At 40.8% G+C, this 115,343-nt stretch carries 94 protein-coding genes, 1 tRNA gene and 2 pseudogenes (2 of these 97 running past the window's edge); 37 read left to right on the plus strand and 60 right to left on the minus strand.

The features are described from left to right. The 3 genes in view from PY091_RS08430 to PY091_RS08440 are tightly spaced (at most 6 nt apart) and all read right to left on the minus strand, a layout consistent with a single transcriptional unit that may run on beyond the window. A protein-coding gene (locus tag PY091_RS08430; protein ID WP_220113288.1) for a uroporphyrinogen-III synthase crosses the window boundary here: on the minus strand, window positions 1–556 show its 5' portion. The gene continues 188 nt to the left of window position 1, outside the view; only the first 556 of its 744 coding nucleotides appear in the window; it begins with the start codon at window positions 554–556; the stop codon falls past the left edge of the window. Between the two features lie 6 nt (window positions 557–562). Then, complete coding sequence (locus PY091_RS08435; RefSeq protein ID WP_275649264.1) at window positions 563–1,219, minus strand: DUF4271 domain-containing protein; 657 nt, start codon at window positions 1,217–1,219, stop codon at window positions 563–565. Then, on the minus strand, window positions 1,219–2,874 hold the full coding sequence (locus PY091_RS08440) for a glycosyltransferase family 39 protein (protein WP_275649265.1): 1,656 nt from the start codon (window positions 2,872–2,874) through the stop codon (window positions 1,219–1,221). The genes PY091_RS08435 and PY091_RS08440 overlap by 1 nt, the downstream gene beginning before the upstream one ends. 120 nt (window positions 2,875–2,994) lie before the next feature. Here PY091_RS08440 and PY091_RS08445 point away from each other — a divergent pair, with 120 nt between their 5' ends. The 3 genes from PY091_RS08445 to PY091_RS08455 are packed head-to-tail and all read left to right on the plus strand — an operon-like array spanning window position 2,995 to window position 5,504. Next, window positions 2,995–3,723 (plus strand): polyprenol monophosphomannose synthase, encoded by a 729-nt coding sequence (locus tag PY091_RS08445; protein ID WP_275649266.1) that lies wholly within the window; start codon window positions 2,995–2,997, stop codon window positions 3,721–3,723. Between the two features lie 2 nt (window positions 3,724–3,725). Further along, window positions 3,726–5,060 carry a dihydroorotase gene (locus PY091_RS08450; protein ID WP_275649267.1) on the plus strand — a complete coding sequence of 445 codons (1,335 nt, stop codon included), beginning with the start codon at window positions 3,726–3,728 and terminating at the stop codon, window positions 5,058–5,060. Between the two features lie 3 nt (window positions 5,061–5,063). Further along, the gene (locus PY091_RS08455) at window positions 5,064–5,504 is read left to right on the plus strand and encodes a DUF4296 domain-containing protein (RefSeq protein WP_275649268.1); all 441 of its coding nucleotides are present in this window, start codon (window positions 5,064–5,066) and stop codon (window positions 5,502–5,504) included. On the opposite strand, the gene PY091_RS08460 is transcribed toward PY091_RS08455, so the two are convergent. Further along, complete coding sequence (locus PY091_RS08460) at window positions 5,488–6,492, minus strand: NAD-dependent epimerase/dehydratase family protein (protein ID WP_275649269.1); 1,005 nt, start codon at window positions 6,490–6,492, stop codon at window positions 5,488–5,490. The genes PY091_RS08455 and PY091_RS08460 overlap by 17 nt on opposite strands. 85 nt (window positions 6,493–6,577) lie before the next feature. On the opposite strand from PY091_RS08460, the gene tyrS reads away from it, so the two are divergent. After that, window positions 6,578–7,873 carry a tyrosine--tRNA ligase gene (tyrS, locus tag PY091_RS08465; RefSeq protein WP_275649270.1) on the plus strand — a complete coding sequence of 432 codons (1,296 nt, stop codon included), beginning with the start codon at window positions 6,578–6,580 and terminating at the stop codon, window positions 7,871–7,873. Between the two features lie 38 nt (window positions 7,874–7,911). On the opposite strand, the gene PY091_RS08470 is transcribed toward tyrS, so the two are convergent. The 6 genes from PY091_RS08470 to PY091_RS08495 all read right to left on the minus strand — a co-directional run bounded on the left by PY091_RS08470 (window position 7,912) and on the right by PY091_RS08495 (window position 14,598). Next, window positions 7,912–8,349 (minus strand): cupin domain-containing protein, encoded by a 438-nt coding sequence (locus PY091_RS08470; protein WP_275649271.1) that lies wholly within the window; start codon window positions 8,347–8,349, stop codon window positions 7,912–7,914. A 224-nt stretch (window positions 8,350–8,573) separates the two neighbouring features. Further along, entirely contained in the window at window positions 8,574–9,560 is a 987-nt protein-coding gene (locus PY091_RS08475) for a long-chain-fatty-acid--protein ligase (RefSeq protein ID WP_275649272.1), read from the minus strand. A gap of 67 nt (window positions 9,561–9,627) precedes the next feature. After that, on the minus strand, window positions 9,628–9,951 hold the full coding sequence (locus PY091_RS08480) for a T9SS type A sorting domain-containing protein (protein WP_275649273.1): 324 nt from the start codon (window positions 9,949–9,951) through the stop codon (window positions 9,628–9,630). A gap of 136 nt (window positions 9,952–10,087) precedes the next feature. Further along, window positions 10,088–10,399, minus strand: coding sequence for a T9SS type A sorting domain-containing protein (locus PY091_RS08485; RefSeq protein WP_275649274.1), 312 nt, complete (start codon window positions 10,397–10,399; stop codon window positions 10,088–10,090). Between the two features lie 153 nt (window positions 10,400–10,552). Then, window positions 10,553–11,752 carry a multidrug transporter gene (locus tag PY091_RS08490; RefSeq protein WP_275649275.1) on the minus strand — a complete coding sequence of 400 codons (1,200 nt, stop codon included), beginning with the start codon at window positions 11,750–11,752 and terminating at the stop codon, window positions 10,553–10,555. 20 nt (window positions 11,753–11,772) lie between these two features. Continuing rightward, window positions 11,773–14,598 (minus strand): TonB-dependent receptor, encoded by a 2,826-nt coding sequence (locus PY091_RS08495; RefSeq protein WP_275649276.1) that lies wholly within the window; start codon window positions 14,596–14,598, stop codon window positions 11,773–11,775. Between the two features lie 186 nt (window positions 14,599–14,784). Here PY091_RS08495 and PY091_RS08500 point away from each other — a divergent pair, with 186 nt between their 5' ends. Both PY091_RS08500 and PY091_RS08505 read left to right on the plus strand, forming a co-directional pair. Further along, window positions 14,785–15,471 carry a response regulator transcription factor gene (locus tag PY091_RS08500; RefSeq protein ID WP_275649277.1) on the plus strand — a complete coding sequence of 229 codons (687 nt, stop codon included), beginning with the start codon at window positions 14,785–14,787 and terminating at the stop codon, window positions 15,469–15,471. A gap of 107 nt (window positions 15,472–15,578) precedes the next feature. After that, window positions 15,579–16,574, plus strand: coding sequence for a sensor histidine kinase (locus tag PY091_RS08505; protein ID WP_417956984.1), 996 nt, complete (start codon window positions 15,579–15,581; stop codon window positions 16,572–16,574). Between the two features lie 47 nt (window positions 16,575–16,621). On the opposite strand, the pseudogene PY091_RS08510 reads toward PY091_RS08505, so the two are convergent. Further along, window positions 16,622–17,590: pseudogene (locus tag PY091_RS08510) on the minus strand (glycosyltransferase family protein); the annotation flags it as partial. A gap of 85 nt (window positions 17,591–17,675) precedes the next feature. On the opposite strand from PY091_RS08510, the gene trmB reads away from it, so the two are divergent. From trmB to PY091_RS08525, 3 genes are read left to right on the plus strand one after another with little or no spacing between them, the layout of a single operon-like run. Then, entirely contained in the window at window positions 17,676–18,344 is a 669-nt protein-coding gene (trmB, locus tag PY091_RS08515) for a tRNA (guanosine(46)-N7)-methyltransferase TrmB (protein ID WP_275649279.1), read from the plus strand. 3 nt (window positions 18,345–18,347) lie between these two features. Continuing rightward, window positions 18,348–18,983 carry a LysE family transporter gene (locus PY091_RS08520; protein ID WP_275649280.1) on the plus strand — a complete coding sequence of 212 codons (636 nt, stop codon included), beginning with the start codon at window positions 18,348–18,350 and terminating at the stop codon, window positions 18,981–18,983. 1 nt (window position 18,984) lies between these two features. Beyond that, window positions 18,985–19,311 (plus strand): MGMT family protein, encoded by a 327-nt coding sequence (locus PY091_RS08525; RefSeq protein WP_275649281.1) that lies wholly within the window; start codon window positions 18,985–18,987, stop codon window positions 19,309–19,311. On the opposite strand, the gene PY091_RS08530 is transcribed toward PY091_RS08525, so the two are convergent. Next, window positions 19,312–20,973, minus strand: coding sequence for an amidase (locus PY091_RS08530; protein WP_275649282.1), 1,662 nt, complete (start codon window positions 20,971–20,973; stop codon window positions 19,312–19,314). It abuts the gene before it with no gap. A gap of 223 nt (window positions 20,974–21,196) precedes the next feature. Here PY091_RS08530 and PY091_RS08535 point away from each other — a divergent pair, with 223 nt between their 5' ends. The 4 genes from PY091_RS08535 to PY091_RS08550 all read left to right on the plus strand — a co-directional run bounded on the left by PY091_RS08535 (window position 21,197) and on the right by PY091_RS08550 (window position 24,096). After that, the gene (locus PY091_RS08535; RefSeq protein ID WP_275649283.1) at window positions 21,197–22,336 is read left to right on the plus strand and encodes an Mrp/NBP35 family ATP-binding protein; all 1,140 of its coding nucleotides are present in this window, start codon (window positions 21,197–21,199) and stop codon (window positions 22,334–22,336) included. 11 nt (window positions 22,337–22,347) lie between these two features. Continuing rightward, a complete protein-coding gene (locus tag PY091_RS08540) occupies window positions 22,348–22,584 on the plus strand; it encodes a NifU family protein (RefSeq protein WP_275649439.1) in 237 nt (78 codons plus the stop codon). Between the two features lie 63 nt (window positions 22,585–22,647). After that, window positions 22,648–23,706 carry an NAD(P)/FAD-dependent oxidoreductase gene (locus tag PY091_RS08545; protein WP_275649284.1) on the plus strand — a complete coding sequence of 353 codons (1,059 nt, stop codon included), beginning with the start codon at window positions 22,648–22,650 and terminating at the stop codon, window positions 23,704–23,706. Between the two features lie 57 nt (window positions 23,707–23,763). Further along, a complete protein-coding gene (locus tag PY091_RS08550) occupies window positions 23,764–24,096 on the plus strand; it encodes a 2Fe-2S iron-sulfur cluster-binding family protein (protein ID WP_275649285.1) in 333 nt (110 codons plus the stop codon). Here the strand turns inward: PY091_RS08550 and PY091_RS08555 are convergent. Next, a complete protein-coding gene (locus PY091_RS08555; protein ID WP_275649286.1) occupies window positions 24,093–25,829 on the minus strand; it encodes an ABC transporter ATP-binding protein in 1,737 nt (578 codons plus the stop codon). The two genes, PY091_RS08550 and PY091_RS08555, sit on opposite strands and share 4 nt — an antisense overlap. 118 nt (window positions 25,830–25,947) lie before the next feature. On the opposite strand from PY091_RS08555, the gene PY091_RS08560 reads away from it, so the two are divergent. Together PY091_RS08560 and PY091_RS08565 are read left to right on the plus strand one after the other, a co-directional pair. Next, window positions 25,948–26,985, plus strand: coding sequence for a TPM domain-containing protein (locus tag PY091_RS08560; RefSeq protein ID WP_275649287.1), 1,038 nt, complete (start codon window positions 25,948–25,950; stop codon window positions 26,983–26,985). Between the two features lie 51 nt (window positions 26,986–27,036). Further along, the gene (locus tag PY091_RS08565; RefSeq protein ID WP_275649288.1) at window positions 27,037–29,211 is read left to right on the plus strand and encodes an acylase; all 2,175 of its coding nucleotides are present in this window, start codon (window positions 27,037–27,039) and stop codon (window positions 29,209–29,211) included. Window positions 29,212–29,219: 8 nt separating this feature from the next. On the opposite strand, the gene PY091_RS08570 is transcribed toward PY091_RS08565, so the two are convergent. Beyond that, a complete protein-coding gene (locus PY091_RS08570) occupies window positions 29,220–29,882 on the minus strand; it encodes a hypothetical protein (protein ID WP_275649289.1) in 663 nt (220 codons plus the stop codon). A gap of 178 nt (window positions 29,883–30,060) precedes the next feature. Here PY091_RS08570 and PY091_RS08575 point away from each other — a divergent pair, with 178 nt between their 5' ends. After that, window positions 30,061–30,717, plus strand: coding sequence for an outer membrane beta-barrel protein (locus PY091_RS08575; protein WP_275649290.1), 657 nt, complete (start codon window positions 30,061–30,063; stop codon window positions 30,715–30,717). Between the two features lie 18 nt (window positions 30,718–30,735). Here PY091_RS08575 and PY091_RS08580 read toward each other — a convergent pair whose 3' ends face one another. Together PY091_RS08580 and PY091_RS08585 are read right to left on the minus strand one after the other, a co-directional pair. Then, on the minus strand, window positions 30,736–31,872 hold the full coding sequence (locus tag PY091_RS08580; RefSeq protein ID WP_275649291.1) for an acyltransferase family protein: 1,137 nt from the start codon (window positions 31,870–31,872) through the stop codon (window positions 30,736–30,738). A gap of 90 nt (window positions 31,873–31,962) precedes the next feature. After that, window positions 31,963–33,126: a helix-turn-helix domain-containing protein gene (locus PY091_RS08585; protein ID WP_275649292.1), complete on the minus strand. Its 1,164-nt coding sequence runs from the start codon at window positions 33,124–33,126 to the stop codon at window positions 31,963–31,965. 76 nt (window positions 33,127–33,202) lie between these two features. Here PY091_RS08585 and PY091_RS08590 point away from each other — a divergent pair, with 76 nt between their 5' ends. Beyond that, window positions 33,203–34,462 (plus strand): aminotransferase class V-fold PLP-dependent enzyme, encoded by a 1,260-nt coding sequence (locus PY091_RS08590; RefSeq protein ID WP_275649293.1) that lies wholly within the window; start codon window positions 33,203–33,205, stop codon window positions 34,460–34,462. On the opposite strand, the gene PY091_RS08595 is transcribed toward PY091_RS08590, so the two are convergent. Then, the gene (locus PY091_RS08595) at window positions 34,459–35,355 is read right to left on the minus strand and encodes a metallophosphoesterase (protein WP_275649294.1); all 897 of its coding nucleotides are present in this window, start codon (window positions 35,353–35,355) and stop codon (window positions 34,459–34,461) included. The two genes, PY091_RS08590 and PY091_RS08595, sit on opposite strands and share 4 nt — an antisense overlap. Before the next feature lie 118 nt (window positions 35,356–35,473). Here PY091_RS08595 and PY091_RS08600 point away from each other — a divergent pair, with 118 nt between their 5' ends. Continuing rightward, window positions 35,474–37,849, plus strand: a complete 2,376-nt coding sequence (locus PY091_RS08600) for a GAF domain-containing protein (RefSeq protein WP_275649295.1) — start codon at window positions 35,474–35,476, stop codon at window positions 37,847–37,849. A gap of 2 nt (window positions 37,850–37,851) precedes the next feature. On the opposite strand, the gene PY091_RS08605 is transcribed toward PY091_RS08600, so the two are convergent. Beyond that, window positions 37,852–39,045 (minus strand): Pycsar system effector family protein, encoded by a 1,194-nt coding sequence (locus PY091_RS08605; protein WP_275649296.1) that lies wholly within the window; start codon window positions 39,043–39,045, stop codon window positions 37,852–37,854. 54 nt (window positions 39,046–39,099) lie between these two features. Here PY091_RS08605 and PY091_RS08610 point away from each other — a divergent pair, with 54 nt between their 5' ends. Beyond that, window positions 39,100–42,807: a metallophosphoesterase gene (locus tag PY091_RS08610; protein ID WP_275649297.1), complete on the plus strand. Its 3,708-nt coding sequence runs from the start codon at window positions 39,100–39,102 to the stop codon at window positions 42,805–42,807. Here PY091_RS08610 and PY091_RS08615 read toward each other — a convergent pair. The 8 genes from PY091_RS08615 to PY091_RS08650 form a co-directional block, all read right to left on the minus strand. Beyond that, the gene (locus PY091_RS08615; RefSeq protein ID WP_275649298.1) at window positions 42,804–43,661 is read right to left on the minus strand and encodes an NHL repeat-containing protein; all 858 of its coding nucleotides are present in this window, start codon (window positions 43,659–43,661) and stop codon (window positions 42,804–42,806) included. The two genes, PY091_RS08610 and PY091_RS08615, sit on opposite strands and share 4 nt — an antisense overlap. Then, the gene (locus PY091_RS08620) at window positions 43,654–44,553 is read right to left on the minus strand and encodes a GyrI-like domain-containing protein (RefSeq protein ID WP_275649299.1); all 900 of its coding nucleotides are present in this window, start codon (window positions 44,551–44,553) and stop codon (window positions 43,654–43,656) included. The genes PY091_RS08615 and PY091_RS08620 overlap by 8 nt, the downstream gene beginning before the upstream one ends. Window positions 44,554–44,575: 22 nt before the next feature. After that, window positions 44,576–45,907, minus strand: a complete 1,332-nt coding sequence (locus tag PY091_RS08625) for a vanadium-dependent haloperoxidase (RefSeq protein ID WP_275649300.1) — start codon at window positions 45,905–45,907, stop codon at window positions 44,576–44,578. Window positions 45,908–45,917: 10 nt separating this feature from the next. Beyond that, complete coding sequence (locus PY091_RS08630; protein ID WP_275649301.1) at window positions 45,918–49,157, minus strand: VCBS repeat-containing protein; 3,240 nt, start codon at window positions 49,155–49,157, stop codon at window positions 45,918–45,920. Further along, window positions 49,150–52,494, minus strand: coding sequence for a VCBS repeat-containing protein (locus PY091_RS08635; RefSeq protein ID WP_275649302.1), 3,345 nt, complete (start codon window positions 52,492–52,494; stop codon window positions 49,150–49,152). Before PY091_RS08635 ends, PY091_RS08630 begins: the two co-directional genes overlap by 8 nt. Further along, window positions 52,491–55,784 carry a VCBS repeat-containing protein gene (locus PY091_RS08640; RefSeq protein WP_275649303.1) on the minus strand — a complete coding sequence of 1,098 codons (3,294 nt, stop codon included), beginning with the start codon at window positions 55,782–55,784 and terminating at the stop codon, window positions 52,491–52,493. The genes PY091_RS08635 and PY091_RS08640 overlap by 4 nt, the downstream gene beginning before the upstream one ends. Before the next feature lie 177 nt (window positions 55,785–55,961). After that, window positions 55,962–57,482 (minus strand): RagB/SusD family nutrient uptake outer membrane protein, encoded by a 1,521-nt coding sequence (locus tag PY091_RS08645; protein WP_275649304.1) that lies wholly within the window; start codon window positions 57,480–57,482, stop codon window positions 55,962–55,964. 11 nt (window positions 57,483–57,493) lie between these two features. After that, complete coding sequence (locus PY091_RS08650; RefSeq protein ID WP_275649305.1) at window positions 57,494–60,580, minus strand: SusC/RagA family TonB-linked outer membrane protein; 3,087 nt, start codon at window positions 60,578–60,580, stop codon at window positions 57,494–57,496. Between the two features lie 372 nt (window positions 60,581–60,952). On the opposite strand from PY091_RS08650, the gene PY091_RS08655 reads away from it, so the two are divergent. From PY091_RS08655 to PY091_RS08670, 4 genes are all read left to right on the plus strand, one after another. Then, window positions 60,953–61,972 (plus strand): LacI family DNA-binding transcriptional regulator, encoded by a 1,020-nt coding sequence (locus PY091_RS08655; protein WP_275649306.1) that lies wholly within the window; start codon window positions 60,953–60,955, stop codon window positions 61,970–61,972. Window positions 61,973–62,001: 29 nt separating this feature from the next. Beyond that, window positions 62,002–63,873, plus strand: a complete 1,872-nt coding sequence (locus PY091_RS08660; RefSeq protein ID WP_275649307.1) for an alpha-amylase family protein — start codon at window positions 62,002–62,004, stop codon at window positions 63,871–63,873. A 109-nt stretch (window positions 63,874–63,982) separates the two neighbouring features. Then, window positions 63,983–64,678, plus strand: a complete 696-nt coding sequence (locus tag PY091_RS08665; protein ID WP_275649308.1) for a glycerophosphodiester phosphodiesterase — start codon at window positions 63,983–63,985, stop codon at window positions 64,676–64,678. Beyond that, on the plus strand, window positions 64,678–65,943 hold the full coding sequence (locus PY091_RS08670) for a BaiN/RdsA family NAD(P)/FAD-dependent oxidoreductase (RefSeq protein WP_275649309.1): 1,266 nt from the start codon (window positions 64,678–64,680) through the stop codon (window positions 65,941–65,943). The genes PY091_RS08665 and PY091_RS08670 overlap by 1 nt, the downstream gene beginning before the upstream one ends. A 2-nt stretch (window positions 65,944–65,945) precedes the next feature. Here the strand turns inward: PY091_RS08670 and PY091_RS08675 are convergent, their stop codons facing one another. Continuing rightward, window positions 65,946–66,674 (minus strand): MIP/aquaporin family protein, encoded by a 729-nt coding sequence (locus PY091_RS08675; protein WP_275649310.1) that lies wholly within the window; start codon window positions 66,672–66,674, stop codon window positions 65,946–65,948. A 35-nt stretch (window positions 66,675–66,709) separates the two neighbouring features. Further along, entirely contained in the window at window positions 66,710–68,206 is a 1,497-nt protein-coding gene (glpK, locus tag PY091_RS08680) for a glycerol kinase GlpK (protein ID WP_275649311.1), read from the minus strand. Here glpK and PY091_RS08685 point away from each other — a divergent pair. Beyond that, window positions 68,198–68,806: a DUF1697 domain-containing protein gene (locus tag PY091_RS08685; protein ID WP_275649312.1), complete on the plus strand. Its 609-nt coding sequence runs from the start codon at window positions 68,198–68,200 to the stop codon at window positions 68,804–68,806. The genes glpK and PY091_RS08685 overlap by 9 nt on opposite strands. Here PY091_RS08685 and PY091_RS08690 read toward each other — a convergent pair. After that, window positions 68,803–69,279, minus strand: a complete 477-nt coding sequence (locus PY091_RS08690) for a TspO/MBR family protein (protein WP_275649313.1) — start codon at window positions 69,277–69,279, stop codon at window positions 68,803–68,805. The two genes, PY091_RS08685 and PY091_RS08690, sit on opposite strands and share 4 nt — an antisense overlap. 94 nt (window positions 69,280–69,373) lie before the next feature. Between PY091_RS08690 and PY091_RS08695 the strand changes: the two genes are divergently transcribed. The 4 genes from PY091_RS08695 (at window position 69,374) to PY091_RS08710 (ending at window position 73,358) form a co-directional block, all read left to right on the plus strand. Beyond that, the gene (locus tag PY091_RS08695; protein WP_275649314.1) at window positions 69,374–70,459 is read left to right on the plus strand and encodes a diphosphomevalonate decarboxylase; all 1,086 of its coding nucleotides are present in this window, start codon (window positions 69,374–69,376) and stop codon (window positions 70,457–70,459) included. Between the two features lie 141 nt (window positions 70,460–70,600). Next, window positions 70,601–71,539, plus strand: a complete 939-nt coding sequence (locus tag PY091_RS08700; protein WP_275649315.1) for a mevalonate kinase family protein — start codon at window positions 70,601–70,603, stop codon at window positions 71,537–71,539. A gap of 10 nt (window positions 71,540–71,549) precedes the next feature. Continuing rightward, complete coding sequence (locus tag PY091_RS08705; protein WP_275649316.1) at window positions 71,550–72,455, plus strand: geranylgeranylglycerol-phosphate geranylgeranyltransferase; 906 nt, start codon at window positions 71,550–71,552, stop codon at window positions 72,453–72,455. A gap of 60 nt (window positions 72,456–72,515) precedes the next feature. Continuing rightward, entirely contained in the window at window positions 72,516–73,358 is an 843-nt protein-coding gene (locus tag PY091_RS08710) for a pseudouridine synthase (protein ID WP_275649317.1), read from the plus strand. Window positions 73,359–73,423: 65 nt separating this feature from the next. Here PY091_RS08710 and PY091_RS08715 read toward each other — a convergent pair whose 3' ends face one another. The 19 genes and pseudogenes from PY091_RS08715 to PY091_RS08805 form a co-directional block, all read right to left on the minus strand. Then, window positions 73,424–73,870, minus strand: coding sequence for a hypothetical protein (locus tag PY091_RS08715; protein WP_275649318.1), 447 nt, complete (start codon window positions 73,868–73,870; stop codon window positions 73,424–73,426). Window positions 73,871–73,952: 82 nt separating this feature from the next. Further along, a pseudogene (locus PY091_RS08720) lies at window positions 73,953–74,453 on the minus strand (SMI1/KNR4 family protein); the annotation flags it as partial. A gap of 269 nt (window positions 74,454–74,722) precedes the next feature. Then, window positions 74,723–76,912 carry a DUF5916 domain-containing protein gene (locus tag PY091_RS08725; protein ID WP_275649319.1) on the minus strand — a complete coding sequence of 730 codons (2,190 nt, stop codon included), beginning with the start codon at window positions 76,910–76,912 and terminating at the stop codon, window positions 74,723–74,725. Between the two features lie 313 nt (window positions 76,913–77,225). Next, entirely contained in the window at window positions 77,226–78,821 is a 1,596-nt protein-coding gene (locus PY091_RS08730) for a M1 family metallopeptidase (protein WP_275649320.1), read from the minus strand. A gap of 50 nt (window positions 78,822–78,871) precedes the next feature. Continuing rightward, on the minus strand, window positions 78,872–80,155 hold the full coding sequence (gene argH / locus PY091_RS08735) for an argininosuccinate lyase (protein WP_275649321.1): 1,284 nt from the start codon (window positions 80,153–80,155) through the stop codon (window positions 78,872–78,874). A gap of 69 nt (window positions 80,156–80,224) precedes the next feature. After that, complete coding sequence (locus PY091_RS08740) at window positions 80,225–81,295, minus strand: M20 family metallo-hydrolase (protein ID WP_275649322.1); 1,071 nt, start codon at window positions 81,293–81,295, stop codon at window positions 80,225–80,227. Beyond that, window positions 81,292–82,071, minus strand: coding sequence for an acetylglutamate kinase (argB, locus tag PY091_RS08745; protein ID WP_275649323.1), 780 nt, complete (start codon window positions 82,069–82,071; stop codon window positions 81,292–81,294). The genes PY091_RS08740 and argB overlap by 4 nt, the downstream gene beginning before the upstream one ends. Before the next feature lies 1 nt (window position 82,072). Next, the gene (locus PY091_RS08750) at window positions 82,073–82,819 is read right to left on the minus strand and encodes an SDR family NAD(P)-dependent oxidoreductase (RefSeq protein WP_275649324.1); all 747 of its coding nucleotides are present in this window, start codon (window positions 82,817–82,819) and stop codon (window positions 82,073–82,075) included. After that, window positions 82,816–83,754: a Rossmann-fold NAD(P)-binding domain-containing protein gene (locus tag PY091_RS08755; RefSeq protein ID WP_275649325.1), complete on the minus strand. Its 939-nt coding sequence runs from the start codon at window positions 83,752–83,754 to the stop codon at window positions 82,816–82,818. The genes PY091_RS08750 and PY091_RS08755 overlap by 4 nt, the downstream gene beginning before the upstream one ends. Further along, window positions 83,754–84,878 (minus strand): aspartate aminotransferase family protein, encoded by a 1,125-nt coding sequence (locus tag PY091_RS08760; protein ID WP_275649326.1) that lies wholly within the window; start codon window positions 84,876–84,878, stop codon window positions 83,754–83,756. The genes PY091_RS08755 and PY091_RS08760 overlap by 1 nt, the downstream gene beginning before the upstream one ends. An 81-nt stretch (window positions 84,879–84,959) precedes the next feature. Then, the gene (proC, locus tag PY091_RS08765) at window positions 84,960–85,754 is read right to left on the minus strand and encodes a pyrroline-5-carboxylate reductase (RefSeq protein ID WP_275649327.1); all 795 of its coding nucleotides are present in this window, start codon (window positions 85,752–85,754) and stop codon (window positions 84,960–84,962) included. Window positions 85,755–85,863: 109 nt separating this feature from the next. Then, window positions 85,864–86,838 (minus strand): N-acetyl-gamma-glutamyl-phosphate reductase, encoded by a 975-nt coding sequence (argC, locus tag PY091_RS08770; RefSeq protein WP_275649328.1) that lies wholly within the window; start codon window positions 86,836–86,838, stop codon window positions 85,864–85,866. Further along, the gene (gene argG, locus PY091_RS08775; RefSeq protein ID WP_275649329.1) at window positions 86,835–88,022 is read right to left on the minus strand and encodes an argininosuccinate synthase; all 1,188 of its coding nucleotides are present in this window, start codon (window positions 88,020–88,022) and stop codon (window positions 86,835–86,837) included. Before argG ends, argC begins: the two co-directional genes overlap by 4 nt. A 77-nt stretch (window positions 88,023–88,099) precedes the next feature. Further along, window positions 88,100–88,714, minus strand: a complete 615-nt coding sequence (locus PY091_RS08780; RefSeq protein ID WP_275649330.1) for a GNAT family N-acetyltransferase — start codon at window positions 88,712–88,714, stop codon at window positions 88,100–88,102. Window positions 88,715–88,936: 222 nt separating this feature from the next. Further along, window positions 88,937–90,289: an MptA/MptB family glycosyltransferase gene (locus tag PY091_RS08785; RefSeq protein ID WP_275649331.1), complete on the minus strand. Its 1,353-nt coding sequence runs from the start codon at window positions 90,287–90,289 to the stop codon at window positions 88,937–88,939. A gap of 9 nt (window positions 90,290–90,298) precedes the next feature. Next, window positions 90,299–91,783 carry a cellulose synthase family protein gene (locus tag PY091_RS08790; RefSeq protein WP_275649332.1) on the minus strand — a complete coding sequence of 495 codons (1,485 nt, stop codon included), beginning with the start codon at window positions 91,781–91,783 and terminating at the stop codon, window positions 90,299–90,301. After that, complete coding sequence (locus PY091_RS08795) at window positions 91,783–92,472, minus strand: glycosyltransferase family 2 protein (protein ID WP_275649333.1); 690 nt, start codon at window positions 92,470–92,472, stop codon at window positions 91,783–91,785. Before PY091_RS08795 ends, PY091_RS08790 begins: the two co-directional genes overlap by 1 nt. Window positions 92,473–92,564: 92 nt before the next feature. Then, entirely contained in the window at window positions 92,565–94,169 is a 1,605-nt protein-coding gene (locus PY091_RS08800) for a 4Fe-4S binding protein (protein ID WP_275649334.1), read from the minus strand. A gap of 9 nt (window positions 94,170–94,178) precedes the next feature. Further along, window positions 94,179–95,528, minus strand: a complete 1,350-nt coding sequence (locus tag PY091_RS08805; protein WP_275649335.1) for an NAD(P)/FAD-dependent oxidoreductase — start codon at window positions 95,526–95,528, stop codon at window positions 94,179–94,181. Window positions 95,529–95,656: 128 nt separating this feature from the next. Here PY091_RS08805 and PY091_RS08810 point away from each other — a divergent pair, with 128 nt between their 5' ends. From PY091_RS08810 to PY091_RS08820, 3 genes are all read left to right on the plus strand, one after another. Beyond that, complete coding sequence (locus PY091_RS08810) at window positions 95,657–96,670, plus strand: glycoside hydrolase family 113 (RefSeq protein WP_275649440.1); 1,014 nt, start codon at window positions 95,657–95,659, stop codon at window positions 96,668–96,670. Window positions 96,671–96,767: 97 nt separating this feature from the next. Then, window positions 96,768–97,700, plus strand: coding sequence for a hypothetical protein (locus PY091_RS08815; protein WP_275649336.1), 933 nt, complete (start codon window positions 96,768–96,770; stop codon window positions 97,698–97,700). An 87-nt stretch (window positions 97,701–97,787) separates the two neighbouring features. Then, the gene (locus tag PY091_RS08820; protein ID WP_275649337.1) at window positions 97,788–98,720 is read left to right on the plus strand and encodes an N-acetylmuramoyl-L-alanine amidase family protein; all 933 of its coding nucleotides are present in this window, start codon (window positions 97,788–97,790) and stop codon (window positions 98,718–98,720) included. 6 nt (window positions 98,721–98,726) lie between these two features. On the opposite strand, the gene arsM is transcribed toward PY091_RS08820, so the two are convergent. From arsM to PY091_RS08840, 4 genes are all read right to left on the minus strand, one after another. Beyond that, on the minus strand, window positions 98,727–99,692 hold the full coding sequence (arsM, locus tag PY091_RS08825) for an arsenosugar biosynthesis arsenite methyltransferase ArsM (protein ID WP_275649338.1): 966 nt from the start codon (window positions 99,690–99,692) through the stop codon (window positions 98,727–98,729). Beyond that, window positions 99,689–100,504 (minus strand): purine-nucleoside phosphorylase, encoded by an 816-nt coding sequence (locus PY091_RS08830; RefSeq protein WP_275649339.1) that lies wholly within the window; start codon window positions 100,502–100,504, stop codon window positions 99,689–99,691. The genes arsM and PY091_RS08830 overlap by 4 nt, the downstream gene beginning before the upstream one ends. Next, window positions 100,504–101,115 carry a TIGR04282 family arsenosugar biosynthesis glycosyltransferase gene (locus PY091_RS08835; protein ID WP_275649340.1) on the minus strand — a complete coding sequence of 204 codons (612 nt, stop codon included), beginning with the start codon at window positions 101,113–101,115 and terminating at the stop codon, window positions 100,504–100,506. The genes PY091_RS08830 and PY091_RS08835 overlap by 1 nt, the downstream gene beginning before the upstream one ends. A 182-nt stretch (window positions 101,116–101,297) precedes the next feature. Beyond that, window positions 101,298–103,343, minus strand: coding sequence for a response regulator (locus tag PY091_RS08840; protein WP_275649341.1), 2,046 nt, complete (start codon window positions 103,341–103,343; stop codon window positions 101,298–101,300). Between the two features lie 262 nt (window positions 103,344–103,605). On the opposite strand from PY091_RS08840, the gene PY091_RS08845 reads away from it, so the two are divergent. Continuing rightward, the gene (locus PY091_RS08845; protein ID WP_275649342.1) at window positions 103,606–105,132 is read left to right on the plus strand and encodes a pyruvate kinase; all 1,527 of its coding nucleotides are present in this window, start codon (window positions 103,606–103,608) and stop codon (window positions 105,130–105,132) included. A gap of 484 nt (window positions 105,133–105,616) precedes the next feature. Here PY091_RS08845 and PY091_RS08850 read toward each other — a convergent pair whose 3' ends face one another. Next, entirely contained in the window at window positions 105,617–105,844 is a 228-nt protein-coding gene (locus PY091_RS08850) for a hypothetical protein (RefSeq protein WP_275649343.1), read from the minus strand. A 282-nt stretch (window positions 105,845–106,126) separates the two neighbouring features. Between PY091_RS08850 and PY091_RS08855 the strand changes: the two genes are divergently transcribed. Together PY091_RS08855 and PY091_RS08860 are read left to right on the plus strand one after the other, a co-directional pair. Beyond that, window positions 106,127–106,423, plus strand: a complete 297-nt coding sequence (locus PY091_RS08855) for a hypothetical protein (protein WP_275649344.1) — start codon at window positions 106,127–106,129, stop codon at window positions 106,421–106,423. 81 nt (window positions 106,424–106,504) lie between these two features. Next, a complete protein-coding gene (locus tag PY091_RS08860; protein ID WP_275649345.1) occupies window positions 106,505–108,028 on the plus strand; it encodes a GH3 family acyl-acid amido synthetase in 1,524 nt (507 codons plus the stop codon). Here PY091_RS08860 and PY091_RS08865 read toward each other — a convergent pair whose 3' ends face one another. The 6 genes from PY091_RS08865 to PY091_RS08890 form a co-directional block, all read right to left on the minus strand. After that, entirely contained in the window at window positions 108,029–108,658 is a 630-nt protein-coding gene (locus PY091_RS08865) for a hypothetical protein (RefSeq protein ID WP_275649346.1), read from the minus strand. Between the two features lie 61 nt (window positions 108,659–108,719). After that, window positions 108,720–109,184, minus strand: coding sequence for a hypothetical protein (locus tag PY091_RS08870; protein ID WP_275649347.1), 465 nt, complete (start codon window positions 109,182–109,184; stop codon window positions 108,720–108,722). Window positions 109,185–109,282: 98 nt separating this feature from the next. After that, window positions 109,283–110,704, minus strand: a complete 1,422-nt coding sequence (gene cls / locus PY091_RS08875; RefSeq protein ID WP_275649348.1) for a cardiolipin synthase — start codon at window positions 110,702–110,704, stop codon at window positions 109,283–109,285. Between the two features lie 128 nt (window positions 110,705–110,832). Beyond that, window positions 110,833–111,036, minus strand: coding sequence for a hypothetical protein (locus tag PY091_RS08880; protein ID WP_313790378.1), 204 nt, complete (start codon window positions 111,034–111,036; stop codon window positions 110,833–110,835). A gap of 87 nt (window positions 111,037–111,123) precedes the next feature. Further along, window positions 111,124–111,285 (minus strand): DUF1328 family protein, encoded by a 162-nt coding sequence (locus tag PY091_RS08885; protein ID WP_275649350.1) that lies wholly within the window; start codon window positions 111,283–111,285, stop codon window positions 111,124–111,126. A 145-nt stretch (window positions 111,286–111,430) separates the two neighbouring features. Continuing rightward, window positions 111,431–112,123, minus strand: coding sequence for an SOS response-associated peptidase (locus PY091_RS08890; protein WP_275649351.1), 693 nt, complete (start codon window positions 112,121–112,123; stop codon window positions 111,431–111,433). 197 nt (window positions 112,124–112,320) lie between these two features. Between PY091_RS08890 and PY091_RS08895 the strand changes: the two genes are divergently transcribed. Further along, window positions 112,321–113,358 carry an AraC family transcriptional regulator gene (locus tag PY091_RS08895; RefSeq protein WP_275649352.1) on the plus strand — a complete coding sequence of 346 codons (1,038 nt, stop codon included), beginning with the start codon at window positions 112,321–112,323 and terminating at the stop codon, window positions 113,356–113,358. Window positions 113,359–113,416: 58 nt separating this feature from the next. Here PY091_RS08895 and PY091_RS08900 read toward each other — a convergent pair. Then, window positions 113,417–113,489: transfer RNA gene (locus PY091_RS08900), tRNA-Phe, on the minus strand. Between the two features lie 100 nt (window positions 113,490–113,589). Here PY091_RS08900 and PY091_RS08905 point away from each other — a divergent pair. Next, window positions 113,590–114,318, plus strand: coding sequence for a type III pantothenate kinase (locus PY091_RS08905; RefSeq protein WP_275649353.1), 729 nt, complete (start codon window positions 113,590–113,592; stop codon window positions 114,316–114,318). Continuing rightward, a protein-coding gene (locus PY091_RS08910) for a BamG family beta-barrel-assembly machinery protein (RefSeq protein ID WP_275649354.1) crosses the window boundary here: on the plus strand, window positions 114,319–115,343 show its 5' portion. The gene runs 226 nt beyond the window's last position; only the first 1,025 of its 1,251 coding nucleotides appear in the window; its start codon is at window positions 114,319–114,321; the stop codon falls past the right edge of the window.

Consider the following 115,343-nt stretch of genomic DNA (forward strand, 5'->3'; position numbering starts at 1 on the left):
CCGAAGGGCTAAAGAACACCAAAATGTCATAATACACATTTCTAAGGTCGGAAAGATCGCTGATCACGGTTTTATAAAAAATTCCTCTTGTCCAGTTTACACCCAATTCATCCAATAATTCGGGAACAATAGGCTTCAAGGAATCCGATGATGGTAAAAGGAACTTTTCGTCCTTGTACTTTTTAATCAGAGGGATCAACTCATTGAAAGTTCTTTTCCCTACGTAAATCTTTCTTTTCCTGTACACAACATATTTTTGCAAGTAGTAGGCAACTGCCTCAGACTGGCAAAAATATTTCATGGAATCTGGAACTTTAAAGCGCATTTCATCGGCAATCCTAAAAAAGTGGTCAACTGAGTTTCTACTGGTCAGGATGATTGCCGTAAAGTTGTTCAAGTCGATTTTTTGTTGCCTTACGTTTTTTGCTTCCACGCCCTCTACGTGGATAAAAGGCCTAAAATCTACTTTAACTTTTTCTTTTTCGATTAATCGCGAATAGGGGGAGTTTTCGACTTTGGGTTCTGGTTGGGAAACCAAAATTGTTTTTACTTTCATAAGTTTTCAACCTTTTAGATAGCTTCCAATTAACACCAAGGGCGCAATTTCGAGTGTGCAAAGGTACAAAATAAAATACATAAAATACGGGAATAGTGCTTTTTGATGGTTCTTCACCAGCTTGGCAGCACCAATGCCATTTATTAGGAGAATGACTGCAAATGATGCATATATTATTGTTTTTGAGTTGGTTGCGATATATATCAATAATATGTTGGCCAACGCAATAAATATGCTGCTGTAATTAAGATAGGATACCTTACTGAAAATAAGCCCCCCTATTAGGTTTAAGTTGTTAAAAACAAAGCCGGTGAACATCTGCAATATGAATTTCAATAGCTCAAAAAGGCCCAAAACCCCTAAAGTCACAAAATAAGTGGTGACTGGTTTTTGGTCGGGAATAACATCAAAAGTCAGAAGGGTAAGGTAAATGAACAATGCAAAGTTGATGAGCTGAAATAAGGTCAAAAGTAAATGGAACCAATGGGAAAACTGGCCTTTCTTATTGTGCAGCAAAATATACTTATCGTTGAAAGGAAGAATAATGAAATTTAAAAATTTCTTATGGTATAAATATTTGCCAATGGCCAAAACAACCAAGCTCGTGAACAGGGCAAGTGTCATCCAATCCAAAGAATTGATTGTTTTTTCTATAGGCTCCATTAGTCTATTTTAATTGGTTGGCCGTTAAGTCCTGGTGGAAGATCGTTTTCCGCGATACCAATCCTAAAATATGCGGGATTTTCCATTTTGGACAAAGGTAGCTCAAATGTGTAGCTGATGGTATCCTTTGGTTGTAAAATGGATTTTTTTGGAGATAAGCTATGTACTTTTAAGGGTCTCATTTGTTGTACTTGCTTATGTTCATTGGAGTATGAGATAGTGTATTTGAGCTGCTCCAAGGGTATTTCAAAGGGGTAGGGATTATATACTTTTAGGGAGTACACTATACCTGCTTCGGGCTTTTCCACGATACATTCCAATCTTCTGTACGATTGAAAATTATTAATGTAAACTCCGTGGAAAACAGTACTGTCCAAATGCATATAGGATAAATCACCACTTTTTCTATACTGTGTAACGTACAGAACTTTTTTCCCACGGACCTGTTCTTCAGAACCATCAATAGAGTATTGGTTTTTACGGTACATGAAGTTATTAAGTGAGATTGCAGGTACACCCGTGTAAAATGCATACATCGATGAACGCCTATAGGAATTTTCGAAAACAACAGGTACACCGTTCGACTTTGTTTTGAGTTCTTCTGTCCATTTCTTGTTCCCATGGGTCTCAAAATGCATGGGAAACAGCGGATAGTAGATCATCCAAGCACGGGCGTACATTAAAAGAACAGCACTTATTAATCCTATTCGGTACATCCATTTTCTGCTTTTGGCATTTTGTAACAGGTGCTCAAAGGCAATCACGGCTAAAGGAATGGAGATGGCAATGGTCCATTGTGCCTGTACCCTTCGATTAAAGCTGGAAATAAAAAAGAAAATCAAAACCCCGTAAACCAAATAAATCAGCGCCTTGGAAAACTTATCGGTTCCTTTATATTTAAAAAAGGCGCCATAGATCCAATAAAAAAGAAGGCCGATGATTACTACAATGTTTAAAAAGAAGCCCAAGGTAAACTCATCAAACTTGTAGGCTTGATTGGGCCGTTCGTACAGATGGAATGTGATGGAAATAAAATCATTTTGATATAGCCAAACAAAATGTGGCGCATAGCATATCAGGGCCAGAATTACGGCAATCCATGCCTTCTTATTGAAAATAAGCTTGTAATTGGACAGAAATACAAAGAAGATAACCAGGACGGCATGGTATTTACTGTACATAAGGGCCGCCATAACCAATCCTAGGCCAATAGTGGTCACAATGCTTTCCTCCTTTAAAAAGCTTTTGTACAGCCACAAAAATAGGGCGGTAAAAAATAATAGCGCAGTATCTGGAAGGGTCAAAAACCCATAAGCGTTCATCAGGGTGAAAGAGAACACTACCACAAAGAAATGGATTACATAATCTTTCTTCTTTGGATTATCGATCATGGCCCAAAGCAAAATATATGTGGCTGCTGATAGTACGGTACTCATAAACCTGACACCAAGCTCTCCATCAAAACTAAAACTGCTGATCTTGATTAAAAATGCGACCATTGGTGGATGATCAAAATAGCCCCAAGCTAAATTCTGGGCATAATACCAGTAATACGCCTCATCATAAATGAGCTCAGTGAACGAAGCTTGAACAAGGTTGAGTACAAAAAGGACAGCCAGTAGGACAAGAAAAAGTCTAGGTAACTTTTGAGCCATTAAAATGGAATTTTTAAAGGGCAAAGTTACAAATATTGGACAAGTGCAATTTGACTTCGCTGGACATACTTGCATTGGCAAGATAGAAAACCGTATTTTTGAATTTCTAATCTAGTGCGAATGGCAGACGGCTTGGTCATTATACCCACATTCAATGAAATCGAGAACATCGAGGCCATTGTAAAAGCGGTCTTCGACCTTAAAAAGGATTTTCATGTCCTTGTGGTGGACGACAATTCCCCCGATGGTACCGCGGATTGTGTGCGAAACTTGCAGAAGGAATTTCCAGAACGACTTTTTTTGGAGGTCCGTAAGGAGAAATCTGGTTTGGGCACAGCATACATCCATGGTTTCAAGTGGGCATTGAAGAACGGTTATGATTATATTTTTGAGATGGACGCGGATTTTTCACACCGTCCAGCCGACTTATCACGCTTGCACCGTGCATGTTTAAATGGTGCCGATGTGGCCGTTGGATCCCGCTATAAAAAAGGGGTAAATGTGGTCAATTGGCCTTTGGCCCGAATTTTACTGTCCTATGGGGCTTCGTTTTATGTAAAGTTCATTACCGGAATGAAGGTTCATGATCCCACTGCTGGATTTGTTTGCTATAAGCGAGAAGTGTTGGAGACCATCAATTTGGACAATGTGCGTTTCATTGGTTATGCATTTCAGATTGAGATGAAATACCGGGCCTATCTGAAAAAGTTCAAGATAGAAGAGGTATCAATAATTTTTACCGACAGGATAAACGGAAAATCTAAAATGAACTCCGCAATAATCAGGGAGGCCATATTTGGGGTCATTGCCATGAAATTTAGGAGTGTATTTTTCAAAAAAAGCTTTTAACTATGTCAAAAATACTGTTGAAGAATGCCAGAATCGTAAATGAGAACAGCATTTTTGAATCAGATGTGTTGTTGGAGGGTGATTTTATCGCCAAAATAGATAAGAATATCTCCGATGCAAATGCCAAGGTCATTGATTTGGAAGGAGACTTGTTGTTGCCGGGAATCATCGACGATCAAGTTCATTTCAGGGAGCCGGGACTCACCCATAAAGGGACCATTGCAACAGAAAGTAGAGCTGCGGTCGCTGGTGGGATCACTACTTTTATGGAGCAGCCCAACACTATACCACAGACCACTACCATTGAAAAGTTGGAGGAGAAATTTGCCATAGCTGCCAAGGATTCTTTTGCAAACTATTCTTTTTTGTTCGGCGGTACCAATGATAATCTGGAAGAGTTAAAACGATTGGACAAAAATGCCTGCTCGGGAGTAAAACTGTTCTTGGGCTCATCCACTGGAAATATGTTGGTGGATGACGAAGAGGTGCTGGAAAAAATATTCAGCAATACAGAGATGGTGATTTCCGCACACTGCGAGGATGAAGGAACCATTAGGGCAAATATGGCCAAGTACCAAGAAGAGTACGGGGAGGATATTCCGATAGAAATGCATCCGATCATAAGAAGCGCCGAGGCATGTTACCTATCCTCTTCCAAAGCGATAGCATTGGCAAAGAAAACAGGCGCTAGGTTGCATGTGTTCCACGTGTCAACTGGAATAGAGACGGATTTGTTCACCAACAAGATTCCGTTGGAAGAAAAAAAGATTACTGCTGAGGTGTGTATCCACCATCTGTGGTTCTCCGATGAGGACTATGCCAACAAGGGTACTTTCATAAAATGGAATCCGGCAGTAAAGACCAAAAATGACAGGGCAAAATTATGGGAGGCCCTGTTGGACGACCGAATAGATGTTGTGGCAACCGATCATGCACCCCATACAATAGAAGAAAAGGACAACCCGTACACTAAGGCCCCATCGGGAGGACCACTGGTACAACACGCTTTGTTGGCCATGTTGCAGAAAGAGAAAGACGGAATGATCAGCTTGGAGAAAATCGTGGAAAAAATGTGCCACAATCCAGCTAAGTTATTCGATATTGAACGCAGAGGTTATGTTAGGGAGGGATACTACGCCGATTTGGTCCAAGTGGGCCGAAACTCACAAAACGAGGTTAAAAAGGATAATATTTTCTATAAATGTGGATGGTCTCCCTTTGAAGGTGTTACTTTTGATTCTCAGGTAAAAAGAACTTTTGTGAATGGCCTAATGGCTTTTGAAAACGGTTCTTTCAGTGAAGAGAAAAATGCGAAGAGACTTACTTTCAATAGATAAGAAATGAAATATCCGGTATTGTTTTTTCTAGGGTTTATACTTTTGGTTTCTTGTGCCGAAAAGGTGGTGGAAGAGCCGGAAAATCTAATTCCAAAGGAACAAATGGCCGAAATTCTTCACGATTTGGCAATTTTGAACGCTGCTAAATCGGGAGCTTCCAACAAATTCAAGGAATCAGGTATAGATGTAATGGATTTTCTATACACCAAATACGGTATAGATAGTGCACAGTTATCCGAAAGTGATCTATATTATGCTTCCATTCCATTGGAATACCAAGCCATTTATAGTGAAGTACAAGCTAGGCTGAAAGTGCAACAGGATACCTTGGAAACACGTGCCAAAAGAAGAAATGACAGTGTAAGGGTCGCCAACATAAAACGAAGTGATTCCTTAAAAGCCGTTAAACAAAAGCTTTTGGACAGTACTAAGACCGATCAGTAAACTTCTCGCAACAAAAGCTTATTGCATTATCCAGGTCCTCGAAATCAAATTCTAGGGTTGATTTAATTTTATCGCTGATATAGATTTCCCGGTTAAATAGACTTTTGGCCATTACTTTGGATAGTTTTCTTCGCTTTCCAAAAACATGGCTCCTTACCCAATCCCACCGCCAAAAACATTCGATCATAACCTTTGAAACCTTGTTGCTCGGGGGATCGACATTTAATTTTGGGGCAATTTTTTTGAACAACTCCTCATAGGTCAGGTTTTCGTTCACCAAAATAAAGCGTTCGGTTTGTATGTTGGATTCCATTAATTGGGTCATCGCACCAATCACATCACCGATGCTCACAAATCCGGTTCCGCCCGGAATAAAATATTTTTTCCCTTTGGAGGCATAGGTAAAGAACGACCCACTGCCCGATTTCCAAAATCCAGGTCCAATGACTACGCCAGGGTTTACTATTACAATCGAAAGGCCTTCTTGTGATCCCCTCCATACTTCGAGTTCCGCTTGGTATTTAGTAATTCCGTATACTGAAGCTTTGGATTCGTTCCATTCGTTTTCCTCGGTAACTTCCTTTTTGCCGAGGCTAGGTCCAATGGCGGCGATAGAACTTACGTAGCATAGTTTTTTGATCCCGTGTTTTAAACAAAGATTTACAACATTGGCGGTGCCCTCGACATTGGTCAGTTCCAATAATTTAAAATCTTTAGGGTCAAAAGAAATCAGAGCGGCACAATGGAAAACTTGCTCAACCCCGATAAAAAGGCATTCAAGTACCCCTGGTTCGGTTAAATCGGCCTTTACCCATTCAATTTGCTCCAATAATTTGTTGGGGCTTTCGGTGTAGTACTCAAAAACCATGTGGACTTTTTCTATGGATTTTTTTGTCCTATAGTTGCTTCTGACGGCTTTTCCGTTGCTGACCAAATGGAAAAGTAAATGGGAGCCGATCAGTCCAGTTCCTCCTGTAACCAAAATCATATGGTAAAAGTACCTATTTGTGCTGGAAATATTGAGCGGAATGCCAACTTCATTTTATATTTGCAGCTATTCCAAAAAACTGATCATGACGAAGAACTTTGTTCAAGAATTGCAATGGAGGGGAATGGTACACGATGTGATGCCAGGAGCCGAAGAACATTTAATGGAAGAAATGAGGGCCGCTTACGTTGGTATAGACCCTACGGCCGATTCTTTGCACATTGGCCACTTGGTAGGGGTTATGATGCTAAAGCACTTTCAACTGGCCGGCCATAAACCATATGCATTGGTTGGGGGAGCTACGGGAATGATAGGTGATCCATCCGGTAAATCTGCTGAACGGAATTTATTGGACGAGAAAACCCTTCGACACAATGAGGATGCCTTAAAGGGACAATTGAGCCGTTTTTTGGATTTTGAAAGTGGCGAGGAGAATGCTGCCGTTTTGGTGAACAATTATGATTGGATGAAGAATTTTTCATTCTTGGAGTTCATTAGAGATGTGGGAAAACACATTACGGTAAACTATATGATGGCCAAGGATTCTGTAAAGAAACGTCTTTCTTCAGATGCCAAAGAAGGTATGTCCTTTACCGAGTTTACCTATCAATTGGTGCAGGGGTACGACTTTTTGTATCTCTACCAGAACCATAATTGTAGCCTTCAAATGGGAGGTAGTGATCAATGGGGAAATATTACCACGGGTACAGAACTTATAAGAAGGATAGGTGGAGGAAAGGGATTTGCATTGACCTGTCCGTTGATTACAAAGGCCGATGGGACTAAATTCGGTAAAACCGAGGGTGGAAATATTTGGTTGGATGCAGAGAGGACCTCTCCATATAAGTTTTACCAATATTGGTTGAACACTTCGGATGAAGATGCAGAAAAATACATCAAGATATTTACCTTTCTCAGCAAAGATGAAATTGAAAACTTGGTTGCTGAACATAAAGAAGCTCCGCATATGAGGGCGCTTCAAAAGAAATTGGCCGAAGAGGTGACCGTTATGGTACATTCACAAGAAGATTTGGATAATGCCATTAAGGCCAGTAATATCCTATTTGGAAAATCTACATCGGAGGACCTTAAACAGTTGAACGAAAAAACTTTTATGGATGTTTTTGAAGGAGTTCCTCAAGCCACTATAGATAGGGAAGAACTGAAGTCTGGACTGGATATGATCGGTGCATTGGCCGCTAAGACCAACTTTTTGGGCTCCAATGGCGAGGCAAGAAGGGAATTGAAACAGAACTCAATTTCCGTTAACAAGGAAAAGGTGAAGGAAGACTACCTAATTACTGATTCAGATTTGATCAATAACAAATTTGTTTTATTGCAGCGAGGCAAAAAGAATTATTTTGTATTGGTAGTCGAGTAAAAGTTAAAAGCCATCTTTTAAAGATGGCTTTTGTTTTTTTAGGTTAAAAAGGAGGTGCCGTACCTACCGCAAATCTCGCTCACTTTGGCAAAATCCGGTGGTCCGGGGGGTAAGTCGCCCAATTCTTCGAACATGAGCTCTAAACCGGCAGGAAATACGCTCAGTATGGTTTTGCAATCCTGGTCCCCGACAACTTTCCATGTGTGGGGTACATTTTTTGGGGCAAAGGCCAAATCACCGGCCTTCAAAATCGTGGTGTGATCGCCCACTGTAACCTCCAGTTCCCCTTCCAAAACCTTAAAGATTTCGTCCTCATTGGTGTGAACATGGGGAGGAATCATGGTGCCTGGTGGATTCACTTCTTCAATTAATGTAAAGAGGCCATTGGTATCCCCACTGGTCAATTTAAAGGTTTGTTTATCTCCGATAACATTCACTTGTTTGCCTTCCCCACTTCTTACAATTTTTGGGTCCAAGGGTTTGTCATCTTTCTCATCTTTGGATGTAAAATGAGCAAATGCAGGCAGCGAAGCCAGTGCCGCAGCGGAGAGGGCACTTCTTTTTAAAATACGTTCCTATTCATTTTAATGTTTGTTTGGTTATCTAGTTAAGTTGCATAAAACTTTGACAATATGAGGTTTAGGATATTGTTGCAGGTTGAATTTTATGTATGGTTGGTAGAAAATAAGATGAAATCGGCCTATAAAACCATCAAATTGCAGCCTCTTATGTCAGAATCATCAAAACGCCCTAGAACTTCAAAACTTCCATTCGGATATGTTTTTCCCAAGTCTTGGGTTGCGATAAATGAACAGGAATGAATGTTGGCCAAATCAATGACATTGATACCTCCGGTTTTGCCATTTTTTTGAATGGTCAATGGATCTTCGGTGTCCCTTGTAATTATTTTCATCCAAGGTGGAGTCTCAAATATACCATTCCCTTTAGAGTATCCCTGGGACAAAAGTTCTGTCATTCCGTACTCAGAATGGATTTTGTTCACACCCAGCCCTTTCTGTAAAATTTGGTGGAGTTCTTCCCTGATCAATTCTTTGCGCCGGCCTTTCATTCCACCAGTTTCCATCACAATAGTATTACTTAACGAGATAGGATATTGTTCGGCCAAATCCAATAGGGCGAACGAAACCCCGATGAGCAAGGTTTTTGTATTTTGTTCTTCTAGTTCGGTTAGTTTTTGATGGAGGTCTTTAAGATTGTTCAGGTAAAAACCACTATGTGGATGCCCTGATTTTTTAATTAGACTGTCCACCATGTATATTAATGAAGATCCTTCTCTCTCCAGATAGGACGGTAAAAGAGCAAGGATGCAAAATTCCTCTGGATTGCCATAGAACAGGTTAAATGCCCTTAAGAAACTCGTTTCATAAACCTGAATATCGGGTACATAGTGCTTACTCGTTGTACTCTGTGTTGTTCCGCTGCTAGTGAATATGGTATTGGCCTTGCGGTTGGTAGAAAGCACCCTGTGTGTTTTAAAAAACGAAATGGGCAAAAAGGGAATTTCTAAATGGTGGTGAACATTTTTTGGCGATCTGTGTAGATGATCGCAAAAAGTCCGGTAAGTATTGTTGTTCCCATATTGGTACTCGAATATTTCCAATGCAACTTCATTAAATTTGGCGGCATTGTCGATGTTAAAAATACGATGGGAATCAAACGTTTTCATCTGGGTTCAAAAGTACCCAAAAATAAAAAAGCCCTTTCGGAAAAAGGGCTTTAAAACATCTTGTTTTTTATTTAACGACCAATTTTCGGGTCATGGTTTTTTTAAGCTCGGTGACTTGCAGCACATAAACACCGGGAACCAATCTGGATATATCCAGCGTGTTGGTGGTAATTCTCTTGGTGAGGACAACCTCTCCAAAAACATCATAAACTTTGATTTCTTTATCCCCGTTGGATTCTGTGGTGATATACACCTCATTTCCATAAGCCGGGTTGGGGTACATTTTAAAACCCTTGAGCTCTTGTACTGGCTCGTCGTTCACTGTGACCAGGTCTTGACCGAAAGAAAAAAGTGGTAAAGCCATAAGTAATACAAAGTAGATTTTCTTCATATAAGCTGATTTGGGGTATATGTGCAATATAAAAGTAGGCAAACAAGGGGTTGTAGGCCATTTTATGTTGTGAACGCACTAAAACTGTTGGTAAAGCGTTGAAACCTGTGGTTTAGCTATACGAAAAAGAGAGGAACTACTTCACAATTAGCTTTCTAGTAGCTACTTTGTTGTTTTCGAAAACCCTGAGAATATATACTCCTTTGTCCAATTCGGATAAATTGAGTTCTCTTCCAATTATTGTGGTTTGTAGCACTTGGGTTCCCAATACATCGAACACAAGAATTTTTTTAGGGGCGTTCTGTGCAGTTTCTATGTAGACCTTGCCTTGGGTAACAGGGTTGGGATAAAGCTTAAACCCGTCAATATCCGCACTTGACCTGGCACTTTCTTGAGAAAAGCCAAGCGAGCAGACAAAGAATAGAATGACGAGGTAAAAGTGCTTCATACGTTAATGGTTGCAAACGGTATGCCACAAATATATAAAAATTGCAATGCGAATGTGGAACCGTTTGACGAATAGAGGGTTACTTTTCGATGAAATGCAAAAAAGAAGCCCTCGAAACATTTCGAGGGCTCAACTTTTACTAAGAAATATTTTCTAGTTGATACCTACGGTCCAACCTGCTCCCCAAGTAGCTACATCGGTACCTGTACCGTTACCTTCACCAGTAATGAAGTCAGCTTCGTCGAATACAAAACCAGTGTCATTCTTCATATTAGTGGTAACATTGTTGAAAGTTGCATCAACAGCATTCAATAGGTCGTCCAATACACCTTGTCCGGTTGGGTTGTCACCAGCATCACCGTCCAAATCAAATGCTTCGTCGAAATAGTTGAATACGATATTGGTAAATGTACCTTGTGTTCCAGCTCTTAATCTGATTGCTTCGCTAGTTCCATCGTTAACACCAACAATTGTTACATTGGTTACGGTTGGAGCGGAGAAATATCCACCTTCGTTGCTGAAATCAGTATTGTACCCATCACACTCAAAAGCCTTATCGTGGCTAGTACCATGCTGTACATATACATCGGTCAAAGAACCTGTAAACCCTTCAGTCCAATCGATAGAATCGTCCTCAGAGTTTACAACAACCAAGTGGCTCGCTTCAACAGTACCACCAAAGAATTCGAAACCGTCATCGGAACCTTCGTAAACTTCTACGTAGTCGATAGTTGTACCTGTACCTACACCGTAAACGGAAAGTCCGTTCAACTCGGCGTTACCATCAATGGCACCACCAGCATACTCGATACGCACATATTGAAGACTTCCAGAGTCATCAGCAGGGCTGTTGCCTCCGTAAGAAAGACCTCCTACCTCTGTAGTAGCAGTATCTTCGGACCCATCAGCTGTAGAGTTTATAGGAGCTCTACCACAAAGTACGATACCACCCCAGTTACCTGAACTTGGGTTGGAAGCATTTGAAGTAAATACGATCGGCTCGGCAGCACTACCATTGGCCAAAATTCTTGCACCTTGCTGAATAGCAATGTAAGCGTTTACACCAACTGGCTCAGCTTTAATGGTCATGCCGGCAGGTACAGTTAAGGTGGCTCCACTAGCAATAAGAACAGGACCAGTAACAACATATTCCATGTCTGGATCCAATGTTAGGTTAGAAGTGTAAACACCACTTAGGTTTACAACATTGCTTTCTTCACCACCACCAGAAGAGTTGTTGGTTGTATTGTTCGTGACACTGTTATCGTTGATAACAATATCGGAGGTATCGTCGCTTTCACAAGCAATGAACAAAGCGGCGGCTATACCTAAAAATAAAAACTTGTTTTTCATTTGTCAGAATTTAGAAAGAATTAAAATTTATATTTAAGGGTTAGCCCAACGTTAACCCCAAGGTTATACTCTCGTATTACAACATCTCCAATACCGGTTCCTTCCCTAACCAAGGAGACATCTGGATCTAAAATATTTTTTGCGGAAAGGTTAGCTTCGAAGTGCTCTCCGATAGCGTTTTGCCAAACAAAGTTCAATGTTGGCACCGCTCTTTCTACAATGTTCCCCAGACTTCCTGCTCCCAAGGAGAAGATACGGTCGGAGAAGTATGAGAAAGCAACAGTTGCTTTTGGTTTATAGTTACCGAATACCGGGCTATAGTTCAAATCTGCATTGATGATGAAAGGTGAAGCACCTTCCAATTCATCGGTATCCCTATCAAAGGAAGTACCGAAAGTGTTTTCGGACCCTGCAGGAATATCTTTAAGGTCTTGTTCTGTATGTGTATAGGCCGCGTTAAGTCCAGCGGAAATGACTGCATTGTCATCAGCGTCCGTAAGCAAGTTTTTTCTAAGCTCCAATTCAACTCCATAGACATCTGCTTGTTCCCCTGTTCTAAAGTAACGTTGAGTACCTGTAGCATCTGCGGCAACCACTCGGTTTACAGGGTCCTTTATGGTTTTGGCGAATGCTGCCAAAGAGATGATTTCTCCTCTTTCCAAGAACCACTCATATTTAAGGTCATAGTTGTAGATGTCGGAGTATGTAGGTCCATTACCGTTAAGGCCGCCCAAAAGGTCTGGGTTACCACCAACTCTTTGTGTTACGGATTCATATACAAACGGAGCAGCTTCCTTGAATTCTGGGAAAGATGCCGTTTTGCTGAAACTTGCTCTCAAATTGGAGTTTTCGGTTAGTGAATATTTTGCGTTAAGACTTGGCAAAAAGATATTCTCGTATACTTCCCTGAAACCTGGGTCTGTTGCACTGATGTTGATTACATCGTAAACCACTTTTTGGCTGTAAGACTCCACACGAATACCTGGAACAATGCTCAATTTGTCCGATAATCCCAATTCTGCTGTTGCATAAAGTGCATGGATATCCAAGTTTCCTTTGTAAGTGTTCTCTGGAAGACCGGGTCTGTTGGTGTTACCAATTTCATTGCTTATAGGGTTCAGGACAATGGTATTCCACAATCCTTCACCATCAGGAACATTAATGTTGTTCCAATCAAATATGGTATTGAAGTTATTGACATCGGTTATTGGAGTGTTGTCCCTATCCTGAATGTCGTAACCATATCGGATACTGTTGAATCTACGTTCTTTACGTCTTCCGTTATAACCAAAGTTGAACTTTACTTTTTCAGAAGCTTGGTAGCCCAAGTTCATAAAACTGTTCAATTCGTCATCTTCAATGCTTTGGAAGAATCTTTGGTTGTCAAAAGGAATGTTGGTATAGAAAACTGGATTGGTGGCATTGTCGTTGTCCAATGCGTAATGATAGTTTTCCAATGTAATTCGTTTTCTGTCCGGTTCATCAGAGAATACCTTGTTAAAACCTACACCCCAATCAAAAGACAGTTTTTCATCAAATATGTGTTGACCCGTCAACTGGTTCACGAAGATCATATCTTGGTTGAACTGAACGTTCATTACATAAAAACCTTGATCGGTGTTCAATATGGCATCACGGTTGGTACCTTGTCCATTTACCCCGTAGTATCCTACGCGGTCTGCAGCACTGTTAACAAATAGTGAGCTGAACTTAACCTTGTTTTCACTGTTGATTCGGTATGTAATGTTGCCCAAAGCCGTGGTAGTTGTTTTGTATGCGTATTCCCTAACGTTCGGGAAATCGATTTTCAAAACATTGGTGAAATCACGTGCAGGACCTTCCCAAATTTCAAATCCGTTGGAAAAACTTGCTGCACCAAAGAAGCTTAGTCTGGATTCATCGTTGTTGAAGTTGAAAGAGTAACCTCCTTCAATAGCTCCCGAGATATTGACGGGTTCCCAAGAAGATTCGGGATCTACACCGTGTGATAGGACAACAGCAAAAGGATCGTTGTCGTATCTGTTGTAAAAACCGAAATCACTTGTTCCTTCACTCTTAACAAAATCCTCACCGGCAGCATTTGTGTTTATTCCCCCACCAAGAGATACCTCTAGGTATGCATCACCTGTGTATTCCTTGGAATCCACATTTACATTACCTGCGGCGAAATCTCCATAAAAAGTAGGGCTATATGCTTTGCTAACGGCTACATTTTCAATAATACTGGAACCAAAAAGATCCAGGTTGATGTTTTTCTTGTTAACGTCGTTGGATGGTAGGGACAATCCATTCATGGTAGTGTTTTGGTAACGATCGCCCAAACCTCTTACATAAACGTTACTGGAACCTTGTTGTTTGGAAATACCTGAAATTTGAGCAACGGCAGCAGCGGCATCGTCTATACCTTTTAAGGTAAGGGCCTCGGCACTAATGGCCTCCTGCATTACCAAAGCATTTTTTTGTTGAAGCAACAAAGCTATTTCCGAGTCTTTACTGGCGGTTGTTGTTACAATAACTTCATCCAAACCAACACTACTTGCTCCTAGAGCTGTATTGATCTCGGTAACTTTTCCTGCTTCTACAACTACGTTTGGCACTTCCAAGGTTTCGTAACCCAAGAAGCTAAAGACTAATGTATAAGTTCCGGGTTCAACATCGGCGATCTGGAAAAGACCATCAAAATCCGAAGTGGTCCCCATTGTAGTTCCTTTTATCAAAACATTGGCAAAAGGTAGAGGTTCATTGTTAAGTTCCTTATCTGTAAGCTTCCCCACAACGCTACCGTTCTGTTGCGCGGATAGCATCAAGGTGAAAAACGAAAAGGCCAATATTAGATATGTTTTCATACTCTACTCTGTAGGATTAATTTTGGGGCAAAGAAACGGGGGGGCTGTAAAATCCGTGTTAGTTGTATGTTAAGAGTTTATTTCAATTCTGTTACAATAACGTTACTAGATTAAATGAACGTTAAGCGTTTATCCCGTAAGTGTATTATCTTTACATTTGGGCGTTTAACATTGAAATACCATCCCATGAAAAACAAGGACATTAAGATTCTATTGGTTGATGATGAACCTGATATTCTGGAAATTATAAGCTACAACCTTTCATCTGAAGGCTACGAAGTCTTTACTGCCAAGAACGGGGCAGAAGGTGTTTCCAAAGCCAAAAAGAAAAACCCACATCTTATAATTATGGATGTAATGATGCCCGAAATGGATGGTATCGAAGCCTGCGAGGTAATCCGTAACACACCTGGTTTGGACAATACCATTATTGCTTTTCTAACCGCCCGTGGGGAGGATTACTCCCAAGTAGCCGGTTTTGATGCCGGAGCGGACGATTACATTACCAAGCCTATAAAACCAAAAGTTTTGGTGAGCAAGGTAAAAGCGCTTTTAAGAAGGTTGAAGGACGATAAAAAAGAAGTTGAGGACATTGTAAAAGTCGGGGATATCGTGATTAACCGCGAGGAATACAAAATTGTCAACAATGGTGAGGAAATGGTTTTGCCCAGAAAAGAGTTCGAATTACTGTCCTTATTGACATCAAAACCCAATAAAGTTTTTAAACGAGAGGTTATTTTGGATAAAGTTTGGGGCAATGAAGTGGTAGTTGGCGGTAGAACAATCGATGTGCACATCAGAAAATTGCGTGAAAAAATCGGAGACCACCACTTTAAGACCGTAAAGGGCGTGGGGTATAAGTTCGTGCTCTAATGGCCATAAAATTAAAGAAATCATACAAATTTGCCTTACGGTCTTCATTGGTCATCACCATATTGGTTACCGCGGTATTTGTAGGTTTTCATATGGATGTGGACTTGATGAATTGGCCACATACCTTGTTTTTTGCACTTATTTGCTTTTCCATATGTTTTGCCATCATACAAATTCGAGTAGAACGCTTTATTTATAGGCGGATCAAACGGATTTATGATGATGTGTCTCTGCTCGAGTCATCTACCTTCTCCTCAAAACCTGTTACCACCGATATGAAAACCTTGGTGGAGGAAATCGAAAAATTCGCCGAGGGAAAAAAAATAGAGATAGATACCTTAAAAATACGGGAGGAGTACCGAAAGGATTTTTTAGGAAATGTTTCCCATGAATTAAAGACCCCGCTTTTTACTGTCCAAGGCTATATACTTACATTGTTGGACGGTGCCATGAAGGATAAAAAGCTTCGAAAAAAATATCTGCAACGAGCCAATAAAGGGGTCGAGCGCTTAATTTATATTGTAAAGGACCTGGATCTTATTACCAAGTTGGAAGCTGGGGAGTTACAATTGGAGCGGGAAAACTTTGATATAATTGAATTGATCCAGAATACCTTTGACCTTCTGGAGATGAAAGCGGCTCGAAAGGAAATTTCTCTGACCTTTGATATGGAGTATCCCGATCCCATCTATGTAAACGGGGACAAGGAAAAAATTCAGCAGGTAATCAGTAACCTATTGGTGAACTCCATTAAATATGGACTCCCAAAAGGAACCACAGAGGTAAGCGTGGAAAACCTTATTAAGAACAAGGTAATTGTTAGGGTGACCGATAATGGTGGTGGTATCCCAAAACAGCACATCCCTAGGTTGTTCGAGCGTTTTTATCGGGTTGATCAAAGTGGTAGTAGAACGGAAGGAGGGTCCGGTCTAGGATTGTCCATAGTAAAGCACATCGTGGAGGCCCATGGGGAAAAAATCTATGTAGAGAGTGAGGTAGATGTAGGTTCCGAGTTCTCTTTTACCCTTGAAAAGGCTTCAGTTTCTTCAGCAACGGAAAAAACTTCGAACAAAGAGGAAAAATCTACATTGGATTCAAATTGAGCCAATCCATTGTATTCCGAAATCCGGGATAATTCTGCCAAGGAAAAAGCCTCTTGTTTGCAAAAGGGAACAAGACCTTGTTTCTGCATTCTTTTGGCCAAATATTCTTGCTCGTATTGTCCAGGGGTCGGGATAAAAAACGCTTTCTTTTCCAGTTTTGCAAGGTCCATAACAGTAGTGTAGCCCGATCGGCAAAGTACTTGCCCACTTTGGTTCAATGCTTTTTCCAGTTCCTCGGACTTCATAAAATTATAATGTAAAATCTCCCCTTGTTCGGTCTTAATTACTTCTCGAATCTGTTTATCCTCTATCTTGCCTTTTACAAAGAGTATATTTCCCGCAAATCCTTGTAATTCTTCCAAGAGCTTTTCTTCCAACATGGTTCTTTGCGGTTCAGGTCCGGAGAGCAAGACCGTCAGATCGTTGGTCATGGGAAGGTTTTCCTTTTCAAATCGACTTAATGGGCCTAAGTAGGCAATGTTCAATTTCGATTTTTTTAAATGCCCCAGTTTTCCGGTAAGGTTGGGTTTGTCCTTGACATCGGGAACCCAGCAGGCATCGAACTTCTTAATTATTTTTTGATGCGCTTTGGAGCTCATCCATGTGGTATTTCCGGAAAGCACGTTAAGTTGATGCGTAATGAATACACAGGGAACCTTTTTATAATAGGCACCCAATCGGTTGTCTGAAATTATACCGTCCAAACTATGCTCCTTCACCAATCGTTTCACTGCTTTTTTCTCTTTGGCCATTGCCTTGAGAACTTTTGGTGAATCCCAGATCATTTTAATTTTAAAATTCTTTCCATTTTCCGCGTAGGAAATCTTGTAGGAAGGCAATTCAAATGCTGGTAATTCCGGAAACTCCTTTTTGAGCAAAGCCAGAGCGACCCCATCGGATGCAATAAAGGGTTGGTGTCCATGTTGCATCAATTCATGAATAATGGGAATACATCTAGTGGCATGTCCCAGTCCCCAGTTCAATGGGGCGACCAGAATACGTTTGGAAGAATTCATAACAACAAAAAAACAAAATGCGATTTGCTTCTAGATTTCCTTAGTTTTGCCAAATCATTAATTTTTTGCTCAATTCAATACCAAAGTGGGAAGTAAGAACAAACTAAAAAGGTTCAAGGAGAACGAAACATTTGCCAATGTGGTCCAGCCTTCAAGAGAAGAAGTAATGGAAGGATTCGAGTACAAGGGCAAATGGGCCACTTTCTTTAAAAATGACAACCCTATAGTATTGGAGCTTGGATGTGGAAAAGGTGAGTACACGGTAGGGCTTGCTAAAAAAAATCCGGACAAGAACTATATCGGGATCGATATAAAAGGAGCTCGGTTTTGGCGCGGAGCCAAAACAGCACTTGAGCAAAACTTGGACAATGTAGCGTTTTTACGGACACAGATAGAACTGGTGGACCACCTGTTTGGTGCTGGGGAAGTGAGCGAAATCTGGATTACTTTTCCCGATCCACAGATAAAATATAAGCGTACCAAACACAGGATGACGAATCCCGTATTTTTAGAGCGATATAGAAGGATTTTGAACCCCGGAGGCCTTATAAACCTTAAAACGGACAGTGAATATATGCACGGTTATACCCTTGGGCTATTACAGGGCCTCGGGCACGAAATTATATATGCCAATCACGATGTGTATAAAAATGAGGGGAGCCCGTCCGATGTTCTTGAGATTCAGACTTTCTACGAAAATCAGTATCTTGAAAAAGGAAAACCAATTACCTACATCCAATTTAGGATCAACTAACCAATGACCCACATACTCATTCTTTTTTTCGCCACATTTTCGGCAGCCTTTATGGCTACCGTTCCCCCTGGTTTGCTTAATATGAATGCAGCCAAGGTTAGTGTGGAGAAAGGAAAGTTGAATGGGGTGATTTTTAGTTTAGGTGTTTCCTGTACCATTATGTTGCAGGCTTATATTGCTGTATATATTTCTAAATTCCTGTACCGCAATCCAGAGGTAATCGATGTACTGTTCAAGATCGCGGTTGCCGTATTTGCATTCTTTGCCATTTATTTCTTTGTGATGGCCAAGCGGAACAAATCCAAAACACAAGGGATAAAAGAGGTCAACTTGAGCAAAAAGAACAGTTTTTTTAAGGGTGTTTTATTGGCTGCGCTCAATTTGTTGACCATACCATACTACAGCGGATTAAATGCCATGTGGAACGAGGCAGGTTGGATTAAGTTCGAAGCCAAGGACATTACCACTTTTGTTGTTGCAGCAGGGGCAGGTACATTTTCCGTGTTATATCTGTACACCTTCTATTTTGATAAAATGGAGACGAAGACGAATCGTTTTTCGAAGAACTCCAATTATATTTTGAGTGCCTTGATGTTGTTATTGCTCATTATTACACTAATCCGAATTATGTACCGATAACATGAAAGGGGAAATCAGTTTTTTTGATAAAGTATATGAAGTTGCAAGACTGATTCCTTATGGTAGGGTAACCTCTTACGGAGCCATAGCCAAATACCTTGGCGCTGCCAGAAGTGCCAGGATGGTGGGTTGGGCAATGAACAATTCACATACCAAGGATGTTCCTGCGCATAGGGTAGTGAACCGTGTCGGGGTCTTGACCGGAAAACATCATTTTGATGGTAGTAACATTATGCAACAGCTCCTGGAGAATGAAGGAGTCCCAGTAAAAGACAATCAAATTGTAGACTTCCAAAAATACTTTTGGAATCCAGCCTCCGAACTTTGATCAATAGCCTGGTGGGTGCAGTTCATCAAAAGAGGTGTTGTCCTGAAATGCTTTGGCCAACAATAAAATGCTTGCCTCATCGTACAAGTTGCCAACAAACGTCATACTCGTCGGGTGGTTTTTATCGTCAAGACCTGTAGGAACAGCAATTACTGGATGTCCAGTTAAGTTGGTAGCCATAAGTTGATCATTTCCAAAAGAGGGTGATATCAGCACATCGTAATCTTTCATTAAATCCTGCATTTTTTGAATAAGAACCTGCCTTTGCCTGTTCGCTTGAATATATTCCACTGCGGGGATAAATCGACTTTGTCTCAAAGAATTGGCACGTGAACGTTGGTCTTGCTCCACCATTATGTCCACATCACCGGAGCGCACAAGTTCATCAAAAAAGGCTCCGGCCTCAGCTCTTAAAATAATATCGAAACCACGGTATGGGACCTCCGCTGGCATTTCTACTGCTGTTGGTTCAATGCCCAGTTTTTCCAAGGATTTAAGAGCATCCCTTAAGTTATCACCGGATTTGGTAGTGTCCTTTTCAATATCATTCTTTAAATAAGCTACCCTTAAATCTTTAATGTTCTTTTTCCAGTTCACGCCAAAAGGAAGATCTACAGTGCTGAGGTCATTTTTATCTATCCCTTGGATAGCCTCAAAAACTATGGCGCAGTCTTCAGCATTTCTTCCCAATGGGCCCACCTTGTCCATTGACCAACTTAGGCTCATAACACCATGGCGACTTACTCTGCCGTAGGTTGGGCGCAGTCCAGTAACCCCATTTCGGGTACTTGGTGATGTAATGGAGCCTAACGTTTCGGTGCCCAGTGCAAACGGAACAAGTCCTGCAGAAGTAGCGGAACCAGACCCGGCCGAAGATCCGCTTGCCCCTTGTGTGGTGTCCCATGGGTTTTTTGTTTTTCCACCGAACCAAACATCACCGCGGGCTAACGCTCCGGACACCAATTTCGCCACCAAAATGGCGCCAGCATCCTCTAGTTTTTTTACAACGGTCGCCGTTTCATTGATAACTTGGTCCTTGTAAGGGGCAGCTCCCCAAGTGGTAGGATACCCAGGAACCGCCATTAGGTCCTTGGTCCCATAAGGAATACCATGTAAAATACCGCGATAGTTTCCATTTTTAATCTCTTCGTCCGCCTTTTTTGCCTGTTCCAAAGCCAAACTTTCGGTAATGGTTATGGTACATTGTAGGGCAGGTTGGTATTTCTTGAGACGGGCCAAGAAAAATTTTGTAAGCTCAGTAGAGGTGATTTTTTGATTTTTTATAAGTGAGGCCAATTGTGGAATCGTGTAATAAGCCAATAGGTCATAAGGTTCGGGAATTTCCACATTGTCCGGTATATTCCATTCGGTACCGTTTTGTTGTTCTGGCATGGTAAAACCAAATGGGGTGGGGTCAAAACGGATGGCTGGGAAAACATCGTTTCCAATAGGATATTTTCGCAAAGAATCGAAGCCGCTACGGTTTCTCTTTAGGTAAGGGTAGAGGGTATCGATATTTTTTTTGGAAAAATGGAGTCCAATCAATTTTTCCGACTTTTTAACGTCTCCTTTTGTGAAAGAGTTTTTGTTGCTGGAACATGATAGCCAGGTCAATGAGATGAACAATACAAAAAGAAGGGGGATTCTGTTTTTTGGTAGCATTTTGGTAGATAATTTCAAATAACAGCTTCTAAGCTACATTTTTTCAAAAAAACGGACGTAATAATCCTGCTGTTTTATATTTGAAGAGCCCATTTATTTCATTACCCATAATTCAATATGGGATTTTTTTGAAATTCAGCAGTACAACTTCTTAATCTAACCCCAACACCGTATCTTTGTAGTTTAGAACCAGTTCAAACAGTTGGTTTAAAAAATTTGATTCATGAAGTTGAAAAAGACAGATATTCTCAAGGCGTTGGAAAAAATATCCGCACCGGGTGAGGGCCAAAATTTGGTCGAAAGCGGTTCGGTCACCAATGTTCAGGTGTTCGGTGATGAGGTAGAAGTGGATGTTACGATCAAAAACCCAAGTCTTCAAGCCAAAAAGAAGACAGAAGTGGAGATCTTAAAGATTATTCACAGTGAAGTATACGAAAAGGCGAAGATCAAGGTCAACCTTAAGGTTGATGCTCCTGCCAAGCCCAAAGTAAACCAAATTAAGGGCAACCCCATTCCGGGAATTCAAAATATTATAGCCGTAGCGTCCGGAAAAGGAGGCGTTGGTAAGTCTACAGTAACAGCGAATTTGGCTGTTACATTATCAAAAATGGGCTTTAAAGTAGGATTGTTGGATACCGATATTTATGGACCTTCCATGCCCATTATGTTCGATGTGGCAACCGAAAAGCCGTTGTCCATCAATGTAGAAGGAAAGGCCAAGATGAAACCCATCGAAAACTATGGGGTAAAGCTGTTGTCCATAGGATTCTTTACACAGCCCAATCAAGCGGTTATTTGGAGAGGTCCAATGGCAGCCAAGGCATTGAACCAAATGATTTTTGATGCACATTGGGGTGAATTGGATTTTCTTTTATTGGATTTGCCACCGGGAACCGGGGACATTCATTTGAGTATAATGCAATCGTTGCCAGTAACGGGAGCTGTTGTGGTAAGTACACCGCAAGAGATTGCTTTGGCCGATGCCAGAAAAGGTGTTGCCATGTTCCAACAGGAGGCTATCAATGTGCCTGTTTTGGGAATCGTGGAGAATATGGCGTATTTTACACCTGCGGAGTTGCCGGACAACAAATACCATATTTTTGGTGAAAATGGGGCAAAGAACTTATCCGAGGATTTGGGAGTTCCGTTTTTAGGAGAAATTCCTTTGGTACAGAGCATAAGGGAGGCAGGCGATGTTGGAAGACCAGCAGCCTTACAAACAGCGACACCTACAGAGGAAGCCTTTGAAGAACTTACAAGAAACGTGGTGCAGGAGTTGGTGAGAAGAAATACAGACCTTCCACCTACCGAAGCAATAAAAATAACAACCATGGCCGGTTGTTCCGCTGTTAAAAAGAAATGAGTATGACAACAATGACATCAGAAGAAACCAGGAGCAATGTAGAAAAGGCGTTGGAAGAGATACGTCCATTTTTACAGAGCGACGGAGGGGATATTACCTTGATATCCATTGAGGACAATTCCGTAAAGGTTCGTTTGGAAGGTAACTGTATAGGATGCAGTGTAAACCAAATGACATTGAAAAGTGGTGTAGAAATGACCATTAAAAAGTATGCACCTCAGATTGAAGAAGTCATCAACATATCTTAACTGACTAAAATCATAAAACCTTTGCAAGGCAAGCAGTAAGTTGCGCGCCAAAATCCATAATATATGATTAAAACCGATATACTAATTATTGGAGCGGGACCTACGGGTCTCTTTGCTGTTTTTGAAGCAGGCCTTTTACAACTCAAATGTCATTTAATCGATGCATTACCACAAGCAGGTGGACAATGTTCGGAAATATATCCCAAAAAGCCCATTTATGATATTCCTGGTTTTCCAGAAGTTTTAGCTGGTGATTTGGTGGATAACCTAATGGAGCAAATAAAACCGTTCCAGCCAGGTTTTACCTTGGGAGAGCGTGCTGAGACCATTGAAAAGTTGGAAGATGGCTCGTTTATCGTTACCACTAACAAAGGGACTAAACATCATGCTCCCGTTGTTGCCATAGCAGGAGGTCTGGGCAGTTTTGAACCAAGAAAGCCATTGCTCGAGAATTTAGAAAAGTTCGAGGATAATGGTGTGGCCTATATGATCAAAGAGCCAGAAATCTACCGTGGCAAAAAAGTGTTGATCGCCGGCGGAGGTGACTCTGCTTTGGATTGGTCCATATTTTTGGCCGATGTTGCAGAGGAAGTAACCTTGGTTCACCGAAGAAATGAATTTAGGGGGGCATTGGATTCAGTGGAAAAAGTACAGCACTTAAAAAATGAAGGTAAGATCAACTTGATTACCCCGGCTGAGGTCGTTGCATTAAAAGGAGAAAACCACTTGGAGAAAGTGACTGTTAAGAACACATCCACTTCAGAAGAAACTGATGTTGAGGTCGATGATTTTATCCCATTGTTCGGATTGTCGCCCAAATTGGGCCCAATCGCCGATTGGGGGCTGGAGATAGAAAAGAATGCCATTAAGGTGGATAATACTTACGATTACCAGACCAATATTCCAGGAATCTATGCCATTGGTGACGTAAATACGTATCCCGGTAAGTTAAAATTGATTCTTTGTGGATTCCATGAAGCCACATTGATGTGTCAAAGTGCTTACCAAAAGATATTCCCGGATAAAAAATATGTGATGAAATATACTACCGTGGGTGGTGTGACCGGATTTGACGGAAGTAAGAAGGAAGCGCCCAAAGCCGTGGTTAAGGCCATCGACTAAGAATAAAACAAACATTTAATCGTTAAGGAAGCTTTATAGACGAGTTTTCGAATAGGTATGAGCGATATTAAAATAAAAATAATCGACCGTGAAGGTGTTTTGCACGAAGTGGATGCGCCAACCGACATGAATATGAACCTAATGGAGGTAGTCCGTTCTTACGAACTTGCTCCTGAGGGAACCATTGGAATTTGTGGCGGAATGGCCATGTGTGCTTCTTGCCAATGTTATATAAAATCGGACCATCAACTTCCTGAAAAGTCGGATGATGAGGACGCCATGTTGGCCGAGGCCTTTTTTGTGAAGGATAACAGCCGTTTGGGTTGCCAGATCCACATTACCGAGGACTTGGATGGTCTGGAAGTGGAATTGGCGCCGGAAGAAGCTTAAATTCTTGCCTGATAGGTAAACAAGTTAAAATATCTTCCTTCGGAAGCTATTAGTTGTTCATGGGTGCCTTGTTCCAAAATGTGTCCGTTTTCAATAACCAAGATTTGGTCAGCTTTGCGAATGGTGCTCAATCGGTGAGCAATAACAAATGTGGTTCTACCTTTTGTTAGTTCAGCCAAACTTTTTTGAATGAGCGCCTCGGATTCCGTATCCAAGCTGGAAGTGGCTTCGTCCAAAATCAAGATTTTTGGGTCTGCCAAAATAGCTCTAGCAATGGCTATCCGTTGACGTTGACCCCCTGAGAGTTTTACACCGCGTTCACCGATCAAGGTATCTAGCCCTTTGTCGAATCGGTCTGTGAACTCATCTACATAGGCGGCTTTTACTGCCTCCAATAGCTTTTCTTCACTGGCTTCGGGTCTTGGAAAAAGGATATTTTCTCGGATAGTGCCCTCGAACAAAAAGTCATCTTGCAAAACCACGCCCAAATATTGCCTAAAACTTTTTAAATCAACCTTTGAGAGGTTTTGTCCATCAATAGTGATGGTTCCCGAGTCCGGGTTTAAAAAACTGGCGGCCAAACCTGCAATCGTCGATTTTCCAGAGCCCGAACTTCCCACTAAAGCCACAACTTGACCAGGTTCCACATCAAAGCTTATATTATGAAGCACTTCTTTGTCCTCTTCATAGGAGAAACAGACATCGGCAAATATCATACGCCCAACTACCGTTTCCAGAACAATGCTTCTGTTTTCCTCATCGGATTCTTCTTCCAAGTTCATTAACTCTTCTGTCCGGTCCAATCCCGCCAAGGCCTCTGTCAACTGACTTCCCACACTGCTCATTTGTACTATGGGAGCAATCATTAGGCCCAATAGCACGGTAAATTCCACAAATTCTCCCACGGTAAGGGTATCCTGTATAATTTTATAGCCACCAAATCCCATTACGCTTGTTGTTGCCACACCCAATAAAAATGTCGATGAGCTCGTCATAAAAGCAGTAGTGGTCAGACTCTTCTTTACGTTTTGATAGAGGCGTTCCACACCGACCTCAAAAACCTCTTCTTCTTGTTTTTCCGCATTAAAACCTTTGATTACACGAATACCACCCAAGGTTTCCGTCAATCTGCCCTTGACTTCTGCATTTATCTTACCTCGGTTCCTGAAAATGGGACGGATGATCTTAAAGGCTTTTAGTGCAATAATGGCAAAGATGGTGAGAGGAATAAATGTAAACAGTGTCATAAAAACGCTAATTTCCATCAGTAAAATCAAGGAAACTACCGCGGTAATGATTCCTCCAACCAATTGAACCAATCCGGTTCCTATAAGATTTCGGACTCCTTCAACATCGGACATAATTCGGGATACCAAAGCTCCGGATTTGGCATTGTCAAAAAATCGAACAGGAAGGGCAAGCACCTTTTTTTGCACTTGAGCCCTAAGTTCAGAAATCAAATATTGGGCCTGTACACTTAATATTTTGGTCAAAAGGAATGAAGTAACTGCTTGTACAAAAATGGCTAGCATTACTCCGGCCACCAAGTACTTGAGCATGTCCACATCTTTTTTAACGATGACATCATCAATAAGATATTTCGAAGCGATAGGGGCAACAAAACTGGCTGCTTTACTAATGGCAATCAAGAACAGACCTAAAAAAACGAGTTTACGCTTGGGCCAAATTATGGTTTTGAATGCGGTAAGGATGCTTACTTTTTTATCGGGCATAACAATTTTTAGAGAGAGCCTGCAAGTTACGGCAATTTAAAGGGATATAGAATCCATTGTCTTGAGTGCAAAAAGGAATACAAACACTATATTTAATATTTCCAATACTAAAACAGGTATGCTTAAAGCGCAATGGTTCGGTTTTTTGTTTTTGATATGCTTCTTGTGCCAGTCACAACAAGAGTATCCAAAACTAACCCAAATAGTAACGGATAATGCCCAGATTTTTACGGAATCCGAGCTTGAGGCGCTCCGGAACAAACTATATCAATTTGAATCGGAGACCACCAATCAATTGGTGATTTTGACCATAAACGACTTGGGAGGAGAGACTATTGAACAATATGCCTTTCAAGTTTTCAACCAAAATAGGCTTGGACAGGAAAGCAAGGATAATGGCATTTTGATCCTGTTCTCCAAACTGGACAGGGAGGTCCGGATTGAAGTTGGCTACGGTCTGGAACCTTATATTACGGATGCCGTAGCTTCCCGTATTATCCGAAATACGATGATTCCAAAGTTTAAAGAGGAGGATTATCATGGCGGACTGGATACCGCAACCGACCAGATCATAGAGTTTTTGAAAAACCCGGAAGCTTTGGATGAGTTCAAAGCCGAGATAGAGGAAGAAAGTGAAATGCCTTGGTGGCTGTTGGGGATTATTGGTTTGTTCTTGATGATATTTGTTGCCGTGGGCGGCTTCATTTTTTATAAAGGATATTCTACTTTGATAGAGATTTTGCGCGGAATGTTCATTGGCAAGCTAGCCGTATTCAGGGGCATTTTTATGGCTGCTTTTATGATGTTTCCATTGATTTTTGGTTTGGTTTTTATCGGGGTTCCGTTGGCCTTTATTTTATTGCTGATCGGTTTGGAAGATCTGATGAATGATTTGGCCAACAATTTCTTCCTGATAATACTGGTAGTCGCAGGTTTTATTTGTTTCACCATTGTATTGGTCATTTATAAAATATGGGCGAAAGGCACGGAAAATTTAAAACTTTCCTTTTTTAAGTCCGATAAGGATTATATCAGTAAGACATTTTCATCTACAGGGACGCATTCCTTTGGGTCTGGCTCCAGTGGAGGTTCTTCCAGCAGCTTTTCGGGAGGCGGTGGTAGTTCAGGTGGCGGAGGTGCCAGCGGAAGTTGGTAATTGTTTTCGATTTCCCGTATTTTCACCAAACTAATCAAACCCATCCTCGAAATGAGAATTAAGATTTTTACGGCATTCCTTCTATTTATTTCCTGTTCCGAAACGGAACCTACCGAAGTGGAACTTTGGGAAGCACAAGCTGAAAACATTACTATAATCCGTGACGATTTTGGTGTACCCCACATTTATGGAAAAACAGATGCCGATGCTGTTTTTGGTTTGCTATATGCGCAATGTGAGGATGATTTTAATCGTGTGGAACAAAATTATATTTGGGCTACCGGACGTTTGGCGGAAGTTGAAGGGGAGGATGCCTTGTACAGTGACCTTAGGGCCAAACTTTTTATGACGGAAGAAGAGGCCAAGGCCAACTACGAAAACAGCCCTGAATGGTTAAAAGAGCTCTGTGATGCATTTGCCGATGGAATCAATTATTATTTATACACCCATCCAGAAGTCCAACCTAAATTATTGACCCGTTTTGAACCGTGGATGTCGATGTATTTTAGTGAAGGGTCTATCGGAGGGGATATTGAACGAATATCTACCAGAAAAATCAAAAGTTTTTATGAAAGTGGCATGGAATTGCCCGAAATGGAAGTACTTCAACTCAAAAAGGAAGAAGAAATGGCGGAACCACAGGGTTCCAATGGAATTGCTATCTCGGGCGATTTGACAGAATCTGGAAACGCAATGCTTTTGATCAATCCCCACACTTCATTTTATTTTAGGGGAGAAGTGCACGTGGTGAGCGAAGAAGGGTTGAACGCTTATGGTGCCGTTACCTGGGGACAGTTTTTTGTATATCAAGGTTTCAATGAGAAAACAGGTTGGATGCATACTTCCACCTATACCGATGTAATGGATGAGTTCAAGGAAACCATTGTTAAGAATGATGGAAGACTATTTTATAAATACGGAGAGGAATTGCGACCTGTGGATTCCAGTTCGGTAACCCTTAAATATAAAGATGGTGATGGTATGAAGGAGAAAACCTTTCCAATGTACCGTACCCATCACGGACCGATTACCCATCAAGTGGATGACCAATGGACGGCTTCGGCCATGATGTGGGAACCTGTAAAGGCATTGGAGCAATCCTATATCCGAACCAAGCAGGATGGTTATGACGGTTTTAGAAAAATGATGGATATCCGAACCAATTCCTCCAACAACACTGTTTATGCGGATGCAGAAGGGAACATTGCGTATTTCCATGGAAATTTTGTACCCAAGCGCGATACCATTTTTGATTATACCGAGCCCGTGGATGGCAGTGACCCAAAAACAGATTGGCAAGGTCTACACACGGTGGATGAAAACATTTTGGTGTTGAACCCGGAAAACGGATGGATTCAAAACTGTAACTCCACACCCTATACTTCCGCGCTGGAATTTAGTCCAAAACGAGAAGATTATCCCAATTATATGTCTAGAGATCAGGAAAACTTTAGAGGCATCCATGCTATCGAATTGCTGACAGGCAGAAGCGGGTACACTTTGGATGGGCTTATTGAAATGGCCCACGACCCATATTTACCAGCTTTTGAGGCATTGATTCCGGGATTGGTAACCGCTTATAATGAGAATGCCAAGGCATACCCTGAGCTACAGGAGCCAATAGAGACCCTTCAGGAATGGGATTTCGCTACTTCAGAGGAATCCATAGCTATGACTTTGGCCCACTACTATGGTACACTTTGTTATTCAAAAGCTGAAAGGCCGGAGGGCAAATACTCCATGGAATGGGTAGCATATTGGGGCGATGAATGGCCAGATGCTCAAAAATTGGATATGTTCCAAGAAGCATTGTCTCAACTACAAAATGATTTCGGTACATGGAAAATGCCTTGGGGAGAGGTGAATCGTTACCAGCGTTTAAATGGGGATATTCGCCAAGCATTTAATGATGAAAAACCAAGTATTCCGATTGGTTTTGCCAGTGGACGTTGGGGAGCATTGGCCGCATATGGCGCCCGGTACGATAATAACACCAAAAAAATCTATGGCACTCGTGGTAATAGTTTTGTTGCTGCTGTGGAGTTCGGAGAAAAGGTGAAGGCAAAAACAATGTTGGCGGGTGGTCAGAGTGGAGATCCAGAGTCGCCACACTTTAATGATCAAGCACAGCGCTATGCCGATATGGAATTTAAAGATGCCGCATACTATAAAGATGATGTGCTAAAACGGGCCGAAGTAACCTATAAGCCTGGTGAGAAGAAGTGAAAAGGGATTTAGTTGTTCTTTTCGATACCGCTATCCTCTTCTTTTACAATTATTAGACTGGCTTTGGAGCCTGTAGATAGGTTCCATCGGTTATTGTGGATAACTACACCCTTGTCGTCAGTGACCACGACTTGTGCCGTATTGGGGCCAGATGAACCTTGGTTAAGGGCTTCGAATTCAACACGGTTAAATCCTTCCACAAGATCTAGATTGATTCCTTTAAAAGAGCCACCAAGTAATAGGTTGTACTCCACTACTTCACCATTGACATATATTTTAATGCGATCGCCGTCCACATATTCATGGTCTCTGGCTACAATTCCAACAAACTTTGCTGTGGTTTTAAAGTCACCCAGATATTGATCGCCAAAATGATCGTTGGCTCCTTTTTCCCTTTTTTCAATCACTTTTGGGTCAATCACCAAATCATGGCCAGCTTGTAACAGTTGTTTGTCGGGCAACATTTTAACACCTGGCTTTTCATTTTTGGAGGTAAGGTTTTCGTCTAAAACCGATGGCATCCGAAGCAAAGTACCTTGGTTACTTGCTTTAACATCTAAATTGTTCTTCTCGCCAATTTTTAATGGCCGCGTGGTGGGCAAGTCGCCCTGCGCGATCATGGGAAGGGTAAAGAGAATGGCTCCCAATACAATGTAAATCTTTTTTTTCATGGCAAGAAGGGTAACAATACAATGCTAAATTTAGCAAATACCTTGCCATCCGTGTTATAAATAAGAGTTAAATCGACAAATGGCAAAAGCTCGTTAAAGTCTTCATAATTAATATTCCAGATGAAAAAGAGGAATAATGCTTGATGCTATTGAGCTTTAACCTTAAAATCCAATTATAATGAAACGATTATTATTACTTGTACTACTAATGGGCTTCACAGCTCTTTATTCCCAAAATTCAGATGATGCTAAACGAATAATTTCCAAGGGAACTTGGAACTTAGGTCTGCAGGCTAATTTAAGCCTCTACAATATAGATTCGCATAACTCCGGATCATCTGTTGAGACCGATCGGTTGGCTATAGGGTTGTTTCCTAGAATAGGCTATTCTTTTTCCGATAATTGGATGGTTGGTGTAAGAACGGGTTACAGTAGAAGTAAAGAGGACAATGATTTGAGTTTAGACCCAATTTTAAATGAATCGGAGTCTAAAACAGAAACACTGACATTTGCACCATATGTAAGGAGATATGGTAGTTTGACGAAGAATCTTTTATTTTATGTTCAGGGCGAAGCTGGATATGCAGGTTCTTGGTCGGAAAATATTGCGGACCAAACAAATAGATCTACCTCCGAATCTGACAGGTTCTATGTTGCGTTTAGGCCGGGAATTACCTTCTTCGTTTCTCAAAAAATTGCTTTGGAATCCTCTTTTGGCATTCTTCAATACTCTTCAAACAAATTAGAAACTAATGGGGCCGAAACAACCACAAATGGTTTTGATTTTGGTTTGGATTCTTCCAATGTCCTTTTAGGACTTTCTTATTATTTCTAAAAATTATTTCAAGGCCCGCTAATTTTTAGCGGGCTTTTTCTTTTTAAGCCCAAATAATGGATGCAGTAGCGGAATCCGAAGGATGATCAGGTCATAAATCAACCAACTTATGCCAAATGTGCCAATTACCAGTATGGTGGCCTTTGGTACAAAACCCCAGCTCATGTTCATCAAAAAATATGCAATTATAACGGTAATCGTCTGGTGTAAAATATAGAAGGGGTACACTGCTCTGTTCGAATACGCCAATCCTTTACTTGGCTTGTTGAGATATTGTGCCGCATATGCGAAAAGCACCAAGATCCAAGACCAAATATTAACCACTTTAAGCAATGCCTCGGTAAAGTGGATGACATAGCCATCTTCAAAAAACAACCAAATCATCACTTGGCCCATAAAACCGATTATACCCAAGGTAAGTGCCTTATACCTTATTTTGGCTAGTGATTCCCAAAATGTATTTCCCGTTGCAATCAATACAAAACCATAGAAGAACAAAATGATACTAAATATAAAATTGAACCAATCATCCACCAAGGCATGGGTAACCGGAAAAAAGGGTTCCACCAGGGATTCTACAAAGTAGAGTGGAATCACAAATGCATAAATACCCCAGGATTTCTGAATTAAGCGCTTAACCCATTCAATAAATCTGGTTTCATGTCTTCGCAGGTAAACGAATAGCGGGGCCAAAATCCAAGAGAACACCAAAAGGTAGGGTAAAAACCAAAGGTGATGCCAGCTAAGGTTTCCTTCGGGGTACACACCGTCAAAAGCAACCGTGGTAAAATAGTGCCAATACGAACCTGAAAACTGTCCTTTGGTTAACCGTTCAAAATATACTTGTGGCGGTACGATCAAGATCATCCCCGCTACCAATGGTATACCTAAACGAAGGAATCGCTCCCACATAAATTTACCCATGCTTCTTTTGCCAAGGGCATAATAGGTTCCCATTCCCGATATTACAAATAGGATGGGCAATCGCCATTGGTTAAGGAAAGACATGGGCCAACGGAGCCAATCATAAATCACGTTGTTTTTTATATGCCATCCCCAAGGCACAAAAAACATTCCCACATGATAGAATATTAATAGTCCGAACACAATTACACGGAGCCAATCCAAATCGTAACGTCTAATGCTGGTTTCCATTATTAAAGTTTTTTCCAAAGATGAAAAGTGCATTTAAAAAAGTCCCTTCATATGTGTCGGTAAACGTCCTGAATTGCAATTGTGGAGGAATTACCCCTTATTTTGCTTCATAAAAGAAGAAGGAGATTGCCCTGTATGCTTTTTAAAAGCATTGTAAAATGCGGATTTGGACCTGAACCCAACAGATTCGCCAATTGCTTCAACAGTGAGTTGTCTGAATTCTTGATGTAGCAATCTTTCTTTTGCCAAGGCAACCCGTTTTTGGTTGATGTAATCGTTGAAATTGGTTCCCGTTTCGGAATTGATAAGTTTGGAGACCGTATTTCCATTGGTTCCCAATTGTTCAGCTACTTTCTTTAAACTGACTTCCTGTTGGGAAAAATATTGTGATTTGGACATAAAATCCTCGATAGTCTCAAATTTTACGGCATCACTGGAAAGGGTTTCGTATTTATCCGCAATCCATGATTTTTCAAAAAAGCGTGATTCGGAAAGAATAAAAAATGAGGTGATAAATATGGTAATAGTCTGAACAATTCCAATAATGTGGTCTCCGCCATCATCATCATAGCTTAGATATATGATAAGAAGGGTAAACATGATGACAAGAAAAAAGATAACCGTGTTCCTGGAAAAAATGTATTTATCTACTTTGATGTTCTTGGTTGAGACCCACCCCTTTCTTCTCGTTTTTAGAACCAACAGAACGGATAGAACAAGGTAAAACGCAAAACTGATCAACACGAGCCACCTGAACCGATCTTTAATATGATGATAAGAATAGTTTATATCGTCCGGCACTTCTATATATCCCAAATCCCGGTGATAGGCGCCCAAATATGCATTGAGTTTTACTTCTACCGGGCTTATGTAATAATTGAATTGAGAAAAAAGATAGAGCAAAGGGAGTATAAAATGGGGCCAATGTTTTTTTAAGGTAATTGGTTTTCGTTCCAGAATGGTATATAGAAAGAAATATAGTGTAGGTGTGATCAGTAGAACCAAGAATTCGGTAGAATCGTTGAGGTGTATCACATATTTTATGAGTCCCGTATAACACAGGTAAATATCCAGAAAAACCAAACATTGCACCAAAAGAGACCATCCGAACAGGTTGATGGCCGATTTTCTATTGGCCCTTAAAAAAATAACGAACGCTAAGAAAAACCCTTGCACAATGCCCAATAACATTATATGCGACGAAAGGTCGTGCCTGATGGGAATTTGATCAAATATAACCTTTACATCATCCATGTTTAGGGTGTAAATTGTATCTTGGAGACTACTAAAATTGAAAATTACCAATCTTTTTTTAATCGACCCGACCAAAATGAAAAAGAGACAGTTTCTCCGATATATGGGCAATGCAGCAATGGCAACCCCATTATTGCCATTTTCCTTGGAAAGTATACCAAAAACAAATTCGCCATACCCCGATAAGGATAGCGAAGCATTTTGGGAACGGATACGAAAAGATTATAAGCTAAAGCCGGATTACATTAATTTGGAAAGTGGATATTATAATATTATTCCAACTCCCATTTTAGAAAAATATACCCAACATATTCAGCATGTAAATTATGAGGGCTCTTATTACATGCGCACGGTGCAATGGGACAACAAGAAAAAAGCTGCGGCTCGTGTCGCGGAGCTGGTGAACTGTTCTGAAAAGGGATTAATCATTACCCGGAACACTACGGAATCCTTGGATACGATCATTGGGGGGTATCCTTGGGAAAAGGGTGATGAGGCTATATTTGCTGTCCAGGATTATGGGGCGATGCAGGTGCATTTTCATCAGATGGAAGATCGTTATGGCATCGTTTGCAAAAAGGTGTCCTTGCCCAATCATCCCGAATCTGATGAAGAAATAGTTTCGCTTTACGAATCGCAGATTACACCAAAGACCAGATTGTTAATGATCTGCCATATGGTAAATGTAACTGGTCAAATTCTACCAGTTCGAAAAATATGTGACATGGCACATTCGCATGGTGTGGAGGTTATGGTGGACGGCGCCCATTGTGTGGGACACATAAAGGTTGACCTGGTGCAATTGGATTGTGATTACTACGGTTCCAGCTTGCATAAATGGCTTTGTGCCCCTTTAGGGGCAGGAATGCTCTATGTGGCTGAAAGGAATATTCCCAAAATATGGCCCTTGTTGGCGGAACACGAAAAGGATAAGACCAAAATACGTCGATTAAACCATACGGGAACCCATCCGGTACATACGGATCTTACCATAAACGATTCGGTGGATTATCTAGAAATGATAGGTTTGGAACGCAAGGAGAATCGAATGCGTTTTCTTCAACGCTACTGGAGCGATCAATTGAGAGATGTGGAAAATGTAGTCATCAACACCCCAATTGAACCGCATAGAAGCTGCGGTATTGCCAATGTGGGCCTAACAAATATTAAACCGAGTGAAATGGCCAAAACTTTGTTGGACGAGTTCAATGTATGGACGGTGGCCATTGATTTTGAAAATGTACACGGATGTAGGATTACACCAAATGTGTTTACAACCACAGAGGAGTTGGATCAATTTGTGGATGCCATTAAAACCATGGCGAAGCGAGTTTAACGATCTATATAATCTTTAAGTTTCTCGGGGCCTTCCAATAATACCCGCACAATTTGAAGGGTACCGTCCGGTTTGGTATCAATATGCCATTTGATAAGGGAGATTTTTCCTTTTTCAATCTCTATTCCGGTAATGCTCCTTGGGTGTACGCAACTTCCATCATTAAAAAAGGGAATTTGACCAGGCTCTGGAAACCGGGGTCTATGGGTGTGTCCCGCCAGTGTGATCAGCAATCCTTTTTTTAAAATCCAACGTTTTATTCGCTTTTCAATCCTGATGAGTTCCTTGTAATTTTTAGCCGGACTTGTGGGATCTGCAATACCTACTACTTGTAGGGGTTTCCATAATATCCGGACCAAAAATCTCCCAATGCGCCAACACACGTAGTTCCACCAATCCGCTTGGTGACCATGGGTGCAAAAAATTTCTTGTCCGGTCTCACTGTGCTTTAGGATAAGTGCTTCGTGATAAGTTATTCCTTCAAAAAGTGCTTTGTCGGAGCCATCAATAGGTTCAAAATAATGGGATAGATGTTCATCCACATAATTGGGGTCACGGTATACCATATCGTGATTTCCCCAAAGCATGTGCAACCGTTTTTCCAAATGGAACCTGCGCAATAGTTGATACACATTTTTATGTGCTTCAAAAATGGATTCGAAGCTGATGTTCTCCCAAAGTTCGTCACCATCACCAAGTTCAATATACGTATAGCCCTCCCTGTAATAATGGTTTAATGCGTGGAAGTAAATATTTCTATTATTGGCGAAATCATCTGCAAAACTATTGTCCCCACGATGGCAGTCACTAAAAAAGATGAATTTGGAGTCTTCATCGAAAGGTAGCGTCATGGCGTTTTTGTAGGCTCTGTCTAATCTGGCTGATGAGGACATGAAAAAGTTTTTGCTAAATATCCTTAAAAATGGCAATTGGTCCATAAAGATACCCATTAAAGGGCATGCATTTTTACTTTTTGTAACTTTGCGCAGTAAATCTCGACCAATACGGTGTATGAAACACGACTACAATTCAGAAAGTCCCCTTGTTCAGCTCGTTAGTTTCAATAAATTATTGGAGCATTACGATGAACAGTTGAATTCCGCTAATGCACACCTTGCCGAAAGGGCTAAGTATGTTTTGGATGCACAAGCGCCTTACCCTATTTTAAGGGAAGGGTTTTCTGATTTGTCCTTGTTGGAAAAACATAAGGATGTTATTCGTGTGATATTGGAAGATTCATTCTCTCCGATATTGACCAAAAACGAGATCAAGACCGCTTCCACTCCTTTTGAAAATTTGGTATTCAATTCATCTGAACGTTTTCGTCAGATATTGAAGGATGCCGGTGAAGACTTTGATTTGGAAATCACCAATATACCCAGAGAATTTGGATACATTATGAGGTGTACCGTAATACTAAAATTCTATTATGGGTATAACCTTGACTTTAAGCGTCCTTTCTTTTACGATATTCCCGACACCAATGGTGTAATGCGCAGGTACCGAATTTTGTACAATGCGGATTTTATGGAAATTATTCCAACTGAAAATGCCAAGGAAATTACACCGGACGATGTGGACGAGTTGTTGGACAACTTCTACAATTTGGATATTTGGAAGGAAAAAATACCACCGAACAGTTTTATAGCTAAGGGTTTTGTAATCTCCAATATGTTCGATGTTACCGCGGAACATTCCGTCTCTGAAATTAAGTCCACCTTGATTGGTAGGGCTCAAAGGGGCAAGGAGACATTTATGGAGAGTTTCGAGGATACCTTTAGGTCTTTTTTTAATCTAAACGATATAAAAGTTGGCTTTTCCGGCTATGATTCCGGGGCCAACCGATTTTTCAGGATCTATGGCAAGGGTATGGAGAGCTATATTCTCAATGGAAAGGATATGGAAGATTGTGATTCCATGTTCTGTAATTATACCCATGGGAAATTGTTCAAGCAGAACAAATACTTCGCTATATCCAATGTGGAGAAATATTTTGAAGGATCCAAAGGGGAGACCCAACCGTACAGGAGCCTAATGGAGCAGGGTATAAAGAGCGCCATTTTGGCCCCAATTGCTGTAAACGGAAACCTATTGGGTGTACTTGAACTTGTTTCGGGAAAGGTTAACGAACTCAACAGCGTAAATGCCAACAAGCTGGATGATGTGATGCCCTATATTGTTGCAGCTGTAATGCGAACTATAGAGGAAGAGGAAAACTTGATCGATGCGGTAATACAGCATGAGTGTACCTCTGTTCATCCGTCCGTGTACTGGAAGTTTCAGGAAGAGGCCAAACGCTTTATGGCCGATGAACTTGCAGGGAACGAACCTGTTTTTAAAGAGGTAGTATTCAAGGATGTTTATCCCTTGTATGGTCAAATAGATATCAAGGACTCGGCAAAGGAACGGAACCTGGCGATTCAGAGGGATTTAATGATTCAGCTTTCAGAGATCAATGATGTTCTCGAAATTGCCTTTGAAAAATATAAACTCCCCATTTATGAGGAGTTGATGTTTAGGGTCAACAATTATTTGAACGAGGTAAAAGAAGCTTTGTTCACACATACCGAGCAAGCTGTTTTTGATTTTGTAAAGGAAGAGGTTGATCCAGTTTTCAATCATCTTCAAAAGCAAGATGAAGAAATTGCCGGATTGCTGGAGAAATACATTCAGAAAATAGACAAGGCTACCGAGAGCTACTACGATCATCGTAGAAATTACGATAACAGTGTAATGGAGGCCAATATGAAACTTGCCGCTTTATTGGATAAAAGACAGGAAGAGGCACAAGAAATGTTCCCGCACTATTTTGAACGCTACAAGACCGACGGTGTGGAACACAATATGTACATCGGAAGCTCCATTACCAAAGATAGGGAGTTCAGTGAGTTGTTTTTGAGCAACCTTAGATTATGGCAGCTCCAGGTGATGTGCGAAATGGAGAATAAGTACTATAGCTTAAAGCCACATTTGCCCGTAAAATTGGACGTTGCATCCTTGGTGTTGGTATACAGTACCTCTTTGGCCATAAGATTTAGAATGGACGAGAAGCGTTTTGATGTGGATGGAACCTACAATGCAAGGTACGAGGTCATCAAAAAGCGAATCGATAAGTCCTTTATCAAGGGGACCAATGAACGTCTTACACAAAAAGGCAAATTGGCCATTGTATATTCGCAGCGCAAGGATGAAAAAGAGTATCTCCGCTATATCAGCTTTTTAAAAGCCAAAGGCTATTTTACCAACAATATTGAAATTGTGGAGCTTGAAGGTGTTCAGGGAGTATCCGGATTAAAGGCGATAAGGGCCGAGATTTTATACCAAAAGGACAAAAAATCCGAGCGCACCTATACTTACGAAGACCTAATGCAGGAGTTGAGCTCTTAGGGTTAGAATATTAACCGGTCGGGTCCAAAAAACCTAAAGGCAATACCAAAGGCGATAACGGATATAATTATGCCCAACATAAAAATGTTGTAGGTTAAACGCAATATCTTGTATTTTCTGTTCAGGACAACCCCTAAATAATAAAGATCTTTGGTGAGTGAAGAATACACGTAGTCTTTGTCCTTGACCAACTCTTCCACAGCTGCCTGGTATTCTTCCAGTCGCATTTGATGAAAGTTGCCAAAGAACAGAAGGTTCACCCTTCTTTTTTCCACATCTTCCTGGGTGAATTTTCCACGGGTAATGTTGGGGCGTGTGGCCAATACAGATAAAACCATGGAGGCAACACTGAACATGATCAATATAAAAGTGGGATAGATCATATAGGTATTGGTGGGATTATCCAATTTGGTGAGCAAATTGGCCAGTACCAACGAAATGATAATTGCGTTCACGGACAATAATATGTTCGCTTTTGTATCGGCGATATCACTTAGTTTTAGATGGTTCCTCAAAGTAACTCGATAAAGGGTCTGTACACTCCTGTCCGGACTTTCACTTTTATACTTGGCCTTTAAAGCTTCTTTTTTGGCTATCTTTTTTTCTGTCTTTTTCTCCTTGAGTAGTTTCTTTAGGTTTTGTTGTTTTCCCTCTTCCCAGTTTTCCTTGGCGTAGTCGGTAAAAAAATTATGCTGGGTACGGAACATTTTAATGTTTTTGTCCCGCCATTGTTTTGCTGTATAATCGGCAACACCCAAGGCTTTGAGCTCCTCCTTTAAAAAGTCGGTGGTCTCCCAATAACTCTTTTTGGCAAAATGGGAAATATCCGCATCCCTTATTATTCCCTCCAAAAGGTTTTCCGGTTCATGGCACATTTTGGTCGCCATGATCAAGGAACATACATGATCGATTCCTTGTTTGTCATATTCATTTTCGGTCAAAAAATCCCTCGCAATTTCACAACTATTTTCCTCATGGTCCTCCCTTCCTTTAATATGTCCAACATCGTGGAGCCACGCTGCCAACATCAATCTTTCGTTCTCATCCTCCTTTAGATTATAATAGTTGAGCAATTCTTTAGTACTTTTAACCACTCGTTCGGTATGTCGCAAGTTGTGGTACAAGAACTTGGGGTCAAGCTTTTCTGTTAACAGTTTAGAAACGAAGTGTTTAGTTTTTTCAACAATTTCCGACATACTATCTGAATTAAAACATCCAAATTACAAAATTTTGGAATCAACCTTGTGTGTATGAAGAAACATTACTTGCTTGTCTTCTTGATTGTTTTGGCTACTGGTTGTGCAACCTACGAGGCAAAGTATGCAGAGCCTTTTTCTGCTTATGACAATACGGTTGACAAAGAGATAGAGCACACTTTCTTTTTGATCGGAGATGCGGGAAAATCTCCTATTGGTGACCTTAATCCAACCTTGAAAAAGTTTAAAAAGGTCCTGGAAAATGCCGATAAAAACAGTACGGCCATCTTTTTGGGAGATAATATTTACCCTGCCGGACTCCCAGATAAAAAAGATTCTACCATTGCATATTTAGAGGCTAAGAATCACTTGGATGCTCAATTGAGGACCTTGGAAAAGTTCAAGGGGAAAAAGCTTTTTATCCCTGGTAATCACGATTGGTACACCGATGGTCTCAAGGGCTTAAAACGTGAGGAAGAATATATTGAGGAGGTTCTGCACGATAATGACGCGTTCCAGCCGGAGAATGGCTGCCCTATAGAGAAAATGGAGATCAACGACAAGGTAATGATCATTGCCATTGATACGGAATGGTATATAGTGAATTGGGATAAACACCCGACCATGAACGATAATTGTGAAATCAAGGATAGAGGTCGTTTTTTGGAAGAATTGGAAAGTTTGATCAAAAAAAATAGGGATAAAACCATTATCCTTGCCATGCATCATCCCATGTTTTCATATGGCGCTCATGGAGGTCAATTCTCCTTTAAACAAGGCATGTACCCCAGTGGCGGCAATGTACCTTTGCCCGTCCTTGGTTCGGCGATCAATTTGTTGAGAAAAACATCAGGGGCAACAACCGAGGACCTGTCCAACAAGATGTACAATCAGTTAAAGAACAGAATAGTTACCCTATCGCAGTATTCTGATAAGGTGATATTTACCTCTGGGCACGAGCATACTATGCAGTATATTGAAGAGTATGGAAAACCGCAGATCGTAAGCGGTGCCGGAGCAAAAACTGGCTCAACCCGATTATTGAACGGGAGTAAATTTTCTACAGGCGAAAATGGATTTGCCATTTTAAAAGTGTTTAAAGATGGGTCTTCTGAAGTGGAATTCCATGGCGCCGATTCGGAAAGTCCACTATTTCAAACGCAAGTCTTGCCACCTGATAGGTCTACAAAAAAAGTTGAACTTTCAGAGAATTTCCCACCGTATAAAATGGCTTCGGTATATGATCAGGAAGAAGTAGAAAAAACTGGTTTTCATAAATTGTTGTGGGGTGAACGCTACAGAAAGTATTATGCTACCCAAGTAAAAGCTCCAACCGTACGTTTGGACACACTTTTCGGGGGATTATCGGTTGTTAGAAAGGGAGGGGGAAACCAATCCAATTCCTTGCGCTTGGCGGATAAAGAAGGTCGGGAATATGTAATGCGAGACCTTAGGAAAAGTGCTGAGAGATATTTGCAGGCCATAGCCTTCCAAGACCAATATATAATCGGACAATTTGAAGATACTTATCCTGAAAAATTGTTGTTGGACCTATATACGGGTGCACATCCCTACGCGCCTTTTACCATTGGTAAATTGTCCGATGCTTTGGGAATGTACCACACCAATCCCAAGTTATATTACGTGCCCAAGCAGTCGGTACTTGGGGATTATAATAAGGAATTTGGTGATGGACTGTACATGATCGAAGAGCACGTTTCGGACGACCATGACAATCTTGAAAGTTTTGGGTACACCAAAAAGATTGAAAGTACCTACGACCTGATGGATAAACTTCGAGAGGACGAGGAGTACAGTATTGATCAAAAGGAGTATGTGAAAGCACGACTTTTTGATATACTTATCGGTGACTGGGATAGGCATGTGGATCAATGGAGATGGGCCGAATTCGAAATGGAAGATGGAGATAAGGTATACAAGCCCATTCCAAGGGACCGGGACCAGGTTTTTTCTCGATGGGGAGATGGCCTTATTATGGGCTTCGGTTCCAGAGCGGTTCCCGCGCTTCGTATTTTTGAAGGGTTTCATGAAAAAATCAGAAGTGTAAAGGGACTTACTTCCTCGCCTAGAACATTTGCTTTGGACATGGCATTACTGTCTGAAACGGACATGGATATGTGGATAGAACAAGCAAAGTTCATTCAGCAAAACCTCAATGCAGAAATTATTGATGAAGCTTTTTTGGCTTTTCCCGAAGAGGTCAGGGATGAAACCTTGGACAAGATCAAAAGCATTCTTTTGGCCAGAAAGGAAAATCTGGTCCAGACGGCGAAGAACTATTTTAGTGTTTTAAACCAGTACAGTGTTATTACAGGAACGGACAAGGACGATTATTTCAATATTGTTTCACTTCCCAATGGAAATATCGAAATAAGGGCCTATCGTATCAAAGGTGGAGAATATGAAGATATGTTCTTCCAAAAAATATACAGTCCTGAGCATACCAAGGAAATATGGATCTATGGTCTGGATGATGATGATGTCTTTGAGGCTAATACGGAAACTTCAAGGATAAAGGTTAGGATTGTAGGGGGGCAAAACAACGATATCTATAAGATATCGGAAAATTCCAAAAGGATATTCGTCTACGATTTCAAGACAAAGAAAAACACCTTGGACGAGGCATATGGTGGGAAAATTAATCTAATCAATGATTATGACACCAATACATACGAGTTTTTGAATATTAAGGGTAGCAATAACCAAGTATTGCCCACTATCGGATTTAATCCAGATGATGGTGTAAGAATCGGATTTACGAACACCTATACATTCAATGGGTTTAGGAAAAACCCGTTTACACGTCAACATACCTTAAATGCGGCCTATTATTTTGCCACGGATGGTTTTGATTTTGGATATAGGGGCGAATTTGCCCATGTGTTCAATAAGGTGAATTTGGAGCTGCACGCCAGGTTTACAAGTCCAAACTTTACAAGAAACTTTTTTGGTTTTGGCAATGAGACGGTAAATATTGACGATGAGCATCCTTTGGAACTAGACTACAATCGGGTAAGAATCCGAACCTTACGAATAGCTCCGTCCTTGGTATGGCGTGGATTTTTGGGTTCCAAGGTTAGATTGGGCATTGCATACGAGAATATTGAAATTGAGGAAACCACTGATAGGTTCATCAATGAGTTTTATTTGGAAAATGGCGAGGAGAACCATTTAAGTTTTCTTGGGGCCGATGCAGAATACAGCTATTCCAACACGGATAATGAGGCTTACCCGACTTTAGGAATGGGTTTTTCCCTGGAAGGTGGATTCAAGACCAATCTGGACGATTCATCCAGATCGTTCGGATATGTGATTTCCTCACTTTCCTTTGATCATAAACTCACGGCAGATGGGAAGTTGGTCCTGGCCACTAAATTAAAAGGACATTTTACCATAGGGGACGACTATGAGTTTTATCAGGCAGCCAGTCTTGGTGGAAACAATGGTTTGCGCGGATATCGTTTTCAACGATTTACAGGTAAAACAGCCTATTTTCAAAATACCGATTTAAGATACAGTTTTCGAAGTGTCCGAACAGGTATTATGCCGGTTAACCCGGGAATATTTGGAGGTTTCGATTACGGAAGAGTATGGTATCCGGGGGAAGATTCCAATAAGTGGCATAACTCCTATGGGGGCGGATTTTTCTTGAACGGGGCCGATGTGCTATCTGCTAATTTTGGGTTGTTCAACAGTGCCGATGGATTGAGGTTTGCCTTTGGTCTAGGTTTTGGATTTTAATCCAATTTTAGCTCGTATAGCTTTCTTCCACCATATTTGTTTTCCTCATCTGCGATCAGTAGGGATCCATTGTCATAAAAACAAACAGACTCTATTTGGGTGTCCGTTTGTAAATCGATGATTTTAATGGAGGATTTTGTAAAATCGGGAGCGGTAAAATCTGTCAGCAAAAAAACAAATCCATAACTTAAGAGGGCAATGGTTTTGCCATTGGGTGAAATATCGGCACTTGTAACCGAGCAATGATCTTGGTCTGCACAAAGGAACAATGAACCTAAATATTCAGCTTCGTATTCACCTTTTTTATCCGGAACTCTATAGATCAACGATTTTCCGGAATAGGGCCGTGTTCGGTTTTTTGTAAAAATGTAGAGGTAGTCGTTGAGGTGGAAAAATCCCTCCGTGTCAAAATAAAGACTGTCCGTTTCGGGAGGAAAATCCTTTTGTTGTGGATATTTGAACGCTATTTTATCGGCGTTGGGCTCTTTTTTGTCCAATTCATCTTTAGGAATTTTATAGATGACCAGGTCCTTCCTTGCATTTTTGTTGTTGCCAAAATCACCAACATAGAGATTTCCTTTTTTGTCTATGGTCAAATCTTCCCAATCCTGATTCTTTGCATGATCTATTTTCAGTGATTCTTTGATGTCTCCATCTTTGTCTACCCTATAGATTTTATCCTTGTTCCCACTGTCCTCTATCACCCATATTTTTCCTTCCTCCGTTACTTCCATTCCAGAGACTTCTTTGAGCTTAGAGGGAAATTTGCCCAACTTGTCCAGCTCGCCCCAATAGGTTTTTTGGGCACAAGCTTGTACAACGATCAATAAAAAAACAAGGACCAGTCTACTCATTGTTCTCTTTTATGGGCATAAACACCTCGGTAGTCCATTGAAGTTCATTTCCACCCATATTGGGATTGTTATGAAAAACCTCGATAGGTTTATGTTCTATGGGGATATTCTTGGCATTGGCATAATCCATAAGTGCGTACCAAGCGCGGTCCGAAGTAATATAGTTGCCATGATAAATTGCTTTAATCGCATTTTTACCATAAATACGTTTGTACATTATATCAGGATGGTCGGGAAGCTTTTCAGAGCGTATAATGGGGTTACAAAAATTATAGCTTAACGTATTGTTTTTTATATCCCACTCCAATACTTCAACAAATGGGGGACCGTTTAATTGCACTTGGTTTTGAGCGAGAATACCATCTAAAAAACTATAATTTGCCATCATTCCCTTGGCTTTGTGCTCAGGAGTTGTATTGAGCTGAACACAAGCACAAAAAGATGTGAATGTCTCCGATTCTCCTTCTATGGTATAGTTAAACCCGTCAAGGTGATTGTTTAAGAAACTGTTGAATTCCAAGAGCAATTTTCTGGAGCCACTTTCAAAATCAGTATCGGAAAAGGGAACGGCCAATCTATTTTTGATTGAATTATCCATATCCAGTATGTTGACTTGAACCTTGCTCAAAGAATCGTGAACTCTGTCGATTTCCCATTCGTAAACATGCACGGAGTCGTTTACAAGAATAGTTTGCCTAAAATGACTTGGGCTTGCGTAATCCAATGGTATAACAGAGTCAAATCCATTGTTCCATGCCTTGACCGTTTCGTAAATTGTTCCAGGTATGGCCTTGGCCTTAAAATTGACCTGATAATCTTGGGGTTTTAAAAATAAGTACCATAATACTGTCCCTACCACGATGGCAAGGATTATTGAAACAATCTTCCTCATAACTAAGCAGCAAAAATACGGATTAGCCTTTTGTCATGTCCAATTTGTCCACTATAAATTTACCTAAGTCCCGACCTTGTTTTATGCCAACTTCTATAGCGGCGCGATAATGGATTCCGCCATACATTCTGCTCAACGCAGCCTCGTCGGATGCTTCATTAAAGGAGTTAAAGGAACGGACAGGAAGACCGTAGGCTACTTCTGTGTCGTCATCAAAAGCAAAATTATCACCAAAAATGTCGGTTAGAGCAATCGCTGCAGCTCCGGACACTACACTGTGGCCACTGGTGTATTCGGGGAAAGGTGGTGTTTGCAGTACGGGTTCCCAACTGTCATCTATATACTCATTGATCACTGTTTCCGGACGTATGAGGTTACTTCTATATTTTTCGTCCCAGCAACTGATAAAGGCATCTGCTATGGCTATAGAGGTCTTGGTATAGGCATATACTGTTTTGGCAAAGTCTGCATTTGTTTTCCTCGAAGCAATTTTAGTGATACCGATCCAGTGTGCCCCTGGCGTAATTTTTTTGGTTGCGAACATCAAATGTCCACGAGTTACCGAAACATATGGGTTACAGTCCCAAAACTGAGCTATCGCAATCTCATCGGATTTATCCCCTTTACCAACCATACTTTTGCGTACTTCGTACACTTCCATTACCTCTTCGTAAAATTTCGAATCTTTCTCCATGGAGAATGTAGGTGGAGGAATGGGTTTGAACTGTTGTGCCGAGTCGATTGCAAATGGTCTGATTTTCTCCCAATGTGGTTCAATACCATTCATATAGGCAGGGGGAGTGGGTTGCCATCTTGATGGGTCGTCGGAGTCGACGGTGAATTTTGGCATGGTTCGGGTTTCCTTGTAATTGTCCTTGTTCATCCATTCCCCAACAAAATCGGCGACCTCCAGTCCGTAGGCCTTGGAAGCATTGAATACTGGTTCGTTTTTCTCTATCCATGTGGAATAAAGACTATCCCTAAAGCTTTCCATTCGTTCCTCGGAAAAGATGAGTCTTTTACTTAGATCCATATGGGCAATCAAGGCTGCCATTTCATAGTTGATGTTATCACCTTCCTTTGGTTTGGGAATGCTTCCCAAATCGGTTACCTGTCCAGCCAAAGATTCGTAGTTGTCGTTCTCCAAAGCAACAATTTCGTATGCTGCAATATTGGGGTAAGCAAATATTCTACTGGCCACAGGAGGCGAGAATATATCATGGATCATTATTTCGATCACTTTGTCCACTGAAGCATGAAAATCTTCTGGGGAGATTTCAACAGGTTCCTGTTTTTTTTGGCACGATGCCAGCACCAATAGTAGTGCTGCGATTAAACTTATTCTTTTTTTCATGGCCTTGAGATTAATCATTGATTTTATAGACTTGCGCTTTATCATTATTGAAAATAGCCAACAAGTATTTTTGATTGTTGATTGTAATTGTGTTTAGGTGTCGGACGGATTTTTTTGTGAAATCCAATCCTAGTTCATTGCCCAATACGATTGTATTTTCATCTTTGAGCAGAGCCCCCGGGAATGAATCCATACGCCCATGGTAGGGTTTAACACCGAAATAATTCCCGGCTATCAGGACTTCCGTCATACCATCGCCATCAAAATCCTCTACTAAAAAAGACATGATTGGGGATACCTGTAGTTGGTTTGTAAACGGAACAAAGGTAAACTTGCCATTATCATTTCTCAAGTATCCGGATTTTAATGTTGTCACCTCCAATTTTTGTGATGCATTGAGCACTTCTTCACCAAAAATCTCTTCCATGGTCTGCCCTGCAAATGCTTTATACGAAGTGTATTTTTTCTTGAGATATACCATTTGGGATGCCAGCCCGTCCAAGGTTTCCAGCGGATAATAGTCGCCATCTTTTTCCATAGCCGTTACAGTTTCCGTTTGGCCATTTTCATCAAAATCGTTGAAATATAGTTGCATGGGATGTTCCTCGGAGGCCTTGAATTTTGAATTGGTGCCCCAATTGCCCAAAAGGTAGTCTGTGTCTCCATCCGCATCAATATCAAAAGCTTCAATGGCTTGCCAAAGCCCGGAAACGTTTGTTTGCTCCACTTCGATAAAAGAACCGTTTTGATTTTTCAAAAACTTTGGGGACATCCATTCCCCGACCAATATAAGGTCTGTAATGTCATCACCGGTAAAGTCGCTCCAAATGGCATCGGTGACCATGCCTTTGCCTAACGTTTCAAAGTCTTTTTTCACCTTAAAAGTTCCGGCATTGTTCTCCAAAAGATACGAATTGGCAGCTGCTCCGAATTTTGCGGTAACGGTATGCCCGCCTACAAAAACATCCAAATCGCCATCACCGTCATAATCAAACGGACGAACTATTGAGGAGTTTTGATAGTATTCCGGTAATTCCGATCGTACGAAAACAGAATCTTTTTTAATGTAGTAGGCATCGAGCAATGGGTCGGATTTTCCAAAAAAGTCTCCACCCCCCGAAGTAGAAATCAAATCATTCCTACCATCATTGTTGAAATCGGCAATAACTGCTGAAATATTCTCCTGGATAGAATCTTTTTGAATGCCATTAAATAGTTGGTTTACAAAAGTAGAATCACGCTGTACATAAATCTGTGCAGGCTTGTATTTGGAACCACCAAAGAAAATATCCTCCGTTCCATCCCCGTTTAAATCGCCTATGGCGAATGCCGGTCCTCTGTCGGAAATTTGATAAGGAATCAATTTTTCCCTATTAAAGTCCGTATAGTTGTCTTCCACATGGGTAAAATCCAATCCTAAATTTTGCTCTTCCTTGCTAAAAAGTGCCCGTTTTACCTTTTTTAATGAGGTGTAATCAAAGGGTAAGGTGTTCTTTGGCTCCACGGTGAGTGTTTGGTTCGTGGGTACATTTTTAAGCACCTGATACGTTTTGTTGGGCCAAATAATTTTAATGCTGTCCACTTTTGTGGCATTGTTGTATCCAAAATGGATCATTGGTTCCGAAGAGGCTTGGAACCCACGTGTTGGGAACAATTCTTTGAATTGGAGTTTTCCATTCACATAGGAAAAGACTTTTGTGCCAATGCCAAATCTATTTTTGCCAATATAATCGAACTTTAATTTGAGATAGTTCCCTTTGTCGTTCGTTTTATTGATATACAGCGAAGCGGGCTGGTCGATATTGTTGGTGACCAGGTCCAAATCACCATCTCCGTCGAGGTCGCCCATTGCGGTTGCTCCGGATACCAAGGTGTCCTTTGTGATCCATTGGCTGGTCTTATCTTCAAATTGAAGGTTCTCCGTTCCTTGGAAAACATAATTATGAATATTTCCAGAGGGCATCAGGTCCAAGGCCTGTTGGTCCACTAACTTTGTATTGTCTATTTTGTTTTGGATTTGTTCGCTGGATACAAATTTGATAAAGTCCAGATCGTTAGGCCTTTTAGGAATTCCATTGGAAATAAAAAGATCCTGTTTTCCATCTTGGTCATAATCTCCAAAAAGAGCGCTCCAGCTCCAATCCGTTGCGGCAATACCACTCATTAGAGCTGTTTCCATAAAATTGCCGTCCGGTTGATTTACGAATAGCATGTTTCGCGTAAACTGATAGTGATAACCGAATCGCTCAATACGCATTTTTTGTGTTTGGATGTTGTCGTCGCCTTCTGATGATTTCAGTGGAATTTCATCTTCTGGCAACATATCCAAAGAAATAAAATCCGGTCTACCGTCATTGTTGATATCTGCCACATCGTTGCCCATGGAAAAGCGGGATGTGTGTCCAAAGTATTTCTTCAAACTTTCTGTAAAGGTGCCATCACCATTGTTTAGATAGTAATAATCATCCTCATGAAAGTCATTGCCTACATAAATATCGGGATAACCATCTTGATTGAAATCTGCAATGGCCAACCCCAGGCCATAACCATTGATGCCACCAAATATGCCTGCCTCCTCACTTACATCGGTAAATTTACCATTGTCGTTTCTTAAAAGTTTATCGCCCGTTTCGTAACGGCGCTCAAAGCGAAGGTCAAAGCGCCCGAATGAGTTTTGGGTATGAACGGCATGGTTTAAGAGGTACATATCCAAATCTCCATCGAGGTCATAATCAAAAAATGCAGCATTGGAACTGTAGGAGTCAAAATCCAGACCATATTCCGCCGCCTTTTCGCTAAAAGTGTTGTCTCCGTTATTAATGTAGAGTTCGTTAAAACCGTTAAATCCGTTAATGCCTACCACGGCACAAACATAAATATCCAAGAGTCCATCCCCATTTACATCAGCCATGGTTGTACCCGTATTCCAAGTACTATTGCCCTCGATACCTGCCGAAGTGGAGATATCTTCAAATTGGAGATTGCCTTTGTTCAGGTATAATTTGTTCTTGACCTGATTTCCTGAAAAGAAAATGTCCGGAAGGCCATCATTATTGATATCCCCGATGGAGACGCCACCTCCATTGTAGAAATATAGGTAATCCAGAATACTCAAGTCTTTGGTCGAAGTAAGGCTGTTGGTGAAGTTTACACCGGTACTTTTTGGGTCGGGATTTTCAAAAAGATCTCCTCCCTTTTTACAAGAAACAAAAAGGACTACAGCCATTACTATGATCAGAAACCTAGTCATTGAGAGCAAAAATCTTTGGTTTGTTATTGTTTACAGCCGCAATTACGAAGATTTTACCGTTTTTGTCCTTGAACTGCATCAAATATTTTACCTCGTCCCTTACTTTAAAACCGCTGGTCTCGTAATCTTGCCATGTAAAGCCCATATTGCCGTCACCTAGCAATAGATTTCCTTGACTAGCATCCAATCTGGAAAATTGTGGTTTAAACTCGTAGTTGTTCCCGGCCATGATCAGGTCTAAGTTCCCATCGTTGTTCACATCGGTGCATGTAATGTCGCAAACACATGAAAGTTGTACACGGGGAGGTAGGTTTTTAATGGTAAATTTTCCACCACCTTCGTTTATTGCTATAACGGAGGCCGATGTTTCCGCTTTTTTAACGATGGACTGGTCCATAACTTCCTTTGGGAACAGTTGATGGATGGTCCTATGCGCATAGTCGGAAGCCTTTAGGTTTTGCTTTTTAAGAGAAGGCAATTGTTCTGTGAGCTCCTTTTTTTGATGGATAGGGTAATCACCACCGTTTTCTTGCATCGTCATAATTTGTTCAATGGTCCCGTTATTATCGTAATCATTGATGTACATTTTCATGGGAGCATAATCTGTTGGCTTGTAGTGTAAGTTAAGACCTTGGTTCCCCAGGATCAGGTCTTGGTCCCCGTCGCCATCCAGATCTGCCGACTCCACGGTGTTCCACCAGCCATGAAGGCTGTCCAGGGAACTGGTCATTTTAGTCAATCTTCTACCCGTATTCTTGTAAATTTTAGGCGTGTCCCAGTCTGCGCTGACCACAAGATCTTTCTTGCCGTCACCATCCATATCGACCCATTTGGAATCTGTCACCATTCCAGCATCTTTAAGATCGTAACCAAGTCGTTCGGTTACGTTGGTAAATGTTCCATCCCCCATATTCTCCAGTAAAAGATGGTCCGGGGATACTCCATAAACGCCGACAACACTGCGCGAGCCAATAAATAGATCTACATCTCCGTCATTATCGAAATCGTGGGGAGCTATGGTGGAAATATTCTTGAATGTTGATGGCAATTCGTTCTCTGCCCTTGAGAAATTACCTTTTCCATCATTTAGGTACAGACGTGTTATATAATTTCTTTGTTGCCCCACATTATTTCCTCCCGAGCCAACTGCCAAATCCAGATCACCGTCGCCATCTGCATCAAAAAATGCCGCAGCTACGTCTTCGTATTCTTTGTCCTCTTCAAATACCTTTGATGTTTTTTGTGTGACATTACCGTTTCCTCTGTGGAGATATATGGTTCCCTCTTGACCTTTTGACCCTCCGATAAAGAAATCCTCGTGCCCATCTGAATTTATATCGGCCACTGCCAATGAAGGACCTTCCTGAGACAGTTTGTGAGAAATTAATCCCTCGTAATCAAAATCGTTGTAATTATCTTCTTTATGATCAACTATCACATTGTTGTCCAATTCGGTAAGAAAAGATTTCTTGTTTTCTTTGCTGGGAAGTGAATATTTTTCGTTGGCATTGGCATAATCCATGGTCAACATTTGGTTCACTTGTACTTTTTCCAGTTTTTGAGTTCGTTCATCGGGCCATATGATCCGGATAGAGTCCAATTCTTCTGTTTTGCCTAAGCCAAATGTCATATCGTACTGGATTGAGGATTGAAATCCTCTTGATGGAATGAGTTCCTGGTTGATTATGTTTCCATCGAAATAAACTTTGGCCAATGTACCAATGGCAAAAGGATTGTTTTCGGGTCCTTTAAATTTTAACTGGATATAATTATGATCCAATTGGGATTCTGTATTGTTCCTATAAATAAATGCAGGGGTGTTTACATTGTTTATCACAAGATCCAAGTCTCCGTCATTATCCAAGTCGGCATAGGCTGCGCCATTGGAGCGGGAGGGAAGTTCAAATCCCCATTCCTTGTTTGCATTTTTGAAGGAGATGTCACCGTTGTTCTTATAAGCGTAGTTTGGCTGAGGCTTGATCGGCATTTTACTGATTATGGAGTCTATGGATTCCTTTTTGCCGGTGAGCGCCATTTTCTGAACAATTTCGTTGGCAAAAAAGTCCACAAAATCCAAATCCGTTAAATCGTGATTAATTCCATTGGTTATAAAAATGTCCTTTAGACCGTCGTTGTCCATATCAAATATAAGACCGGCCCAACTCCAATCCGTTGCATCGATTCCACTATAATAGGCAACTTCTGAAAAAGTGCCGTTTCCGTTGTTCAATTGCAGGGTATTTTGAATATACTGTTGTCCAAAATCTTTGCTTTGTTTTAAGTTGAAGATGTTATAGCCCTCGAATTCCATAACTGATTTTACCCTTGACTCTTCTTCGGGGAGCATATCGGTGATGAAAATGTCGTTATGGCCATCGTTGTTAATGTCGGCTATATCTATACCCATGGCCGACAAGCTTAAATGGGACGTCCAGTCCTTTATTTCTTCATTGAAAGTACCATCCTTTTGATTGATGTAGAGGTAATCTCTTTCATAAAAATCATTGGACACATAAATATCGGGGTAAAGGTCTCCATTGAAATCGGTCACCAGGACACCAAGTCCAAAACCGATAAGGCTGCCATAAATACCGGCTTGTTCACTTACATCTACAAATTTGCCGTTATCGTTGCGCAAAAGCATATCTCCCACACCTTTGAATATATCGGGTACGCCCTCCCAATCTTGGGCCCTCACTTCTCGTTGCTCTGCATAGCCAAGGCTGCTAACGGGAATGTTGCTATTGTTCAAGATGTACACATCCAGATCACCGTCCTTGTCATAATCGAAAAATGAGGCATGGGTGGTAAATCCGGTTTCTGCCAGATTGTATTCCTTGGCCCTTTCGGTAAATGTTAGGTCTCCATTGTTGATGTAAAGGTCGTTATCGTGGTTGTTCCCTTCCATGTTTCCAGCGTTGGAAACATAAATGTCCAATAGCCCATCGTGATTAATGTCCACCATTACAACACCTGTTGACCAAGGCTTGTTTCCTAAAACGCCTGCTTGTTCCGAGATATCCTCGAATTGCATATTGCCTTTGTTCAGGTAAAGTCTATTGGGTTCCATATTTCCGGTAAGGTAGATATCCTGTAATCCGTCATTGTTTATATCCCCTATGGCCACACCACCACCGTTGTAGAAGTTACGGTATTTGAATATGTTGAAGTTCTTTTGGTTTTGTACTTTATTGACAAAAGTGACACCGGTCTCTTCTGGCTCCATTAGGGTAAATAAAGTCTCGGTAATCACTTCTTCCTGAGGTTGGTTTTCACTTTTTTTGCAAGCGGTAAAGGCCAGTATAAAAAAGCATATTGCTGTGTAACTCAGTTTCATTTATTATTTTGTTTTTTGACCAAAAAAATAGGAGCATCATCGTTCATCGTAATGATGAATTCTTCGTTCCCATCAATAACTATTTTTTCAATTTTTCTTGCAGCGCCTGAAATGCCCATAGTCTGCTTCCACCTAATGTTTCCATTTTCATCATTTTCCAGAATGATTCCGTGGGAGGCATCCAATCTACCAAGTTGGGTGCTTATCTCAAAATTATTGCCGACCATTAATATTTCATTAATCCTTTGTTTATCATTTTTTACAAAGTAAATATCATTGACAGGTGATGCCTGGACTAATTGTGGCAATGCCTTAGCGGTAAAGGTGTTGTTTCCATTGTTCTCAAAGTATGTGGTACTTAGGGTATACACTTTTCTTTTAATTGCCTGCTCCAATTTTTCATCCCCAAACAACTCTTCCAATGATGCCTTGGCAAAATCCTTATAAAAGAGGAACTTTTTGTTCAAGAACGGCATTTGTTTTGCCAGTTCATCTTTGGATGCGAAAGCCGTTTCACGTTCTCCATGGAAATGGGTTACCACGGTTTCGATGGAGCCATTGCCATCAAAATCATTGATGTAAACGGTTACGGGCCTTTCCAGTGAAGCACTAAATTTAGTGTTTAGGCCCCAATTGCCAGCAAGGATGTCCAAATCACCATCATTGTCCATATCTGCCAGCTCAATGGTATTCCACCAGCCGTTGGTGTAGTCGAGGCCATTGTTTTTTTGCTCTATAAGCTTTTTGCCATCATTAATAAATAGGCTCACTGGAGACCAATGTCCTGCTACTATAAGGTCTTTGAATCCATTTCCATCTATATCTTGCCAAACAAAGTCTTTTATATTACCTATGTCCAAAAGATGTGGCGCCATGGCGTTGGTCACGTTCTGGAATTTACCGGTTCCATCGTTTTGTAAAAGGAATTGTTGGCTTTTTACACCAAATTTGGTGGGTACTGCATTCGATGTGATCAGCAAGTCCAGGTCACCATCATTATCTATATCAACTGCACCTATTTTAGAAGCATTGACCTCGATTTCTGAAAGGCTGTTTTCTTTGGTGAACATTCCCGAGTTGTTCCTATATAATCTAGGTTGTAATGGCTTTCCATTTGTGAACTCATTTCCACCACTTACAACGATCAGGTCCATATCACCATCGTTGTCTATATCAGCGAATACTTGATCAATATCTTCGTTTGTACTGTCAGATTCAAATAATTCAGGTTGATGTTCGGTGAAGCCGCCTTCTGCTGTTTGTACGTATAGTTTGGAAGCTTGTTTTTTACCGCCACAAATAAATAAATCTTCCAGGCCATCATTGTTTATGTCGGCAACCGCCACTGAAGGACCTTCGTTGGAATAGGCAAAGGGAATTAACGGATTGCGGTCAAAATCCAGTGTGGGATACTCTTTGTGGGTAAAATCCACTCTCTTTTGTATATCAAAGGGACTTCTGGTTGCAGGCCTGTCCTTTGCATCGAAATTTACCGTAGCATTGGAACTCGAAACTGTCAACACTTGGTTGGCCTTTATGTTTCTCAAAGTTTGGTAATTGCCTTTTGGCCAAATGATCTGGATGGAATCAATTATGGAATCTTTTCCAATCCCAAAATTTAGGCTATTGTCCTTCGCGGACATATATCCACGGGTAGGGATGTTCTCTTGTACCGATTTACCGTTTATGCCGTAAACGATAGCTTTTGCACCAATACCAAATTTATTTTTTTCAGTTCCCTTGAATTGGATCTTTAAAAAATTATTTCCCTTCAAGGTGTTTTCCAAAACAAATGCTTCTTGGTTTACATTGTTCACCACGAGGTCTAAATCGCCATCGTTGTCCAAGTCGGCATAGACACTGCCATTGCTATAGGAATCTATTGTTGGGCCCCACTTCTTGGTTACATTTTTGAACGATGTGCCATCGGAGTTTTTATAAAAGTAGTTTTGTACCTTTTTCTTTGGTAGTCGTTCTATCAGTTCCATATCCTTATTGGATAGGCCTTTTTGTATATTTTGTTGGATTTCTTCATTGGATATATAGTTGATATAATCCATGTCGTTGGTTACGCCTTGTATACCATTGGAGATGAACAAATCCTTTTTGCCATCATTGTCGTAATCTGCAAAAAGTCCGCCCCAGGACCATTCGGTGGCATCAATCCCACTTAAATTGGCAATCTCTCCAAAATTTTCACCATCTAAATTTAAATGGAGGGTGTTGGACATGTATTGCGGAGAGAATCCATTTTTTAGATATTGTTGATAGACCGGGAAGGGGTATTCCAATCCCGAGGTTTTGTATGTTTCCAAATCTTCCGGTAACATATCCAAGGACAGAATGTCTGTAAGTCCATCGTTGTTGATGTCGGCAATATCATTGCCCATTGAAAAATGGGTTGTGTGCCCCAGTTTTTTATCATCTAAAGAAATAATATCCTTAAAAGTGCCATCCTTTTGATTGATATATAGGTAATCGTTCTCAAAGAAGTCGTTTCCGATGTATATATCGGGGTACCCATCATTGTTGATGTCACTTATGGCCAATCCTAGGCCATAGCCTATGGTGCCTTGAAAAATCCCAGCTTCTTTTGATACATCGATAAATTTTCCATTTTCATTTTTATAAAGTATATCACCCGACATGGAATCGACTATTTTTCGCCTTGATCCCTTGCCGTATGAGCGATTCGGATTTACTGAATGATTCATTAGGTACATATCAAGATCGCCATCCAGGTCATAATCGAAGAATGCAGCTTGTGTTGAATATCCAATAAAGTCTAGGCCATATAGGTTGGCTTCTTCCTTAAAAGTTGGAATGCCTTGTTCATCGTTGCCTTGGTTTATATAAAGAAGGTTTTGACCTCTAATTGTTTCGTGATCGCCGACTTTGCATATATAAATATCAAGGAGGCCATCATTGTTGACATCTGCATGTGTAACTCCGGTAGTCCATCCGGTATCGTTAGTTATTTGCGAAGCGTCCGTGGCATCCTTAAAATTGAAATTGCCTTGATTTATATAAAGTTTATCCGCTTTTTGGTTGGAGGTGAAATATAAATCGACCAATCCATCCCCGTTAAAGTCACCTGCGGCAACACCTGCACCGTTATAGAAGTAAAGATAATTTAGAATGTTCAGTTCTGGAGTATGATCAAGTTGGTTCACAAAATCTACTCCGGTCTCGGCAGGGCTTTTTAAAACAAATAGTTGGTCTGGTTTGTTTTTATTACATGCTGAAAAGGTAAAGAGTATTCCAAAAAGTATACTGAGCGGTGCTCTCATAGCTTTTATCAATTGTGGGGATAATATAAAGAAATCCCTAGGAGGTTTTCGGAAGACAGAGATTAATCTTTTTCTAAAAAACGATTAATTATTTATTAATGCACATTTGTTTAAAATGAAAAGACCACCAATTGGTGGTCTTTTCTTATATATAAAACAGCTTAAACTTTGAATTTTCTAGTAGCCTGGATTCTGAACCAAATTTGGGTTAGAAATAATAGCTGTTGCTGGAATAGGGAATAGGTTTTTGGTGTCATCACCTGATACCTCTTTGTAAGACCATGGTGAAGTAAATTGACCAAAACGAATCAAGTCATTTCTTCTCCATTGCTCACCATATAATTCCCTTCCTCTTTCATCAATAAGGTCTTGCTCAGTTACACTTCCTAGCGGTGAAGCACCTCTAAGTGTTCTAAGTTCGTTTACCAATGCAGTTGGGTCTCCGCCGCTTCTCAAGATTGCTTCTGCTTTCATCAAGTGTGCATCGGCATATCTAAATACCACTTTGTGGTTGGCGAAGGCACCGTTCGCAGGATTGTACTTGATTACCCTGATACCAGTTCTTTCGTTGTTACCAAGAAGTCCTGGAAGTTCTTTGGTGTAAACCAATGGTGCTCCGGTTCTGTCTTTGTAAGCATTTCCGTTGGCATCATATTGCTGACCAATCAAGAAACCATTACCAATTCCGAAGTTTGTTCCATCTGTTGGTACAAATCCTCTTCTTTCTTCTTGACCAGAGCCTGGAGTGTTGATGTTTGGATCACCTTCGAACAAATCGTAGAATTCGGCAATTGTGGTGAATCCGTTCCATCCACCAGCTTGGTCAGGAACAATTTGATTGTAGTGCAATGTGTTCCAGATATTATTACCAACACTGGATGTGGTAAAGAAAATAGTTTCTGAATCAACATCGGATGTAAACAATTCAAAGTATCCTTCCTCTAAAGCAAATCCTTCTGCAGCAATATCATCTACTAGGCTAATTACTTGTTGCATATCGGATGAATCAGGAGATCCTGACCCAGTGTAAATGTGCTTGTTCAAATAAAGTTTGGCCAATAGAATCATGGCTGCGGCCTTTGATGCTCCAACCAAATCCTCACTTGGACCGATGGATGGAAGTGCAGGAATAGCTTCGGTCAAATCAGTTACGGCAAAATCAAATGCTTCAGCCCTAGTCATTACCGTTGGATTAACGTCCGGTCCTTCATCTGGAGTCCTAAATGGTACTTGTCCAAAAAGGTCAATCAACCAAAACATGCTATATGCTCTTAGGAACTTAGCTTCGGCAACCTGTTGAGGAGTAGCGTTACTTCTACTGTCTATAATAGTTGTCGCATTATAAACATTACTGTTTTGATCGTTCCAAGTATTCTTTACTCTTTGGTGGGTAGTACTCCAAGTGTGAGAGTGCAATGTTCTCCAAACACCATTGTCACCCCAGTCGGTTCCACGTGTTGGCACTACAAACTCATCGGTACTTACCTCTGTAAGTGCATAAAGGTTTTCTTGGCTTTCGGTTTGTCCCCTTACGGCATTGTACAATGCTGTAAGACTCGCCCCAGGTTGGACCCCTGTAAATTCACCGCTTAAGTCAGTGAAAATGGAATCCGTCTGTTCAATTTCCAAATCTGTACAACCCAACATCGCAAGTGAGATTGCCCAGATGTATAATTTATTTAGTTTAATAGCTTTCATAGAAATATTTTTTAAAAAGTTGCACTAACACCTAATGTAACTGTTCTAGACCTTGGGAAAGCTGTGTAATCGATTCCCAATGATGGTATGTTGTTCAAAGATTTTGGTACGTTCACCTCTGGATCAAGACCTGAGTAATCTGTGATGATAAACAAGTTCTGACCAATCAAGGATAAACGCAAACTTTGAAGAGCCCCATCTCCGCTCAACGGTACGTTGTAGCTCAAAGAAGCGTTCTGAAGTCTTAGGAAGTCTCCTTTTTCCAAAAATCTTGTAGAAACGTCAGCTGCGTTGGCATTAGATTCACCGTTGGTAAGTACATCTGTTGTAATGTTTTTACCAACACCTATAATACCCGCAGTGAAGTATGCATTTTGTGTGTTGTTGTACACATAGAATCCATATTGTCCGGACAAGAATGCATTAAAGTCCCAGTTTTTGTAGGAAGCACTTGTGCTAATACCTAAGTTAACTTTAGGCAATGCACTTTTTCCAACAAACTCCTGAACATCACCGTTAGGATAAACTGATATACCATTTTCATCAAATCCACCAAACTCTCTCAAATAATAAGAGAACAATGGTTGTCCACCGGCCAACAACTGGGCAAATGCACCAGTAAGTCCGTTACCGTTAATTTCACCTGTTTGGATTTGACCATCAAAATCTTCAACCATGTTGTCATTATAAGCAAAGTTGAATCCAAGGTTCCAATTTGCATCTTCCATTTGAATGATATCATAATTCATGGAAACTTCCACACCTTGGTTAATTACTTTAGCATCTAAGTTACCAAAGTAGAATGGCTGAGGAGATGGCTGAGCCGCCTCTTGCTGAAGCAATAGGTCGTTTGTAGTCTTGTGGTAAAGGTCGATTGTACCAGAAAATCTGTTATTGTCGAAACCAAAATCAAGACCAATGTTAGCTTGGGCAGTTTCCTCCCATTTCAAATCATCATTTGTAAACGATTGAATAGCTAGACCAGGAGCATTAATGTTCTGGTTTTGGTCGATTCCTATACCTGCAAATCTTTGTCTAACTGTAAAGTTACCATAACCTAGACCTTCTTGGTTACCGGTAATACCATAACCAACTCTAAGTTTAAGTGTTGAGAAAGCATCTCCGATAAAATCTTCTTCGTTCAATTTCCAAGCGATAGCACCGGAAGGGAAATAACCATATTGGTTATTAGGACCAAAACGTGAAGATCCATCAACTCTCAATGTTCCTGTGAAGATATATTTGTTAGCGATGGAATATTCAGCTCTTCCAAAGAAAGATTGAAGCTCATCGGTTGTGTCAAAATAGTCTCCTGCAACTGCACTGATCGGAACACCTGATGGACTGTCCACATCAAAAGTTCCTGGTTCATCTACGAACAAACGGTTAACAAAAGTTCTTGTACTGTTGTATCCAAATTGTTGGTAGCTACCTGGTAACTGGCTTTCGATTGCAGAAGCGGCAGTTCCCAAATCAGCGATCATTCGGTTTAGATCAGTAGACCCGAAACCTAGACCGGTAATATTTTTACCAGCTCTTTGATAGCTTTGGAAAGAGTAACCTACCAAAGCGGTCAAGTGTGAGTTTTCAAACTCTTTATCGTAAGTCAATGTTACATCCAAAAGCTTACCTGTTACATCAATAGCACTTAGGGCTCCTTGACCTTGTCCAGGTGCATTACCGATACCAGTGGAAAGTGCAGACTGTACTTGATATTTTTCTGAAGTTGAATCATCGTAACCAACGGCAACTTTAGCTTTCAAGTTTTCATTGATGCTGTATTCAGCAGATACGTTACCTAAAAATCTATCTGTATGGGTAACATCATCATAATAATTCAATAGCTGTAGTGGATTGATTTCACTACCGCCAGTAGAAAATCCTGTTCTTGCTGGCCATGTTGGGTTTGCAAAATAAGCAGCACCTAACAAATCCCCTGTAGAACCAGAGTTATTACTGATTGCACCACCATCATCATTGATTCTCGATACGGTAAGGTTGGCATCAATTTTCAACTTGTTGTCAAAAAATCTTTGCGATGCGTTGATCCTACCTGTCAATCTTTCTTGGGCATAACCTTCAACAACACCAAATTGTTTTCCGTAACCAAATGAGGCACGAACGTTTCCACTTCCGTAGTTTTTGGCGTAAGAAAGGTTTTGGTTCTGTGAAGCAACACTTCTTAAGATCAAATCTTGCCAATCGGTATTGCTACCAAAATCCAAAGCACTTGGGTCTCCTCCATATTCTGGCAATGCGGTTAAAAACTGATCTCTATCCAACAGGTCAAAAGTTTTGGCCGGTGTAGAGTAGCTAAGGTTGGAAGTAAATTCAAACCTTCCTTGGCCAGTTTTACCACTTTTAGTTGTAATGATAACAACACCATTTGCACCACGAGAACCATAAATGGCAGTAGCGGATGCATCCTTAAGGATACTGATGCTTTCGATATCATTTGGGTTTAGGAAGCTCAATGGGTTTTTGGAAGAACTTGTTCCAGTACCTACATCAGCACCTCCTGCAGAAGTGTCTTCACCTGTCAATGGCATTCCATCCACCACAAATAATGGGTTGTTGTTGGAACGTACAGAACTTGTACCACGAATCCTCACGTTAATACCAGCTCCTGGTTCACCACTGCTCTGGGTAATCTGTACACCAGCTGTTTTACCTTGGATCAACTGCTCAGGTGATGAAATAACACCTTGGTTGAAGTCTTCCGAAGTAACAACGGCTACAGCACCAGTTGCATCGTCAACCGTTGTCTGCCCATAACCGATGATTACTACTTCGTCCAAAGCTTGTGCATCTTCTTCCAAAGTAACATCGAGGCTCGACTGACCGTTCAGTGCGATTTCTACGGTCTTGTAACCAATGTAGCTGAAAACCAATGTGGCTGCATCCTCAACATTGTTAAGGGTGTAGTTACCATCAAAATCGGTCTGCGTACCATTGGTAGTGCCTTTCACCAAAACGCTCGCTCCCGGCAACGGCCCATTTGCATCCGAAACGGTACCTGATACTGTCTGAGCTTTTGCCAGCCCAAAGCATAAAAATGCCCCAAGCAACAGAAAGCTTTTTAGTAGCGTAATCTTCATAAATAATTAATTTTAAGTTTAGTTAATTTTAATTCAAGTGTTAAACATATATAAAAAAAAGGTTAATCTAAATTTAGGTATATTGCAAAATATTACGAAAACGGTTTCGTGTTGATAACTTTGAAGTGTACGAGTATGACAAAACTTAAATGGTTAGTTTGCTGTTATCTCAAATTAAAGAAATGAGAACTGTGAAATCCACAATATCTCAACTAATATAGCAATTTTATTCTTTGAACAATAGTTTTGTGTTTAAGAAGATTTTTCAAGTTTTGGTTTTCTTTATGTTAAAAAGTGGGATTTTTATACCTACTTGTAACGTTAATCAGTAATTTCCGAAGCTGAATTTAAGTTCTTTTAAAAGTTTCACAATTGAAAGCAAAGATTACCCTTAAAGACATAGCCCGAGAACTGGAAGTGTCCATTTCCACAGTTTCCAAAGCACTAAAGAACAGTGAGGAAATCAGTAGGGACACTAAAGAGAAAGTACAGGCCTTCGCCAAACTCTACAATTACAAGCCCAATAATATTGCAATAAGCCTCAAGAACAAGCGCACCAAAAACATTGGTGTGGTGATTCCCGATATCGTGCACCATTTTTTTACGACCGTAATTCGTGGAATTGAAAAGTATGCCAACGCAAGAGGTTATAACGTAATTGTTTGTCTGTCCGAAGAATCCTTTGACAAAGAGGTGATCAATATGGAGATGCTGGCCAATGGAAGTATAGATGGATTTATCATGTCCCTCTCGTCGGAAACGCAAGAGAAAGCTGATTACAACCATCTTAAAGAGGTTACCGAACAGGGGATTCCAGTGGTGCTCTTTGATCGGATTACCCACGAAGTGGAATGCGACAAGGTAATTATCGATGATGAATTGGGTGCGTACCAGGCCACCAAAAAATTTATTGATCAAGGCAAAAAGAAGATTGCATTGATTACCACCGACGATTATTTGAGTGTAAGCGAGGCCCGTACCAGAGGATACCGAAAGGCACTTGAGGAAAGCCCGATGGGAATCGATGAGTCCTTGATCTTAAAATTGCCCTCCATGGAATTGGACGAGGCCGCCATCAAGGCCTTTTTAAATAAAATGGACCCTGATGCTGTTCTTTGCGTCAATGAAATATTTGCTGTTTATAGTATGAGATTGGTACAGGAAAAGGGATTAAGAATTCCAGAGGATATATCATTTATCGGCTTTACCGATGGTGTGTTGTCCAAATATGCCAATCCTAGCCTAACAGTTGTGGCCCAACATGGTGAAAAAATGGGGGAGGTCTCAGCTAAAATGTTGATAGATAAAATCGAAAGCGAAGCCGAGGAAGAAACCTATCAGACCAAAATTTTGGAACCAACCCTGGTAATTAGGGATTCCATTGCCCATTAATTATCCGCTTTAATTTACTTTACTTAGGTATGAAAACGAATCGTATCCTGATTTTTTTACTATGGATTGCCACATTATATTCATGTAAGCAACAATCCAACCAAAAGCCGTCTCCTGTTCCAATGAAAAAGAAAGAAGTAGTATACCAAGTATTCACCCGTCTTTTTGGGAATACAAATACGACCAATAAGCCGTGGGGTACCATCGAAGAAAATGGAGTAGGCAAGTTTTCTGATTTTTCCGATCGGGCACTGGCCGAAATCAAGGACCTTGGAATCACCCATATTTGGTACACCGGAGTACCTCACCATGCTGTAATTCGGGATTATACCGAATATGGTATATCAAATGATGATCCAGATGTGGTAAAAGGAAGGGCGGGTTCACCATACGCAGTTAAGGATTACTATAACGTAAATCCCGATTTGGCAACAGATCCTGCCAAAAGATTGGAAGAGTTCAAGGATTTGATCCAGCGAACACACAAAGCTGGTCTAAAAGTGATCATCGATATAGTGCCCAATCATGTGGCAAGAAATTATGAAGGGTTGACCAACCCAGAAGGTGTGGTGGATTTTGGGGCTACGGATGATACATCCAAAGAATATGATGTAAACAATAATTTTTACTATATCCCCGGTGAAGCTTTTAAGGTACCGGAATGGCAAGATGGTTATTTGCCTCTTGGTGGGGACCTTAATAGGTTAGTAGATTCTAAATTTAAAGAAGATCCGGCAAAATGGACCGGAAATGGATCTCGGTTGGCCCAGCCACACTTTAATGATTGGTACGAAACAGTTAAGATCAATTATGGAGTGCGTCCGGATGGTACCAAGGATTTTGCCGAATTGCCCGAAGAGTACCGTCAAAAGGACTATAGGGAGCACCACAAGTTTTGGGAACAAAAAACCTTGCCGGATTCATGGCAAAAGTTCAAGGATATCACCCAATACTGGTTGGACTTTGGTGTGGATGGCTTTCGATTTGATATGGCCGAAATGGTACCGGTAGAATTCTGGAGCTATCTGAACTCCAATATTAAAATGAAAAACCCCGATGCATTTTTATTGGCGGAAGTGTACAATCCTAATCTATATCGTGATTATATCCATAAGGGGAAAATGGATTACCTCTACGATAAAGTTGAGCTGTATGACAGTATAAAGCACATTATGAAAGGTTATGGTTGGACGGACCATATTCCAGTTATACAAAAAGGTATGGAGGACATAGAGCACCATATGCTCCACTTTTTGGAAAACCATGATGAACAACGAATCGCAAGCCCCGATTTTGCAGGAAATGCCCAACTGGGAAAACCGGCAATGGTAGTTTCTGCTACGATAAGTACATCACCTACGATGATTTATTTTGGACAAGAAGTGGGTGAGCCGGGCGCGGAAGATGCAGGTTTTGGAAAACCCACGAGAACTTCCATTTTTGATTATATCGGGGTGCCCAACCACCAACGGTGGGTCAACAACAAAAAGTACGATGGCGGACAATTGTCGGATGAAGAAAAAAGTCTAAGGCAATTTTACAAACGTCTGCTCAATTTCACCATAACTAGTGAGGCTTTGATGGGCGATTATCAGGAAATTCACTTTTACAATAAGGACAACACGGAAGGATACGATCATCGAGTCCTTTCTTATGTGCGTTGGAGCGATAATGAGAAACTCATAATACTCTCAAATTTTGATGAGCATAAAGCATATGATTTCAACTTTAAAGTACCACCAGAAGTAATTGCTTCATGGGGGCTCGAGAATGGTGAATATTCCTTGACCGAGGAGTTAAATAGGAAGATGGTCACCAAGATGGTCGTCAAAAATGGAGGAGGTGAAATTCAATTGGAATTGGACCCGTTGGAATCCTACATTTTTAAGGTGAGCGATTAGGTTCACTTTTTCATTTTCAAATTGTATTTTTAGGCATCAAAACCGAACCAAAATGAAGAAAAACTTTCTAAAGGCGATTCTCGCCGTCCTACTTTTAACTAGTTGCGAAATGACAAATTCAAAACCACTCGTAATCGGACACCGTGGTGCCATGGGGCATGAGACCGAAAACACATTGGCATCTGTTCAAAAAGCGATGGATCTTGGGGTGGATATGATCGAGATCGACGTATTTAAAATCGATAGTGGGGAGATTGTTGTTTTTCATGATGAAACGGTGGACAGACTAGCTAATTCTGGCGGAAATATTGAGGAATACAACATTATGCAGCTTAAAGATCTCATCCTGGATGGAGGGCATAAAATTCCGATGTTGCAGAGTGTGTTAAAGCTCATAAATAATCAGGTTGCCTTAAATATAGAACTCAAGGGGGACGATACCGCGGAAACGGTAGGCCGTATTGTCGATTATTATGTAAAAAGTCAAGGTTGGAGTCTGGAAAACATCGTCATTTCCAGTTTTAAATGGGATGAGTTAAGGTCTATGAGAGCTAAAAACAAGGATATCCAAATCGCTGTGCTAACAGAAGATGATCCTTTGCAGGCCATAGAAGTGGCCAAAGAATTGAACGCGGTGGCAATCAACCCCAATTATACCACTTTAACCCCAGAGAATACAGCCAAAATCCAATCTGAGGGATTTAAGGTGTACACATGGACGGTCAACGAACCTGAAAACATTCAAAAAATGATTGAATTCGGGGTCGACGGAATCATTACCAATTATCCGGAACGTGTGAAGTAATGTTCGATGTCATTATTGTTGGAGGAGGCGCAGCAGGATTTTATGCTGCAATTCAAATAGCCGAACTCAACCCCAATTTAAACATTGCCATATTCGAAAGAGGTAAAACAGTCCTTTCCAAGGTAAAAGTATCAGGAGGAGGACGTTGCAATGTTACCCATGGGGAGTTTATGCCCAGAGAACTGGCTACCAATTATCCAAGAGGTGAAAAAGAGCTGCTAGGGCCTTTTCATAAATATGCTCCCATGGATGTAATGGCTTTTTTCGAGGAAAGGGGCGTGCCTCTTAAAATTGAAGACGATGGGCGTGTTTTTCCCCAAAGTGATTCTTCGCAGAGTATAATAGATTGCTTGGTAGGGGAAGCGCATCGATTAGGGGTACAGGTTTTGAAGAATAGTTCGGTAAAGACTTTGGAAAAAGTTGAAGCTGGCTGGCAGGTCACAACAATGAACAAACATTACCAATCCAAAAAGCTATTGCTGACTACAGGAAGTAACCCGAAAATCTGGAAACAATTGGAAAATTTGGGTCATCACATTATTGCTCCCGTGCCCTCATTGTTCACCTTTAACATTAAGGATCAACGAATAGATGGAATACAGGGCATAAGCACGTTTGCCACCGTGGAGGTGATGCCAAAGAAAACTTTCCATACCAATGTGGAAGGCTTAGGTTTAAAAAGTGGGGTAAAAGATGAACCGGTGCTTTATTCCGATGGACCACTTTTAATAACACATTGGGGACTGAGCGGACCGGCCATTTTAAAGTTGTCCGCATGGGGCGCAAACATTTTAAACGATTACAATTACAATTTTAAGATCAAGGTGAATTGGCTGCCCGATTATAGCACCGAATCTATGGAGGCCTATCTGAAGCAAATCAAAGAGATGGAAGCCAAGAAAACAGTTATGCGTACCAATGTGACCGACCTTCCCAAACGGTTGTGGAAACGATTGGTGGAAGCGGCCCGGATTATGCCTGCCGAACGTTGGGCAGATATCAACAAAGAGCAACTAGGTATGCTGGCCGAACAATTGACGGCCTCTTCATTTAAGGTCGAGGGTAAGAGCACATTTAAAGAAGAGTTCGTTACTGCTGGTGGTGTTGATTTAAAAGAAATCAACTTTAAGACATTCGAGAGCAAACTGCACCCCGGTCTTTATTTTGCAGGAGAAATAATTAATGTGGATGCCATTACTGGCGGATTCAACTTCCAAAATGCGTGGACAGGGGCTTATATTGCAGCCCAAGCCATTGCCTCATAAAATTATTGCAATAACATAGCGATCCAAGCTGCTATCGAGGCACCCAAGATAGGTCCTACCACAGGTACCCATGCATAGTTCCAACCATTACTCCCTTTATTTTTAAGTGGCAATAGTGCATGCACAATCCTTGGTCCCAGATCCCTTGCCGGGTTAATGGCATAACCAGTAGTGCCGCCCAAGGATAAACCTATGCCCCAGACTATCAAAGAAACAGGCAGAGCACCGAGCGAGCCCAGGCCTATTATGGCATCGTCCGTAGATAGAATAGCATCTGTAAAGTAAAGCACAGAAAAAACAAGTACAAAGGTTCCCAATAATTCAGAAAACAGATTTATAAATGTGTTTGGGATTGCGGGTGCCGTACAAAAAACACCTCGCTTGGTCCCACCATCTTCGGTAGCATCAAAATGATCTTTATTGACCAGCCAAACACAAAAGGCAGCGAACATGGCACCGATGAACTGTGCCAATATATAGCTTGGAACTTGGTCCCATGGAAATTCACCAGCAATGGCCAGACCGATACTAACAGCAGGGTTGATATGCGCGCCACTATGTGGGCCTGCGACCACAACACCGGTATAAACGGCAAAGGCCCAACCTGTGGTGATTACGATCCAGCCAGAGCCATTGCCATAGGTTTTTTGAAGGGATACATTGGCGTTTACGCCACAACCGAGTACCATCAACAAAAAAGTACCTACGATTTCAGATACAAAAGGAGTCATATGTAAAAAGGAATGTTAGTGTTTATGATTTGATTTTAAGGGTTCTCCGTCCAGAACTCCAAAGCTTTTATAGCCTTGTACCAGTCTTTGATACCTGCATCTATTTTTTTTCTTTCTTGTGTAGGATTAAAGTGGACATCGGTCTGCCAAATATCCTGTATTTCTTCTGGACTTTCCCAGTACCCAACAGCGAGACCAGACAAATAAGCGGCTCCCATAACTGTAGTTTCCACAATCTTTGGTCGTACCGTGACCGTGTTCAATACATCGGCCTGGAACTGCATCAACATGTCGTTTACCGTAGCTCCACCATCAACGCGAAGTTCTTTTATCGAGATTCCAGAATCGGCCTCCATCGCTTTTAATATATCCATGGTTTGGTAGGCAATGGATTCCAGGGCCGCACGGGCAATATGTGCATCTGTGCTTCCCCGGGTTAAACCAAATATGGTTCCTTGGGCCTTTTGGTTCCAATGTGGAGCGCCCAATCCTGCAAAGGCGGGGACAAAAACAACTCCTTCGGTATTATCCACGGACCCAGCCAAGCGTTCTACCTCTGCCGATGTTTTTATAATATTCAGACTATCCCGAAGCCACTGGACTACCGCTCCAGCAATAAAAATGCTTCCTTCCAGCGCATAATGTGTTTTACCGTTAATTTTCCAAGCTACTGTGGTAAGCAGATTGTTTTCGGAAACAATCGGCTTTTCCCCAATGTTCATTAACATAAAGCAACCTGTACCGTAGGTGTTTTTGACCATGCCCTGCTTGGTGCACATTTGCCCAAATAATGCTGCTTGTTGGTCGCCCGCGATTCCTGCAATGGGTATGGGAGTCGCAAAAAGATTGGGACTTGTATGACCGTAAATCTCACTGGACTGCTTTACCTCCGGGAGCATGCTTTTTGGAATCGTCAACAATTCCAAGAGCTCATCGTCCCAGTCCATCGTATTTATATTGAACAGCATGGACCGGCATGCATTGGTAACATCGGTAATATGTAGCCCGCCATCCGTCATTTTCCATATAAGCCATGAATCTATGGTTCCCATGATCAAATCACCTGCCTCCGCTTTTTCTCGAGCTCCCTCTACATTGTCCAAAATCCACTTTACCTTGGTTCCGGAAAAATACGAATCGATGACCAACCCCGTTTTTTTACGGATCAGATCGGATTTGCCTTCTTTCTTCAACTCATCGCAATAGTCGGCCGTTCTTTTGTCCTGCCAAACAATGGCGTTATAAATGGGCTCGCTGGTATTTCTGTCCCATACAACAACGGTTTCTCGCTGATTGGTGATACCTATCGCGGCCATTTGCGAAGCTTTGAGACCTTTTTTGCTCACTGCTTCGGCTGCCATTCCTGCTTGGGTAGACCAGATTTCGTCCGGGTCGTGTTCAACCCAGCCCGGTTTTGGAAATATTTGTGTGAATTCTTTTTGTGCTACGGAAATAATGGTTCCCTTCTTATCAAAAACCACGGCACGGGAACTGGTAGTACCTTGGTCCAAAGCAAGGATGTATTGATTCATTTTATTAATTTAAGTGCGTTTGAATTTACTAAAATTAATTCGGGTTTGGAATCCAACGTTATGGGGAATACTTATATAGCCTTGTTAAGGGGAATAAATGTCAGCGGCCAAAAGAAGATAAAAATGGCCGAGTTAAGAAATGTTTTGGGGGATGCTGGCTTAAAACACCTACAAACCTATATCCAAAGCGGGAACATTGTTTTTGACAGTGAACTTACTGACAAAGAAAAGATTGAAGTATTGATAACAAGAACAATTCAAACCAGTTTTGGCTTTGATGTACCAACTCTAGTGATTCGGAAAGATAATGTTGAACAAATCCTGAATGGCAATCCTTTTTTAGAAAAGGAAGAAGAAAACAAATTATACTATGTTCTGTTGAAAAGCACTCCCAAGCAGGAGTTAGTGGAGATATTCAACCAGCTTCAGTATGAAAATGAAAGGTTTCATATTGCCCCCGATTGTGTTTATCTATTATGCAAAAATGGTTATGGAAGGGCTAAACTGAATAATAATCTAATTGAAAGGAAACTGGGTGTGCAGGCCACTACTCGAAACCATAAAACCATGCTGAAACTTTTGGAAATGACTTCGTCTTAGGGATTGAGCTCCCATATTTTGTAATTGAGAGCAGACGCAAAGGCCACCCATAAAACATAGGGGACCATTAAAAGAGCTGCAGGTTTACTAATTACTTTAAACCATTTTATGGTTAGGATGATCATCGTCAACAAGGCCAAGATTACCACCATTCCGCCCAACGGATTTTTAAGTCCGAAGAAAACGATGCTCCACAAGGCATTGAGCAATAATTGGAATACAAAATGGTACAATGCCGTTTTTACCCATATGTGGTGGTACCCTTTGCTCCAAACTATACCGGCAGCAACTCCCATCATAATGTACAGAGCTGTCCACACAGGGGCAAATAACCAGTTGGGAGGCGTAAAGGATGGTTTGTTTAGGGTAACATACCAATCGTTGACGGAACTTTGGGTCGCAATGCTGGATAAAAATCCAATAGCAAGGCAGACCAATACACTTACGGTTATGTAAACGATTCGTTTTTTCATGGTTGGCGCAACTTCGACTAAAATAAGAATTTATTTGAATCCAATTTCCAGTAAGTTTGCCGCTGCTTATATTTGTCGTATCAATCCATTCCCAATGACGGAAAAAGATTTTTTGCCGAGTGCTTATCAGAACTCACTTAAAGAAGGTAAGGTTACATGGAAGGCACCGAGCAACATTGCGTTGGTCAAGTATTGGGGGAAAAGACCTGTTCAAATTCCTGCGAACCCTTCCATCAGCTTCACATTGGATACTTGTGCTACAACCACATCCATTACTTTTAAAGAAAAGGATGATAAAGAAGTACTTTCGTTCGATTTGCTTTTTGAAGGTAGGCCAAAGGAGGATTTTAAACCTAAGATCCAGACATTTTTGGAGCGAATTGAAACATATTTGCCCTTTTTAAAATCATATCATTTTATAATAGAAACGTCCAACTCCTTTCCACATAGCAGTGGGATTGCGTCCTCTGCAAGCGGTATGGCAGCACTTTCGATGTGCTTAATGGATATCGAAAGGCAATTGAACCCTTCGATGGAGGAATCAACTTTCTTGGCCAAAGCCTCTTTTTTGGCCCGTTTGGGCTCGGGAAGTGCTTGTCGAAGCATCAAGGGAAGCTTGGTTCAATGGGGAAAGCACATGCATATCCCTGGTAGCTCCGATTTGTACGGTGTTCCATATCCCTTTGAGGTTAATGCTGTTTTTCAAACCTATTGCGATACTATTTTATTGGTTCACAAGGGACAAAAACAAGTGAGCAGCACGGTAGGGCATAATTTGATGCACAACCATCCCTATGCGGATAACAGATTTCAACAGGCAGGCACCAATTTGAACCAATTGAAACCCATTTTGGCCAGTGGAGATTTAGAAGGATTTATCAAGTTGGTGGAAAGTGAGGCCCTGACCTTACATGCCATGATGATGACAAGTAGCCCTTATTTTATTTTGATGAAGCCGGATACCTTGGAGATTATCAATAAAATATGGCAATACCGTGAGGAGACCAAAATACCGGTTTGTTTTACTTTGGATGCCGGTGCCAATGTGCATTTGCTCTATCCGGTAGCTGCCAAGGAAAAGGTGCAGATGTTTATTGAGGATGAATTGGCACCACATTGCGAGAACGGTCAATATATTCACGATAAAGTTGGGTCCGGTGCAATTAAAATAAACAGTTAAAAATGAACAGCTAAGCTGTTTTTTTACGTTATTTGCCAAGATTTTAGACCCAAGAAAACAGGTTTTTGAAGATAAAATTTATTTGTTTATCAAATTTTATCAAACATTAAACAAAATTTGTTTGTATCTTAGTAGTATCATATGAAAGGTCCATTATTTTATTCCAAGATTTTATTGTTCGGGGAGTACGGCATTATTAAAGACTCCAAAGGTCTTTCCATACCCTATAATTTTTTTAAGGGTGCGCTTAAATGGGACGGAAGCGATTCCCAAATGGCACAGGAATCCAACAAGAGTCTCAAGGCGTATGCCGAGTACCTCAAAGTATTGGAAATAAAGGAAGAAGGTTTGGTATCTTTTGATATTCAGGCATTGGAAAAAGACGTGGCCGATGGAATGTATTTTGATAGTTCCATTCCCCAAGGCTACGGTATTGGAAGCAGTGGGGCATTGGTAGCCGCTATTTACGATCGCTATGCTACGGACAAAATAACGGTTTTGGAAAACCTGACTAGGGAAAAATTACTTCAATTGAAGAAGATTTTCGGTAAAATGGAATCTTTCTTCCATGGAAAATCATCCGGTTTAGATCCTTTGAACAGTTATTTGAGCTTACCCATTCTGATCAATTCCAAGGATAACATCGAATCTACAAGCATACCCTCTCAGAATACCGAGGGTAAAGGTGCTGTATTCTTGTTAGATAGTGGTATGACAGGGGAAACCGCACCTATGGTGCAACTCTTTATGGAAAACATGAAGCAGGAAGGTTTCCGTAACATGATCAAAAACCAGTTTATAAAACACACCGATGCGTGTGTAGAGGACTTTTTGAATGGAAACATGAAATCGTTGTTTGGCAACCTAAAACAGCTTTCGCATGTAGTTTTCGATCATTTTAAACCGATGATTCCATCAAAATTCCATCAACTCTGGCAAAATGGAATCGAGACCAATGATTATTACTTAAAGCTCTGCGGTTCTGGTGGCGGAGGATATATTTTGGGATTCACCCAAGATTTGGAAAAGGCCAAAAAGGCGCTGGAAGGCCATACGCTGGAAGTAGTTTACAACTTCTAAAAGCAATCTCATGCTTAGTAGAAAAAACAAACTCTTGCTTTTTAAGCTGTTGAGTCTGTTTTCTGTAGTCAGGGGCTATAATATCCTGGTGATTACCTTGGCCCAATATCTGGCTTCCATTTATATTTTGGCACCGGATACTCCATTTCGCGGTGTAGTCCTGGACTTAAATTTATTTTTAATCGTAACAGCTTCTGCACTTACCATTGCCAGTGGATACATTATCAATAATTTTTACGATGCTGAAAAGGACCTGATCAACAAGCCCACCAAAAGTATGTTGGATCGTTTGGTAAGTCAGCGATTTAAGCTCACGACGTATTTTATCCTCAATTTTTTAGCTGTTTTTGCGGCAAGTTATATTTCATTTAGGGCGGTGCTATTTTTTTCCGCCTACATTTTTGGAATTTGGATATATTCGCACAAACTCAAGCGTATACCCCTTTTGGGAAATTTGGTGTCGTCCACGTTGGCAATCGCGCCTTTTTTTGTTGTATTTGTGTACTATAAAAATTTCCAGACGGTAATTTTTGTCCATGCTATTTTCCTGTTCTTGTTGATTCTCGCTAGGGAAATGATCAAGGATTTGGAAAGTATGCCCGGAGATATGGCCCAGAATTACAAGACTATCCCTATTATTTATGGTCCAAAAGTATCAAAAACCATTATTTCACTTTTGATCGTTTTCACCCTAATACCTGCGCTTTTGCTTATTAAAACCTTCGATATCGGGTATATGTACCTTTATTTTATGGCCTGTATTGTGCTTCTGGTCTTGTTTCTGGTTTTACTTTGGAAGGCCAACGGCAAAAAACACTATGTATGGCTGCACAATATCATTAAGTTTATTATTGTGGCAGGGGTTTTCAGTATTCTATTGATCGATGTTGATGTAGTCCTGAACCGAATTTTGTAATTCTTTGTTCTTTAGGTTTTTTGGAACGTAAAAAGATTACATTTGCAAAAAATTCGACTGATGGCGAAATCAGACAACAGCAGGGGCAAGAGGCCTTCTAAAAACTTCAAGGGCGGTGATCGAAATAAACCGTTCGACAAAAAATTTTCTCCAAGACCCAAACAGAGCACACCGCGGAAAAACTCCAATCCGGATGAGATTCGTTTGAACCGTTATATTGCCAATGCGGGGATTTGTTCTAGACGGGAAGCCGACACATATATCGCCGCTGGAAATGTTACCGTAAACGGCAAAGCGGTGACAGAAATGGGGTATAAGGTAAAACGTTCCGATGATGTTCGTTTTGATGGCAAACGACTCAATTTGGAAAAAAAGGAGTACGTTCTGCTGAACAAACCCAAGAACTTTATTACCACAACGAGTGATGAAAAAGGGCGACGCACGGTCATGGAGCTGATTTCCAGCGCTTCCAACAATCGCTTGTTACCAGTAGGCCGTTTAGATAGAAATACCACTGGCTTGTTACTTTTTACCAATGATGGTGATCTTACCAAAAAATTGACGCACCCTAAGCATAACGTGCGTAAAATTTATCATGTGCATTTGGACAACAACCTAAGTTTGGGTGACCTCCATAAGATTGAAGCAGGACTTGAGTTGGAAGACGGCCCTATTTCTGTGGATAGTGTTAGTTACATACAAGGAGCACCCAAAAAAGAAGTGGGCGTTGAAATCCATAGTGGGAGAAACCGCATTGTACGCCGCATTTTTGAACATTTAGGTTACAACGTAGTAAAGTTGGACCGTGTAATCTTTGCCGGTTTAACCAAAAAAGATCTACCACGTGGCCATTGGAGACACTTGACCGAGCAAGAGGTCATCAATTTAAAGATGATAAAATAATCCCTTTAGGGGTTATGGTAGATGACGTAAACTGTTTATCCACCGTAAATGCATTCGGCCAAAAGCTACTGGAGTTTTTTAATTTTAACCATAGGTCCGGGACACAATACTTTATGGCAGTTTAAACAACTCATTACCAAATTGTTATAAATGCTGTCTACTTCGGATACTTTTGCAGATTCAAGATTTTTGATGCTTTGCAAGTACAGCGCTGCAAATGTGTTGTACTCAGCGGAAGCTGCTTTTTCAGGTTCGGTTGCATGGGCCGTTAACATTTTCTCATGGTCAAGAGATAATTCGATAGGTTCTCCGTTTGCTATTTTTTCTTTAATGGTTTCGGCCTCATCGAACATTTGACGCATTAATATGGCCAGTTCGCTGTCGCCATTGGGGTTTACCGATTGTTGTACAGGGTTGTTCTCGGCGGATTTTTCCTTTTTCTTTTCCGAGCATGATGTTACTACGGAAAGAATCAAAAGGGTATAGATGGTTACGAATAGTTTATGTCTCATTGGGAATTATGTATCGAATTCTGGTGTAAAAGTACCCAACTATGGCAGGTAGAGAATCATTTATGTGTGATATATTTCTTGCTTAAACCATAATCAACTTTTTTAATTCTTTATCAAGCCATAATTCATACCAATCCAGAAAAGTAGTACGTCCCTCTTGATCAAAGAATGGGTCTGGGCACAAACCTCCATCATTACATCTATTGTCTACCCAAATATTCCCATATTCTTCTTCTGTTACAACTAGGTTCATAAAGATGCCACAGCCATAATTTGAGACTCTAAGCAGTCCATTGATCCATTTATGTTCAAAATATTCGTTTTCCAATTCGGTATAAGCCTCATCAGAAATATCTTGCTCAAAACTTTCTGCAATAAGGTTCCAAGGTTTGGTGAATGGAAAGGGTTCGGAAAGCTTGATTTTTTCATTTTCGTCTTTATAATCCAAATCGATATAAAGACCATTTTCCAGTTTTTCCAACCCGTAATATGGACTGGTACCACCATTTCCAACATGTAAAAGGAAAGCCTTGTATTCCTCGGGTAAGGTAATGTTGTGGTCCTCTTCAAATTGAGCGATTTCGCTTTCTGAGAGCTTTGGATTTAATTTATATCGGTGCTTGTAGGCCCCAAATCATAAAAAATCTTTATCCAATTTTTTAAGGTCCTTTAATTTTTGGAATATCCTTTCCAATTGATCTGAAAAATCCATGAAACGTTGTATTGATTATTGATGATTTCGGTAGTCCATGTCTTGGAACCGACCACAATACTTTTGATGAATTTCAAGAAATTACGGGATTCGATCGAGCAAAAATTGATGAATGGCCCGTTTGGATTGATGGATTCCAGCTATCTATTAAACCAATACGTAAACTTAAGCGTCAAAGACCATAAATTGCCCTCGAGTGGGGACAATTGCTCGTTGTTGTTAAATACCAAAAACAAATCGGAAGCAGGAGCATAACGCCATTGTAACCTGGAATTGATACCAAAATTATTGCTCTGCTCATTGTATTGGAACAAGGTGTTCCAAAATAATTTGTTGGTAAACGTAATGTCCGCTTCGGTCCCAACAAGCCAGAAATCGGTGGTATACCAAGGATCTGGTAAATCCAGGTTGTTATAGCTAAGGGTTGCACCCAAACTTACGTATGGTTGAAACCTATAGCCCAGTTGAGCATTGATATTGGTTCGGTATCCACTAGAAAAATAACGACCCAATCTCGTGGTCAAGTTATAGGTGAACAAACTTTTGGGCCTCGAATTATATTGCAGATAAACTCCGTTCCAGTGATGGCGCGTACCGGCTGCCAATTCCTCTTTGCCCGTATTGGTAGGATCAAAAGGTGCCAAAAGCTGTACATATTCGTTAAACACGTCGACACCTAACGAACTCCGGTCCATAAAGTTAACGGCATAACCTAAAATGGATACGTAATCGGTAGAATTCATACTTGGGTCGAAGTAATAAAAACCAGTGTATTGTGGACCATGGCTCACTACTTTTTCGCTGGCAGGTAAAAATAAGTGCCCGACAGAACCCTCCAATTTGATGTAATTGTTACGTGGCACAAAACCCACTTCCGAGGTGAAGTTTTCCGATATATATTCCTGTTGTACTCTCCAGTTCCACTTTCTACTGCTGTAGGCCAAATGTGCTCCCTGTGCAAAACCGTTGTAGGATGTATCAGGACCGAAGGATTTAAGCATGAATACCTTACCGTTGTATTTGTTGTCCGCAGAGGCCAGGTTATATTCCAATCCAAGATTTCTATTGAACTGGGTGTATTCCGTTTTTAAACTGTCAGCCAGAGCGTTGTAGTCCAGAGACTCTTTGTTTACGAACATTAATCCAATATTGGAGCGCGAGAATACTTTTTGCTGCAGGGAGAGTACTGCGAAGTTTTGACTGGGCAAACCTGTTTCGTCCACTTTTTCGGTCTGCATATCCATTATGCCCAAACGTAGGTTGCGGTTTAAATTTCCGCTAACACGGGCACCTGCAATTATAGGTACACCCAATCCAATTCTACGAGAAAAGAAAGGTCGTATGGCACTGTATCCAAAATTGGCGAATAGATCTGCATTTTCGAGGAAGAACTGTCTTCTTTCCGGAAAAAACAACTCAAAACGGGTCAAGTTGGCCACTTGACGGTCTGCTTCCACCTGCGAAAAATCGGGATTAATGGTCAAATCCAAATTTAAAGACGAGGTGAGTCCCAGTTTTACATCACCTCCAACCTTAAATTCATTGTCATAGCTGATATCTTCGATACTCGAATTTCCCGTGGTCCCCAGAACATATGGGATAATGGAATAATTAAGACCTTGTTTAGGAGGCGGGTTGTCCCAGACCATAGTACCGGTATAGGCCAATGATGCTGTTGGGAATTGCCTTGGTATGGGAGTCCAGCTCGATTTTTCGTTGGTACTCAAATCCAATCTGGAAAAATTTACGCCCCATTCTTTTACGTCCTTTTCATAGCGAATGGATTTAAACGGAATGGCCATTTCAACCACCCATTTGTCTTCATGATTTTGTACTTCAGATACCCATTTACTGTCCCAATTAAGATCTATACTACCTCCGTTGGACATGGTTCCGTCCCATTGCGCACCATAGGCGTTTGCACCAAAACTAAAACCTGTGGTCTGGTTGTTGAATGGGTCCATGAACAGAAGAAAATTATCGTTCCCTCCGAATGAAAAATCCCTACGAAGCGATTCTACCACATAGGTGTTCCCTGGGGTTTTGTAGAAAGTTGCCAAGAGATACAACTGCCTGTCATCGTAGGCCATTTTAACCTCAGAAGGCTGCGTGGCTTTGCGGTCGTCCATTGGTAAAACCATGAAAAAGTCTTTCGCAGGTTCGGCTTTTTGCCATGTTGCTTCGTCTCCAATACCGTCAATGGTAAACGTCTCGTTGGTTTTAAACAAATGGATCTTGTAATCTGAATTTTTCTTTTGGGCATAAGAGTGTACACAAAAGAGCATAGCAAATGCTATGAGGACGGGGGTTAAAAAGGCTCGGTTGTTCATTGTTTGTTTAGTGAGGTAAATGTAATGATTTCCTTTCTTTTTTAACAATGAATCATTTTGAGTAGGCTTAAATTATTGGATAGATATTTTTGAAGAGTGTCGGAGATAATTTTTAATCGCTCAAACTACTGAATTTCCACAAATTCGAATGGGGTAGATGTTTCCAATTTTAAAAGGTTACTAGGCTTAGGTTTTTTAACTTCAGATAACATTAAAGGGTTATGGATTTGATGTAATGCCCAATATCCACCAACGAGTATTTTTAGTAAAAGTGCCATTGCGATAGACAAATGTCAGTAGAGAATTAAGCGTTCTACATCTTGCCCATATCCTCAAACAAAGTCCATTGGTTCGGGTCCAAAACAATGGAGTCCGGTTGATTGCGGATCTCAATTTGAATATTTTGGTTCCGTTGGTTCACTTCAATGGCTTTGATGGTCAGTTTCCCATCTTTTACTATACCTATTTCCAAAGGAAATTGGAATACATGGTGGTCTTGTAATTGTTGTATGCTGAGGTTGATTTTGCCATTGCTGTAATCCCAACTCCATTTGATTTGCGGGTGGCCCTTCACGAACAACCATTGCTCAAAAAAGGACTCCAAATTCTCGCCGGATACTTCTTCCATCTCATGCCTAAAATCATTAGTAAGGACATTGCTGTTTTGATATTTTGCATAGTAGTTTTGGATGCCATCCCAAAAAGCACCATCACCCAGTTTATGTCGGAGCATATTTAATACCCAACCTCCTTTTTGGTAAGTGTTGGTACTGAGCACCTTCATAGGGTCCTTAATGCTGAGGTCGACAATGGGTGCAGGATTTTTTCTGTAATAATCAAAAATCTCTTTTTTGTCGATGGCCAATTCTTTTTTTCTACGTTCATCCCCATACTCACTTTCCAAGTAAAGAATAGAGAAGTAGGTAGCAAATCCTTCACTCAACCAAACGTGGTTCCAGCTTTTTTCCGTTGCGGAATTTCCGAACCATTGGTGGGCAATTTCATGGGCAATCAAAGGTTCTACGGTTTTATTACCGGTTACGGAATTTTCAAAATAGGCAATGGTCCCTGCATTTTCCAACCCACCCCATTGGGTCTTGGCCTGCATATTGGCCAGTTTGGCATACGAATACGGCCCGATATGATCCATAAAATATTCAAGTACGTTTCCTGCAACCTCGTAATCGCCAAATCCTTCCAAACGGTTTTGCGGATACACCCATGCTGAAACCTCGACACCGTCAATGTTATCTACAATTCTTGATGCAAATTCGGTAACACCGATGGTCATAACCTTGGTGGCAACTGGAGCCGGTTCGTTGTAAATGGTCAGTTTATATCCGTTTTCCAGATGGCTTTCTTCTACTTTTTTTCCTGTTGCAACCACATCATAATGGTCTGGTGCGGTAATTCGGAATTCCACACTTGCTTTATCGTATGGATGGTCTACGGATGGCAACCAATGCCTGGCCAAATTGGGCCAATTGTCACCAAAAAAAGAGCGCTTGCCAAATTTGGTTGAAGAGATGACCAAACCTCTTTCAGGAACACCCTGGTATTTAATGGTGTAGGTTTGGACGGAGTCCGAAGTAGCCTTCGGAACAATATTAATTTTATCATTGGAATAAGTGTAGCTGGCTTGGGAATTGTTTTCCATCACCTTGGAGATTTCCATGCCAAACTCTCCAGATTTTTGGATGAGGTCAAGTGAAAAGGGAACCGCTCCCTTTTTAAACCGAACCGTCACTTTGGATTCCCCTTCGATTTCGTTTGATGCATCATTCAAATGAAGAGCAAACACATAGCTTTGGACATCTACCAATTCATTTTTTGCATAAACATCCTGTGCTACTGAAAGTTGGAATAATCCTAGAAAAAGAGATAGGCTGAGTACAATTTTTTTGGACATAAAATCAAGTTGAAAGCCGAGGGCTTAATTTTCAACCCAATTTATCCATTTTAGGTCAAAACCTTATCCATTTTCTCTTTTATCTGATCTAAGCAAAGATTGCCCAAGCTGCCTTCGTGGGTATGGTCAATGTCGCGTTTAGGTTTAAAATTCCCATTTTCTATGGCCTTGCCCATGGTTTTATAGGCATCACGGAAGGGCATGCCGCTTTTCACGAGCTCATTCAATGTATCCACACTAAAGAGATAATCGTATTTGGGATCTTCCAAAATGGTTTTGTTCACCTTGATTTCTTTAAGGCTAAAAGTCATCAATTCCAAACAGGCGTGCATATCTTGCAAAGCGGGAACAATTACTTCTTTAACCAATTGAAGGTCCCTGTGGTAACCACTGGGCAAATTGTTCATGATCATAATTAATTGGTTGGGAACTGCTTGGATTTTATTGCATTTTGCCCTAATCAATTCGAACACATCGGGGTTTTTCTTATGTGGCATAATACTGCTTCCCGTGGTCAATTCGTTAGGAAACGAAATAAAATCGAAATTCTGGCTCATGTAAAGGCAAATATCCATTGCCATTTTGGATAGGGTAGCGGCAACGCTGGAAATTCCGAAAGCGGTAGCCTTTTCTACCTTTCCACGACCCATTTGCGCAGCCACTACATTGTATTTTAGGGTTGCAAACTCCATTTCGGTAGTGGTAAAGCTTCGATCAATGGGGAAAGAACTTCCGTAACCAGCGGCACTTCCCAGTGGGTTTTGGTCGGCTACCTTGTAAGCCGCTTGTACAAAGTACAAATCATCGATCAAGCTTTCCGCATAGGCAGAAAACCATAGTCCGAAAGAGGAGGGCATCGCAATTTGAAGATGGGTGTAGCCCGGCAGTAAAACGCTTTTGTGCTTGTCCGCCAACTTCATTAATAGATCGAATAGTTCCTTGACTTGATCTTTGATCTTTATCAATTCATCTTTTAGGAACAATTGCATGGCAACCAGGACCTGATCATTTCTAGAACGGGCCGAATGGATTTTTTTACCGGTATCACCCAATTTTTCGGTCAACATAAATTCGATCTTGGAGTGCATGTCCTCAAAATCGTTTTCTATGATAAAATTTCCTTTTTCGATGTCTTTGGCAATTTCATCCAAGCCCTTTATCAATTCCTTGGTTTCAACTTCTGACAGCAATCCGACTTTACCCAACATTTTAGCATGCGCTTTTGAGGCGATTACATCATATTTGGCCAAGACCAGATCCAACTCACGGTCGTTGCCCACGGTAAAATGGTCTATTTTTTTATCGGTACTGAATCCTTTGTCCCAGAGTTTCATACTATTCAATTATCTGTTGTCAATTAGCAATAAACAATAGCTGAATGTATATTGCTGATTGGTCATTGTTTAATGTAAAAATCCCGTTAGGGTTTTGATGTAAATATCTATGCCTTCTTCTATTTCTCTCACGAATATAAATTCGTTTGCCGAGTGTGACCTTGTACTGTCGCCAGGTCCCAACTTTACCGATTGACAGGTCAGAGCGGCTTGGTCCGACAAGGTAGGTGAACCGTAGGTTTTTCTTCCAAGGGCCAACCCACTTTTTACCAAATCGTGTTCAGGATCAATACAGGATGAGTTCAATCGTAAAGATCGCGGTGTCATTTTGCAGGGTGCTTCCTTCTGGAGAATGTCTGCAATCTCTTGATTACTGTAGCAATCATTGACACGGACATCGATTACCAAATCCACTTGTGCAGGTACTACATTATGCTGCTTACCAGCGTTGATCTGTGTAACCGTTAATTTCACTTCTCCTAGTGCATCGGATGCTTTTGCAAACGAGTAATCTTTGAACCACTGTAAAGTTTCAATGGCATTGTAAATACAATTGTTATCATTCGGGTGGGCCGCATGCGAGGGTGTTCCCTCCACTACGGCATCAAAAACTACCAATCCTTTTTCGGCTATAGCCAAATCCATTAAGGTGGGTTCGCCCACGATGGCTACATCAATTTTTGGTAGAATGGGTAGCAATGCCCTTATACTTTTTTCCCCTGCATCTTCTTCTTCACCTGTTGCTGCCATAATAATGTTATGGCTAAGGTTTTCTTTCTCATAAAAATGGACAAAAGTGGCCAAAAGTGATACAAGGCATCCACCAGCATCATTACTTCCTAGACCATACAACTTTCCATCTTCAATATGAGGGTTGAACGGGTCTTTGGTGTAAGCGCTGTTCGGTTTAACGGTATCGTGATGTGAGTTGAGCAATAAGGTGGGCTTGCTTTCATCAAAATGCTTGCTGAAGGCATAAATATTATTATGTTGTCTTTTGGTCTCTACGCCAAAGTCTTGTAAAAACTTTTCTATGGCATCACCTGTTTTGTCCTCCTCACCTGAAAAGGAAGGTGTGCTGATGAGTGTTTTTAGAAGCTCAATGGCTTTTTCCGTTAATATGTCTTGGGTTACTTTCATAAAGTCAATGTCGTATAATCTGAATTTTCCGCTTTGAGCATATTTGTGTTTCCCACGCAAACTTTGGAAACATTGTTGCGAAGAGCATAAAAACAATTATGCATTTTGGGCAACATGCCATCAGCGATTATTCCATAGGCCAATAATTCATCGTAGCCTTTGGAGTCTATATGTTGAATTACAGAATTCTCATCTTCAACATCCTGTAATACGCCTTTTTTCTCGAAACAGTAATATAAGGTTGTTTCAAATTGGTCGGACATGGCAATCGCGATTTCTGCAGCAATGGTATCAGCATTTGTATTCAGCATTTGCCCTTTGCCATCGTGGGTAAGTGCGCAAAATATAGGGGTAAAACCTGCTTGTAATAGTTTAAAAATACCATAGGTATTTACCATATCAACATCGCCCACAAAACCAAAATCAACATTTTTTTTGGGTCTTTTGTGTGCTCGAATTGCATCTGCATCAGCGCCGCTCATTCCAATGGCATCGGTACCAAGGGCCTGGAGTTTGGCTACTATTTTTTTACTGTACAGGCCTCCGTAAACCATCAGGGCAATATCCAAAGTTTCGGCATTGGTAATTCTTCTGCCGTTGACCATTTTCGATTCTACTCCCATCTGGTTTGCCAATTCGGTGGCTTTTTTGCCGCCACCATGAACCAATATTTTGTTGCCGTCCAGTTTGGAAAACAGCTCAAGTACCAATTTACAACCTTCAGGATCTTCTATAAGGTTACCGCCTATTTTTACTACGGATAATTTTTGTTTCATTTTATGTATTTATAATCCCTCCATCAATGGTTACTGTGGTTCCTGTGATCCAAGAACTATCGTCAGAAACCAAAAAAAGCACAAGTTTACTAATATCTTCAGGCGTGCCCAACCTTTTTAACAATGTAGTCCTTTTCGCATTTTCAACAGCAGTAGCCGGGTTCTCAAAGGCCTCTGTGGATTCCCACAATAAAGGGGTGTCAACAGGACCAGGGCAAATTGCGTTTACTCTGATTTTTGGTGCGTAATCCACGGCCATTTGCTTCATAAGAGCGACAGATGCTGCTTTGGAAGCACAATAAGCAGGGTGATTTGGAAAACTCTTAAAGGCAGCAATCGATGCATTGATCAAGATATTGCCGTTTTCTTGTTCCAGTAAGTTGGGAAGTGCATATTTACAAAGGTAAAATATGGAACTCAAATTGGTATCGATAGTGTGCCGCCAGGAATCAATGGATAGTTCTTTGACACTTCCAAGACCAAGAATACCCGCATTCAATGATAGGATGTCCAGTTTTCCATAAGTTTCCAGCGCGGTATCGACCAATTTTTTATTATAGGATGGGTCCGTTACATCTCCTGGAACAAACACGGCATCGTCAAGACTGTTTTCCAACGCTTTGCCACTTTCCTTGTTCCTGCCCGAAAGGATCAACTTGCCCCCTTCGGAAGAAAGAACTTTGGCAATGGCTTTTCCCATTCCGCTGGTAGCACCAGTCACTATACAGACCTTATCCTTTAGTTTCATTTGTTTTCCAATATTTTTTTCAGGACAATTTGTGCTGAAAAGACTCGGTTTTTAGCTTGTTCCACTACCAAGGATTGTTCACTGTCCAATACGGCATCTTCCACGATCATGTTTCTTCTTACTGGGAGACAGTGCATAAATTTGGCATTTCCTAGTTTTTCTTTAGTAATGGTCCAGTCCTTATCCTTGTTCAATACCTTCCCATAGTCAGAATAGCAGCTCCAATTTTTCACATAGACAAAATCGGCATCTTCGAGTGCTTTATCTTGGTCGTATTCTATTTGACATCCTTCGGTCAATTCTGGATTAAGCTCATATCCCTCTGGATGTGTGATGACAAAATCCGCATCTTGCATTTTCATCATTTGAACAAAAGAATTGGCCACCGCATGGGGCAATGCTTTTGGGTGCGGAGCCCAAGACAAAACTACTTTGGGCTTCTTCTTGGTTTCGTTCTCCTTCAGAGTAATGGCGTCTGCCAATGCCTGAAGAGGGTGTCCCACGGAACTTTCCATGTTAACCACTGGAATAGTGGCGTACTTCGCAAATCCATTGATGACTTCTTCCGCTTCATCTTTTTCCTTGTCCACCAAACCTGCAAATGCACGAATGGCAACGATATCGGAATACTGTGAGACCACTTGAGCGGCTTCTTTAATATGTTCCGATGTACCTTGGTCCATTACGGTGCCGTCTCCATATTCCAGCGCCCAACCTTCGTTGCCAAAGTTCATGATCATTACTTCCATTCCAAGGTTCATGGCTGCTTTTTGTGTGCTCAAACGGGTCCTTAGGCTATTATTAAAAAACAATAGGCATATAGTTTTCCGCTTTCCCATATCTTCAAACTGATATGGGTCTTTTTTTAGGGTGATTGCTTCGTCCACCCAATCGGGTAGAGATTCTATATCGTTAACAGATAGATAATGCTTCATTATAATGCTTTTTTCAGCGCTTCAAAAAATAGGTCAATATCGTTTTTGGTAATGTTCAGGGCAGGTAAAAAGCGCAACAACTTCTTGTTTTTGGCACTTCCTGTGAACATGTGTTGTTCCATGATCATTTTTTTGCGCAGCCCGGCTACTTCAAAATCAAATTCCAGCCCGATCATCAATCCCTTGCCCTTTACTTTTTTGATTTCTGGAATTTCGGCAGCCTTTTCCCTAAAATAGTCACCAAGGGTTGCGGCGTTCTCGATCAAGTTTTCCTTTTCTATAACTTCCAGTACGGCCAAGCTCGCTGCACAGGCCAAGTGGTTTCCACCAAAGGTGGTTCCCAAAAGTCCGTAAGATGGTTTAAATTTTTCATGAATCAATACACCGCCTACAGGGAAGCCATTCCCCATGCCTTTAGCGATTGAAATAATGTCAGGTTCTATGCCGTGATGCTGAAAGGCAAAGAATTTACCACTACGTCCGTAACCAGATTGAACTTCATCGGCTATAAGGACTATGTTGTGCTCTTTACATTTTTTGGCAATAAGTTGAAAGAATTCCGTGGTGGGTTCATCCAACCCTCCCACACCTTGAATGGCTTCCAAGATTACAGCACAATATGCATCGCTTTCAATAGCTTTTTCAAAGGCATCCATATCATTCAATGCCAAGAAGGTGACTTCTTGTTGTTTGTTGATAGGTGCATTGATACTTGGATTGTCCGTAGCTGCAACTGCCGCCGAGGTTCTTCCGTGAAAACTATTGCTAAAGGCAATCACTTTTGACTTTCCTGTGTGGAAAGAGGCCATTTTCAGAGCATTTTCATTGGCTTCCGCGCCGGAGTTGCACATAAAAAGATCATAATTTTCACAGCTGGATAGCTCACCCAGCTTTTGGGCAAGCTCCTCTTGCAAAGGGTTCTGGACCGAGTTGCTGTAAAATGCCATGTCGTCCAGTTGCTCCTTGATGCGCTTCACATAATGTGGATGTGTGTGTCCAATGGATATTACGGCATGGCCTCCATAGAAATCCAAATATTTCTGCCCTTTGTCGTCCCAGACTTCAATGCCTTTGGCTTTAACTGGGGTTACATCATATAGGGGGTATACGTCGAATAATTTCATTGTTATGCTTTATTTGTCATCTCGATCGCAGTCGAGAGGTGTATATTTTCATTAAGGTCTCGCATCTCGACCCAACATCAGTTATGTTTTTCTGATGTGGCTAATTTTTTCATAGGAGGAAACTATTCCCCTGATCAAGGATGAGCTTAGTCCTTGGTGTTCCATTTCATTCAAACCTTCAATAGTGCATCCTTTTGGCGTGGTCACACGATCAATTTCCTCTTCTGGATGGCTGCCGGATTCAATCAAAAGACTAGCGGCTCCGTTACAGGTATGCATGGCCAGTTCTTGTGCTTCTTTGGCATCAAAACCCAATTGAATAGCTCCTTGGGTCGTAGCTCGTATCAATCGCATCCAAAACGCAATTCCACTGGCACAGATGACTGTTGCGGCCTGCATTTGGTCCTCTGGAATTTCCATGGTGTGGCCCATGCGGTTAAAAATAGCCTTGGCCAAATCTACTCGTTTTTTACCAAGCTCGTTACTACAAATACAGGTCATGGATTTACCTACAGAAATGGCCGTATTGGGCATACTACGGATGATGAATTTATCTGAGCCGATAATTTCCTCGATTCTCGGAATTTTGAAGCCCGTAATGGTGCTGATCACCACATGTTTTTCAGAAAGAAGGTCTTTGGTCTCATTTAAAATAGAAGTAAAATGACCTGGCTGTACCGCAAAAATCAGGATATCTGAATTTTTAACGGCTTCCTTATTGTCGGAAGTAACGGTAACATTTCCATACTTTTCAAATTCCTGAATGGATTTGGTGTTTCGTTTGGTAAGGTACATAGTGGTAGCTCCATTGCTGTGCAAAATGCCTTTTGCAATGGCCAACCCTAAATTTCCTGCTCCTATGATGGCTATTTTCATGGTTTTTTAGTTTTGTCATCTCGAGCACAGTCGAGAGATGTTTTAAGGTTTTTGCATGTGCTCTCGCATCTCGACTTCGCTCGATGTGACAGCTTGACCTGATATTATTTTAAAATACTCCTGCTTTTAACAATAGACCTTCGGTTTCTGGGAAGGCGAACATCAGGTTCATATTCTGAACTGCCTGTCCCGATGCCCCTTTCAACAAATTATCAATGGCCGAAGTCACCAAAAGTATGTCGTTGTGTTGGTGTAAATGGATATGGCATTGGTTGGTGTTCACCACTTGTTTTAGATGCAATTCTTCATCCGACATATGGGTGAAGGCGGCATCTTTATAAAAGTCGTTGTATAGCTCTTTTGCTTCATCCAAGCTACCGTTGTAGTTGGTGTAAGCAGTGGCCAAGATTCCTCGGGTAAAGTTGCCCCGATTGGGCAAAAACATTAGTTTTCCCACAGACTTCCCGAAGGAACTCAGACTTTCACCGATTTCTCCCAAATGCTGGTGTGTAAATGGCTTGTACCAAGAAACATTATTGTTTCTCCAGCTAAAATGTGAGGTGGCGGACAACCCGACACCAGCTCCGGTACTTCCAGTAACAGCGTTGATATGAACGTCATCAGTCAATAGACCTGCTTTGGCCAATGGCAACAATGCCAATTGTATGGCAGTGGCAAAGCAACCTGGATTGGCGATGGCCTCTGCGGATTTTATGGCAGACTTGTTCAATTCGGGAAGGCCATATATGAATCTTTGACCCTTAAAAACGGAATCGCCTTGTAACCTGAAATCGTTGCTGAGATCTATGATTTTTGTAGATGCCGAAAATTTGTTCTCGTTTAAAAAGGAAGTGGAATTTCCGTGTCCTAAACATAAGAACACCACATCTACATCGGGATTTACTTCTCCTGAAAACTTCAAATCCGTCTGTCCCAACAAATCTTGATGGACAGAGGTAATCGGCTTGCCCGCTCTTGTGGTACTGTATACAAAGTCAATCTCGGTTTTGGGATGATTGAGCAACAACCTAATCAGCTCTCCACCTGTGTATCCCGAACCTCCTATGATTCCTGCTTTGATCATGAATCTTGGTTTACATGGTTTGATATTTTTCCTGGGTTGGACAAAATTTTGATGAATCCCTTGGCTTCATCTGCGGTCCAGCCTTTGTTCATTTCCCCATAACTTCCAAAGGAAGCATTCATCAAATCGTGTTTTGAGGAAATTCCGTTCAACTCAAATCGGTATGGATGCAAGGTCACGAAAACATCTCCCGAAACGTGTTTTTGGGTATCTGTCAAAAATGCCTCGATGTTTCTCATTACTTCATCCAAATAGTTTCCTTCATGTAACAACATTCCATAAAAATTGCCCATTTGCTCTTTTTGGTATTGTTGCCATTTGCTCAAGGTGTGTTTTTCCAACAAATGGTGCGCTTTTATAATGATCAGTGGGGCCGCGGCTTCAAAACCTACCCTTCCTTTAATTCCGATGATGGTGTCGCCCACATGGATATCCCTGCCAATGGCATATTTGGATGCAATGGCGGACAATTTTTCAATATTGGCAACAGGTGTATCCTGTTCGCCGTCCAAGGCTACTAATTCACCTTTGTTGAAGGTCAATTTGATTTCTTTTGGAATCTCTTTTTCCAACTGGCTTGGATAAGCGCTTTCTGGTAAGGATAGGTGAGAGGTCAGTGTTTCTTCTCCACCTACAGATGTTCCCCATAAGCCTCGGTTCACCGAATATTTTGCTTTTTCCCAAGAGTAATCTATACCGTTTTGCTGCAAGTAGTTAATTTCTTCTTCCCTAGCCAACTTCTTGTCCCTGATAGGGGTGATGATCTTGATTTCCGGAGCCAATATTTGAAAGATCATATCAAATCTCACTTGGTCGTTACCAGCTCCCGTGCTTCCGTGAGCGATATATTTGGCCCCTATTTTTTTGGCATGGTTCACTATTTCAATGGCCTGGACGATTCGTTCCGCACTTACAGAAAGGGGATAGGTGTTGTTTCTTAGTACATTTCCGAAGATGAGGTATTTTACCACCTTGTCATAAAATGTGGATACCGCATCGATTGAGGTGTAAGTGGTCGCTCCCAAAGCAATGGCTTTTTCTTCGATTTCCGCAATTTCAGTTTTACTGAATCCTCCCGTGTTCACACTTACGGCATGTACTTCAAACCCTTCCTCTTGTGATAGGTATTTGGCACAGTATGAGGTATCCAATCCGCCGCTATAAGCAATAACTAATTTTTCCATTTTGTTGATTCTTTATGTTGTCGCATCGAGTGCTGTGGGTATTTGTTTAACTCCCATGCTATCTCAAACAGATGATTTTATTTGTCTTTCTTTTTTAGAAAAAGGCTCTCCTTTATACTTTTCAATCGTTGAAATGCCTTTTTGTTGATTTTTTCTGGTTCTTGTTTTTGTGCTTTTGGATCGTGCAACATTCCTGTGCAAAGACACATCTTTTTGTCAGTACGGGTTAAAATATCAAAGTTTTTGCAGGTCTGACAGCCTTTCCAGAACTCGGGGTCATCCGTAAGTTCGGAAAAGGTCACGGGTTTATAGCCTAGCTCGTAGTTCATTTTCATTACGGCAAGGCCTGTGGTTATCCCGAAGATCTTAGCGTCGGGAAATTTTTTTCTTGATAGGTCAAAAACTGCTTTTTTGATTTTCTTGGCGAGTCCTTGATTTCTGTAATCGGGATGTACGATCAAACCGGAGTTGGCCACAAAGTCCTTATTTCCCCAGACCTCGATATAGCAGAAACCTGCAAATTTATCTCCATCCAAAGCAATAATGGCATTTCCGTTCTGAAGACGTTTTATAATGTATTCGGGTGTACGCCGGGCAATACCTGTACCACGAACCTTGGCCGATTCGGTAATGGTATCACTTATGATCTGTGCGTATTTAAAATGTGATTCGTTAGCAACAATAATTTCCATTGCAAGCGATTAATCTGTAAAAAAATTGAAAAAATGTATTTGGTAGTTTTGCGGAAATGGACTCACCTATTTCCAATAGATATGATGCACCCTTACGGGCGACGACGGCGGGGAGTAAATGGACTGATAGGAGCAGTGATGCTCAAAGTAGATAATATGTACAGTTGTCCTTTCATTCTGAAGCTAAAGTACAAATTAATTCGAATCGGCCTAAAGTTGGGATTACTTTTTGAAGAAATATAACTTTTTTGGCCTGCTTCCTATCATTTCGCAAATAAAAAAGCCCAATACCAAAATGTATTCAATGGCCAATAACCACAGATTCTCTTTGTAATCGGGGTTGGAATAGGTATAGTAACTTAGAATAACAGCGAAAGACCATACCAATGGGAAACGATAATCCGTAAACATGGCAAAGCCCAAAAGAAATACTACATACCATGGGTGCACGGTACTGGAAAGAAAATAATATATCCCTAAAGCGAATACCATTGAGGTAATCACAGATTCCAACTTTTGGTTCTTCCTAAGAAAAGCAAGTAACACTATTATAATTACAACCAGTTTTTGAATAAAAGAGCCGTAAGAATCAATCAATTCCCATGGCTTGGCTTCGTAATAGGTTACAGCTATCTTTTTTACCACATTGTAAATACTCGCATTAAACTCAAAATTGGAGAACCAAAGTCCAACGGTGTCAGAATAATTATCTATAAAAACTGTGGAGTAAAATGGGAATAGCAATACAGCACAGCCAAAAACTACTAGGGTGTAAAAAACTAGACTCTTTTTAATTCCTAAATATTTGATGAATAGAGGTAGAAACATCAATGGCATTAGTTTTACCATTATGGAAACGGCGTAAACGGGTGTTGCCCATAGCCATTTGTTTTTGGAAATGAGATATAATGACCAAACAAAGAAAAACAGCATGACGCCTTCAAAATGTAGGTTGCCAGTAAGTTCAATAATGACCAAAGGATTTAAAAAATACCAGAAGGCCAAATGATTGGCCTTGTTGAGATTCTGCAACAGTTTTCGTCCGAAATAGAGCATGCCTAAATCAGCAAGGATAATAATTAGGCGCATGGCAATCGATGAGCCTAAAACACTTCCGCCTCCTAAAAATGTGGCAATCGCAAAGAGTATTTGGTTAACAGGTGGGTAGTTGCTGTAGTGCCTTGCATTCAGGTCGGTCATTCCCGCGTACAGTTCCTTCATGCTTGGGAACGATACAGTTCCTCGTTCCATGATTTGGTCGGGTGTGTACAGATAGGGATTGATACCGTTTTTGATGAGCTCTCCATCCCAAATAAATCGGAAGAAATCCTGTGAAAGATTGGGTTCTGCAATCAAAAATACCAACCGAAACAATATTCCTATTACCAAGAGGAACTTAAAGTTCCACTTTTCGAACTGGATGATTTTATAGGTCAGGTAAAAAATCGCCCCAAAGAGCATGAACAGCTTTACAAAATCGGTACGGACCAAGTTGTAAGCAAAGCTCCAATAGAATAAAATACAAGCGACAGCAAACAGTATAGGGTATCTATGCAGCCGCCAATAAGATTGCATGTGTTTGGTTTAGGCCTTGGAAGTTAAGGATTTAAAGAATACAAATCCGAAACCTAGGAACAACATTAAGTGAAATGGAAACAATCCATAGTCGTTCAACGGTATGGCACTGTACATTCCAAAAAGGAAATAAATCATTAAGGCAAACTCCAAAATCATGTTGGGCGACAATTTATTGGTCAAATATTTATTGCCCTTCCAGGTATCCTTAATACTATTGATGTTGAACTTAGGTGTTCTTACAAACTCACTTCGTTTACCTAAATGGCCTTCCAAAACGGCTACGGTATTGTGCAAAGAAAAGCCCAATGCCACGGAAAAGAAGGTAAAAAAGAGCTTAATATAGTCCACAAAATTGTCAAAACTACTGCCTTGAATACTCTTGTAGGTGAACCAATAACAAACAAATAGGATAATGGTACTTAGGATGAAAAAGCTCGTTACTTCGAACACCCAGCCTAAATGGCCATAAGTGTTTTTGATATAAAGCATTGGAATGCTCAACAGGGCCACAGTGAACACACAAAGGAACATGGAACTATTCAAGAGGTGCATTACCCCGTGGAATTTTGTTTTGAACGGTATGTTTTTGGCCGTGATAACGCTCAACACAGTTTTTCTAAAGTTTTCAGCTCCCCCTTTGTTCCAACGGAACTGCTGAGAGCGGGCGGCACTGATTACTACAGGAAGCTCTGCAGGTGTTTCCACATCTTCCAAATACTTGAACTTCCAGTTTTTTAATTGGGCTCTGTAGCTCAAATCCAAATCTTCGGTAAGAGTATCGCCTTCCCAGTTTCCGGCATCGAGGATACAATCTTTTCTCCAGATACCAGCGGTACCGTTGAAGTTGATAAAGTGCCCTTTGGAATTTCTTCCTACTTGCTCCAAGGTAAAATGTGCATCCAATGCAAAGGCCTGGATACGGGTAAGGGTGGAATAGTCCCGGTTGATGTGTCCCCAACGGGTCTGAACCACGCCGATTTCTTCATCTTTAAAGTAGGGAACTGTTTTTTTCAACCAATCAGCTTCAGGTAAAAAGTCGGCATCAAAAATTGCGATGAAGTCACCTTTGGCAATTTCCAGACCTTCTTTAAGGGCTCCCGCTTTAAAGCCTTTACGGTTTTCCCTTCTGATATGTTGTATGTCCAATCCGGTTTCCTGAAGTTCTGCTACCCTTCTTGCAGTTTCAATTACTGAATCATCAGTAGAGTCGTCCAATACTTGAATCTCCAATTTACTTTTTGGGTATTCAATTTTGGCGATATTGTCCAACAATCGCTCCATTACATATTCCTCATTGTAAATGGGAAGTTGAATGGTTACGTATGGAATTTCTTTGGGATCGAGAAGGTTGAATTTTGGGGCTTCCTCGTTTCGCTTTTTGTAGCCGAGATAGTTGATCAAAAGATTCAATTGAGCAAGGCTATAAAAGAAAATCAAAAGTAAGGCCGTACTGTAAATAGCAATGATGATGTAAGCGATAGCAAGTCCCATTATTTTAAACTGTATTTAAAGATCCAACCCAATATTTTTATGCCAGCAAATATAGTACCTTTTAACGTACCAGATACTTTTGAGACGCCAATTCTTCGTTTGTAACGTACTGGTACTTCGATATATGACATTTTTTTTCTTAAAATTTTTAACTGCATTTCCACTGTCCAGCCATAAGTGGTGTCCTGCATTTTTAATTCTTTGAGCTTTTCATATTTTATTGCCCTAAAAGGTCCTAAATCCGTAAATTTTGACCTAAAAAACAATCGCATTAGGAATGTGGCTAAATTGTTCCCAAAAACCTGCTGTGGGGTCATTGATCCCGGTTCGCGAAGTGATTTTTTTCGCGCGCCGACCACAAAATCGATGTCATTTTCCAATATTGGGGCTACAATCTTATCCAATTCTTCTGGATAATCAGAATAATCTCCGTCGATAAATACGATAATGTCGGGTGTTTTGGATCGTTCGGATATGTAATTTAATCCTCTTAAACAGGCAAAGCCATATCCTTTGCGGTTTTCCGTAATTACGGTCGCACCTGCTTTTTTGGCATTGGCCACGGTATCGTCTTCCGAACCGTTGTCAACGACCACAATTTCGGTTACATGATCGGGGATTTCCGAGACAACCAAACCAATGGAATCACCTTCGTTTATTGCTGGGATAATGACTTTGATATCCGCCATTGGCTAGGATCAATTTTAGTTAGTGTTTACAGTTGCCAAAACTAAAATTTTCCAAGGATATTTAACCGGAATTCGATAAAAAGAAAATGGGGTTACTTTTTGTTCAACAGTGACATTAGGTCTACATCGTTGCCCAATAGTATTTGGTTACTATCTATTCTGCCTTCCAAAGGTCCGTTTTCCAATTTTAGGACACCACGAGGGCATACGGCCGAACAGATTCCGCACCCCACGCAACTGGCTCGAACTATGTTTTCCCCTTTTTGGGCATAGGCACGAACATCAATGCCCATTTCGCAGTAGGTGGAACAATTTCCGCAGGAAATACATTGTCCACCGTTAGTGGTAATCCTAAATCGAGAGAATAGTTTTTGCTGAAAACCGAGGATTGCAGCCATTGGACAGCCGAAACGGCACCATACCCTGCTCCCAAAAATGGGATAGAAGCCTGTTCCGATAACACCGGAGAATATACTACCTATTAAAAAGGAATACGATTTACGAAGTGTCCCTGACTTAAATAGAAATACTTCGCCATCACCACTAAAAAAGTGAAATCCAATAAGGGCAATGATAATTACAAAATAACCAATGGCTCCATACTTAGCATCTTTTTGAAGTTGCTCTCGTTTAAAGATCATGGCCCATCCAAAAACCAAAGTAAGTAAAACGGCTACCCCAATTAAAAATGTACTCTTGGTCAACCAATATTTGCTGGTATCCGTGCCCAAATAAGAGTAGATGACAGCTGTGGTCATCAAAGTCACAAATACCACCACGCTGTGCACTACCCAACGTTCCACTTTCCAGGCAAATGTGGATTTATCGCTCAGCTGCCTAAAGGAATCCCCGGCAGTTTCGGCCAAACCACCACATCCACAGACCCAAGAACAGTACCACCTTTTACCATATTTATAGGTCAAGACGGGTGTTATCACAAAAATGGAAAGGATGCCAAAAATCAATAGGGCAAAGCCGATTTCTCCGGAACTTAAAAACATTTTGATGCGATACCCTTCAAAATTGTAATAGTTGAGCGGCCAAATGTTTTTGAGGTCGTAATAAGGTAGACTGCCTCCGTTCAAAATTTTGTGCCCGTTCAAGCGAGCCATTAATTCCGGGATGATGAACGCAAATCCGGTCTGGAAGAACATTACGCTCAAAGTCCGTAACCTTTCGTATCGGTTATGACGGTATTTCCAAAGGAACTTAATACCAAAGGCCAAAATGGCAACGGTGTAAAGGGTGCCGTAAACAAACCATTGACTTGCGGGATTGCCATTCAACAATTTACTGAGCGGATCAAAAAGCGCAATCACACCTTTATTGTCCCCGTCATTGACCAAACCAAGGTATTCCGGATAGAAATAGAGTACGATATAAAAACCTGTCAGGGCCAAACCAGCAATCCATCCCCATAGTCCACGACTGGATATGGACTTGAACCAAACCCCATCATTTTTAATGCCTGGTAATTTTTTGGAATAGGCATCCCATGAAAACCAAACAATACCAATGGTCAATGCCATTAGTGAAATGGTCAGCCATAAGGTCTTGTTCGGAAAGCTGAAATTGAAGACAGCCAAAAGGAGAATGCCCAGTCCCGATGTTCCCATAAAGACAGCCAGTTTTTGACCGATGCTCAAACTTTTTGGCGGTTCCCCTGTGAGGGCCATATTTTTATTGTAAGTGCTCATAACTCTGACTTAGGCAATCTGGAAGATGCGTTTAAGGTTTTTCTTTTTCAGGGTAATGGATTTTCCAAAATCTGAATTGTATTTTGATACAATCTGTGATTCAAATCTTTTATAGAATTCGGGGTCAAAATTGGCATCGGTGAGATGTTCCATCACAAAATCAATAGTTTTCTTTTCACTGAGCCAACTGTCGAATATTTCGTGCCTCAGACGGATTCCAAAAGTGTTGATGCCCAATACAATTTTGGAATCCTTGTCAAATGCAATGGTGATACAGATTTTTTCTTTGGGATGTCTCCAATGAAAATGGCTCTCGTTTTCTTTTTTTCTTTTTTCCGAGAACACCCAACCATAGGTTTGGTACTCAATGTCCAAAAATTTGGCGGAATTGAACCAATGTCCAGGGTTATACTCCATTCTATTTCCGCAGATGGTCTGTGCAAGGGTTTCGCCCATCATCCGTCCTGTATACCAAACGGCTTCGATGGGGCGTCGATTTCCAATGGCTTCGTGCTGTTCTGCGCAATCACCAATGGCGTAAATATCTTCTATATTGGTCTCCAAAAATCGATTTACCTTCACTCCGCGACCTAGACTGATTCCCGAATTTTTCAAAAAATCAATGTTCGGGGTAACCCCAGCCGTCAATCCAACCAAATCGCAATCGATTTCCTCCCCGGTCTCTTCCACCACAATGGATTTTACCTTTCCATTTTTATCTGGTTTGATTTCTTTTAGGGAAGCGCCCATCCGTAAATCAATATGGTGTTCCCGAATATGTTCATTGATCATTTCGGATTCCCCCGAGGGCAAAACACTGTTCCAAAAACTTGTTTCTCGAACTAAAAAGGTGACCGGAATATCTCGGGTTCTAAGCATTTCTGCCAATTCAATGCCGATAAGTCCACCGCCAACAATCACCGCTCGTTTACATACTTTGTTATTGGGTGCATTTTTTTCCAAGAGCTCCAAGTCCTGTTTGGAGTATAGTCCTTGAACACCATCCAGATCTTGGCCCGGCCAACCGAACTTATTGGGTTTGGAGCCCGTTGCGATTATCAGTTTGTCATATTTAAGGTTCGGCGTACCATCAATTTCAAGTGTTTTTTCTTGAGTATTTATTTGGGTAACATAACCCTTGACGAGATCAATCCTGTTTTTCTTCCAAAAGTGATTTTCATAGGGTTGGGTGTGCTCAAACTTCATATGGCCCATGTAAACGTACATCAATGCCGTTCTGGAAAAAAAATAGTCGGACTCTGCGGATACAAGGGTGATCTTTTTGTCGGAAAGCTTACGGATATGCCTCGCAGCAGTAACCCCAGCAATTCCATTTCCAATGATGACAATGTGTTCCATGGGTTGGGTTTGATTATTTTATGTGTCGAGTTTTGTGGATAGAACTTAACAGTGAAATGAAAATTAATAAGAAATTGGCAGCTGAAAGCTGTTTTAAAATTATTATTTTAGAAGGGTCCACAGTCAGTATGAAGAAATTGATTTTTTTATGGGTTTTTGCCCTGGTCTCATGTAGCAGTAGCAAATTTGACAAAGTCAATGGAGTCAGTTTTGTCTCCTCTGGGGAGGAAGCGGCCCAGCACCATATAGACCCAGTCCTTAAGGTAAGCGCAAATTATGCGGCCATCATGCCATTTGGGTTTATTCGTGATATGGATGCTCCCGAATTGGTCTTCAATTCTGACCATCAATGGTATGGAGAGCGAAGGGAGGGTGTTAAACAGTATATAGAAAAGTTGCATCAAAACGGAGTCAGTGTAATGGTGAAACCCCAAATTTGGATTTTTAGGGGTGCATTTACGGGCAATATGAAAATGCCTTCCGAGGAGGATTGGAAAAGGCTGGAGTCGTCTTATGAAGAATTTATATTACTGTACGCACAACTTGCCGAAGAAACCCAAAGCGATATTTTTTGTATTGGCACGGAGTTAAAAACCTTCGTTAATGAACGTCCCCAATTTTGGAACGATTTGATTCAAAAAGTAAGAGCCATTTATACGGGCAAAGTCACTTATGCCGCCAATTGGGACGAATATGCCGGTACCCCGTTTTGGTCGGAATTGGATTATGTAGGTGTAAACGCGTATTTTCCTTTGTGCGAGAAGGAAACGCCTACCATTGAGACACTTACGGAAGGTTGGCAGCCTTGGAAGACTAAAATGCGTGAAATTGCAGAACAAGTGGACAGACCTATTCTATTTACAGAATTTGGGTACCGGAGTATGGACTTTACAGGTAAAAAACCATGGTTGGTAGATCGTAACCAGATGGATGTGAACCTAAAGGCACAAGCAGATGCCACCCAAGTGATCTTTGATGAGTTTTGGGGAGAAGATTGGTTTGCAGGAGGTTTTGTTTGGAAATGGTTTATGCAGCACGATCAGGTCGGAGGTCACGAGGACAACCGATTTACTCCACAAAACAAGCCAGCAGAGTCTGTAATTAGAAAGCAGTATTCCCAAGTAAAAAAGTCAAGTCTTTAAAATTCAAAAATTTGTGGGATTTTTTCTCTTAAAACAGTACCTCCGTATCTGATTTTTTAGGATATTTGTAATACACCCCTCCCAAAAACATACAGTAATGAAATCACTATCGACCCTTCTATTTTGGGTATGGGCCTGTGCATTCACTTTTGGACAGGAAAGCAAGTACTACAATGTTACTGCAGAGCAGGGAGACGGTATTTTTTCGTTGCTTCGCAAGCAAGGGTTGGACCCAGCCAAACACTATGGAGAATTTCTTGAATTGAATTCCGATAAAATAAAGGAAGGAACAGCTTTAAAGTTGGGAGAAAATTATAAGATTCCCTATGCAGATGATTCCTTTAAAAAAACAGGGGTTTTTGTTGAGGCCATAAAAGATGCGGAGGAGCCTATTTTTGACAAGGAGCTTGGACAAATGTCTTTGAAGAGTGATACCTTAAAGGATGCAGTGTATTATTTAATCACCGAGAACGGCACTGGAGGGAGCAAAAAATTTGTTGAAGATATTGCCCAGCGATTGGCGGCCGAATTAATTGTAAACGGGGCCAAAGTCTATGTGATGAGGGAGGAAGTGATGGAAGCCATGGCAACGGACAGCACAGTTGCCGATAATCCTACAGGAGATTATATTAAAGTGATCAATAAACGCTATTTACAAAATACAGGAAAATATCAACGGGTACTCGTTATAAGGTCCGAAGATATTTCTGAAAAGGATAATATGGATGTAGCGGTTTACCATTATAATAAAAGCTCCCAAGGTCAACGTTTTGCCGAGAACATTCAGAATGTTTTTGAGCAAAACAATGTTTCCAATAAAGCGTTCGATAACGCCAGTTTAATTTTTGAAGATCAAAACAGTCTTTTTTTAGCTAGGAACGTATTGCCCGCCGTTAGTTTACTCACCATAGAAAACACCACCAATACATCTGAAAGCAAGATATCCCTTAAACCGAACAAAAAGGAATTTGCCAACTTGATCAGTAATGGCATTATTAATGATTATGTTGAAGTAGAATTTGACAATTAGATGAGATTTTTTGGAACACGTTTAATATGGGTGATATTGATTTGTCTGCCATTTCGGTTTTATGCTCAAGAGCAATTTCCCAAGGTCATGGCCCAGGAAGGGGATGGAATCTATTCGTTGCTTCGCAGGCATGGGGTTAGCCCAACAAAGCATTACAATTCGTTTGTGGAAATGAACGCCGAAGATTTGGGCGAGGATGAGACTTTGATTATGGGTCGAACCTATATTTTGCCCGATACCTTGAGCGTTGAGGAAGTTGAAAGGGTAGAGGGAATTACCTACCCCATTTTTGGTCAAGAGTTCAAGCGGGTGGACAAAGCCAGTGACCGATTGGCAAATACGGTGTATTATTTGATTTCTGGACATGGAGGTCCCGATCCCGGTGCGGTGGAAAAATATCATGGAAAACTGATTGCCGAGGACGAATATGCCTATGATGTTACCCTTAGATTGGCACGTGAACTGATATCCCACGGTGCCGAAGTCCATTTGATCGTGCAAGATGCCAATGATGGAATAAGGGACAACAAGGTTTTGGAATTGGATACAGATGAAACGGTTCTTTCCCAGACACTGCCCCTTGGTCAGTTGGAACGATTAAAACAGCGAACCAAGGCCGTGAACGATCTTTATTTAAAAAATACGGGTAAATATCAGCGCTTGTTGGTCACCCATGTGGACAGTAGGGGAGAAGGAACCAACATCGATGTTTTTTTCTACCATCATGAGAAAAGTTCCAATGGTAAAAAACTGGCGGAAAGTATCCACCGAACATTTTTAAAGAAGTACAAAAAATTTCAGCCTAACCGATTGTACAATGGTACTTTTATGGAGCGTAGTAGTTTGTATGTGGTAAAGAACACACTACCTGCCATGGCCTATATCGAAATCGGCAACATTAAAAATAAAAGGGACCAACGTAGAATCCTGGACCCCGATAACCGACAGGCTTTGGCCAAATGGATTTCGGAAGGAATTCTTTATGACTATGAATCTTCCAACACTACGATTTCCAAATAAATTTGACTAACAGCAACCTCCACCATTGTAGTGGTAGTTACTTTCACTAATATAGATTTCGTTGGATTCTTTCGCTAAAGCGGCAGCGGTCTTATCGCATACGGCCAAAGGTTGGTTTTGCTGTAATACATGCCCCTTTTTGTCATCAAAAAAAGCTTCTTCGCCAAAATAGATCGCAGTTTTACCAGTAAAAACACAGGGTCCATCTTCGGGCATTGGGTCTTTTATGGCTGCTATTTCTATGGACTCAATATGAATCAATTCTTTTGTGGGGTAATGGTTGGGCGATAGTACACGGTACGATCGTTTACCCCTAATTTCGATTGTACCGAAACCTGCATCGGTCAAAACTTTTACATAGTCTTTTAATGGAATGCTGCCACTTAGGCACTGTGCCCTCAATCTGTCATCGTTCCTAAGCTCATCGCTCATAGGTTGTTCGCAAATGGGGTCGCTCATAACCAACCTTCCGTGCGGTTTTAAAACACGGTACATTTCGGAAACAGCTTTTTTAAGGTCTTCTATTTTAAAAATATTGAAAAGGCAGTTTTGTGCCGCAACATCTATACTTTCGTCGGCCACCTGAAGGTCCAAAGCATCACCTTTTACCAAGTCTACGTATTCACTTTTGAACCATTCGTTTTCTTCCTCTGCTATTTTGAAATTTTTTCGGGACGCTTCCAACATTTCATCCACAGAATCTACGCCAACAACTCCGCCCTTTTGTCTGGAGAAATATGAAAACTGGAGTAGTTCCATTCCTCCACCAACTCCAACATAAAGAATTTTTGGGTTGTTCACTAGATCTTGAGCCGAAACTGTACTGCCGCAACCATAGTTCATTTCTTGCATGATCTTGGGTATGGAAAGCCCTGGAAACTGCCAAATAGGATTGGTAGTACAACAGAGTCCTACATCCGGGGTCAATGCAGCTTCTTTATAAAGGTCTTGAGTGGCGTCTAAATAGCTCATAATTCTTTGATTAATTCGTGAAATAATTTGATCATTTTTGGTTCCGTTTGTCCGGCAATCTTCAGAATCTCCTGAACCTCTACAGGTTCCAGGTTGTCCGGGTCACATTCATCGGTTAGCACGGAGACAGCTACTATGGGTAGTCGTAAATGATTGGCAACAATTACTTCGGGTACGGTACTCATACCAACGGCATCCGCCCCAATCATTTTTAGCATCCTGTATTCCGCTTTGGTTTCCAGTTGTGGGCCTACTACCGAGGCGTATACCCCTTTTTTTAAAGAAATGTTTTCACGTGCGGCAATTGCCTCAATTTTTTTTCGCATCTCTAAATCGTAAGGTTCGCTCATGTCCACAAAACGGTTCCCGAATTCGGATACATTTTTAAAAGCCAAAGGAGAACCTCCTTGAAGGTTGATGTGGTCCTCTATCAACATGATGTCCCCCTTTTTAAAGTCGAGGTTTATGGCCCCCGCTGCATTGGAAACGAACAGTTGTTTTATTCCCAGTAAATGCATTACCCGAATGGGGTAGGTTATATCGAGAAAATCGTAGCCTTCGTACAAATGGAACCTACCTTGCATTACCACCGCTTTTTTTCCTTCGATGGTACCGTAGATCAGTTTTCCTGTATGAAATTCCACCGTGGCCAATGGAAAATATGGGATATGGTTGTAATGGGCTTCTATGGGATCTTCAATACTGTCTATGAGTTGTCCAAGACCAGTGCCCAGCACTATACCTATCTCGGGTGTTTCAAAACCACGTTTTTTTAAATATTCAACAGATTCGTTCAATTGTTCCTGTGTCATTATATCATATGTTTTAAAAATGGCGCAAAGGCCTCAATATCTTTTATGTCCTCGTAATGGTCGACATCGTTTTTTTCTTCCAGAAAGGCCACTTTTTCATCTTTTAAATCCGATAAGGTGTCCTTGAGCACCGTATATGTTCCCCAGTCTTTGTTTTGGAACAACTCTTCTCTCATAGTTTTCATTCCCAAAAGGTAATACCCTCCATCTTCGGCAGGTCCAACCACATAATCATGATTTGTGAATTTGGAAAAAGCCACCTCAAGATCAGACTGGTTCAAATGGTACATGTCGCTCCCAATAATGATGATGTTATCGAAGCCTGCTCGGAATCCTTCTTCAAAAGCATGCTGCATTCGTTCACCCAGATCCTCACCAACCTGTAGCTTTTTCTTATAAATCTGGTTGCTCCAAATATCGCCCTCCCAAATTTTCTCCGAATAATAGACCCATTTTTCAACTTTCAAGTGTTGGGTAAACGACACGGTTTTGTCCAGTAAAAATTTATAGATGTCCAGTGCTGCCCGATTCCCGACTTTTGCCGCCAATCGAGTTTTACATTTACCAATTTCGGGATTTCGGGTTAGGATTAAAAGTAGGTTTTTGTTCAATTTTATTTGTTTTGGTAGCGGACAGTTTTTGATGTTGGTCAACAATACAACCCATTACTTACTGAGTTGTTTTGTATCAAGGATGGGGTAATCCTAGGTTCATCTACCCAAATATACTACCATAATGATGTTATTCATCGGCAAAGACCGACTTTTTGATCGTTGCACGAATGAACGTTGACCTAGGATATTTTAAAGAGGTAATTGGGCAAGTGTCTTCTAAGCTTGTCGAAAGATATCGGTTTTGTAAAGTAGTCGTTCATGCCAACATTTTTAGCCTCGTCAATGGCCTCTTTGGTTACATCGGCAGAAAGCCCAATGATACCAATGTTCTGGTTGAATTTTCGAACTTCTTTAGTGGCGCTCAAACCGTCCATTTTTGGCATATGGATGTCCATAAATACTAAATGGTAATCGTTTTGTTTTATAGCTTCAACGGCTTCGATTCCATTGCAAGCAGAATCTGAATGTACTCCTAGGTTTTCGAGGGTCTTTTTCAGTACCATTACATTTACCCTGTTATCATCGACTATCAGAACTTTACATCCGCTAAGGTCAATTAACTCTTGTCCAACGCTATTTGTAGTGTCATTAATATCTGAAATCGGAAAATTGAGCGATAATTGAAATTCGGTTCCGATATTCTCTTGACTGGTCACATCTATTTTGCCATCGAGAAGCTCCACAAGTTTATAAGTAATATACAATCCAAGACCACTGCCTTCGTGTCGTTTGGCCTTTCCTGCTTCCACTTGGGTGAAACGGTCAAAAATGGTTTTCAATTTATCGTTTGGAATTCCAATCCCCGTATCTTTAATGGTAATGTTAATGGAAAGGGCATCGTCGATTATGTTTTCTTCGTAAAGAATGGTAATGCCCCCTTTTTCGGTGAATTTTAATGAGTTTCTTAAAATATTGGTTATGATTTGACCGTATTTACCGATATCACCTATGGTTTCCGTTTGATATTCCCCGCCAGTTTCCAAATCAATATAAAGCCCTTTTTCTTCTGCGGTCCGCTTGTATATTCTGATTATGTTTTTTAGCTCCTCCAAAGGAGAAAAAGTATCTGTTCTAAAAGTGGTCTTGCCCGATTCTATTTTATCAATTTCAAGAATATCGTTTACTAAAAGGAGCAACTTTTTAGATGAAATGTCCATCAAGGAAAGGTACTCCTGAAGTGAGTTTTGTATTTCCGAGAGCTTCAAGACCTCGATAAAGCCTATAATGGCATTCAATGGTGTCCTAATTTCATGGCTCATATTGGATATGAACTCTGTCTTGGATTTTGATGCTTTTTCTGCCCGTAATTGTTCTCTTTTTAAAGAGGTGTTTAGGTCCTGTAGTTTTAAGTTGGCATCGTTCAGGTATTTGTTCTTTTTTCTGGAATATCTATAAAAATAAATAAGGGAGCTCGTCAAGAACGATAGTAGCAGCCCGAATGCCAAATAAATGTATGTGGATTCTTTTCTTTCTGCCAAGAAGTCGAGGTGCGATGGCATCAACGAGAAGGTCCATTTTTGACCGTCAAGCGCATCCACTTCAAAAGTGGTGGTGAAAATAAATTCCTTTTCAATCTCACTTGTTCTAGGATTGTTTTTGGAGTAAAATACAGTTCCTCTTTCGTCTTTTACTAGGATTGCAAATTTATCCAAATCGGCTACCAGCTCATCGAATGGGGATGTAAAATCCATACCTGCGGTTACCGAACCTTTAAAAGAATTGTCAAAATAAACCGGAGCATCCACCAAAAATGCACTGCCTCCCTGATGTAGCTTGGTCCATGGGGAAATATTGGTGGATGAATCCAATACGTGCTTTTTCCATTCCGGATATCTCGGATGTTGTGTAAGATCTAGGCCTACTGCGGCCCTATTTCCATCCAAAGGGGTTACCTTTTGTATCACCATGGAGCTGTCCAACCATTCCACAAACCTAAAAGATGGGTTTTGTTCCAGAATTAGTCCAGCGTCTTTTTCCCAATATTCAAAGTATGACCCATTGGTCATTTCAATTCGTTGCCTTAGGTTCTCCAGGGATTTGATATTGTATTTGACCAACGAGAAAAATTCCTTGGCCCTAAGACTCCCGGTATTCTCTATTTCCCTGATGTAGTTGGCTTTTTGGGTATCCAAAGAATTGTTCCATAGCACAAATACAATGGCTATAAAAACAGAAAAAACCGCAAGCGGAAATATCAATTCTCTTTTTGAGGGTTTCAACGGCATGTTAAGTATCTAAAACAGGGCTTATTACTAATACTTTTTCAACTCATCGATCAAGACAATGAACATTTTTTCTTACAAACGCGAATAACGTAAGAAAATACGTCACTTAATATTGTCAAACATCATTTTTTAATAAAAATTGTGTTCAATGGCCCGTTTTTATGGTGATTAGGCGCGGAATAATTTTTTTAAATGAACGGCTCTGATCATTATCAGTTTTTTTAAAGGGTTTCCGTATGATCTTTGGAGCAAATCAAGAACAATGGGCATTACCAAGGAACAGCTTCAAAAAATGGCTCTTCAAATCGATGAAGTCGTGGATTTGATCCAGCAACAGCATGTAGATGCCAATGCTATATCCAAACAGGTGTGCCCAATTTATATGGAGAGCGCAAAAAATCTCATGCACTATAGTGCTTTTCGAAACTTTGATGCCCGTAAGATGCAAAATGGGCTTAAACAGTTGGGATTGACCCGTTTGGCGAATGCCGAAGGCAACATTCTTGGTAGCTTGATCAATTTAAAGATAATACTGCATAGTCTTTTAGGTGGAGCTCCTGACTTAAGAAAAGATAAATTTTTATCCATCGGAGAAGGTGCCCAGCTTTTAAACAAGCATACCGATCAACTTTTTGGCAGTAGCCACAAAGACAGAAGGGTAAGGATAATGGTTACTCAACCGGTAGAGGCCGCAACGGATTATCAAATGGTCTTGGAAATGGTAAAAAATGGTATGGACTGCGCAAGGGTAAACTGTGCGCATGATGGACCGGAAGTTTGGAAAGCCATAATCCAAAATGTACGTAAAGCTGCCAAAGAATCTTCCACCACCGTAAAAGTTGCTATGGATCTTGCCGGTTCCAAGGTAAGGACAGGCAATATTGATCTAGTGAGGGTTAAAGGCAAAAAGAAGGGTAAAAAGAGAGTAGCACATATGGTGCTGAACAGGGGAGATAAGCTCATTGTTTCTGGAAACATAAATGACACTGCGCTTCCAAGATGCGATGAGAAAGGCAATATAGTACAGCCTGCAATTATATCCTGTGTTCCTTCCCAAATCATTGAACGTTTGGAAATAGGCGCTCCCATTTTGTTTGATGATGGCAAAATCGAGGGCGAGATCATTGCTGTTGGTGCAGCATATTTTGAAGTCAAGATTACCCGAGCCAAAACTGGAGGGGCTAAACTAAAAGGAGAAAAGGGAATTAATCTTCCTACATTGGACCTTGGTATATCGGGACTTACGGAAAAGGATCGGGAAGACCTGAAATTCGTGGTAGAGCATGCTGACATTGTAAATTACTCCTATGTGAACGATGACCAGGATGTGAACGATTTGATCAATGAGTTGGAAAAGTTGGGAGCCTCGGATGATTTGGGCATCATTTTAAAGATAGAAACCAATTTGGCCTATAAAAACTTGGTGAACATCCTAATTACGGCAATGCAACGAAAACATATTGGCATTATGATCGCACGTGGCGATCTAGCTTTGGAAGTAGGCTGGAAAAATATGGGGATGGTTCAAGAGGGGATTTTGTCCTTCTGCAGTGCTGCACATATCCCAGTAGTCTGGGCGACCCAAGTATTGGAAGGATTGGCGAAAAAAGGAATGCCCTCCAGATCCGAGATTACCGATATAACTTCTTCCGTACAAGCGGAATGCGTAATGTTGAACAAGGGGCCACACATTAACGAGGCGATTGCCTTTTTGGATGAGGTCTTGCTTAATGTAGAGAGCTCCCACCATAAAAAAGAAGTATTGCTCCCACGAATGGAATGGAAATAAAAAAAGGGCACCTGAATAGGGGCCCATGGAGACACATTACTAACTAAGGGTAATAGTATTGGGTTAGTGCTTAGTATAGTTAACTAATGTAAAAATAGATACTGCTAAAAAGAGCGTAAATGGATAGTGCAATTACGGCGTACCAAAATAGGTATCCCAGTTTTGCTTCTATAGTGTTCATTTTTTGAGTGTTTGTTTATTAGTTGAGTTAAAACTACACTCCTAAAGTAGTCATATCAAAGGTGGTTGCAATTCATATTTTTATTGGTTGCAACAATTGGCACATAACTGGTCGAAAAACCTATATAAATGGAAAACAGGATGATTTCAGATGACTGAAAAACTTTCAAAAAGAAATTTTAAGCACTGATAATCAGATGTTTAGAGTAAATATGGTGTTGGGGGGGTGGAAAGGAACTTTTGGGAAGAATGTTGATTTTGGAAGGTGCAACACTCTTCCGCAAAAGGTTTGTATCTGTAGAAACTATACCAAAGGAGATCCCTTAAGTCTTTTTTCTATTTTTCGCTTTTTGGCGGTAATGTTCTTCATGGTTTCCATCAACTTGGAATCCTTGGTTTTCTTATAGATTTCGTTTATGGAAAGTATGAGGCTTTTGGCTTCCCTTGAGGCTTTAACCCTGTCGCTGGTGGACATGTGGCTCATGGGCCTTTTTTCGAACTCTTCCGCCTGTTCTAGTAATTCGTGGGTCATTTTTTGTTTTTAAAATTATTCGCAATCGCCTAAATATAAGAGTTAGTTTGATACTTTTTGCCTATGGAACCATTTGATTTTCATATTTATGAAAACATTAAGAAGTCATATCGCCAAACTGTTGAAAAAAACTAAAAGCCGATCAAAGGGGCGTTGTTTTGTCGAGATATTAATACCAATAGAGCTGTTGGTGAAGAAATATTGATTCGTTCAATGTTAATTTAACGTAACATAATTGTAAAATTAAGCTCTATTTGAACTACTTTTGACAAAAATTCAGGCTTGGAAATCATCTGGAAAGAAATAGAAGGCAAAGGAACACTCGGTCACGAGCAAAGAATCAATCTGGAATATGCGGTTCGTCTTGAGGTGGTAAAAATACTAATAAAGGAGGCGGAACATCTTTTGGATTACCTTTCCTTGGTGTTTTTGGATTTGGATTCTTCCAATGGTACGGTTTCCGTAAACAGTGAGACACCGGAGCCTCTTTTTTCCAAAATTTCGAGAAACCTTTCTCAATTCCAGGTAAAAGAGAATCAAAATTTTCCTTCTTCCCATTTAGCGGCAGTAAACATTTAAGATCATTTAAGTCAACCTATAAATGGATTGAGTAAATCCATGGTTAGCGATATCAGTAATTTTAGCTTAAAATTACTACGTATGGCTATTATAGGAAACATTATAAAGGGAGTAATTGAGGCCAGGGAAGCTTTGGCCAAAGACACAAACCCTATCGAAGAACAGCAAGAAGTGCTTCAAGAATTGCTTGAAAAAGCTAAGGATACACAGTTTGGAAAGCATTATGATTTTGCTTCCATCTTACAATCAGATGAAATATCAAAAACCTTTACGGAAGCCATTCCTTATCACGATTACAATAAAATCAGTGAAGAGTGGTGGGAAAGGACAATCGATGGTGAAGCAGATGTTACTTGGCCGGGAAGCCCTGATTTTTTTGCTCTTTCTTCCGGGACAACCGGTAAAAAATCGAAAAGGATTCCAGTGACCAAAGATATGCTGGATTCCATTACAAGAGCAGGTAGGCATCAGGTTTATGCCATGAGTAATTTTGATATGCCCGCCGACTTTTTTGAAAAGGAAATTATGATGCTGGGAAGCTCCACGAATCTTCAGGAGCGAGATGGTAAAAAGGAGGGCGAAATAAGTGGAATTAGTGCCAGTAACATTCCTTTTTGGTTTAAAAAGTACTATAAACCAGGTGACCAGATTGCCAAGATCGACGATTGGGACGAGCGTGTACTCTCCATTGCTAAAAATGCCAAGAAATGGGATATTGGTGCTCTTAGTGGTATTCCTTCCTGGATGGAGCTAATGCTCAAAAAGGTGATAGATTACCATAATGTGGATCATATTCATGAGATATGGCCCAATTTACAAGCCTATACTTCCGGTGGGGTAGCGTTTGATCCCTATGAAAAGAGCTTTAATGCCTTATTGGGGCATCCCATTCAGATTATAGATACATATCTGGCCTCCGAAGGGTTTTTTGCCTGTCAAAATAGACCGGAGACTACCGCAATGAAACTCATCACCGATAACGGTATTTATTTTGAATTTGTTCCTTTCGACCCTGATTACGTGAACCAAGATGGGTCTTTAACGAGCGATGCTCCCTCCTTGACCTTGGGCGAAGTGGAAGAGGATACGGATTATGTATTGATTATTTCTACTGTCTCTGGGGCTTGGCGTTACATTATCGGAGATACCATTGCCTTTACGGATGTAGATCGAGCAGAGATTAAGATTACTGGTCGCACCAAATTTTTCTTGAATACCGTTGGCTCTCAACTATCCGTAAACAAATTGAACGATGCCGTAAAACATCTAGAAGATGAACTGAACATAAAAATTCCTGAGTATACCCTTTGTGCCAAACGCTTTGAAGATGGGTTTTATCATACTTGGTATTTAGGCTCTGATAGTAAGTTGGACGAGGATAAAACAGCTAGGGAACTTGACAATTATTTAAAAGAGGCCAATAAAAACTACAAAGTAGCCAGAAGTAAAGCGTTGGAAGGAGTGAAAGTAAATTTTGTTGCCCAACAAGTGTTTGCCGATTGGAGCGGTGCGAACAAGAAAAAAGGAGGACAGGTAAAAATGGAAAGGGTTATGGGAGAAGAGCGATTTGAAGAGTGGGAAAACTTTGTTTCGGAGCATTCCTAACTAGTCCTTATCCTTTATGGAATCTTGTTGTTCCACCATTTCCATAATTTCATCCGGAGATAGGTAATATTGCTTGATTCGGTTTTTGTATGTTTTGTCTATTTCCGAATGGTTGAGTATAAATCTTTTGGTTGTTAAGATGTAGTTCGACATTCCAGCCGATACAGCAAAGGAATCTGCGGCACGCTCCGCTTTTTTCACAAACTCTTTTAGCAGCACGTACCTGATGCCAAAACCGATGAGGTTTAAATTGCCACGTTCTTGATAGTCCATAACATGTCCAAGTTCATGACCGATCCAACCAATCAATACATCTTTGGGCACATCCAAGGTTTTGAATTCCTTTCCGGAGATTTTAAATTTTTCGCTGATAAGGATTACATAACTCCGTTTGCTCTTGGATTTTAATAATCCGCTCCATGTAGGCTGTGCCTGCATCACCGATTTCTCTATATTTTTTTTAAACTTAAATTCAATTGGAATATCCTGAAGCGAGGGGAAATATTGCAATGCAATATGTGCTTCTTCTTCGATACTTTTTGGTATGGAGCTTTTGGGTTCTTTCAAAATAAGGGCAACTAAAAATACGGCTGTTATGGCCAGGAAAAGTAGTTTTAGTTTTCTTTTCAAAATTAAAGGGTTAAAAAAAGGGCAAATAACCATTTGCCCTTTTTATTGGATTATATTTTAATTAAAACTGGTATCGCAGACCAAGGGCGATGTCCAGGTCAAGGTCGTCCGAGTAACTGTCGTTGAAACCAATTTCTGGTCTCATATCCAGCGATATGAGCAACGGTATGTCAAAGTCGTATTCGATACCTAGGTCACCGGCAATAAGGGCAAATGCGCCATCGTTCTCACCAGCATCAAAAGATCCTACTCCTGCACCTGCACCAACATACCAATTAAAGCCGTCATCTATGGGCATTACCCATTGGTATAGTCCTACCAATTTAAAGGCTTCTACATTATTGGAATCTCTCCAACCAAGGTCGAACTCCAATCTATTGTTCTCGTGCAGATAGCGCTGATAGGAGATTTCACCTCCAAACCCGTCATTGTCCCCGACTCTGATACCCAATGCATTTTTTGAGATGCTTTGGGCACTCATGGTTGTTGCTCCGATTAAAAATAGAATTAAAAATAGATTTTTCATGATTGTTTTATTTTAATACAAAGGTAGTTTGCCCCTTGAACTGGCTTGCCGCAAATCAATTAATCATTGATCCAAATACGTATTGGGTCCATAGTCGATTAGAGCAATGGTTTGAAGAACTTGAACAGACCTTCCAAAAAGCGCATCCAAATGGTTCTGTTTTTAAACCGTTCCAAAGTGACAGGTTCAGACTTTTTACAAATCTCTTCGAATTCGTGGCTCATCTCTTGGTTAATGGCCTTGTTGTATATTAAAATATTGGTTTCGTAGTTGAGCTCAAAGCTCCTGATATCGAAATTCCCGGAACCAATGGAGACTAGGTCCTCATCAACGATCATAATTTTGCTGTGGGAGAAATCGTCCCTTAAATAAATTTTAATGCCCACATTCAGCAACTCTTCAAAATGCGAGAACATAGCAAACTTAGCCGCTTTGGAATCCGACTTTTTAGGGACCAAAAGGGTTACTTCAACTCCTTCGAGGGCCACAATTTTAAGGTTTTGTAAAAATGCCTCGCCCGGAACAAAATAAGGGTTGGCGATATAAATGGATTTTTGAGCCTGGTTCATCATGCCAATATATTGTTGCATAATGGTAGGGTGCTTGGAATCAGGCCCGCCGGCCACCAATTGGGCATCCACATCGCCCATGGCTTTTTGTTCGGATAGGTATTCGGATATATTGAAATCTTCCTTGTTGCTGGCAAAAAAGTAGTCCTTGAGAAAAACCATGTGCAAATCGTTGACTATGGGACCTTCCAGTTTTAAATGAGTGTCTTTCCATTTGCCCAGACCGTTTTTTCGCTTTATGTATTTGTCACTAACATTTACCCCACCGGTAAAAGCAACTACACCGTCTATAATTACAATTTTTCTGTGGTTTCTGAAATTGAGCGAGAACAACAGGTTTTTTAGCCGAATGGGCATTATTGGGTAAATTTTGACCCCGATATCCTGAAATTGCTTTTTTGGGCGGCCTCTTAAATGGTAGCTGCCAAGTGAGTCATAAATAATTCTGACTTCTACGCCCTCTTGTATTTTTCTTTCAAATAATTGGAGCATTTTGTCCAAAAGCTCACCTCTTTCAAGAATATAATATTGTACATGGATGAACTTTTTGGCTTTCTCCATGGCCTTGAACAGTTTATTGAATGTTTCGCCGCCATCTTGGAGAACCGTTACGTTATTGTCTTTTTTTGCTGTGGTGTTGGAGTTTGCTTTGATCAGGCGGTTGAGTCGTTCTTTTCGGATGTCCGAATCAAAATGGGTCCAGAATTTTTCTTTGGAAGCTATTTTGGGATGTGTATACCGGTTCCTTTTTTCAAATTCCTTGCTATTGAAAAATTTAAACTTGCGTCGGTTTATACCGAACAGATAATAAAGGATGGCTCCCAGAAAGGGAAGGGTGATAATGGCAAAAGCCCAACTTATGGACCTGGAAGGTCTTTTTCCGTGATATATTATTGCGCCAATGGCCCAAACGGAAGTAAGGATGTACAATATGGTCAATACCGTTTTCAAATGTAATGGTCGTGTTTGTTTCTCCTAAGTTATAATGAATTCTTCTTTTATTCCATTGCCAGTACTAATTACTGGACGAAAAAAAACTCTGGCATTTTGCCAGAGTTTTTGATGACTGCCTATAGTTCTTATTGCGGACTATCGTCGGTGGCATCCTCAACTTCATCTTCAACTTCATCGGCTGCGTCTTCGATATCGTCCCCAACATCCTCGGCAGCATCTTCAACTTCATCTGCGGCATCCTCTACACCATCTTTTACATCTTCAATTGCATCCTCTGCCTTATCTTCCGGTGTTTCTCTGCAGCTGGTCATGCTAAGGGTTAGTGCCATTGCTATAAACATTATAAATAAACTTATTGACTTTCTCATGGGTTCTCTGATTTTTAGGTTAATGATTCTTTTTAGTGTGATTTTATATTACAATCTTTTTCTTCCGGTTATCAATGAGATGATAAACAAAACAATGAATATGAAGAATAGAATTTTGGCTATACTTGCTGCACCTGCTGCTATTCCTCCAAATCCGAATATACCGGCAACAATGGCCAAAATTATAAAGGTGACTGTCCAACGTAACATAATAGTAGTGTTTTTAGTTAATGCTTGATTATCTCTTAATCAATACATTACAAATGTCGGTTACAAATGGTGCCAAGCTTGCCGCTTTTGGTTTTTATCTTAACTCAAAAGGAAAATTTAATGAGTTGAAGCTATTTACGGTACGTTATTGCTGTAGTTCCATGAATAACGGTTTTGTGCGGGTATGGGAATTCATGTTCAACAAGAATTCGTTTGGCATTCGTTTGGCTTTTAATGGGGCGTCTTTCGGATTTTGGATAATATCCTTTAAGTCGTCAATGGAGGATGATTTGTCCAACCATACTTCTGCTTTATCTTTTGGAACAATTACCGGGGCAAGATTGCTTATATTATGGTAATTTGAAATAAAAGGGTCTGTCTTGCTCACAGTAAGTGCCGAACAAAGGAACCCATCGTTTAAAATATTATAGGTGCCCGCTAGATAAAATGGCTTATTGTTCGGTAGACAGATGTAGTAACTGCTTGTATTGCCATTGGCCAACAAATGGGTATAAAACCCGGTTACAATAATTAGACATCTACGTTCTTTAAGTGAGTCTTTCATCCATGCCACGTTTTCAAGGTCTTCCATTTGCGCGTTCAAGGTATTCGCCTTGTCTTGAAAAATGTGCCAATCTTCCTTAAAATCGTGGGGCATGAGTCCCCAAATGGCAAAAGTGATTTCGTTTTTGTTTTCCATGGTCACCACACTAAGGTTGGTTTCATGGAATCCATTGATAATTGGGTTTGGAGTATATAAATTAGGATATCGGAAGCGAATTCCAAACTCCTTTTCTATCTCCTCACGGTCAGCTTCATTTGAAAGTTTGTAAATCATAATCTTCTTTACTATTGCTACCAAAGAACAATTTATGAGCTGAAAATGTTGACTCAAACCAATTTAATCGTGTTGCTTTTGATAATATTTTATTAAAATGCCAAGAAAGGTCTGCTTTATAATTGCGCATCGAAATACAAAGCCTATATTTAATGATTTGTACCAATAGTTAAACAAAATACCCTAAGTTTTACTTAATGATTAAAATAAAAGTCGATGCTCAGGACACCTCAGAATCCGTAGAGCAGATAAAAGATATAATTGGAGGCGAAATAGAGGAGAGATGGGGACAGTACACTTTGAATGTTTCCAATGACAAAGCGAATGGGATAATTCGTTTTATCACTTTTGATTGGGGAGTGAGCTTGCTCGAGTTGGATATCACCTTTTTTGATGAGGTGACCATTGAAGTGGATACCTCAAATTTTAATCCTATCAGTTTTTATTATTGCATGGAAGGTTATTGCGGGCATAAGTTCGGATATCAGCCTGAAGACGAAATAAAGATTATGGAACAATACCAGTCGGTTATATTGACCAACAGGGATGGTGGGATTACCGATCGCTATTTTCCGAAAGATGTAAAGATTTCCCAGTCGGTGATCCAAGTACGTAGAAAACCATTTTTACGTAAAAGATTGAATCAGGGCGAAGAACTAAATAAGCAATTGTACAGGGTGTTTTTGGATACCGATCACGAAAAGGTTTTTGCCTATTATGGCTCCTACAATCTTAAAATAGCCGATGTTATGGCCGAAATCAAGAAGATCAAGGCCAAAGGAATGGTACGCATTATGATGATCGAAGGTTATGTGTACCAAATTCTTTCCATGCACATGATTCAACATAACAAAGAGGTGCAGAATAGGCGTCCGCAAACCAATCTTTTAAAAAGAGAACTAAAAACCATAAGGAATTACGTAAAGAAAATCGAGAAGAACATCGCTAAGGATTTCTCCTTGGAAGATATCTCGGCCGAGACAGGACTTACACAGGCCAAGTTACAGGAAGGTTTTAAGTTGCTGTACAATAAAACGGTAACCGAATATATTAGGCACGCACGTTTGGAGCTTGCCAGGGATTATATTTCCACTACCGAGATGAATATATCCGAAGTGGTGTACTCCATAGGTTTCACCAGCAGAAGCTACTTTTCCAAAATTTTCAAGGAAAAATACGGTATAAGCCCAAGTGAATTTAAAAACAGTAAAAAAAGTGTGGTGTTGGCCAGTTAATGGCCGTAAAAACATCTATAAACAAAAAAACCGCAAACAATGTTTGCGGTTTTTTTTGTGGTACCTCCAGGAATCGAACCAGGGACACACGGATTTTCAGTCCGTTGCTCTACCAACTGAGCTAAGGTACCATGCCCTAAAGCGGGTGCAAATATAATTTCAAAATTAGGATATACAAACAAAAACTCGAAAAAAAGGTTCTGATTTTTTCCAATTCCCGATCTTTGCAATATGAATCTGGTGATAGACATTGGCAATACACGTATCAAATATGCTGTTTTTGAGAGCGGAAGAATAATATTTGACCATAGCTTTGAATCCGGTTTGTTTCTTTCCAAGGTGAAAGAATTGTTCGAGAAATATCCAAGAATCAATAATGCCATTATTTCCTCGGTTGGGAAATTGGATAAAAAAGAGAGGGATGTCGTGGCCCTTTTTTGTAGGGTGCATGTACTGACGAGCGAGTCCAAAGTGCCATTTAAGAACAGTTATGCCACGCCACATACTTTGGGTGTGGACAGACTGGCCTTGGCTGCTGCCGCCTATCATCACAATCCTAGGGGGAATACCTTGGTGATCGATGCCGGAACATGTATTACGTACGAGATGGTAAACAATTTCGGTGAATATGTAGGTGGTGCCATTTCTCCAGGGATTAGAATGAGGTACAACGCCATGCACAACCAAACAGCGGGTCTACCCTTATTGGAACCTGATGAACTTTTTGATTTTATAGGGAACTCCACAGAATCTTGTATGCATAGCGGTGTAATCAACGGTATTGTGCAGGAAGTTGACGGGGTAATAGACCAATATCAATCTCGTTTTCAAGATTTAACAGTTATTTTAACAGGCGGGGACTCCCATTTTTTTGCCAAAAGGCTAAAAAACACCATATTTGCGAACTCCAAATTTCTCTTGGAGGGGCTTAATTGTCTACTGGAATACAACACAAACTGAATGATTAAAAAAATTCTGATCGCCTTTTTCTGCGTGGCCGCACATGGTCTGTTTGCACAAAATGGAACCATCTCGCCCTATTCTTATTTTGGTATTGGAGATCATAGGGATAACGGATCCGTGGATAACCAAATGATGGGTGGCATAAGTATGTATGGAGATAGTATCCATATAAATCTATCCAATCCGGCAGCATACTCCAAGCTAAAGCTTACGGCATATACGGCAGGACTTTCACACAAAGAGTATACGTTAAAGGACTGGAACGAGGAACAAAATGTTTCCGTTACCAATTTGGATTACCTATCCATAGGATTTCCATTGGCCAAAAATGTGGGTATGGGATTCGGTATTATGCCATATTCTTCTGTTGGCTATAGCATCAATGCAACATCAGATGAGGTGACCAATGTTTTCACAGGAGAGGGTGGATTAAACAGGTTGTATGCCTCAATTGGTTTTGAGCCGATCAAGAACTTAAGTTTAGGAGTTACCGTGAACTACAATTTCGGAACGTTGGAATATCAAAGGGTGCAAAGTATAGATGGTGTACAGTTCGGTACATTGGATAATAGGGAGTCCAGAATAAATGGATACGATTTTAAATACGCTTTGAACTATAACCCCATTATTAAGGATAAATACACGCTTTACACATCGGTGTTGGTGAACACTCAGGGCAATCTAGTATCAAAAAACAACCAGACCATTGGGTCTTTTTCTTTATCCAGCGGAGCCAATGTTGAAGTAGTGGATGTGAATCTCGATGCTACAAATCTTCGCAATACAGAATTAAAGATACCGACCCGGACCACATTGGGGCTCGGTTTTGGGGAAAACAAGAAATGGTTCATGGGGGCAGAGTATAGCTTTCAGCAAATGAGCGAATTTGACAACGCTTTCCTTGGTCTTGACAATGTTACTTATAACGATGCCAGTACGTATGCTTTTGGAGGCTATTGGGTTCCGGATTACCGTGCACTGAACGGCTACTTTAAGCGAGTTACATATAGGGCGGGATTACG

It is taken from the genome of Flagellimonas okinawensis, assembly GCF_029194005.1.
GTDB lineage: Bacteria > Bacteroidota > Bacteroidia > Flavobacteriales > Flavobacteriaceae > Flagellimonas > Flagellimonas okinawensis.

What these genes read in the sequence shown, in the direction of transcription:
- PY091_RS08800 (WP_275649334.1), bottom strand. Translation starts at nt 94,169, where the DNA reads ATGAGCACTTACAATAAAAATATGGCCCTCACAGGGGAACCGCCAAAA.
- PY091_RS08890 (WP_275649351.1), bottom strand. Translation starts at nt 112,123, where the DNA reads ATGATTTACAAACTTTCAAATGAAGCTGACCGTGAGGAGATAGAAAAG.
- PY091_RS08780 (WP_275649330.1), bottom strand. Translation starts at nt 88,714, where the DNA reads ATGGAAATTATTGTTGCTAACGAATCACATTTTAAATACGCACAGATC.
- PY091_RS08820 (WP_275649337.1), top strand. Translation starts at nt 97,788, where the DNA reads ATGGCCCAGGAAGGGGATGGAATCTATTCGTTGCTTCGCAGGCATGGG.
- PY091_RS08495 (WP_275649276.1), bottom strand. Translation starts at nt 14,598, where the DNA reads ATGAAAACATATCTAATATTGGCCTTTTCGTTTTTCACCTTGATGCTA.
- PY091_RS08520 (WP_275649280.1), top strand. Translation starts at nt 18,348, where the DNA reads ATGACCCACATACTCATTCTTTTTTTCGCCACATTTTCGGCAGCCTTT.
- PY091_RS08895 (WP_275649352.1), top strand. Translation starts at nt 112,321, where the DNA reads ATGATTAAAATAAAAGTCGATGCTCAGGACACCTCAGAATCCGTAGAG.
- PY091_RS08580 (WP_275649291.1), bottom strand. Translation starts at nt 31,872, where the DNA reads ATGGAAACCAGCATTAGACGTTACGATTTGGATTGGCTCCGTGTAATT.
- PY091_RS08665 (WP_275649308.1), top strand. Translation starts at nt 63,983, where the DNA reads ATGACAAATTCAAAACCACTCGTAATCGGACACCGTGGTGCCATGGGG.
- argC (WP_275649328.1), bottom strand. Translation starts at nt 86,838, where the DNA reads ATGATCAAAGCAGGAATCATAGGAGGTTCGGGATACACAGGTGGAGAG.
- PY091_RS08460 (WP_275649269.1), bottom strand. Translation starts at nt 6,492, where the DNA reads ATGATTTTGGTTACAGGAGGAACTGGACTGATCGGCTCCCATTTACTT.
- PY091_RS08815 (WP_275649336.1), top strand. Translation starts at nt 96,768, where the DNA reads ATGAAATCACTATCGACCCTTCTATTTTGGGTATGGGCCTGTGCATTC.
- PY091_RS08440 (WP_275649265.1), bottom strand. Translation starts at nt 2,874, where the DNA reads ATGGCTCAAAAGTTACCTAGACTTTTTCTTGTCCTACTGGCTGTCCTT.
- PY091_RS08570 (WP_275649289.1), bottom strand. Translation starts at nt 29,882, where the DNA reads ATGAAAAAAAAGATTTACATTGTATTGGGAGCCATTCTCTTTACCCTT.
- PY091_RS08790 (WP_275649332.1), bottom strand. Translation starts at nt 91,783, where the DNA reads ATGGGACTTGCTATCGCTTACATCATCATTGCTATTTACAGTACGGCC.
- PY091_RS08640 (WP_275649303.1), bottom strand. Translation starts at nt 55,784, where the DNA reads ATGAGAGCACCGCTCAGTATACTTTTTGGAATACTCTTTACCTTTTCA.
- arsM (WP_275649338.1), bottom strand. Translation starts at nt 99,692, where the DNA reads ATGAGCTATTTAGACGCCACTCAAGACCTTTATAAAGAAGCTGCATTG.
- PY091_RS08645 (WP_275649304.1), bottom strand. Translation starts at nt 57,482, where the DNA reads ATGAAAGCTATTAAACTAAATAAATTATACATCTGGGCAATCTCACTT.
- PY091_RS08905 (WP_275649353.1), top strand. Translation starts at nt 113,590, where the DNA reads ATGAATCTGGTGATAGACATTGGCAATACACGTATCAAATATGCTGTT.
- PY091_RS08885 (WP_275649350.1), bottom strand. Translation starts at nt 111,285, where the DNA reads ATGTTACGTTGGACAGTCACCTTTATAATTTTGGCCATTGTTGCCGGT.
- PY091_RS08755 (WP_275649325.1), bottom strand. Translation starts at nt 83,754, where the DNA reads ATGAAGCATTATCTATCTGTTAACGATATAGAATCTCTACCCGATTGG.
- PY091_RS08695 (WP_275649314.1), top strand. Translation starts at nt 69,374, where the DNA reads ATGACGGAAAAAGATTTTTTGCCGAGTGCTTATCAGAACTCACTTAAA.
- PY091_RS08445 (WP_275649266.1), top strand. Translation starts at nt 2,995, where the DNA reads ATGGCAGACGGCTTGGTCATTATACCCACATTCAATGAAATCGAGAAC.
- PY091_RS08635 (WP_275649302.1), bottom strand. Translation starts at nt 52,494, where the DNA reads ATGAAACTGAGTTACACAGCAATATGCTTTTTTATACTGGCCTTTACC.
- PY091_RS08525 (WP_275649281.1), top strand. Translation starts at nt 18,985, where the DNA reads ATGAAAGGGGAAATCAGTTTTTTTGATAAAGTATATGAAGTTGCAAGA.
- PY091_RS08670 (WP_275649309.1), top strand. Translation starts at nt 64,678, where the DNA reads ATGTTCGATGTCATTATTGTTGGAGGAGGCGCAGCAGGATTTTATGCT.
- PY091_RS08485 (WP_275649274.1), bottom strand. Translation starts at nt 10,399, where the DNA reads ATGAAGCACTTTTACCTCGTCATTCTATTCTTTGTCTGCTCGCTTGGC.
- PY091_RS08705 (WP_275649316.1), top strand. Translation starts at nt 71,550, where the DNA reads ATGCTTAGTAGAAAAAACAAACTCTTGCTTTTTAAGCTGTTGAGTCTG.
- PY091_RS08760 (WP_275649326.1), bottom strand. Translation starts at nt 84,878, where the DNA reads ATGAAATTATTCGACGTATACCCCCTATATGATGTAACCCCAGTTAAA.
- PY091_RS08840 (WP_275649341.1), bottom strand. Translation starts at nt 103,343, where the DNA reads ATGCCGTTGAAACCCTCAAAAAGAGAATTGATATTTCCGCTTGCGGTT.
- PY091_RS08600 (WP_275649295.1), top strand. Translation starts at nt 35,474, where the DNA reads ATGAAACACGACTACAATTCAGAAAGTCCCCTTGTTCAGCTCGTTAGT.
- PY091_RS08630 (WP_275649301.1), bottom strand. Translation starts at nt 49,157, where the DNA reads ATGACTAGGTTTCTGATCATAGTAATGGCTGTAGTCCTTTTTGTTTCT.
- PY091_RS08435 (WP_275649264.1), bottom strand. Translation starts at nt 1,219, where the DNA reads ATGGAGCCTATAGAAAAAACAATCAATTCTTTGGATTGGATGACACTT.
- PY091_RS08870 (WP_275649347.1), bottom strand. Translation starts at nt 109,184, where the DNA reads ATGAAAAATCTATTTTTAATTCTATTTTTAATCGGAGCAACAACCATG.
- PY091_RS08595 (WP_275649294.1), bottom strand. Translation starts at nt 35,355, where the DNA reads ATGTCCTCATCAGCCAGATTAGACAGAGCCTACAAAAACGCCATGACG.
- PY091_RS08715 (WP_275649318.1), bottom strand. Translation starts at nt 73,870, where the DNA reads ATGAGACATAAACTATTCGTAACCATCTATACCCTTTTGATTCTTTCC.
- PY091_RS08610 (WP_275649297.1), top strand. Translation starts at nt 39,100, where the DNA reads ATGAAGAAACATTACTTGCTTGTCTTCTTGATTGTTTTGGCTACTGGT.
- PY091_RS08550 (WP_275649285.1), top strand. Translation starts at nt 23,764, where the DNA reads ATGAGCGATATTAAAATAAAAATAATCGACCGTGAAGGTGTTTTGCAC.
- PY091_RS08455 (WP_275649268.1), top strand. Translation starts at nt 5,064, where the DNA reads ATGAAATATCCGGTATTGTTTTTTCTAGGGTTTATACTTTTGGTTTCT.
- PY091_RS08590 (WP_275649293.1), top strand. Translation starts at nt 33,203, where the DNA reads ATGAAAAAGAGACAGTTTCTCCGATATATGGGCAATGCAGCAATGGCA.
- PY091_RS08740 (WP_275649322.1), bottom strand. Translation starts at nt 81,295, where the DNA reads ATGAAAGTAACCCAAGACATATTAACGGAAAAAGCCATTGAGCTTCTA.
- PY091_RS08605 (WP_275649296.1), bottom strand. Translation starts at nt 39,045, where the DNA reads ATGTCGGAAATTGTTGAAAAAACTAAACACTTCGTTTCTAAACTGTTA.
- PY091_RS08560 (WP_275649287.1), top strand. Translation starts at nt 25,948, where the DNA reads ATGCTTAAAGCGCAATGGTTCGGTTTTTTGTTTTTGATATGCTTCTTG.
- PY091_RS08785 (WP_275649331.1), bottom strand. Translation starts at nt 90,289, where the DNA reads ATGCAATCTTATTGGCGGCTGCATAGATACCCTATACTGTTTGCTGTC.
- PY091_RS08615 (WP_275649298.1), bottom strand. Translation starts at nt 43,661, where the DNA reads ATGAGTAGACTGGTCCTTGTTTTTTTATTGATCGTTGTACAAGCTTGT.
- glpK (WP_275649311.1), bottom strand. Translation starts at nt 68,206, where the DNA reads ATGAATCAATACATCCTTGCTTTGGACCAAGGTACTACCAGTTCCCGT.
- PY091_RS08845 (WP_275649342.1), top strand. Translation starts at nt 103,606, where the DNA reads ATGGGCATTACCAAGGAACAGCTTCAAAAAATGGCTCTTCAAATCGAT.
- argG (WP_275649329.1), bottom strand. Translation starts at nt 88,022, where the DNA reads ATGGAAAAATTAGTTATTGCTTATAGCGGCGGATTGGATACCTCATAC.
- PY091_RS08810 (WP_275649440.1), top strand. Translation starts at nt 95,657, where the DNA reads ATGAAGAAATTGATTTTTTTATGGGTTTTTGCCCTGGTCTCATGTAGC.
- argH (WP_275649321.1), bottom strand. Translation starts at nt 80,155, where the DNA reads ATGAAACTCTGGGACAAAGGATTCAGTACCGATAAAAAAATAGACCAT.
- PY091_RS08500 (WP_275649277.1), top strand. Translation starts at nt 14,785, where the DNA reads ATGAAAAACAAGGACATTAAGATTCTATTGGTTGATGATGAACCTGAT.
- PY091_RS08795 (WP_275649333.1), bottom strand. Translation starts at nt 92,472, where the DNA reads ATGGCGGATATCAAAGTCATTATCCCAGCAATAAACGAAGGTGATTCC.
- tyrS (WP_275649270.1), top strand. Translation starts at nt 6,578, where the DNA reads ATGACGAAGAACTTTGTTCAAGAATTGCAATGGAGGGGAATGGTACAC.
- PY091_RS08700 (WP_275649315.1), top strand. Translation starts at nt 70,601, where the DNA reads ATGAAAGGTCCATTATTTTATTCCAAGATTTTATTGTTCGGGGAGTAC.
- PY091_RS08450 (WP_275649267.1), top strand. Translation starts at nt 3,726, where the DNA reads ATGTCAAAAATACTGTTGAAGAATGCCAGAATCGTAAATGAGAACAGC.
- PY091_RS08690 (WP_275649313.1), bottom strand. Translation starts at nt 69,279, where the DNA reads ATGAAAAAACGAATCGTTTACATAACCGTAAGTGTATTGGTCTGCCTT.
- PY091_RS08830 (WP_275649339.1), bottom strand. Translation starts at nt 100,504, where the DNA reads ATGACACAGGAACAATTGAACGAATCTGTTGAATATTTAAAAAAACGT.
- PY091_RS08730 (WP_275649320.1), bottom strand. Translation starts at nt 78,821, where the DNA reads ATGTCCAAAAAAATTGTACTCAGCCTATCTCTTTTTCTAGGATTATTC.
- PY091_RS08880 (WP_313790378.1), bottom strand. Translation starts at nt 111,036, where the DNA reads ATGGCACTAACCCTTAGCATGACCAGCTGCAGAGAAACACCGGAAGAT.
- proC (WP_275649327.1), bottom strand. Translation starts at nt 85,754, where the DNA reads ATGAAAATAGCCATCATAGGAGCAGGAAATTTAGGGTTGGCCATTGCA.
- PY091_RS08620 (WP_275649299.1), bottom strand. Translation starts at nt 44,553, where the DNA reads ATGAGGAAGATTGTTTCAATAATCCTTGCCATCGTGGTAGGGACAGTA.
- PY091_RS08660 (WP_275649307.1), top strand. Translation starts at nt 62,002, where the DNA reads ATGAAAACGAATCGTATCCTGATTTTTTTACTATGGATTGCCACATTA.
- PY091_RS08565 (WP_275649288.1), top strand. Translation starts at nt 27,037, where the DNA reads ATGAGAATTAAGATTTTTACGGCATTCCTTCTATTTATTTCCTGTTCC.
- PY091_RS08675 (WP_275649310.1), bottom strand. Translation starts at nt 66,674, where the DNA reads ATGACTCCTTTTGTATCTGAAATCGTAGGTACTTTTTTGTTGATGGTA.
- PY091_RS08750 (WP_275649324.1), bottom strand. Translation starts at nt 82,819, where the DNA reads ATGAAACTAAAGGATAAGGTCTGTATAGTGACTGGTGCTACCAGCGGA.
- PY091_RS08535 (WP_275649283.1), top strand. Translation starts at nt 21,197, where the DNA reads ATGAAGTTGAAAAAGACAGATATTCTCAAGGCGTTGGAAAAAATATCC.
- PY091_RS08505 (WP_417956984.1), top strand. Translation starts at nt 15,579, where the DNA reads ATGAATTGGCCACATACCTTGTTTTTTGCACTTATTTGCTTTTCCATA.
- argB (WP_275649323.1), bottom strand. Translation starts at nt 82,071, where the DNA reads ATGAAACAAAAATTATCCGTAGTAAAAATAGGCGGTAACCTTATAGAA.
- PY091_RS08530 (WP_275649282.1), bottom strand. Translation starts at nt 20,973, where the DNA reads ATGCTACCAAAAAACAGAATCCCCCTTCTTTTTGTATTGTTCATCTCA.
- PY091_RS08650 (WP_275649305.1), bottom strand. Translation starts at nt 60,580, where the DNA reads ATGAAGATTACGCTACTAAAAAGCTTTCTGTTGCTTGGGGCATTTTTA.
- PY091_RS08805 (WP_275649335.1), bottom strand. Translation starts at nt 95,528, where the DNA reads ATGGAACACATTGTCATCATTGGAAATGGAATTGCTGGGGTTACTGCT.
- PY091_RS08625 (WP_275649300.1), bottom strand. Translation starts at nt 45,907, where the DNA reads ATGAAAAAAAGAATAAGTTTAATCGCAGCACTACTATTGGTGCTGGCA.
- PY091_RS08725 (WP_275649319.1), bottom strand. Translation starts at nt 76,912, where the DNA reads ATGAACAACCGAGCCTTTTTAACCCCCGTCCTCATAGCATTTGCTATG.
- PY091_RS08480 (WP_275649273.1), bottom strand. Translation starts at nt 9,951, where the DNA reads ATGAAGAAAATCTACTTTGTATTACTTATGGCTTTACCACTTTTTTCT.
- PY091_RS08555 (WP_275649286.1), bottom strand. Translation starts at nt 25,829, where the DNA reads ATGCCCGATAAAAAAGTAAGCATCCTTACCGCATTCAAAACCATAATT.
- PY091_RS08860 (WP_275649345.1), top strand. Translation starts at nt 106,505, where the DNA reads ATGGCTATTATAGGAAACATTATAAAGGGAGTAATTGAGGCCAGGGAA.
- PY091_RS08490 (WP_275649275.1), bottom strand. Translation starts at nt 11,752, where the DNA reads ATGAAAAACAAGTTTTTATTTTTAGGTATAGCCGCCGCTTTGTTCATT.
- PY091_RS08850 (WP_275649343.1), bottom strand. Translation starts at nt 105,844, where the DNA reads ATGACCCACGAATTACTAGAACAGGCGGAAGAGTTCGAAAAAAGGCCC.
- PY091_RS08585 (WP_275649292.1), bottom strand. Translation starts at nt 33,126, where the DNA reads ATGGATGATGTAAAGGTTATATTTGATCAAATTCCCATCAGGCACGAC.
- PY091_RS08540 (WP_275649439.1), top strand. Translation starts at nt 22,348, where the DNA reads ATGACATCAGAAGAAACCAGGAGCAATGTAGAAAAGGCGTTGGAAGAG.
- PY091_RS08545 (WP_275649284.1), top strand. Translation starts at nt 22,648, where the DNA reads ATGATTAAAACCGATATACTAATTATTGGAGCGGGACCTACGGGTCTC.
- PY091_RS08475 (WP_275649272.1), bottom strand. Translation starts at nt 9,560, where the DNA reads ATGAAAACGTTTGATTCCCATCGTATTTTTAACATCGACAATGCCGCC.
- PY091_RS08575 (WP_275649290.1), top strand. Translation starts at nt 30,061, where the DNA reads ATGAAACGATTATTATTACTTGTACTACTAATGGGCTTCACAGCTCTT.
- PY091_RS08710 (WP_275649317.1), top strand. Translation starts at nt 72,516, where the DNA reads ATGGCGAAATCAGACAACAGCAGGGGCAAGAGGCCTTCTAAAAACTTC.